A 111,159-nucleotide genomic window follows, 5' to 3' on the forward strand; every position below is an offset into this window, starting at 1 on the left:
TCGACGAAGACTACCGTTCCGAAAATACGTCGGGCCTGGGCATTCGAGCCCTGGCCTCGGCGATAGAGGCCGAAGGCGTAGAGGTTCTCGGGGTCACCAGCTATGGTGACCTTAGTTCTTTTGCGCAACAGCAAAGCCGCGCGAGCGCCTTCATTTTGTCGATTGATGATGAGGAATTCGATGTGGACTCCCCGGAGGATGTCGCCAATGCGATCAAGAACCTGCGCTCCTTTATTGGCGAGCTGCGGTTCCGCAACGAGGACATCCCCATCTATTTGTACGGCGAGACACGCACCTCGCAGCATATCCCCAACGATATTTTGCGCGAGCTGCACGGCTTCATTCACATGTTCGAGGACACGCCCGAGTTCGTGGCGCGTCACATCATCCGTGAAGCCCGCTCCTACCTGGAAAGTCTGGCACCGCCGTTTTTCCGCGAGCTGGTCAAGTACGCTTCTGACGGTTCCTATTCATGGCACTGCCCAGGGCACTCGGGAGGCGTAGCCTTTCTGAAAAGCCCGGTTGGCCAGATGTTTCACCAGTTTTTTGGTGAAAACATGCTGCGTGCCGACGTCTGTAATGCGGTCGATGAATTGGGCCAACTGTTGGACCACACCGGCCCGGTGGCCGAGGCCGAGCGCAATGCTGCCCGTATCTTCCATGCCGACCACTGTTTTTTCGTGACGAACGGAACGTCCACGTCCAACAAGATCGTCTGGCACGCCAATGTGGCCAATAACGATGTGGTGGTTGTGGACCGTAATTGCCACAAGTCGATTCTGCACGCCATTACCATGACGGGCGCTATCCCGGTGTTTCTGCGCCCCACGCGCAACCACCTGGGCATTATTGGCCCGATTCCGCAAGACGAGTTCCTGCCGGAAAACATTGCGCGCAAGATCGAGGCCAACCCCTTTGCCAGCAAGGCCAAGAACAAGAAGCCCCGTATTCTGACGCTGACGCAAAGCACCTATGACGGTGTGATCTACAACGTGGAAATGATCAAGGAAACCCTGGACTCCAAGATCCCCACGCTGCACTTTGATGAAGCCTGGTTGCCGCATGCGGCGTTCCACGATTTCTATCACGACATGCACGCCATTGGTGCGGACCGTCCGCGCACCAAAGACACCATGATCTACGCCACGCACTCCACGCATAAAATGCTGGCTGGCTTGTCGCAAGCGTCCCAGATTACGGTGCAGGATGCGGAGAACCGCCCCTTGGACCGCAACGTGTTCAATGAAGCCTACCTGATGCACACCAGCACCAGCCCGCAGTACGCGATTATTGCGTCCTGTGATGTGGCGGCGGCCATGATGGAGCCGCCCGGCGGCACCGCACTGGTCGAGGAAAGCATTTGCGAGGCCATGGACTTTCGTCGCGCCATGCGCAAGGTGTCCAAGGAATACGGCGAGAACGACTGGTGGTTCAAGGTTTGGGGCCCGGATAATCTGCCTGAAGAAGGCATAGGCGAGCGCGACGACTGGATTCTGCGCTCCGATGCGGAGTGGCACGGCTTTGGCAAGTTGTCGACCAACTTCAACATGCTGGACCCGGTCAAAGCCACGGTAGTGACTCCTGGCTTGGATATTTCCGGCACCTTTGCTGAACAGGGTATTCCTGCCGCTCTGGTCTCCAAGTATCTGGCCGAGCACGGCGTGGTAGTCGAGAAAACCGGCCTGTACTCCTTCTTTATTCTGTTCACTATTGGCATCACCAAGGGCCGTTGGAATACCTTGTTGACCGCCTTGCAGCAGTTCAAGGACGATTACGACCGCAATCAGCCCATGTGGCGCATTTTGCCGGACTTCTGCAAGACTCAGCCTACCTACGAGCGCATGGGTTTGCGTGACCTGTGTCAGCAGATTCACCAGGCCTATCGCAAGTACGATCTGGCTCGCCTGACGACCGAGGTGTACCTGAGCGACATGGTTCCCGCTTTGAAGCCTTCGGATGCCTATGCCAAGATGGCGCACGGCGATATCGAGCGCGTTGGCATTGACGAACTGGAAGGCCGTGTGACGGGTGTCTTGCTGACGCCTTACCCTCCCGGTATTCCCTTGCTGATTCCTGGCGAACGCTTTAACTCGCGCATTGTGGAGTACCTGCAATTTGCACGCGAGTTCAATGCCCGCTTCCCTGGCTTTGAGACCTATGTGCATGGACTGGCGCAGGATATCGGCCCTGATGGACTGCCACGCTACTACGTAGATTGTGTGCTTGAGTCTGAAACCAACGAGTAAACCCGCGTGATCCCTTTTTTTGATGTTGCCGTCATCGGCGCAGGTGCGGCCGGTATGATGGCTGCCAGTATCGCAGGCCAGCGCGGCCTGCGAGTGGTACTGATTGATCACGCTGAAAAGCTGGCCGAGAAAATCCGTATTTCCGGTGGAGGGCGCTGCAACTTCACCAATACGGGCACCTCGCCCGAGAATTTTCTGTCCAAGAATCCGCATTTTTGCCGTTCGGCCTTGGCGGGCTATACCCCTCAGGATTTTCTGGAGCTGGTGCGGGAGTACCGCATCGGCTTTCATGAAAAGCACAAAGGCCAGTTGTTCTGTGATGACTCCAGCGAGTCCATCATCCAGATGCTGCGTCAGGAGTGTTTGAAAGGGCAGGTGTCCTGGCGCATGCCCTGTTCGGTGCAGTCCATTGGCCGTACCGAGGACGGCTTTGTGCTGCGCACCGGTCAGGGGGATTTGAATGCCTTGCAAGTGGTGATTGCCACGGGCGGCATGGCGATTCCGCAGCTGGGTTCCACGGACTATGCCTTGCGCGTGGCACGTCACTTCGGCTTGAAAGTGATTGAGCCGCACCCCGCTCTAGTCCCTTTGACCTTTGACGGTCGGGATTGGAAGCCATTTTCTGCTTTGAGCGGCATGGCTTTGGAGGTGGAGGTCAGCACAGGGCAGGGCAAGCAACGTCAGGCCTTTCTGGAAGATCTGCTGTTTACGCACCGTGGCTTGTCCGGGCCGGGTATCTTGCAGATCTCCAGCTACTGGCAGTCGGGCGAGAGCATTAGTGTGGACTTGGCTCCCGGTCAGGACATCGCGCAACAATTATTGGATCTGAAGGCGGGTAACCGTCAGCAACTGGTCACTGTCTTGTCGACCTTGTGGCCGCGCCGTCTGGTCGAACAATGGCTGGATACCTCGGACTTGTTGCCCAAAGGCGTGGGACAGCAACGTCTGGCTGATCTGCCGGATCGCGTGTTGCGCACGGTGGGACAGGTGATTAATGGCTGGGAGTTGAAACCTAGTGGCACCGCAGGCTATAAAAAGGCGGAAGTGATGAGCGGTGGCGTGGATACACGCGAGCTCAATCAGAAGAGCATGGAAGCGCGTAAAGTACCTGGTCTGTACTTCATCGGTGAAGCGGTCGATGTCACCGGCTGGCTGGGCGGGTATAACTTCCAATGGGCCTGGGCGTCGGCAGCAGCGTGTGCACGCGCCTTGAAGACACAGGCAGAGCAGGGTTAAGTATGCGAGCAGGAAGGGCAGTGGGCATGGTCTGCTGCCGTTTCTGAAATCATCGGAATTGTTGGCTGGTCAGTCAGGGAGGCGATATGCAGCTGCCAGGAGATAGAAAGTACGTAGTAAGCCACGAGTGGGCCAAAGATGAAGACGGTGTTGTGCTGGTTGGCATTACCGACTTTGCTCAAGATCAGTTGGGCGACCTGGTGTTTGTGGGTGACTTCACCCCAGGGACGCGTCTGGCTGCGGGTGCTACAGCGGGTGTGGTGGAGTCGGTGAAGGCCGCCTCCGACATTTACGCGCCTGTGGCGGGCGAGCTGGTGGAGTTCAACCAGGCCTTGTCCGATGCACCGCATCTGATCAATGAAGCTCCATTTGATACCTGGATTTTCAAGCTCAAGGCTGACAATCCGGCTGATCTGCAAGGTTTGCTGGATGGCCCTGCCTATGCCGCGGTGGCTGAGTAAGTTCAGATATTGAGTTAGCAGGAATACGCCTTGGTCTTGCCTGATTTCGGCGTACTGATCGCAAAAAAGCCTGAATCCGTGTCATCGGATTCAGGCCTTTTATTTGGTTTCGAGCATACGCGGTTAAGCGTGCAGTGAGACGGATAGCTTGGGCCAAGTAGCCGGTTTTCTTAACTACGGCGGCGGTACGTCACGTAGTCGTAAGTGAAACCGTTTTCCTCAGGCTGAGGCAGGCGCTCCACTTCTTGCCACTCCCCGGCGGGCAGTTCCGGAAAGAAAGTATCCCCGTCCACATCTGCCTTGATCTCGGTCGCAATCAGTTCTTGCGCCACAGGCAAGGCCAGACGGAAAAGCTGTTCGCCACCAATCACACAAGCGGTTTCAAAGCCGGGGCAGGCTGCCAGGGCATCCTCCAGATTGCTGAATACCTGCGCACCTTCTGCCTGGTAAACCGCATTGCGGCTGATCACCAGATTCGGGCGGCCGGGCAAGGGGCGGCCCAGAGACTCCCAGGTTTTACGGCCCATGATGATGGGCAAACCCATGGTTACGCGTTTGAAGTGCTGCAAATCGGAAGGCAGGCGCCAGGGCAGGTCATTGTCCTTGCCAATGCAGCGATTGGCCGCATAGGCAACGACCAGGCGAATGAAAGGAGTGGAACTCATACGGCAACCGGCGCCTTGATGTGGGGATGAGGATCGTAGTCTGTGATTTCGAAGTCTTCGTACTCGTAATCAAACAGACTGGCGGGTTTGCGCTTGATCGTCAGCTTGGGGTAGGGGCGAGGCTCGCGCGAGAGCTGTAGCTCTGCTTGTTCGAAGTGGTTGGAGTACAGGTGACAGTCACCACCAGTCCAGATGAAATCACCCACTTCCAGATCACATTGCTGCGCCATCATGTGAGTCAGCAAGGCGTAGCTGGCGATATTGAAGGGCACGCCCAGGAAAATATCGGCACTGCGCTGGTAGAGCTGGCAGGACAGCTTGCCGTCGGCCACATAAAACTGGAACAGGGCGTGGCATGGGGGCAGGGCCATCTGGCCCACATCCGCTACGTTCCAGGCCGAAACAATCAGGCGACGTGAGTCGGGATTCTTGCGAATTTGCTCCACCAACTGGCTGATCTGGTCGATATGACGGCCATCGGGAGTGGGCCAGGAACGCCATTGCACACCATAGACCGGGCCCAGATTGCCGTCCTTGTCGGCCCATTCGTCCCAGATGGATACGCCGCGCTCTTGCAGCCAGCGCACATTGGACTCACCACGCAAAAACCACAGCAACTCAATAAAGATGCTGCGGGTATGCAGTTTCTTGGTGGTGATCAGCGGGAAACCCTGCGACAGATCGAAGCGCATTTGGTGACCAAATACCGAGTTCGTGCCGGTGCCGGTGCGGTCCCCTTTGGGAGTGCCTTGGGTGTAGACCAGGCGCAGCAGGTCTTCGTAGGGATACAGGGACATGGTGGCCTCAGGCTTGCTGAATGTCGACGGAATAGGTGATCTCGGCTGTTTTGCCCAGCATGGCCGAAGCGGAGCAGTACTTGTCGTGCGACAGTTGTACGGCACGCTCAACGGCGGCCTGGGGCAGATCCTTGCCAGTGACCACAAAAGTGAAGTGAATCTTGGTAAAGACTTTGGGGTCGGTGTCGGCGCGTTCGGCGGTCAGCTTGACCTGGCAGCCGGTAATGGCGTGCCGACCACGCTTGAGGATCAGCACCACGTCGTAGGCTGCGCAGCCACCGGCGCCGGTCAGCAGCATTTCCATGGGGCGTGGAGCCAGGTTATTGCCGCCACCTTCGGGTGCACCGTCCATGGCCGTCACATGACCACTGCCTGTACGGGCAACGAACAACATTCCGTCTTTGCCGCCCCAGTCGATTGTGCATTCCATATGAATTCCTTTGTTTGCAGTGCGAGCCAAGACTCGTCAGTAGATTGATAGCGGTGATTGTACTTTTTGATGAGGGCTGTGTCGCGCCTGGATGGAAACCAGGTTTAGCGTGATTTGACGCGGATTTTTGCAGCTTTATTGCTAATTGAAATGTGAAGCCCGGATGTGAGCCTTGTTACTTCTCAGGGCATCTGATGGTGGCGGATGTGGCACCCGTATAAGAAATTCCATATGGACAAATCAGAGCAGAACCATGCTCTTTGTAAGATTTAGACTGGTTTTGTTGTTTGTCCTAGGATAAACTGCTGTGCGGTACACGGCATTTTGAAACAGATATGTCACAGGGGTTTACCCTCGCCTATAATGGCTGTCGCCCGTATACCAAAAAATGTCGTGCTCGTATTTGTTCTGTCTCAATAAACCTTGCTTTCAATGGGGGCTTTATTCGGACGTCACAAGCGGGTGTTTTAACATGACGGCTCTCGCGACCTAGGCAGTCGCAGATTTTTTGCGTCCATGCTCTTTTGATCTGCGACGCGTCAAGGTGCCGCCGAGCTGCTTGGCAGCTTCACATTAACCAGGCCTGGATCATTGTGAATACCGTTTCAATACTGCTACTAGCTTTCATATTGTCCGTTACAGGACTCTTTGTTTTCATCTGGTCGTTACGCCGTAACTTCTTTGACCACAGTCCCGCTGCTTCGCGAGAGATCTTCTCCAAAGGCGAAATCGGGCAGGTAGATGACCCCTCCGCCACCCCTGAACAACGTCAGGCACTTCAAGAAGAGATGGGCCGCAAGGCAATTTCGGCTGAAGATCGTCAGGCGCTGAGCCTTGAATTGGCAGAACGCGTGGAAGCCGACCGCTCCTCCGCCAAGGTCACTTTCATTTTGCTGGCCTGTTCGGTCTTCTGGCTGCTCTTTGCCTCGACGGCAGGCTTGATCAGCTCGATCAAGCTGCACGATCCCGAATTTCTGACGCAACACGCCTGGATGACCTTTGGTCGCATGCGTACGCTGCACCTGAACGGTGTGGCTTACGGCTGGGCTCCAATGGCCGCGTTCGGCGTTGCCATGTGGATGCTGCCTCGTTTGCTCAAGACTCCCCTGATCGGTGCGCGTTATGCCATCACGGGCGGGATCTTGTGGAACATTGGTCTGGCTATCGGTCTGACATGTATCGCGATGGGTATCACCGACGGTATGGAATGGCTGGAAATGCCTTGGCAGGTTGATATCCTGATGGTTATCGGTGGTGCTCTGGCAGCCTTGCCTTTGGTCTTCACCTTGCAAAACCGTCGTGCTCACCACCTGTATGTGTCGGTGTGGTACATGGGCGCAGCCCTGTTCTGGTTCCCCATCCTGTTCCTGGTCGGCAACCTGCCTGCCGTGCACGTGGGTGTTGAACAAGCAACCATGAACTGGTGGTTTGGCCACAACGTGCTGGGTCTGTTCTACACCCCGATGGCTCTGGCTTCGGTGTACTACTTCCTGCCCAAGATCATCGGTCAGCCTATCAGCTCCTACAACCTGTCTCTGGTGGGTTTCTGGGGTCTGGCATTTTTCTACGGTCAGGTTGGTGGTCACCACCTGGTTGGCGGTCCTGTGCCGCAGTGGATGGTTACCCTGTCCATCGTCCAAAGCATGATGATGATCATCCCCGTGCTGGCTTTCTCGATCAACCAGCACTACACCATGAAGGGTCACTTCCGTACCCTGATTCACTCGCCTACCCTGCGCTTTATCGTGCTGGGCGGCATGATGTACACCGTCAGCTCCATTCAAGGTTCTTTTGAAGCGCTGCGCAGCATCAACACGATTACCCACTTCACGCACTTCACGGTTGCCCACGCCCATATCGGCTTGTACGGCTTCTTTACCATCGTGATGTTCGGTGCCATCTACTACGTGATGCCACGCGTGATGTCCTGGGAATGGCCTTACCCCAAACTGATCTCCCTGCACTTCTGGCTGGTTGTGATTGGTTTCTCCATCTACGCTATTGGTCTGAGTATTGGCGGTTGGCTGCAAGGTCTGGCCATGCTTGATCCTGCCAAAGCCTTCATGGAATCGGTGTTTGTCACGATGCCTTACCTGAAGTCGCGCTCGATTGGTGGTGGTTTGATGACTCTGGGTCACCTTGTGTTTGCCTTCCACTTTGTGGCAATGGCTTTGCGCTATGGCAGCCGTCGTATTGGTCCAGCCCTGTTTCACCAGCGCTCGGCAACTCGCAATGTAGTGGAGGCATGATTTAGTCATGGAAAGCGAATACAAACTATTGGGCGGCGCCATGGTGACGCTCGCCCTGGCCACATCGGCTCTGGTCGTTGTCCCTTACCTGCAAGTTAAAAGGGTGGAGCCTTCTCCAGGCCTGAAGCCTTACACGGAAGTGCAACTGCGCGGTCGTCAGCAATACATTGATATGGGCTGTGTCTACTGTCACTCGCAGCAGCCACGTAGCCAGAACCAGGCTCCTGACTTCCAGCGTGGCTGGGGTCGTGCCTCGGTAGCAGGCGACTACTTCTACGACACGCCTCACCTGCTCGGCACCATGCGTACCGGCCCTGACCTGCTCAATATTGGTGCTCGTCAGCCTAGCGTGGACTGGCACCTGGGTCACTTGTATCAGCCTCGTGCTTATACCCCTGGCAGCAATATGCCTTCTTACCCCTTCATGTTCGAGCTCAAGGACAAGGCAGAGGAAGGCGACAAGGTTGTCAACTTGCCAGGTGATTTCGCACCGGAAGGCAAGGTGGTTGTGGCCAAGCAAGAGGCCCTGGACCTGGTTGAATACCTGTTGGCGCTGGATCGTACGTATCCCGTATCGCCAGCCAGCGTTATCAAATAAACAGGCATTGCTGAGCTAGCGCGCCCCGCAAGGCGGGGCGCCTCGGAGAATTAGAATGAGCGACAATCGTAAATATGAAGCACAGCTGCGTGAGCATTCCGATCCGGAAGAAAACGCAGCACCGATCCCTTGGGTGGTTCTGCTGATCATTGCAGGTCTGTTCCTGTGGGGCATCTACTATATTTTCAGCAGTGACCTGAGCCATGACGCAACCGTGGGCGACAACCGTATCGTTGCCGACTTCGAATTGCCAGAAGGCGCGGTAGATGGTCAGCAGCTGTTCGTAGCCCAATGTGCCGCCTGTCACCAGGCAACGGGTGCCGGTGTTCCAGGCGTGTTCCCTCCGCTGGTGGGTTCCGAATGGGTACTGCGCAAGCCTGAAGTTTTGGTCCAGATCATGTTGCACGGTATTACGGGTGAGATCACGGTCAAGGGTAATAAGTACAATGGTGCGATGCCCGAGTTCCGCGAGAAGTTCAATGACGAGGAAATGACGGCCGTTGTTAATTACCTGCGTACAGAATTGGGTGGCAATAGCGCCGATCCTGTGGACGTGGCCTTTGTCAAAGCCGAACGTGAAAAAACCGCTGATAAAACCGATCCTTGGAATGGGGACGCTGATCTGGCTCCCATGGAAGAGTAAGACTGAAATGATGGGCCAGCGATGAGACTATTTATAAGTATTCTCCTGGTCTTCGCCCTGGGTATTGGGGCACTGGCCCATTTGACGCAAGGGTTCTCCGCCCTGACAGCCGAGACGGCCCGTCGCAATGATGTTGCCGCCTCGCCGCGTTTGATCTCCGATGTAGAAGTACTGCTCCCTGCCGGGGGCAGTACCCAGCTAAGCTCTCTGCTGCAAAACGATGGCCGTATTACCATCGTCAATTTCATCTATACCCGCTGTGTCACGCTATGTCTGGCGATGGGCTCGGAGTATCAGCAACTGCAAAAAGCGATTGTGGACGAAGGCTTGCAGGACCGTATCCGCCTGCTGAGCATCAGTTTCGATCCCACCGATTCGCCTGATCACCTGCGCCGCTATAGCAAAACCATGAAGGCCAACCCGGACGTCTGGCAATTTGTCACCATGATGCCCGGCGAACAGCGTCAACGTGTGCTGGATGATTTTGGTATCGTCGTTATTCCCGCCCCTTTTGATGAGTACGAGCACAACGCAGCCTATCACGTTGTCAGCGCCGAACCGCGCCTGGGTCGTATCGTGGATTACGGTGAGCCTATGTTGGCCCTGGCGTATGCCAAGCGCGCCCTCGAGGATCTGGACAAGAAGGGAGCGATGTAATGTCCTTAAAACGTGTCGTCGAATCCCCTAAAGTACGTCCTTATTTTGGTAGTGCCCTGGCATTGGTGGCAGCTTTGCTGTTTGCTGCCGCAGCCTTCTGGGATCGCCCTCTGACCGCCTCCATGAGTCTGCATATGCTGGTGCATATTCCCTTGTTGGTCCTGTCGGGCATTAGCTTGCAACTGGCCTTGCGCTACCAGGGGGTCGGCCGTTCGGCTGCCATGCAGTCCTTGCTGCGCCCGTATTACGCCCTGAATGAATATGGTTTGCCCGGTTTGATCATGGTCAGCTTTGCGGCGGCTTACTGGATGGTTCCCAAAGCACTGGACGATGTGCTGGTATCGCCTCCCATGGCCACTGCCAAATATATCGGTCTGGTCTTGATGGGCATGTTGTTCATGGAGTCCTGGCGCCGCGCCCATCTGGTGTTTCGTCTGTTTTTCTTTGGTAATTTCAGTTGGATGATGGCTATTGTTGGTCTGCTGTATTACGACAATCCGGTTCGGCTCTGTAATTTCTATCTACAGTCTGACCAAGAGATTGCCGGCATAGGCCTGGTTATCATGGCTTGTGTGCTGCCATTGCTTTGGCTCTTGTCTGAGAGCAAGGCAGTGATCGCCTTTTTGCGGCAATAATACCCATCCATTTTGTTTTGCAGGTGTCCTCATGAGCCATACCGTTTCCAACAGCGATACCCGTCTGTACCGACGCAACAGCTTTTTTGACCAGATTCTGAGCGAGACGAATCGGGCCCTGGAAGTATTGGGACGTTCGGCACGCGCGTCGCGCCCGAATCCCGCTGGCAAGGAAGTGTCCGAGATCACGGCTGACGAAGCCCGCCATGCTGCCGGCCTGATGCGTGTGAACCATGTAGGCGAGATTTGCGCCCAAGCCTTGTACCGTAGCCAGGCCATGTTGTGCAAAGATCCCCAGGCAAGCGAAGTGCTGCTGCAAGCTGCGCAGGAAGAGGTGGATCACCTGTCCTGGTGCGATGACCGTTTGCGCGAGCTCGATAGCCGCCCCAGCGTGTTCAACCCCTTGTGGTATGCCGGTTCTTTCGCGTTAGGCTTGCTCGCCAGCCGGGCAGGGGTGCCTTATAACCTGGGCTTTATGGCCGAGACCGAGCGCCAGGTTGAAGAGCATCTGGAAAGCCATCTGGAGTCCTTGCCTGCTACAGACAATCGCTCGCGTCGGATCGTAGAAAAAATGCGCGATGACGAGATTGAGCATCGTCGTACCGCCGAGAATCACGGGGCTGTGGGTTTGCCTCCACCCGTTAAAACCTTGATGCGCATGATGTCCAAAGTCATGACGACGACGGCTTATCGCCTGTAAAAGGGAGCTCTGGGCCAAATCACTTATTGATGAGTGCCGAGCCTTCATGGATGCAAGTAGCAAAACGGGTCAGTAATTGACCCGTTTTGCTTTGTAGGTTTGGAGCTTATTTGGTGGCTTAGGGTTAACGACTAGATACCTGGGATGAGATTTGCGCTAGGAAATTGATGCATTAAAGCGACAAGATGGGCATCTAAGGGTTTTCCACAGCATTTATCTTGCATTGCACCATTTTTGTGGGTAGACTTTAGTTATTGGATGTTGAAAAGAAAGCGGGAAATAAGCAAAAGCACAAGCGTAATAACCCTTAGCTTTCTGGCTCGATACTTTATCTGGTAGCCCAACTTGCCACGATTGTCTCCTCCACCCTCCTCCTTTGGTGGATTTGCCCGAGATCTCTAGATCTCGGGTTTTTTTTGCCCGTATCTTTTGTTTGTGAGTGTCCTGTCTTGAAGGGCCAGCATTTACGGGGCTTCTGGCCTTGTTGATGCCCGTGCGGCTCGCCGTCGCTGTTTTGGCTTCACATGAAAAAAAATACTGCACAGTCTGAATAGGAAAAGCCTTGCCCATCATTGTGGATGGACAAGGCTTTTTTTATCGCCAAGGTTGAGCGAACTTACTTCTGTGGAACCGTGGCCACATGCAGCAGGTTGGTGCGACCGCTGGTGCCAAAAGGAACACCGGCAATCATCACGATGGTGTCGCCCGCCTGGGCGAACTCATGTTGCGCTGCCATATCGGTAGCGTGGTCGATCATCTCGCCCAGATCGCTGACGTCCTCGCAAGGCACGGCATGGACGCCCCAGGCCAAGGCCAGACGGCGTGCGGTTTCCACACGGGGTGTCAGTGCCAGGATAGGGGCGATGGGCCGTTCACGGCTGGCACGCAAGGCGCTAAAGCCAGTCGTGGTGTAGGCCACGTTCGTTGCCGGTTCCAGAATGCTGGCCACGCGACGCAGGGCGCAGCAGATCGCGTCTGCGGTGCTGGCTTCAGCGGTGCTGTGGTTGGCTTCCAGAATGGTGCGCCAGCTAGGATCGTTTTCGATTTCCTTGATGATGCTGTCCATGATGGACACCGCTTCCAGTGGAAACTGGCCGGAGGCCGATTCGGCGGACAGCATGACGGCATCGGCACCCGAATAGATGGCTGTAGCCACGTCGGAAGCTTCAGCACGTGTAGGCACAGGCGAGGTAATCATGGATTCCAGCATCTGTGTAGCGACGACCACCGGACGGCCTGCCGCACGGGCAGTACGCACGATTTGACGCTGCAACACAGGCACGCGCTGGGGTGGGACTTCCACGCCCAGGTCGCCACGTGCCACCATCACGCCATCACACAGCTGGACAATTTCTTCCAGGTGTTCCAGCGCTTGTGGTTTTTCCAGCTTGGCCATGATCCAGGCCTTGTCGCCGATCAGCTCGCGGGCTTCACGGATGTCGCCAGGACGTTGCACAAAGGACAGCGCAACCCAATCCACGCCCAATTCCAGTCCAAACTTCAGATCGATCAGGTCTTTTTCGGTCAAGGGCGAGATAGGCAGTACTACGCCGGGTACGTTCACGCCCTTGCGGTCGGACAGCGGGCCGCCGACCATGACCGTGGTTTCTGCAAAATCCGGACCGAAGCTGTCCACACGCAGACGCAGCTTGCCGTCATCGAGCAGCAGGTCTGTCCCATCTTCCAGTGCAGCGAAGATTTCGGGGTGAGGCAGGTAGGCACGCTGGCTGGTCCCCTCAGTGGGGTCCAGATCCAGACGGAATTTCTGGCCGGTTTCCAATGTCACGCGGCCATCTTGCATTTTGCCAACGCGCAGCTTGGGCCCTTGCAGGTCCATCAGAATACCGATACTGCGACCGGTTTCCTTTTCAATCTGACGAATGGTGTGATAGCGCGCGGCATGGTCTTCATGTGTGCCGTGGCTGAAGTTCAGGCGGAACACATCAGCGCCGGCCTCGAACAGTTCACGAATGCGTTCTGGCGTAGAACTGGCAGGACCCAGGGTAGCCAGAATGCGGGAATGACGTTGACGTTTCATGGGTTGTTGTCCTTAGGGGGATCGATAGCTCAAAGAGCAGCGATACCGGCGCGGGCGATCTGAGCGTCTTCAGGTGCCTTTACGCCGGACACGCCGACTGCACCAATGACTTGACCGTCCACCACAATCGGCTCGCCGCCTTCCAGTGGCGTGATGGGCATGGACAGAGCGGCAAAGCGACCATTGTTGACCATGTCTTCAAAAACCTTGCTGGGCTTGCCACCGCCCAGCACGCATGTGTGTGCCTTGGCGGGAGCAACCTGCGCGCTCATCAAGGGAGCGCCGTCCATACGTTGCATCCAGAGCGCGTGACCGCCTGCATCGCAAATGGCGATGCTGACAGCCCAGTTGTTCTTCAGCGCTTCTTGCTCGGCAGCAGCGGCAATTTTTTTAACATCGGCCAGGGTCAGTACTTTCGTGTCTCTCATGTCCAGTCCTTTAAGAAAAGCGTTAATCGCTAGGGGTTAAAACCAGAATTGCACGGAAATCGTTGACGTTGGTCAGGGTAGGGCCCGTAACCAAAGCGTCATCCAAGGCTTCAAAGAAGCCATGACCATCATTATTGTCCAGACTGGCCCTTGGGCGTATACCTTGTTGCCAGGCACGCTCCAAAGTGTCCGGACCGCAGAAGGCTCCGGCAATTTCTTCCTGGCCGTCCACACCGTCGGTATCGCCGGCCAAACCGTAGATACCGGGTGCCCCGTTCAAGGCAATGGCGGTGGACAACAGAAATTCCACATTGCGACCGCCACGGCCCTGGCCGCGCAAGGTCACGGTGGTTTCTCCGCCCGAGAGCAGCACGCAGGGGGCCTGGGCAGGCTGGCCATGCTGGGCAACGCTCAAGGCGATACCGGCCATGACTTTGCCTACATCGCGGGCTTCGCCTTCAATGCTGTCGCCCAGCAAGACGGGACGCACCCCACGGGCTTCAGCGACACGAGCTGCAGCCAGCAGGGCCAGTTGGGGTGTGGCGACCAGATGGGTGGTGACATGAGCCAGGCGTGGATCGTCGGGCTTGATGGTTTCGCCATCGCCGCTCTTCAGCAGGGCGCGGGCTGCGGCAGGAATTTCGATGCCGTAGCGGGTAATGATTTCCAGCGCTTGCTCGCATGTGGTGGGATCTGCCACCGTGGGGCCAGAAGCGATGTCCATGGGCTTGTCGCCGGGAACATCGGAAATCAACAGGTTCAGGACACGAGCAGGGGCACAAGCCGCTGCCAGACGGCCGCCTTTGATGGCGGACAGGTGGCGGCGTACCGTGTTCATCTCACCAATTGAAGCGCCCGATTTGAGCAGCGCTTTGTTGATAGCTTGCTTGTCCGCCAGGGTGATGCCTTCTCCGGCAAGAGGCAGCAGAGACGAGCCGCCACCGGAAATCAGGCAAATAACCAGATCGTCTTCGTTCAGATCGCTGACCGTGCGCAAAATTTCGCGGGCCGCGTCTTCACCGGCTTGATCGGGGACCGGGTGAGAGGCCTCCAGAATCTTGATGTGATCACAAGGCACGCCGTAGCCATAGCGGGTGACGACAACACCGCTGATGGGGCCTTTGTCCCAGTGACGCTCCAGTGCCTGGGCCATCGCTGCCGATGCTTTGCCAGCACCGATCACAATGGTGCGGCCTTTGGGAGCATCGGGCAGATAAGGCGGGATGCAATGTTCAGGCTGAGCCGCGTTGACGGCAGCTTGAAACATTTTGCTGAGTAAGTCTTGTGGCTCGATCTTCATGGGTCAATCCTAATGCAGAGTGACGGCAACAAACCATCTTACTGCGCTACAACACGCCTTCACCTCCCCGCTTTGACTGGCAGCCTTCGAGAAAGATTGTGCTGTCTGGGGGGGCTTGGCGGTAAAAAAAAGCGGGCCGCAGCCCGCTTGCTGGATGTCCCGGTCGTACTGGCTTGATATCTGGAAAAAATCAGTCCGGACGGGAGCATCCTTGAACCGATCTTATTGACCAATCTCGTAGTTGGCCATGATTTCCAGAGCGCGGACCATGGCGGAGTGGTCTTGTGCGGCGCCACCGTGGGCGGCGCAGGTATTGAACAGCTCCTGGGCCGTTGCGGTGTTGGGCAGTGCTACACCCAGCTGGCGCGCCGTGGTCAGGGCCAGGTTCAAGTCTTTCTGGTGCAGTTCGATGCGGAAGCCTGGATCAAACGTGCGCTTGACCATACGCTCACCGTGAACTTCCAGAATACGGGAGTTTGCGAAACCGCCCATCAGCGCTTCACGAACCTTGCCCGCATCGGCACCGGCCTTGGAGGCCAGCAACAGGGCTTCGCCCACGGCTTCAATGGTCAAAGCCACGATGATCTGGTTGGCCACTTTGGTGATTTGACCGTCGCCGTAGCCGCCGACCAGGGTGATGTTCTTGCCCATCAGTTCAAACAGGGGCTTGACCTTGTCGAAGGCCTCTTGCTTGCCGCCGACCATGATGGTCAGCGAGCCAGCCTTGGCACCGACTTCGCCACCGGACACAGGAGCGTCCAGGTATTCGCAGCCCAGCTTGACGATGCGCTCGGCAAAGTCTTTGGTGGCCACGGGGGAGATGGAGCTCATGTCCACCACGATCTTGCCAGCGGTCAGACCGGCGGCAATGCCGTCTTCGCCAAACAGCGCATCTTCCACGTGCGGGGTGTCGGGCACCATCGTGATGATGATGTCAGCCTGACGGGTCACTTCGGTGCCGTTGGCGCAAACGGTTGCGCCGGCTTCTTTCACGCTTTTGGGGAAGTCGCCACGGGTGTAGGCAAACAGCTCATGACCACCTTTGATCAGGTTGACGGCCATGGGTGCGCCCATGATGCCCAAACCAATAAAACCGATTTTAGCCATTGTGTAATCTCCTAATAATTATCTGCAGGTATTCGACGATCAGGCAGTGACTTCAGTCAGTTCAGTCATCCAGCCCAGGCCATCCTTGGTCACGCCGGCGGGCTTGTACTCGCCGCCGATCCAGCCCTGGTAGCCAATGCTGTCGATGTACTTGAACAGCCAGGCGTAGTTGATCTCGCCTGTGCCCGGTTCGTTGCGGCCTGGGTTATCCGCGATCTGGATGTGTGCAATCTTGTCCAGGTGCTTTTTCATGGTGGCAGCCAGCTCGCCTTCCATGCGCTGGGCGTGGTAGACGTCGTACTGGATGAACAGATTGTCCGAACCCACGTCCTGCAACAGCGCCGCGGCCTGTTCGGTACGGTTCAGGTAGAAACCGGGAATGTCGAAGGTATTGATGGGTTCAACCAGCAGGCGCAGGCCGGCGTCTTTCAACTTGGCGGCAGCAAACTGCAGATTGCTGACCAAGGTCTTGTGAGCCAGTTCGCGGTCTGCACCTTCGGCCAGCTTGCCAGCCAGGCAGTTGACTTGCTTGCAGCCCAGCGCGGTGGCGTATTCAATGGCATGGCCTACGCCGTCCTGGAATTCACCCACGCGCTCGGGCAGGATTGCAATGCCGCGCTCGCCGCTGTCCCAGTCGCCCGCAGGCAGGTTGTGCAACACTTGGGTCAAACCGTGTTGTTGCAGTTTGTCAGCCAGCTGCTGTTTGTCGTAGGCGTAGGGGAACAGGTACTCCACTCCCTTGAAACCAGCTTCGGCCGCTGCCTGGAAGCGATCCAGGAAGTCGTGCTCGTTAAACAGCATGGTCAGGTTGGCGGCAAATTTTGGCATAGTGCTACTCCGTTTTTTAAATCAGCAATCAGTCCATCAGCGAGATGGCGGTGGGGGCGTCAATACCCGCTTCGGCCAGGGACTCGAATTCCGTCACATTGTGCAGTTCGGTACCCATGGCAATGTTGGTGACGCGCTCCAGGATCAGTTCGATCACAACCGGCACGCTGAACTCTTTCATCCATGCGCGAGCCTGTTCAATGGCAGGCTGGATGTCTTCGGGTTTGTGTACGCGGATGGCCTTGCAACCCAGACCTTCCACCACGGTGATGTGATCCACACCATAACCTTCGGTTTCAGGGGCGTTGATGTTGTCAAAGGCCAGCTGTACACAATAGTCCATCTCGAAGCCACGCTGTGCCTGACGGATCAGACCCAGGTAGGCGTTGTTGACCAGAATATGGATGTAAGGCAGCTTGAACTGCGCGCCCACGGCCAGTTCTTCAATCATGAACTGGAAGTCGTAGTCGCCCGAAATGGCCACCACTTCACGACCTGGGTCAGCGGCGACCACACCCAGGGCGGCGGGAATGGTCCAGCCCAATGGGCCTGCCTGACCGCAGTTGATCCAGTGACGTGGTTTGTACACGTGCAGGAACTGGGCGGCAGCAATCTGCGACAGACCAATGGTGCTGACGTAGGTGGTCGAAGGACCAAAGGCGCGGTTCATTTCTTCGTAAACGCGCTGAGGCTTCAGGGGTACGTTGTCGAAATTGGTCTTGCGCTGCAAGGTGGCCTTGCGCTTCTGGCAGTCGGCTACCCAGGCGGCGCGGTCGCGCAGCTTGCCAGCAGCCTTGTATTCCTTGGCGACTTCAATGAACAGTTTCAATGCAGCGCCAGCGTCCGAGGCAATGCCCAGATCAGGGCCAAATACGCGGCCGATCTGTGTAGGCTCGATGTCCACGTGCACGAACTTGCGGCCTTCGGTGTAGACGTCTACGGAACCGGTGTGGCGGTTGGCCCAGCGGTTACCGATACCGAATACAAAGTCCGATGCCAGCAAGGTCTGGTTGCCGTAGCGGTGCGAGGTTTGCAGGCCAACCATGCCAGCCATCAATGGGTGATCGTCGGCCACAGTACCCCAGCCCATCAGAGTCGGGATAACGGGTACGTTGACCAGCTCGGCAAATTCCTGCAGCAGCTCGGATGCGTTGGCGTTGATGACGCCGCCACCGGATACGATCAGCGGACGCTCGGAAGCGTTCAGCAGTTCGATGGCTTTTTCAGCCTGGGCACGGGTGGCAGCAGGCTTGTAGGCTTCCAGCGGGGAGTAGGTATCCAGATCAAATTCGATCTCGGCCATCTGCACGTCGATAGGCATATCGATCAGCACAGGACCAGGACGGCCAGAGCGCATGATGTGGAAAGCCTGCTGGAACACGCGCGGGATCAGATCGGGTTCGCGCACGGTGACGGCCCACTTGGTCACGGGCTTGGCAATGGATTCAATGTCCACAGCCTGGAAGTCTTCCTTGTACAGGCGGGCACGAGGGGCCTGGCCGGTAATGCACAGAATTGGGATCGAGTCAGCCGATGCGGAGTACAGGCCGGTGATCATGTCTGTGCCAGCGGGGCCGGAAGTACCGATACATACGCCGATATTGCCGGGATTGGCACGGGTAAAACCTTCGGCCATGTGGGAAGCGCCTTCCACGTGGCGGGCGAGAATGTGATCAAAGCCACCTTCCTTGCGCAGTGCGGAGTAGAAGGGGTTGATTGCGGCGCCAGGCACGCCAAATACGGTGCTCACGCCTTCTTTACGTAAAATCGCGGCGGCGGCGTCCACTGCTCTCATTCGAGCCATTGATATCTCCTAGATCATCGTTTGACGAAATTCACAACTCGATAATAAGGAGTGATAGCCCTGCCTAGAAATGGTGGTACGATTGTTTCTATCGATACTTGGAGTATTGAATGAGCCGTTATACCGAAATTCGAAGTTTTGCGCTGGTCGCTGAAAAAGGCAGTTTTGCGGCTGCTTCCGTGATCGAAGGCGTTACCCCGGTGGTGATGGGTAGGCGCCTGGATGCCTTGGAGCAGAGACTGGGGGTGCGTTTGATGCACCGGTCCACGCGCGGGCTGACTTTGACTGATCTGGGCGAGCAGTTTCTGGAGCAGTGCAAACAAATTCTGAAGGATTTTGAAGAAGCCGAAGCCAGCATCAGCGCCCAGCGTAGAGTGGTGCGCGGGCACTTGGTGGTATCGGCTCCGGCTGCCTTTGGGCGCCGTCATGTGGCACCGCATGCCTTGTCCTTCAAGAAGCGTTACCCCGAGCTGAAACTATCTTTCAACTTCACCGACAGCGTGGTGGATCTGGTGCGCGAAGGTTATGACATGGCCTTGCGTATTGGCGAGGTCACTGACCCCAACTATGTGGCGGTACGTCTGTATCCGAACCGCCGTGTGGTGTGTGGTACGCCCGAGTATTTCGAGCGTCACGGGGTGCCGCGCGTACCGGAAGATCTGGCCCGTCATAACTGTCTGGCCTTCAACTTGCAGGGTGGGCAGCAACGCGGCTGGACCTTCTTGCGGGATGGTCGTCCTTTGGCGGTACGGGTTGATGGTGATCTGGATTGCAATGACGGTGAATTGCTTTTTAACTGGGTCAAGCAGGGCTGGGGGATAGGTTGGCGCTCCACCTGGGAAATTCAGCCAGAGCTCAAGCGGGGCGAGCTGGTGACGGTGCTGAACGAGTTCGAGATTCCCAGTTATGACATTCAGGCGGTGTATCAGCAGCAGCGCTATCTGCCGGCCAAAGTGCGGCGCTTTATTGATTATTTGCGTGCCATCTACAACACGCCGGGTTACTGGGACGGTGAGGTGCAGTTCTAGGATTTTTACGCTTTGGAATGAAAAAACCGCTTCGAAAAGCGGTTTTTTTGCTGCGTACGACTTAGAAATGCCATTCCAGCTGTACGGTTGGAGCGCTGGTTTTGATACCGGGTTTCAGGCTGCCGTCTGCCTTGTAGCGGTTACCGAACTTGTTGTACCAGTACTCGTAGCCAATCCCCACCCACAAGGTGTTCTTCTTGTCGAAGGCCACTTTACCCACGTCGGCCATCAGGGATGTACGGACCAATACTTCAGACTTGGTGCTGATGCCCGCGTAGTCATCACCTTTGGGGCCGGCGTAGTTGGCAAAGCCCTGGAACTTCAAAGGCACTGAACCCACATCAAAGGGCAGATTCCAGTTCAGGCTGGCTAAAAACTGGGTGTCGAAAGAGCGGCGGCTGTCCGGGCAGGCGGGAGCACCCAGACCGCAGTGGTTCCACTCCTTACCCACCATCAGGCTCAGGTCCACAAAGCCTCGGGGTACATCGAATTTGAAGGTTGGGCCCAGTACCAGCAGGCGTTTGCGCGGTGCAAAGGCGGTGTTTTTGGTGTTCAGGTCAAAGCCCGCTGTGATGGCCACATCTTTTACGGGGCCGAAGCTCAGATCCTTGTCGAATACCTTGCCCATGGAGAGCTGGTGACGATAGGTGGCGTAGAACTCGGTGGCGCCATTGCTGCCATTCCCGTTGGAGGGATCGTAGCGGTCCGACTGCAGGATATCCAGGTTGAAGAAGTTCTGGCCCAGGCTGTAGCCGTTGACGTGTGTCAGGCTCAGGATGTGCTTCTGAATAGTTCGATCGTTCATCGGCTCGGTGTACTGCGTGCTGAAGCGGTAGCCTAAAAAGGTGTCGCTCCAGTCAGCTGCCAAGGCGGGGCTGGACAGCAGGGCGGCGGCCAGCGGGGCGCATGCCCAGCGAGCAGGGTGTAGCTTTTTCATGGTGTCTCCTCTTTGTTTGAGCACAAGCAGGTCCCTGGGATCTGATGTCCCTTATGGCCTGCGGCCTTAGTTTTCTTTGAGTGGGTGTTACTGACCTTGCTTAGATTAATTATGGGCAGTCGATACTTTTATGAAGGTACTGCGGAAATTTGAACAGCCGCCCATTTCAGGCAGGACGGCTGTTCAAAAAGGGGCTTAGCCGTTTTGCGAGGCCAGGTGATTGCCGCTGTCTTCAGTCGCTTTTTGAGCAGCGGCCTGTTTGCGGGCCTGGGTAGCAGCGGTGGATTCAACGGTGTGGCCTTGGTCGGCGTATTTTTCCATGCCGTTGAAAAACAGGTTCAATAAGATGGCAGATACGGCAGCCAGCAAGATTCCGCTATGCAGCAAGGGAGCCAGAGCAGGGGGCATCTTGTCCAGCAGGTGCTCGGCAACCAGGGGAATCATGCCAAAGCCCAGGCTGATGGCCACGATATAGGGGTTGTAAGGGTTGCGGTTCAGGTTGGCCGACATCAGGATCTTGATGCCGGTAGCGGCCACCATGCCGAACATCACAATGCCAGCACCGCCCAGAACGTAGTTGGGGATGGAGGCCACAATGAAAGCCATTTTGGGGAACAGGCCCAGCATGATCAGGAAGGCACCACCCATGACACATACCCAGCGGCTGCGCACGCCGGTCACGCTGACCAGGCCCACGTTTTGCGAGAACGAGCTGTGCGGGAAGGTGTTCATGATGCCGCCCACCAGGGTACCCAGACCGTCGGTACGCAGACCGCGCACCAGCGCTTCTCGGTCGGTAGGACGGCCGCAGATGGAGCCCAATGCCAGGAACATGCCCAGAGACTCAACCATGATCACCACCATGATCAGGGACAGGACTGCCGCTGCGCCCAGCAGGGCCCAGCTGAAAGTAGGCACGCCAAAGTGGAATGGAGTCACCACCGCAAACCAGCTGGTCTGATCCAGACCTTCAAAGGTGATGCGACCCATGGCCAAAGAGACAAAGAAACCGACCAGCAGGCCAATCAGCACTGCCACGTTTGCCAGGAAACCGCGTGCAAACTTGGTGATCAGCAGGATCACAGTCAGCACCATCAAGGCAATGCCCAGGTTTTCCAGCGAGCCGTATTCGGGGTTGGGGATGGACAGGCCGGTGGCGGCGTCAGTAATAGTAGGGGAGCCGCCGCCGATCCAGTTCAGACCCACGCGCATCAGCGTCACGCCAATCACGGTAATGATGATGCCGGTCACGACCGGGGGGAACAGGCCCATCAGACGGCTAAATACCGGAGCAATCAGAATACTGAAGATACCGGCCAGGATGGTGGCGCCAAAAATACCGGGCAGGCCCAGTTGTGGATCCAGGCCAATGGCGATCATGGGGCTGACCGCTGCAAAGGATACGCCCATCATGACGGGCAGTTTGATGCCGAACATACCCAGGCCACGAGCCTGGATGATGGTGATCAGGCCACAGCACAGCAGGTCGGCATTAATCAGGAATGCGATCTGTTCCTTGGACAGGCCCAAGGCCGCACCAATGATCAGGGGGACAGCAACTGCGCCCGCGTACATCACCATGACGTGTTGCAAACCAAGGGTTGCCAGGCGCCCCGTTGGTAGGCGTTCGTCTACACCGTCACAAGCAGCAGGTGTGGACACTTCTGGGTTGGCGGACATCCGGGTCTCCTTATTAATACGTTATGCGCAGCCGATGCCTGGGCCGCGTAAGCATAAAGTTATCGGATGGGCCCTATCACTGGAAGGCAGTACGGCTTGATAAGTAGAATACGTAAAAGCGTATGGCAGGCTGATGCTGACAGGGGGGGAAGGATATATGCCCTGTAGATGGGGCCTGTGTTCAGGCCACGCCCTAGCAGATTCCTGCTTTTTTCATGCATTTTTCAGCGCTAGGGGTATTGCCCACCTAGTCCATCCTGAAAATCTATGTTAATAGCCTCCAAACTACTGTTTGATTTACGTTTGAAGAGCCGTTAAGGTGCTGAAAGATATAAAAAAAGCGGCCACAGGGCCGCTTTTTCATGGGTCTGATTTACTTGTCCGACCACAGGACGCCGGCCGTGGCCCAGTCCTCGCGTTTGACATCGGTAAAGACCACATCGACGGCCTCCGGGGTACAGCCAAGCACGCGACAGGCTTCTTTAGTCAGGGCCTGGGCGAGCTCACGCTTGATTTCCACGGGACGGCCGTCGAATAGTTGTACGTTAATAGAAGGCATAAAAGCTCCGTAGGGGTGGAAAGGGTCTTAGCGGCAAAAATCCGGCTCGCTCTGATAGAGCTTGCGCAGCAAGGCTGGCCATTCTAACAAGCCCTCTGGCTCATCCCCGGGTAAAAGCTGGCGATGTGTCAAATCCAGCACATCCGTCGGGGGCAGGTGCAGTTGCGGGCTGGCAGCCATGGCCGAGAGCTGAATGCGACAGGCGCGCTCCAAGGCATCCATCAGGACATAAGCTTCGGCAACAGTACGGCCACAGGTCAGGGCACCGTGATTGCGCAAGAGCAGGGCGGGATAGGAGCCTAATTGCTTGAGCAGGGCCTCTTGCTCCTGGGGCGGGAAGGCCAGACCGGCATAGTCGTGATAGCCAATATCCTGCCAGAACCGCATGGCGTGTTGCGATAGAGGCAGCAGTCCACAGGACAGAGCCGAGACGGCAATCGAGGCATCTGTATGTAAGTGGATGACACAGTGTGCATCCGCTCGGGCGCGGTGAACGGCTCCGTGAATGGCAAAACCGCTGGGGTTGGCACGACGGCCTGTGCCGTCCACAACCTGGCCCTGGGTATCAATCAAGAGCAGATTGGAAGCGCAGATTTCATCAAAGCGCAAACCGAAGGGATTGATCAGGAAAGTGTCGTCGTGGCCGGGCAGGCGCAGGGAGATATGGGTGTAGATGATATCGTCCCAGCCCTGGCGGGCCGCCAGCCGGTAGGCGGCGGCCAGATTGACACGGGCGCGCCAGTGCTCAGGATCAATATCGGCCGGACGATGGGCGTAAATGGCCGCTATGTCCGGCGTGATGGGACAGGACTGGCTCACGCTGCTGTGGTTTCCAGTTCAGCAATGATGGCTTTTTCTTCCAGCTGAATCACATCGCAGTTGTCGCCGGGACCTTTGCGGTCAATCACGATGAAGTCGGCCACTTGATTCAGTGCCATCAAGGGGTGGTGCCAAACGCCAGTTGCGTAGTTCACGCCCTGGTCGCCACGGGCCAGGAACAGGCGTAGATCGCTTGCCTTGGGAGTCGGGCCAGCAGGGGCCACAATCACCAGATACTGTTGGCCGGACTGCGGAATGAAGGCCTGGCTACCTTTGGGGTGGCGTTCCATCATTTCCACGGTAAAGGGCAAGGTGCGTGGCTGACCACGGAAAATGGACACAATCGCCTGACCGTCTGCACCCGGCTCGATCTTGGCCAGGTCGTGGTAGCGCTCGGTATTGCCTTCATTGATGGTGAAGTGCTGAACCGTGTCGGAGGCCTCGATGACATCACCAAAGGGGGCGAAGGCTTCGGCTGTCAGGGTTTCCAACTTCAATGTGATTGTCATGGCAGAGGTCCTTGGTAGGGCAGACCCGCGTGGGGCTGAAAGCAGCCGCGCCACGAAGGGTCAGAGGAAACAAAGGGCAGCGTGCCCGCAGGCTGGCGCTACCCCGTGAACTGGATGGGTCAACAAGACCCGGCAGGCAGCAAAATCAGCCCAGCAGCGCATCCAGACGGAAACGGGCAATCTTGCCGATTTCAGTCAGACAAGCTTGAAACTCGGTTTCAGCACTGTTGTTCAGACGAGCTTCTACTGTATCCATGATTTGGTAACGGCTCAAACCCTTGACGGCAATCACGAAGGGAAAACCGAAGCGCTCACGGTATTGGGCATTCAGGCCACGCAGACGGGCCAGCTCTTCGGCCGAACACTGATCCAGGCCGGCGCCACGTTGTTCGCCTGTCGATGCGGTGGTCAGGGTCCCTTGCTCGGCTTCTTTACCAGCCAGCTCGGGGTGAGCACAGATCAGGTTCTTCTGTTCTTCGTGCGATGCTTCTTGGACCACTTGCACCATGCAGGCGTGCAACTGATCCACGCTTTCAAAGGGACGCTGGTTCCAGCTACGCTCAGGGACCCAGGGGGAATGTTCAAAAATACCTTCGAGCTTTTCCACGAATTGGCTCTGATCCAGGCTGGAGAGTTCGGTGAGCGCCTGTGTGGTGGTAAGGGTTTGAGTAGTCATGTGTCAGTCCGATTATCTAAGCGTAAATAGTGCGAGCCGAGGCGGCTCCAGGACCAGGCCTGGAGGCCGTTTTATCAAGGGTAGTGGGTGGGCGTTTACACGGTATGTTTGATTTATTCAAACCCTTATAAACCACCGCCTGTGGGCTATGATTTTCTTATATGGGACCAGTTTAAGTTTTCTGTTTATAAATAAAATAGAATTAGGCGTATAAATGATATATGCCATCTCGTATTGTGCATGTATGTCATTATCATGCTGGAAAAAAGCGTAAGAAGGAGAGAATAAGATGGCCGCCCGACGTGGGGATAACCCGCTTGATACCTATCTCTTGAGGGTATTTTGCTTACTCGTTACCGAGCGCAGCGTCTCGCGTACCGCGTTCAAAATGAACCAGTCGCAGCCTGCTATCAGTGCGGCCTTACGACGCTTGCGTGACATTATTGGCGATCCTTTGCTGGTGCGCGAAAAAGGGGGCATGGTGCCTACCGAGCGCGCCATTGGCCTGCTGGCCCACGCTAAAGGAGCCCTGGCCGAGATCGACTGTATGGTTAATGCGCCCGACAGTTTCGACCCTCAGGTAAGTCGCAGTGAGTTTCATATCGGAGCGCCAGATTATCTGGCGCCTGTCTTTATTGGCGGAGTGGTCGAGCGCATGCGTCGCGAGGCACCGGGGGCACGCTTGAATCTGCATTCTCTGGATGCCAGCTTTGATTTTGAGCGTTCTTTGGCGGAAGGCGACCTGGATATGGTTATTGGGAACTGGCCCGAACCGCCCGATCGCATGCACCTGTCCGTGCTGCTGGAAGATCAGATTGTCTGCCTGGTAGCGGCAACGCACCCCTTGGCTCGCAAGGGGTTGACCATGGATGATTACGTGCGGGCGCGCCATGTGGTGCCCATGCCGTATTCCATCAACCAGCGCGGTGTCATCGATACGACCTTGGCGACTCTGCGTATTCAGCGTGATGAAAGCGTGGCGGTGCAGTCCTTTTCGGCAGCACCGTATTTGCTACAGAATACAGACCTGATTTTTACGACTTCGCGTCATTTCGCCGAGTTTTATTGTCGACTATTGCCCCTGGCGATTCTGGAGGCCCCGCTGGAGTTTCCGCCCATGCGCTTTTATCAGCTCTGGCATGAACGTAACCGGCATTCGCCCAGCCATCGCTGGTTACGGCGACTCCTGACCGAGTGCGGTAATCAGCTGGCCTCGACAGAACCGTTGCCGCAACCCGATTCCTGAGCCCCAATCCCGCAAAATACTTGCTTTCGGGCTCGCGCTCGGGCAAATTAGCGAGCTACTCCTGCCTACACGAAAGTGATACGGGACTTGACGGAAATTGTTGCATTTAATGCGACTGGTCACGGACACAAGCCGGAAGGCAGGTTGATAATGTGTAGTTCCTAACCTAGCAGGTGTTTTGCGGTGTCTTTACCTCAGATGGGGGAGTCTCTTACCTGGTTGTATATCTGTGTCGTGGCTTTTATGGTCGGCGGGCTGATCGTGGCCTCCGAACGTTGGCATGGCCGTCTGACCGGGGACAGCGACCTTAGTAAACCCCAAGCGTCCCATTCTCGTCCTACCCCGCGTGTGGGTGGTCTGGCCGTGGTGGCAGGCAGTTTGGCTGGCTTGCTGGTCCTTGGGCCCAGCAATATGACACTGACCTGGCTGTGGCCGGTCTTGTTTCTGGCTGCCATGCCGGTATTTGTGGCGGGCCTGGTCGAGGACATCACCAAGGACGTAGGTTCTCTGAAACGCTTGCTGGCCGCTTTCCTGTCGGCCGCGATTGCCTGGTGGCTGTTGGGTGGTGTGTCGCGTGTTGGGGTGAGCTGGGCTGATTGGGTTCTGGGTTTCTGGCCCATTTCGCTGCTCTTTACCATGATTGCGGTAGGCGGCTGTACCCATGCCCTGAATATTATTGACGGTATGAATGGCCTGGCCGGCATGATCGCCACCTTGATGGCGCTGTCCCTGGCTCTGGTGGCCTTGCAGGTGCAGGACATTCCGATTTTCCTGATTGCCGCCTCGCTGGCGTCGGCCACCCTGGGCTTTCTGGTATGGAACTTTCCTTTTGGACGGGTCTTTCTGGGGGATGGGGGCGCATATTTCCTGGGCTTCATGCTGGCTGAACTGGCTGTGCAACTGGTGGTGCGCAACCCCAGTGTGTCGCCGTTTTACGCCTTGGCCGTGCTGTTTTACCCTGTTTTTGAAACCATGTTTTCGATCTGGCGTCGCCGTTTCAAACGCGGTGTGCCTGTGGATCAGCCGGACGCGCTGCACCTGCATCAACTGGTGTTCCGTCGTCTGGTGCGCTCCACGTTCAGTCGTGACAGTGGCGGAGCCTTGCCCGCGTTTTGTAATGCCATGACCTCGCCTTACCTGTGGGTACTGGCCCTGATCGGTTTGGTACCAGCCACGATCTGGTGGGACAATACTTGGGCTTTGTGTGCCAGCATGCTGGCCTTCTCACTGGTTTATATCTGGCTCTATTCCCGTCTGGTTTCGTGGCGTCGCCCTTCCTGGCTGCTGCTACCCTCGGTACGGCGGCGGATAGATCGGGACTGATACTGTCAGGCGTTCGAGATTATTCCTTGCGCATAGCGCTAACTGGAGAATGAAGTTGCAACTTGAGAATGTGAAACTGGCCGTCATCGGCTTGGGATATGTCGGTTTGCCTTTGGCTGTAGAGTTTGGCAAAAAGCGTTCCGTTATTGGTTTTGACATTAACGCGCGTCGTGTCGCCGAACTCAAGGAAGGGGTAGACCGCACGTTGGAGGTCGAGAGCGAAGAACTGGCCCAGGCCAGTGGCTTGAGCTACTCCTGCGAGGCCGATGAACTGGCCCAGGCCAATGTGTTCATTGTGACTGTGCCCACGCCTATCGATGAATTCAAGCAGCCTGATCTGACTCCTCTGGTCCGCGCTTCCGAGACCATCGGTAAAGTGCTCAAGCGTGGTGACATCGTGGTTTACGAGTCCACGGTTTACCCCGGTGCGACCGAAGAAGTGTGTGTGCCTGTGCTGGAGCAAGTGTCGGGCCTGCGCTTTAACGAAGATTTCTACGCGGGGTACAGTCCGGAGCGTATCAATCCAGGCGACAAGGAACACCGCGTCTCCACAATCAAGAAAGTCACTTCCGGCTCGACCCCTGAAGTCGCTGAATTGGTCGACGCCTTGTACCGCGAGATCATTGTGGTGGGTACCTTCAAGGCTAGCTCCATTCGTGTGGCAGAAGCGGCCAAGGTGATCGAGAACACCCAGCGCGACGTGAATATCGCCCTGATCAACGAATTGGCTCTGATCTTCAACCGTCTGGGCATCGATACCCTGGACGTGCTGGAAGCGGCGGGCACCAAGTGGAACTTCCTGCCTTTCCGTCCTGGTCTGGTGGGTGGTCACTGCATTGGCGTGGACCCGTACTACCTGACCCACAAGGCGCAAGCCATTGGCTACCACCCCGAGATCATTCTGGCTGGCCGCCGTCTGAACGACTCCATGGGCGGCTATGTGGCCTCCCAACTGGTTAAAGCCATGACCAAGCGCCGCATTCAGGTGCAAGGTTCGCGCGTCTTGTTGCTGGGTCTGGCCTTTAAAGAAAACTGCCCGGACCTGCGTAACACCCGTATTGTCGATATCGTGCATGAACTCAAGCAGTACGATGTTCACGTAGATGTATACGATCCATGGGTTGACCCTAAAGAAGCGCAACATGAATACGGTATTACTCCGGTCGAGACTCCTAAAGCGGGTGAGTACGACGGGGTGATCGTGGCTGTGGCCCACAAGCAGTTCAAGGAATTGGGTGTGGAAGGTGTGCGCCAATGGGGCAAGCCCGAGCATGTGCTCTACGACTTGAAGTATGTGTTTGATCGCGAACAATCCGATCTGCGTCTTTAATTTTGGAAAGCATTATGAGCGCTGCATTTGAACAGGCGAGCCAGCAACTGCGTAATCAGCCTAAAACCTGGCTGGTTACGGGTTGTGCCGGCTTTATCGGTTCCAACCTGCTGGAAGCCCTGCTGAAAATGGATCAGCAGGTGGTAGGTCTGGATAACTTTGCAACCGGCCATCAATACAACCTGGACGAAGTGCGCGATCAGGTTGGTGCCGAGCGCTGGGCCCGTTTTCGCTTTATTGAAGGCGATATCCGCAATCTGGATACCTGTCGCGAAGCTGTTAAAGGCGTGGACTATGTGCTGCACCAGGCCGCTTTGGGGTCGGTGCCTCGTTCCTTGAACGATCCGCTGACTTCCAATGAGGTCAACGTGAACGGCGCCTTGAACGTGATGGTGGCTGCGCGTGACGAACAGGTTAAAGCCTTTGTTTATGCGGCTTCCAGTTCCACCTATGGCGACCATCCCGGTTTGCCCAAGGTGGAGGATACGATTGGTCGTCCACTGTCCCCCTACGCCGTCACCAAGTTCGTGAACGAGCTGTATGCGGACGTGTTTGCCCGTGCCTATGGCTTTTCCAGCGTGGGCCTGCGTTACTTCAATGTATTTGGCAAACGTCAGGACCCCAATGGTGCTTACGCTGCGGTGATCCCCAAATGGGTATCGGCCATGATCCAGAACCAGGATGTGCAAATCAATGGGGATGGCCAAACCAGCCGCGATTTCTGCTTTATCGACAACGTTATTCAGATGAATATCCTGGCCGCCGTGCAGCAAAAACCTGCTGTGGCCGAAGTCTATAACGTGGCCGTCAATGCTCGCACCAGTTTGAACGAGCTGTTCGAGCACTTGAAGCAGACCTTGAGTGCAAATGGTGTCAACTACACCAAACAGCCCATCTATGCGGACTTCCGCGCGGGCGATGTGCTGCACTCTCAAGCCGATATCACTAAGGCTCGCACCCAATTGGGTTACGAGCCGACTCACACGATTTTGCAGGGCCTGAATACAGCCATGCCCTGGTACGTGGCGTTTCTGAGTTGATTTGGGCCAGCCTGAAAGCACGTCTGTCTAGTTTGCATGACGACCACCGTCGCATCGCCCTGGGGGCGATGCGGGTGGCGTTTTTTCTGTTGCTGGGCAAGGCAGCGGGCGCTTTCAAAGAAATGGCGGTGGCTTATCGCTACGGTGTGAGCGATGTAGTCGATGCCTATCAGTTCACGATGGTCATGGCCAATTGGCTGCCAGTGACAATCGTTGGCTCCATGTCCGTTGTGCTGATTCCCGTTCTGGTGCGCTTGCATCGTCTGGAACCGGCAGCGCGCAGCCGTTTTCTGGGTGAACTCAAGGCCTGGTGCATTGTGCTGGGCTGCGTGCTGGGTGCATTGATCTGGATTAGCTGGCCCTGGGTGCTGCAATGGACGGGACAGGGTTTAAGTCCTGCAGTCCATGAAATGAGCCAGGAACTGCTGTTTGCCTTTGCGCCAGCGGCGGTTCTGACCCTGATGATTGGCCTGAGTGCCGCCCGTTTGCGGGCGCATGAGCGTCACATCAACACCCTGCTGGAAAGTGTTCCTGCCTTTGTCATCCTGATCTGGGTGCTGGCCGCAGGGGCCAATGCCGGCATTGGCCCCTTGTTGTGGGGCACCTTGCTGGGCATGACGATCCAGGCCGTGTGGCTGATGATTCTGGCTTCTCGGGCTGATCAGATCTGGGCTCGTCCCACGATCAGCTTGCGTGCCGAACAGTGGCCGGATTTGCTCAAGGCCGCCACGATCATGCTGGTGGGGCAGGTTGCCATGAGCTTTGTCGGCCCTATCGACCAATATACGGCGGCCAATCTGGGCGCGAATGCCAACGCGACCTTGGGTTATGCCACGCGCTTGCTGGCCCTGGTTCTAGGTGTGGGGGCGGCCTCTGTAGGCCGTGCTGCCTTGCCTGTGCTGGCTGATATTCAAAGCCGGGGCGATAACGCCCGTGCTCGTTCCATGGCCTTGAAATGGTCGGTCATGATGTTGGCGGCTGGTGGAGTAGCGGCGGCCATCGGCGTCCTGCTGGCTCCTTGGGGCGTGGCACTGCTGTTTGAGCGTGGCGCGTTTACCGCGCAGGATACGGCCACCGTCGCCCAGGTTTTTAGCTGGGGACTGGTGCAACTGCCTTTTTATTTTGGGGTGCTGATTCTGGTGCAGTTACTGGCCAGTCAGAACCGGTATAAATCCATGGCAATTATTGCCGTGATCAATTTTTTGGTGAAAGCGGCCCTGAACCCGATTCTGGCGGCGCGCATGGGTCCGTCGGGCATCATGCTGGCGACCAGCCTGATGTATGCGGCTTCTTTCACTTGTTATTTCATCTTGGCTTTGAAGCCAGCCAGTGCCTTTGCGTCTGGTTCGCAGGAATAGGAAAACGTGCACAGTCATTCGGGAGTTCGCCCTCATATCATGCTGCTTATCCACTCTTTGGGTGGGGGCGGGGCAGAACGTGTCGCCGTCGATTTAAGCGCAGCCTGGGTGGCGCGCGGCTATCGAGTGTCTCTGGTGACGCAGGCCGGCCGTGACAAAGACGCGTATACCGTAGCAGAGGGCGTAGAGCGCCACGTGCTGGGAACGGCAGGCAGCAGTCGTGGCCGCCTGGATGCCTTGTGGAAGAACTGGCGGCGCGTGAGCCGGGTGCGATCCCTGATACGCAAGAACAAGCCCGATGTGGTGCTGGGGATGATGACGACTTCTTCTGTGCTGGCCATTTCTGCCGCCAAAGGCTTGCCCTGCAAGGTGATTGCTACCGAGCATACGCATCCGCCCTCCCAGTCCTTGTCCTCTTTCTGGCAAAAAGCCCGTTTGCGTACCTATCCGCAAGCTCATGCCGTGATCGCGCTGACTGCTGGTACTGCAGACTGGTTGCGCGAGCATGTGCCCGGCAGCCAGGTTCAGGTAATTCCTAATGCCGTACGCTGGCCTATGGATAGTGCCGAGCCTGTCGTGCCGGTGCCCGAACTGCCAGAAGGCCGCAAACGTTTGCTGGCTGTGGGGCGACTGCACCCGGTTAAAGGGTTTGACACCCTGATCGAATCCTTTGCCATGTTGTCCAACTATTTCCCGGACTGGGACTTGGTGATTCTGGGCGAAGGCGAGCAGCGTGCTCCTCTGGAAGCACGAATTGAAGAGTTGGAGCTGCAAGAGCGGATTCAGCTTCCCGGCCGCGTCGGCAATATGGCGGACTGGTACGAGCAGTCAGATCTGTATGTACTCAGCTCCCGCATGGAAGGCTTGTCCAACAGCCTGCTGGAAGCCATGGCCAGCGGTTTGACCGCGGTTGCCTTTGATTGCGATACCGGCCCGCGCGAGATTATCCGCGCCAATATTGACGGCGTCTTGGTACGCCCGATTGAAGACGTGGAAGCCCTGGCAGCCCATTTATCCGACCTGATGTCCAACGACGACAAGCGTCAGCGATTGGCACGCCGCGCCACGGATGTGCGCGATCGTTTTTCCTCGGCCCGAGTTCTGGCGCTATGGCAGCAAGTGTTGGAACAGTGCTTGCGTCGGCCTTAAAATGGCGCTTTGCCTAGTGCCAGCAGGCCCAAGCTACCCGGTCGATGAGCCCACGGAGGCCCAGTGAATATTCTGTTTTTCGTCAGCTCCCTGAACGCAGGCGGCGCCGAGCGCGTCGCTTCCACCCTGGCCAATGCCTGGGGTTTGCGGGGCGATCAGGTCACCCTGGTGCCTACTTATAGTGGAGGAGGCAGCGCCTTTTACCCTATTGACTCCAAGGTGGAACTGGTGTGGCTGGCCCATCGCATGCGCGGTAGCTGGTTGCCCAAACCCTTGGCCAAGCTGCGCGCCATGCGCAAGCTGGTGCATGAAAAACAGCCTGATGTCATCGTGTCTTTTCTGACCAATGTGAATATCAATGTGTTGCTGGGGCTGGGCGGCATGGGCGTCCCTATTGTGGTGGGTGAACGCACCAACCCGGCCTTTAGCAGCAGCGCAGGCAAGCTGCTGCAAAGCCTGCGCCGCCGTCTGTACCCCAAGGCGCAGGTAGTGACTGTGCAAACCCGAGCCAGTGTGGCGGCGTTCCAGGCCATGGTGCCGGGCATGAAGCAGGTCATGGTGGTTCCCAACCCCTTGCCGCAGGCCTTGAATGCCGTGCAGCGCGAGGTGCGGGTGGAGGAGAACCGTCACTGCACCTTGATGGCCATGGGGCGTCTGGTGCCCTCCAAACGTTTTGATGTCTTGATCCGCGTATTTGCAGGCCTGGCCGCCGAGCATCCGGAGTGGAAATTGAAAATCTGGGGTGATGGCCCGCAGCGAGCCCAATTGGTGCAGCAGATTGCCATGTCCGGCGCGGGCGACCGTATCGAACTGGCCGGCAAGACCGCTGAGCCCTGGCAGGAAATGGCGCGCTCCCATGCCTTTGTCATGACTTCGGAAGTAGAGGGCTTTCCGAACGTGTTGCTGGAAGCCATGGCCATGGGCCTGCCCGCCGTGACGGTTGATTGCCCCAGCGGCCCGCGCGAAATCAGTTCCGATGGCAAGGATGCCCTGCTGGTGCCGGTAGGGGATGAAGGTGCCTTGACTGCCGCCCTGGCCGAGCTGATGGGGGATGGCGTCTTTCGGGGCGTCTTGGGCCGTCGTGCCGCTGCAGCGGTGCGTCAGCGTTATGAACTAGAGCAGGTTTTGCTTAACTGGGACCAGGTCTTTCAGGCCGCCCGTGGCGGTATCGAAGAGGGAGCCAAAGCATGAGTGCAATGCAGCCAAGGTCGTTGAATCAGGAAACAGACGCCGTGGATGACAAGCTGGAAAAAGTAACGCCGCCTTTGCGAGTCGTGCATATTATTGCTGGGCTGGGGCAGGGGGGGGCAGAAACCGTCTTGTTCCGCTTGGTGACGGCGCCAGGTCAAGAAACCGAGCATATTGTGATTTCTCTGGGCGAGGAAGACGTTTTCGGGCCGCAATTGCGGGCTGCAGACATTCCTTTGTACTGCCTGCACATGCACTCGCCGCTGGGCTTTTTGAAAGGTCTGCGATCGCTGACGCGCTTGCTGCGCGATTTGCAGCCCGATGTGGTGCAGACCTGGATGTATCACTCCGATCTGATCGGTGGTGCCGCAGCGCGACTGGTCGGGATTCCGGCTGTGTCCTGGGGTATTCGTAATTCCGGCGCGAATCTGTATCAAGGCAGCCCGAAAGCTCGTATGGTGGCCTGGCTGTGCGCCCGCCTGTCACGCTTTATTCCTAATTTGATTGTGTCCTGCGCAGAAAATGCCGCCCGACGTCACAAGCAGTGGGGTTATCGTGCGGACATCATGAAAGTGATTCCCAATGGCTACGATCTAAGCCGTTGGCATCCTGACCCGCAGGCACGTGAAGAAGTGCGCGAAGAATTGGGCCTGTCACTGGATACGCCTGTCATTGGCAGTGTGGCCCGCTGGAATCCGCTTAAAGATCATCCCAATCTGCTGGCCGCCTTAGCTCGCAGCCTGCACCGTCATCCGGGCTTGCGTTGCCTTTTGATTGGCGATGGCATGGACAGCAATAACGAAACCTTGATGCGCTTGCTGGATCAGCATCAGTTGCGCGAGAGCGTCATCCTGATGGGACGACGCAGCGATGTCCCTCGCCTGATGAATGCGCTGGACGTGCATGTCTTGTCCAGCTCGGCAGAAGGTTTTCCCAACGTGGTCTGCGAAGCAATGGCTGCGGGGGTGTCCAATGTGGTCACCGATGTGGGTGATGCTGCCTTGATCGTCGGTAATGAGGGCTGGATTGTTCCCCCCAGCAATGCTGAAGCCTTGGCAGGCGCGATCAATAGTGCGGTTGATGAACTGGGTGCGCCTTCCTGGCAGGCTCGTCATGAGCATGCGCGTGAACGGGTTGCCCGCCTGTTCTCCCTGGAAGGCATGGTCAAGAATTACACGCAGGCCTGGAAGACCTTGACGGCGCAGTATCCCCCCAAGCGCAAGCGCAGCCGTCAGGCCTTGAGTGCCTTGACGGACGAAACCAGCAAGAAAACGCGCATGCTGATGTTCGTGGTCAATAACCCCGCTTTTTTCCTGTCACATCGTTTGCCTTTGGCGCAAGCCGCTCAACGTGAGGGTTATGACGTGCATGTCGCCACCATGGACGGCCCGGCGGTTGCCGAGATCGAGCGTCACGGCCTGCATCACCATGCTTTGCCCATGACACGCAGCGGGACCAACCCATTGCAAGAGCTGCACACCATTTGGGCTCTATGGCGCTTGTTTCGCCGTGAGCGTCCGGAGCTGGTGCATGCGGTCACCATCAAGCCGGTTCTGTATGGCGGGATTGCAGCGCGACTGGCCGGTGTGCCTGGTTTTCTGGCCGCTGTATCCGGGCTGGGCTATGTATTTACCAAGCGCGACAAGTCCTTTGATCCGGTGCGCTGGATTGCCCTGCAGCTTTACCGCATTGCCTTGGGACATCCGAATAGCCGCGTGATTTTCCAGAACAGCAATGACCGTGATGTCTTGCTGGAAGACCGTGTTGTCAAACGCGATCAGTGCGTCCTGATTCGTGGCTCAGGCGTGGACTTGAATCAGTTTCAGGCTTTGCCGGAGCCCGAAGGCCCGCCCGTTGCCCTGATGGTATCGCGCCTGCTGGTAGATAAAGGTGTGCGTGAGTTTGTTGAAGCTGCACGCATCAGCGCTGCTCAAGGTAGCCCGGTTAAATGGGTACTGGCTGGCAGTCCCGACCCCGGTAATCCGGCCAGTATCAGCGATCAGGAGTGGCAGAGCTGGCAAAAGCAGGGCGTGGTGGAGTGTCTGGGCGAACGTAGCGATATTGCGCAGCTTTACGCTCAATCACACATTGCCGTGCTGCCGTCCTACCGTGAGGGCCTGCCTAAGTCCTTGGTAGAAGCCGCAGCCTGCGGGCGGGCGGTGGTCACGACTGACGTACCCGGTTGCCGTGATGCCATCGAACCTGGCGTGACCGGTGTGCTGGTGCCAGTGCGTAATGCGCAGGCATTGGCGGTGGCTGTGATGGACTTGGGTGAAGATACGGCCAAGCGGCGAGCCATGGGGGCGGAAAGCCGCCGTCTGGCTGAAGAGGCTTTTGATATAGGCCGTATTAGCGAGGCTCATCTGGATCTGTATCAGTATTTGAGCCGTTAAGGCTTTGACTGCCTTGGCCCTGGGCCAAGGCATAAAGAAACGGGCTGAACTGCTTGCTGTGACTTGGGGTTGAATCCAAGGTTTCAGAGGCAGTGCAGCTCTTTTTTTATCGCTGGGCTGCCCCAAGGCTAGTCGTCCCGGTAAAAAGTGCCCCCTTGGGGGACAGCAAGCCAAAGTTGCCGCGTGGGGGCATTTTTATACTGCGCTAGAGACTAGCGAGCAGGGATCTGGGTATGAGTGCACTTCCACGGCCTTAGAAAGGCAAAGCAGCATCAGGCTTCAAAGCCAACAGTGCCGCCCGGAATTCTCCCTGGATCCGATCCAGCGCCTCTTGGGACTGGGCCTCAAAACGCAGCACAATCACTGGAGTGGTATTGGAGGCGCGAGCCAGACCGAAGCCGTCCGGGTACTCGGCACGTACACCATCAATCGTGTTGAGCTGATTGGAACTGGGGAAACGGCCTTCTTTTTGCAGGCGGGCAATCAAGGCATGAGGCTCGCCTTCGGCCAGCAGCAGTTTCAGTTCCGGTGTGGACAGGTCTTGCGGCAAGGCTTCCAACTCTGCCGTCGGGTTGTCACCGCGCGAGAGAATCGCCAGCAGACGTGCGCCTGTGTACAAGCCATCATCAAAGCCGTACCAGCCTTCCTTGAAGAACACGTGGCCGCTCATTTCGCCAGCTAAAGGGGCACCCGTTTCGGCCAGTTTGGCCTTGATCAGCGAATGGCCGGTTTGCCACATCAAGGGCTCACCCCCGGCCTTGGCAATTTCCAGGGCGACGTGGCGGCTGCATTTCACGTCAAAAATAATCGTGGAGCCAGGTTCGCGCTGCAAAATATCGCGGGCGTACAGAATCAACTGACGATCAGGCCAGATGATCTGACCCGTTCGAGTCACCACACCCAGGCGGTCAGCATCACCGTCAAAGGCCAGACCCACTTCGCAGTCCGTGTTTTGAACATGGGTGATCAGGTCTTGCAGGTTGTGCGGCTCGGCCGGGTCCGGGTGGTGATTGGGGAAGCTGCCGTCTACATCCTCAAACAGCATGTCCACTTCGCAACCCAGGGCCTTGAACAGGCGAGCAGCCACGACGCCACCCACGCCGTTGCCGCAGTCCAGGGCAATTTTCATGGGACGGGCCAGTTTGACACGTTCGGCGATGGTGCTGACGTACTGGTCCAGCAAGTCCTTTTTCTCGCCGGTGCCTGCTTGAGCCGCAGGCTCAATACCGGCTTGCATGCGTTTCATCAGGCCCTGGATATCCTGGCCGTGCAAGGTCTTGCCGGCCATCATCATCTTGAAGCCGTTGTAGTTGGACGGATTATGGCTACCTGTGATGGCTACGCCCGAGCCGGTTTCCAGTACATTGGCCGCAAAATAGACGACGGGAGTAGGAACCATACCCAGATCGACTGTGTTGATTCCGCCTGCCTGGATCCCTTGTTGCAGGGCACGAGACAGCGCAGGGCTGCTGTGGCGGCCGTCGTAACCCACTACCAGGGTTTGCACGCTTTGTTCACGGGCCAAGGCCGCCAGGGCCAGACCTAATTGGTAGGCGAAGTCGGGATTCAGTTGCTCGGGAACGGTGCCCCGAATATCGTAGGCTTTGAATACAGCGGTCGGTAGAGCGGGAATGTGGGTCACTGTCGCGTCCTGAACGAATACACAAAGAAAGAAGTTTAGCGCGAATGCCACCGGCTTTCGTGAGTTACCATTAAGAGCTGTAGCGCGACAGCAAGAGCGCCTGATTGTTTTTCTTGAGTGGCTTGGGTCATGACTTTTCTGAACGAACTTGAACAGCGTATTGGTCAGCAACATGTGCTGACAGGACAATCCATGCAGCAGTACCTGGAGGATTGGCGTGGACGCTATACCGGTACTGCCTTGGCGGTGGCCCGGCCTGCAACGACAGAAGAAGTGGCCCAGGTCGTGCGTCTATGTGCCGAGCATCGCGTGCCTATTGTCCCTCAAGGCGGCAATACCGGTTTGTGCGGGGGCGCAACGCCGGACAACAGCGCCACTGCGCTGGTGCTGTCTTTGGAGCGCCTGAACAAGATTCGCAGCGTGGATACCGACAACGACACCATGGTGGTGGAAGCAGGCTGCATTTTGCAAAATGTGCAGCAGGCCGCCCGCGATCATCAGCGTCTGTTCCCCTTGAGTCTGGCCGCAGAAGGCAGCTGCACGATTGGCGGCAATCTGGCCACCAATGCAGGCGGTACACAGGTTTTGCGTTACGGCAATGCTCGTGACCTGACCCTGGGATTGGAAGTGGTGACTGCCCAAGGTGAAATTCTGCATGGGCTGCTTGGGCTGCGCAAAGACAATACCGGTTACGACCTGCGCAACCTGTTTATTGGTAGCGAAGGCACCCTGGGTATCATCACCGCCGCGACCATCAAGCTGTATCCCCAGCCTGTAGCAGCGTGCACCGCTTTGCTGGCATTGAATACGATTGAAGATGCCGTTCAGGTGCTGGCATTGGCCCGTCAGGGTCTGGCGGCGTCCTTGACCGGCTTTGAGCTGATTGCAGGCAATTGTCTGCAAGCCGTGCTGCATTGCTATCCCGATCAACGCATGCCTTTCCAGGGCCCAGCTGAAAAAGCAGCTTGGTATGCCTTGCTGGAGCTGTCTGATAGCGAAAGCCTGGAGCATGCCCGCGAGCGTTTTGAAAGCGTGATCGGTCAGGCTCTGGAGCAAGATCTGGTGCAAGACGCCGTTATCGCCGAGACCATCGCACAAAGCAAGGCGCTCTGGCATTTGCGTGAAAGCATTCCACTGGCAGAGAAAGCCTATGGGAAAAGCATCAAGCATGATGTGTCCATCCCTGTGTCTGTGATGTCCCAGTTCGTGCACGAGACGGACAAGGCTTTGCAAGAAGCCTTCCCGGGTCTGGAAAACGTGACATTCGGGCACTTGGGTGATGGCAACCTGCACTACAACGTCGCGCGCGGCACGGCCTTCACGGAGGAAGAGCTGCTGAAGCGTCAGGATGAGATCTATGCGCTGGTCCATGACAGCGTGCACCGTTTCCATGGCTCCATCAGTGCCGAACATGGCGTAGGCCAGCTCAAGCGCCAACTGCTGCCCCGTTATAAAGACCCGGTTTCCCTGGCCTTGATGAAGCAGATCAAGACGGCGCTGGATCCTTTGGGGATCATGAACCCCGGTAAAGTATTGCCCGATTGATTGAAGCTACTTGGTGTGTAGATGTTTTTTCGTCCTTATATCGTTGCCAGTGCCGTTTTTTTTACTGTTTTGGGAATCGTTGCGGCAGTGACGATGGGTTCAGCAACGGACCTGTCACTCAGTGCCTATTTCTATGACCCACAAGTCCAGGACTTTTCCTGGCGATTGCAGCCTTTTGTCGATTTATTCGGGCGCAGGCTGGTGTGGTTCGTTCCCTTTGGCGGTGCAGTGATATGGACGATCGTGGCCTGGCGGCAGCCCAAGGGCTCCCGCCGTCAACTGGCCTGGGCGGGGGCGGCTTTCTTCATGGGTAGTGGCCCTTTAATGGTAGGCGTACTGAAACATCTGACCGCCATGCCACGCCCCTTTAATCTGGCCATGTTTGGCGGTACAGAATCCATGCCCACCTACTTCTGGGCGCATTCCTGGGCTGAGGCAGGCAATGCCTTGCCCAGTGCTCATGCCGCATCCGGCTTTGTGCTCCTGTCCCTGTTCTTTGTGGGCGTCATGACAGGCTGCCGCAAACTGGCCTCCGGGGGCTTTGTGCTGGGTATCAGCGCCGGTTTGCTGTTCGGCTTTCTACGCATCATGCAGGGCTACCATTTTCTTAGCCAGGTGCTGGCTTCAGGCGCTGTGCTGGGGCTGTATGGCTGCGTTCTGTTTTATATCCTCTGGTCTTGGGCCAGACATAAGCAACTGCCTGCCTAGGGCTCTCCGAGTTTGCAGAAAGGGGACTTCAAGTCCCTTTTTTGTTTTTGCGAGCCTGTTTCGATAAAGCTTTACGTAAAAACACCCCGAGGCCAGATACCGGCTGCGGGGTGTCGTTTACAAAGGTGTCTTGAATTTAAGGCACGGCAGGCAATACTCGACCGGCACATTCACCAAAAGACAGGGTCGGGTAGCCATCTTGACGGCACAGGCCTTTCAAAATGATCTCGTCCTGATCTTCCAGGAATTTACGCTGTTCGCCCCAAGGCAGGTCGATGGGGTTTTTGCCGCCCTGGTTCATTTCCAGCAAGGAGCCTTCCTGACCCTTGGCCGGGCCGGACAAGGTGCCGGTGCCCAGCAGGTCTCCAGTTTGCAGATTGCAGCCGTTGACGCTGTGATGGGCGACCAATTGGGCCACAGTCCAATACGCTTCCTTGAAGTTGCTGCGCGAGAGCAAAGCGGGGTCTTTCTTTTGCTGGCGAGACTGTTCGGTGCTCAGGTACACCTCCAGTTCCACGTCCAGAACGCCACTTTCCTGGTTGGTCTGATCCTGCAAATAAGGCAGAGGCTGGGGATCAGACTCGGGGCGGCTGAAGGGGCGACGGAAGGGAGCCAGGGCTTCCAGTGTCACTACCCAGTGGGAGATCGTCGAGGCAAAGTTCTTGGCCAGGAAGGGGCCCAGAGGCTGGTATTCCCAGGCTTGCAGATCGCGCGCCGACCAGTCATTGAACAGGCACAGGCCAAAAACGTGCTCGTCTGCCTGAGCGATAGGGATACGGCGACCGGCTTCGTTGCCTTTGCCAATCAGAATGCCCATTTCCAGTTCGAAGTCCAGGCGTTGGCAAGGACCAAAATTGGGCTGCTCTTGCCCTTCGGGTGGGCGGGTCTGGCCGACGGGTCGTGGGAATTGCTGGCCGGACACACCGATGCTGGAGGCACGGCCGTGGTAGCCAATGGGTACCCACTTGTAGTTGGGCAGCAAGGGCGCATCAGGGCGGAACTGTTTGCCCACCGCCGTTGCGTGGTGCACGGAAATATAGAAATCGGTGTAGTCCCCAATTTGGGCGGGCAGGGCGTATTCCAGCTTGCTGCGCTCGATCAGCATGGGGCGCAGGCGCGACTCCGCAGAGGAGCCTTGGCGCAAGTCATGTGACAAGGCGGCACGCAGCGCGCTCCAGTATTCCTGGCCCAAGGCCATCAGGCCGTTCAGTGCAGGTTTGACGCAAGCGGCCAGGGCGTCGGCGGCTTTGCCGTGCCAGGGGGTATCGCAGGCCAGCAGGCCCAGGTCCAGCGCGTAGGGGCCAATGGCCACCATGACGCGGAAGTCTTCCTGACTGTCACGGCGACGGGCCACGGCAAAGGGCAGGTTCTGGATAGGGAAACCGTTATCGGCCTCGTTGGCGCCGGGCACCCAGCTTTGCAGCTTGGGGTCGTGAGTGTCATTCAGATAAGGTCGGGTCATGCCTTTTGTTCCGTAGAGAAGTGTTTTTCCAGTCCGTCCCAGACGGCATCGTAATTGGCTTGCAGGCTGTCGCTTTGCAAGGCCTGTGGCGAGGGGCGGATGACTTTGCGGGTCTCGAACATAAAGGCCATGGTACCGCGCAGATAGTCTGCCTTGCTCAAGTCCGCACTGCTGGCTTTGTCAAAGGTGTTGGCATCGGGGCCATGCGGGCTCATGCAATTGTGCAGGCTGGAGCCGCCGGGTGCAAAGCCATCGGCCTTGGCATCGTACACACCTTGGATCAGGCCCATGAATTCGCTGGCGAAGTTACGGTGGAACCAAGGGGGGCGGAAGGTGTTTTCCATGGCCAGAATGCGTGGCGGGAAAATAGCAAAGTCCAGGTTGGCCGTGCCGGGTGTGTCGGAGGGCGAGGTCAATACGCTGAAAATGCAGGGATCGGGGTGATCGTAGCTGATCGAGCCGATCACATTGAAGTCACGTAAATCGTATTTATAGGGGGCGTGCGTGCCATGCCAGGCCACGACGTCCAAGGGCGAGTGCGTCAGTTGCGCAACCCAGAAGCCGCCTGTGAATTTGGTGACCAGCTCATGCGGCTCGCTGACATCTTCGTACCAGGCTACCGGTGTTTTGAAGTCGCGGGCATTGGCCAGGCCGTTGGAGCCGATCGGACCCAGTTCGGGCAAACGCAGAGGAGCGCCGAAGTTTTCCAGCAAGTAGCCACGGGCCACATCGTCCAGCAACTCTACCTTGAAGCGGACGCCACGCGGCATGACGGCAATCTCGCAAGGCTCGATTTCCATGATGCCCAGTTCGCTGACCAGCCGCAGGCGACCCTGCTCGGGCACGAACATCATTTCGGCGTCGGCGTTATAGAACACGCGCCGTCCCATGGACTGGTTGATGGCGTACAGATGGATGGCAACGCCGCTTTGCGAGTCGCTGCTGCCATTGCCTGCCCAGGTATGGACACCAGCCAGAAAATCGGTCGGCTTGCTGGGCAGATTCAGCGGGCTCCAGCGCAGGCGATTGGGGTTGGCCGGGCCTTGACCAAAGTCTTCATTCCAGTGGGGAGCGCCTTCAAATGCCGTAAATGCTCCTTGCTTGGCGCTGGGGCGAATGCGGTACAGCCAGGAGCGGCGGTTATCGGCGCGTGGCGCGGTAAAGGCCGTGCCGGACAACTGCTCGGCATACAGCCCGTAAGGGCAGCGCTGCGGCGAGTTGCGTCCCAGTGGCAGCGCACCGGGCAGAGCCTCGGTGGCAAAAGCGTTACCAAAACCAATCTGATAATTCAAAGAGCTCATTAGGGGTCTCCAGATTCAGGCAGCCTGCTCCAGGCAGGTCTGGCGGGCGGCGTCCAAGGCTTGCTTGATCACATCCAGCGAGCCGACATGATTGCACAGCAACAGCACCAAAGCGGCATTCATGGCATGACTTTGTGCTGTGCTCAGGCCTTGGTGGGCATCGATCAACATTTGGTAGAAATCGTCAGCCCGTTCCAGGGGGGTATCGGTATTCAGTGTAGACATGAAGCACTCTCCAGGAAATGGCCACAGGCTTTGTGCAAGGCTGCCTGGACAGCTTGCCCATCCAGATGACGCCAGCGGGCGCACAGGTGTTGATCGGGGCGAATCAGATAGCAGGAACCGGGTTGGGCGTCGTAACGCTGGCGCAGCATATCCTGGCTGTCGATGATCTCTTTCTGGGCCTGGGTAGCGCTGGTGCCAGCAGGCCAGACACGCAGGCGGGTCAAGAGACCTTGGGCGACCAGTTCGTCTACCACTTCAGACTGGCTGGCCTGGCCTTCGCCAAACTCCAGCAGGGTGAAGCCGCTGCCCAATTGACCCAGCCACCAGCCTTGCTGACCGTTTTGTTCTATAGGTGCATCGGGGACGCAGGCTCCTAGCGGTGTGGCCGTGGCGGAGAACTCGTGTGTGTCAGCCGTATTCAAGGGGCTGTCTGGGTAGGCGCTGGGCAAGGACAGGCGGCCGCTATTGACCAGTACACGGGCAAAGGCGTGGCGACGCGCCAGAATCAGGGCCGCATCACGGAACAGGCGGCTGACTTCGCTTTTAGGCGTGATGAAATCTGTTGAACGGCTGGAATGGCGAATGTTCTCGTCTGCAGCCAATTCACGTTCATGGCTGTAGCTGTCCAGCAGGCTGTCGGGAGCCTGGGCATTCAGAACCAGATTCAGCTTCCAGGCCAGGTTGTCGGCGTCCTGGATACCGCTGTTGGCGCCGCGTGCGCCAAAAGGCGAGACACGGTGGGCCGAGTCTCCAGCAAACAGAATACGGCCATGGCGAAAGCGCTCCATGCGCTCGCAAGCAAAGGTGTAAATGCTGACCCATTCCAGCTCAAAGGGGGCGTCGGCACCCAGGAGGGCACGAATGCGGGGCAGCACGTTTTCTGGTTTGACGGCTTCAACCGGGTCGGCATCCCAGCCCAATTGGAAGTCGATACGCCAGACGTTGTCCGGCTGGCTGTGCAGCAAGACAGATTGATTGGGGTGGAAGGGCGGGTCAAACCAGAACCAGCGCTCGGCGGGGAAGTCGGCTTGCATGCGCACGTCTGCAATCAGGAAACGGTCCTTGAATACGCGTCCGCTGCTGCTTTCACCCAAAGCACGGCGAATGGCCGAGCGCGAGCCGTCGCAGGCCAGCAGCCATTCTGCTTCCAGGGTGTAATTGCCTTGCTGCGTTTCTACGTCCAGATGCACGCCTTCTGCCTGATTTACCACGTTCAGCACTTTATGGCCGGAACGCAGTTCAATCAGGGGCTGAGCGCAGACTGCTTCGTAGAGATAACCTTCGCAGTAATACTGCTGCAAATTGATAAAGGCGGGGCGCTGGTGGCCTTCTTCGGGCCGCAAATTGAAGCTCCAGACTTCCTGATTGCGGAAAAAAACCTTGCCCACATTCCAGGACACGCCTTTGTCCATCATGCGCGAGCCCACGCCCAATCGATCCCAGATATCCAGGGTGCGTTTGGCAAAGCAAATGGCCCGTGACCCTTTGGACAGCGTGGTGTCGTCGTCCAGAATCACGACCCGGTGGCCTTTGGCCGCCAGATCCAGGGCCATGGTCAGCCCCACCGGGCCGGCACCCACCACCACAACGGGGTGGCGGGCATGGGTAGCCGGTGGGGGCGCTTGCGTCAGCTCCAGGGTCTGGTAATTAATGTCTCCCATTTTCTTTCTCCCTGGCCTTGCGTCTTACTGACCTTCGAGCTGTTTCCACATCTCCAGATCGCGTTCGGCGGTCCAGATGCGTGGGTCTTCGTGGCCGTTGACTTCGTCGTAGGCACGGGACACGTCAAAGGGCATGCAGTGATCAAAAATGACCCAGTCTGCGTAGCGAGGCTTCATGAAATCGTAGGTTTCGCGGTAAATGGTCTTCAGATCTTTACCGGCTGCCGCGCCTTGCTGCACGCTGGAGTACAGGTCTGTCAGAAACGCGCGCGTGCCGGCCAGGGCCTGACGCACTTCGGTGGCGTTTTTCAGTGCCGGGCCACGGCCAGGAACCATTTGTTCAGCTTTGAAGTCTCCCAGACGGTCCAGTGTGCGGGGCCATTCGCGAAAGTAGCAGTCGCCTGCGTACGGGGTGGATTGGTATTCCACCAGGTCACCGGCGAACAGTATTTTCTGCTTGGGTAGCCAGGCGATGGTGTCGCCCTTGGTGTGGCCACGACCCACTTGCATCAGGTGTACTTCCAGATTGCCCAGGTCCACCGTCATATGACCTTCAAAGGTCATGGTGGGCCAGGTCAGGCCGGGAGGAATGGATTCGGCGTTGCGGAACAGGCGGGGGAAACGGCCGATTTCGCTGGCCTTGTCCTGCTCGCCACGTTCCACGATCAGGTCGTAGGTGTCGCGGCTGGCCAGGATTTCCTGGGCGTTGTAGGCCGAGGCACCCAGCACCCGTACGGCGTGGTAGTGCGACAGCAAGACATACTTGATGGGTTTGTCGCTGACTTCGCGGATGCGGCGAATCACGTCTTCAGCCATGACAGGCGTGGCCTGGGTGTCGATCACCATAATGGCCTCGTCACCAATGATGATGCCCGTGTTGGGATCACCTTCAGCCGTATAGGCGTAGGCGTTGTCGGACAGTTTTTCAAAGGCAACGACTTTGTCTTCCAGGTCGTTATGCGAGGCGAAGGACTTGCTCATGAAAATGACTCCACAGTCGATAGGGATGGTGTCAGATTAGTTTATGGTGAATCAGTTAGATATAGGTGAATACCTGAATAGGGTAGGCTTAGTTGGAAAAAAAGCAGACGAGCGCCTGCCTGCCGGAACCGGCATCAGACGCTGTCAGAAAAAAGGGGGAGGGTTTAGCGGCGCTGGCAGCGCGAGCAGTAATAGGTCGCGCGTTGGCCTTGGACTATCCGTTTGATAGGCTGTTGGCAGCGTGGGCAGGGTTTGCCGGCACGCTCATACACATTGGCGTGAATGTCGAAGTAAGCGCCCGGTTCACCACTTGCATTGACGTAATCGCGCAAGGTGCTGCCCCCGGAGTCCAGGGCGGATTGCAAGGTGCTCAAGATGGCCGAGTGCAGTTTTTCGCAACGATGCAAGGAAACTTCACCGGCGGGCAGTTCGGGGTGAATACCGGCCAGGAACAAGGATTCGGAAGCGTAGATATTGCCGACTCCCACCACAATCTTGCCGCCCAGCAGGGCCTGTTTGATGGCGACGCGCCGCCCTTGCAGATGTCGGTGCAGATACTCGGGGGTGAACAGGGGGTCGAAAGGCTCTACGCCTAAAGTACGTAGCAAAAGGTGGTTTTCCAGAGGGCCGTCCCTATGGGCATGCCATAATATCGCACCAAATCGTCGTGGGTCGTGCAGCAGGAAGCGGGCCTCATCAAAGATCCATTCCGCATGATCATGCTTGCGGCGTTCTTCATCCAGATCCACACGACGCAAGGAGCCGGACATTCCTAAATGGACGATCTGGACACCTTGTTCAAAATGCAACAACAAGTATTTGCCTCGACGCGTGCAATTCCGGACGACCTGGCCTTCAATCCATTGCGGCAAAGAGGCAGGCACGGGCCAGCGCAGACGGGGCTCGTGAACCAGGAATTGTCGGACATTTTTTCCCTGGATGACCGTCGCAATTCCGCGACGAGTTGTTTCAACTTCTGGCAGTTCAGGCATGGGGGGGTGATACCATCAACAAATCTGATTCCTTTATTGTGCCATCGGGCGTTTTGTCGCGCGTATCAGGGCACGGGTTTTTCTGGATGAATGCTCTGACCTTAGCACTAAAGCTGGGCCTGATGTCGTTGCTTGCAGCGGTTTCGGTGCAAGCCCAACCCTCACTTCCCATACTCAAGGCGGAGCCGCCTGCTGACAAGATTCGTTTGCGCAGCGGGCAATTGCCTTTGGTCAGCCTGACTTCGGACATTCTGTATCGCATTCTGGTTGCCGAAGTGGCTGCTTCGCGTGGTGAATACGACGTTGCCAGCCAGACTTTCCTGTCTTTGGCGCGTGACACCAGCGATCCTCGCCTGGCTCAAAACGCCTTTCAATACGCCATGGCCGACCGTGATTTGGGTCGTGCGCTGCGTGCCGCTAAAGAATGGGCCTTGCTGGCCCCGAATGATCCCGAAGCTAAAGCAACGGCTCTGGCCCTGGAAGCCTCCAGCGGTCAGACCGAAGGCTTGGCCGATGCCTTGTGGCTGCGTATCTCTCGCGCCCAGGATAAAGAGCAGGCCGTGGTCCAAGCCATGAGCATGGTCAGCAAGATGGTGGATCGCCGTTTGGCGCTGGAAGTGCTGGACAAGGCCTTGCAGCAACCCGTGCGCTCCTTGCCCATAGCCCGTCTGGCCTTGGCGGATACCGCCTGGAGTGCCGGGGACATGAGCCGGGCCGAGCGCGAAGCACGGGAAGCCCTGAAGCTGGACCCGCATTCCGAAGCCGCCGCGCAGCGCGTGCTGGAATACGGTATCAAGATTGATCCTTCGGCTGCCTTGCAAAGTGCACGTATCTTTGTGCGAGCCAATCCGGATAGCCGCAAGTTGCAACTGCTGCTGGCCAACCGTCTGGTAGAGCGCCAGCAGTTCGATGAAGCCCAATCCATCGTCAGCGCCTTGCAACGCGCCAATCCTGAAGATTTTGATCTGCTCTACACCCAGGCCGAAATTCATATTCGTGCCCAGGAGTTTGACCAGGCCCGTAAATTGCTGGAGCAATACATTGCGGTCCAGCAGCAGCGCCGCCAGTCCTTGAACGACGCCGTCAACACGGCTTTGGCCAGTATTTCTGAAGCCCGCTTGTCCTTGGTGCAAATTGCTGAAGCTCAGGGCGATATGAACGAAGCCATTCGCCAGCTGGACTTGATTGAAGAGCCCGCGCTGCGTTTCCAGGCCCAGATTCATAAAGCCGTCCTGCAAGCCCGCCAAGGCAATCTGCCGCAAGCACGTCGTACCCTGGAGAACTCTCGCCCACGCGACATGAGCGAGCAGGTCGTTGTGGCTTTGACGTATTCCTCTATCTACCAAGACAGCGGTCGTACCGACCAGGCTCTGGAAGTGCTGGAGCGGGCGGACCGTGAGTTGCCTGATAGCGCCGAGATCAAATACAACCTGGCCATGTTGTACGAGCAGCGCGCCAAGCACGACAAGTTTGAAACCTTGATGCGTCGTGTTATTGAGCTGCGCCCGGACCATGCCAATGCGTATAACGCCTTGGGCTACACCTATGCGGATCAGAGTCGCCGTCTGGACGAGGCCCAGGATTTGCTGGAACGAGCCATGGAGCTGGAGCCGGACAATCCTTATATTCTGGACAGCGTGGGCTGGTATCTGTTCCGTGTTGGCGATCTGCAAGCCGCGCTGGAATACTTGCAGCGTTCCTACGAGCGCCTGCCTGAAGCGGACGTTGCCGCCCACTTGGGTGAAGTGCTGTGGGTCAAAGGCCGTCGTGATGATGCCATGCTGGTCTTTCGGGCTGGCTTGAGCAAAGACCCCGAAAACCGAACACTGACAGAAACCATCAAGCGTCTGGGAGTACCGCTGCCGTGAGTATCTTGAAACAGCGGGCTTGGACCCGAGCAGGGGCTTTGGCCCTGGTTGCTTTGCTCAGTGCTTGTGCGACACCGCCCGAATCTGACCTTGGCAGCGTTACGGATGCGTCGCAAGAGGCAAGCGCCTTGTCTCGTTCAGGCCGTTTTGCGCTGAGCGTGACTCATTCCAGCTCGCAGGTCGAAGCCGTGCAGGGGGGCTTTTCCTGGCGCGACGACGGCCAAAAGCTGATGCTGGATTTGAGCAATCCTTTGGGTAATACCTTGGCGCGAGTCTGGGTGTTACCGGGGCGCGCCATTCTGGAACGCACAGACGGTAGTCAGGAAATGGCCTCCCATCCCGATGCCCTGGTTGAACAGGTCTTGGGCAGTCCCGTTCCTGTTGCAGGCTTGCGTGACTGGCTGCATGGCCGCACCGGTAGTGCCCCGGCTCAGAGCGAACGTCGGGATGATCAGCAAAAGCTAAGCAGTTTCGAGCAGTCCGGCTGGCGTGTGACGCTCTCGCGTTACGACGAACAAGGTCCGCGCTTGCTGCAATTGAATCGTCATGAGGCCAATCGCTCCATCAGCGTGCGCTTGGTCGTGGATCAGTAAAGCCCCGAGCAGGTTTGTGTAATGGCGCTCTACAACGTCCCGGCTCCGGCCAAGATCAATCTGTTTTTGCACGTCACGGGTCGTCGTGAGGACGGCTACCATTTCTTGCAAACTGCTTTTCGTTTTGTGGACCTGAATGATTACCTGAGCTTCGTACCACGTAGCGATGGGCAGATCCATCGGGCACACAGTACCTTGAGCGATGTGGAGCCTGAGCAGGATCTGGTGATCAAAGCGGCTCGTGCCCTGCAACAAGCGACGGGCACTCGGCAAGGCGTAGACATCTCTTGTATCAAGAACATCCCTTCGGGAGCGGGGATGGGCGGTGGCTCCAGCGATGCGGCCACGACCTTGATTGCCTTGAACCGTTTGTGGAACCTGGGGCTGAGCCGTCAGGCCTTGATGGATATTGGCCTGCCCCTGGGTGCTGATGTGCCGGTTTTTATATTCGGACAGGCCGCATTTGCGCAAGGGATAGGCGAGCAGTTGCAGGCCATTCAAATGCCGCCACGACACTACATCATCATCCGTCCGCCACAATTTATATCCACGGGGGAAATATTTACCTCCGAATGCTTGACACGTGATGAAAAACCCATCACAATGACGTTCTTTACTGATTGGCAAGAAAAATTCTGGCAAGCCAAGGACGACAATCCTTATTTTGGCAGAAACAATCTGGAGTCAGTAGCATTCAGTCTTTATCCTGGTTTAAGAAATTTAAAACAGGGCTTGCAAAGACTAAAATTGAATGCTAGAATGACGGGCTCAGGTTCTTGTTTGTTTGTTGAGTGCAGAGACGAACAAAGCGCCAAGACAGGTCAGTTTGAAATTGACCAAAATAGCAGTAAAATAGATTTTTCTGGTAGCGAAGAATCAAATAGTGGTAAATTGCTGGTCGAACAAACTTGGGTTTGTTCAGGTTTGCAAGATCATCCGCTACGCGACTGGATTAAGTAAGTATTTGGGGAATCGCCAAGCTGGTTAAGGCACTGGATTTTGATTCCAGCATGCGAAGGTTCGAATCCTTCTTCCCCAGCCACCTTTCAGGCCTAGCCTGCGATAATGTAAAGCTGTTGAGTCGTTTCCTTGTAGGGGTTTCGATCAACAGCTTTGCTTTTCCTGCATCAAAATCTATCTCCCATCATGGCACAAGACCGATTCATGATCTTCACCGGCACGGCTAATCCTCGCCTTGCTGTCGATGTCGTCAACCACCTTGATATGTCGCTGGGGAAAATGACGGTGGGTCGCTTCTCTGATGGGGAAGCCATGGTTGAAATCAACGAGAACGTGCGCGGTCGCGATGTTTTCGTTCTGCAGCCCACCTGTGCTCCCACCAACGACAATCTGATGGAAATCATGGTGATGGTCGATGCCTTGCGCCGTGCTTCGGCCGGTCGCATCACCGCCGCCATCCCTTACTTTGGTTACGCCCGCCAGGATCGACGCCCCCGTTCGGCGCGTGTGTCGATCTCTGCCAAAGTCGTGGCCAATATGTTGCAAGTGGTCGGTGTCGATCGCGTCATGATGATGGATCTGCACGCTGACCAAATCCAGGGTTTCTTCGATATCCCTGTCGACAATATCTACGCTTCCCCCATTTTGCTGGGCGATATCTGGCGCTGTAACTACCAGGATATGGTGGTTGTCTCGCCTGACATCGGTGGTGTGGTGCGCGCACGTGCACTGGCCAAGCAACTGGAAGTGGACCTGGCCATTATCGACAAGCGTCGCCCACGTGCCAACGTCTCCGAAGTCATGAACATCATTGGTGATGTCAATGGACGCACCTGCATCCTGATGGACGATATGGTGGATACGGCCGGTACGCTGTGCAAAGCGGCTGAAGCTCTGAAAGAGCGCGGTGCCAAGGCGGTTTACGCCTACTGTACGCACCCTGTGCTCTCGGGCGAAGCTATCGAACGTATTACGCAGTCCCAATTGAACGAGCTGGTTGTAACGGACACCATTCCTTTGTCCGCCAAGGCACGTGAATGCAGCAAGATTCGCCAGCTGTCCTGTGCAGCACTGTTGGGCGAGACCATCTTGCGTATCTCCAACGCCGAGTCCGTCAGCTCCTTGTTCACTGATTAAGTTTTTTAGCGTGCGCTGGTCGCGGCGCACGTCAACTTGGTAGTTCGCTACCACTTTCCGCAGTACGTATTAAGCGTTCTGCAATTGGAGTTCTACATGAAATTCACCGCTACTTCGCGTGATGTACAGGGTACGGGTGCGAGCCGCCGCCTGCGTCGCGCTGGCCAGGTTCCCGCTATCGTTTACGGTGGCGACGAACAACCCGTCGTGATCGCTCTGGATCACAACGAGACCTACCACAACCTGCGCAAAGAAGCCTTCCACGCTTCCATCCTGACGATGGAACTGGACGGTAAAGCTGAAAAAGTGCTGTTGCGCTCGGTTCAGTGGCACCCCTACAAGCAGCAAGTTCTGCACGTTGATTTCCAGCGCGTTCTGGCTTCGCAAGCCATCACCACCAAAGTTCCTCTGAACTTTGAAGGTGGCGATGTGTCCCCAGCCGTCAAGCTGAGCAGCCAAGTTATCAGCCACATCCTGACTGAGCTGGAAATCACCTGCTTGCCAGCTAACCTGCCAGCGTCCATCACTGTGGACCTGAGCGGCATGACTGCCAACGCCAACGTGCACCTGGACAGCATCAAGCTGCCACGTGGTGTTACTTACGCTGGTAACGAAGCCAACCCTCTGCTGGCTGCTGCCTTGCCAGTTGGCGGTGGTGCTGCTGCTTCGGAAGCAACAGAAGAAAGCGCCGAGTAATCAAGATTGCCAGCCGGCTTCGGTCGGCTTGCAGCTTGGCGAATCAACCCCTGTCAGCGTATGCTGGCGGGGGTTTGTTATTTGTGCCTGCGCCTTTGCCGGAGCAGGCGCTTTCTGCGAAAACATTCATGTCTGAGCCTATCCGTTTGATTGTTGGCCTGGGTAATCCTGGCCCTGAGTACGAAACCACCCGTCACAATGCGGGCTTTTGGTTGGCAGACCAGTTGGCTGATGATCTGCATGCAACGTTCAACCTGGAAAAATCCTTTTTCTCCTGGGTGGCCAAAGCGCGTTTTGAAGGTGAAAACGTCATCATCGCCAAACCCATTACCTTCATGAACAAGTCCGGGCAAGCCGCCGGTGCCTTGATGCGTTTCTACAAGCTCAAGCCCGAACAGGTGCTGGTCCTGCATGACGAACTGGATTTGCTGCCCGGTCAGGTGAAGATGAAAAAAGGCGGTGGGCACGCCGGGCATAACGGCCTGCGCGACATCCAGTCCGCCTTTGGGACACCGGATTTCTGGCGCTTGCGCCTGGGCATTGGTCACCCTCGCACCTTGGGCCTGGCCCAGCAAGTGGTGAACTTTGTACTGCATACCCCTCGCAATGAAGAGCTGCGCGAGATCGAGGACGGTATGAACCGTTGCCGCGTCATGATGCCTGCTTTGCTGCGTGGCGACTTTGAGCAGGCGACCCGCCAGCTTTACGCGCCCCAGAAGGCTTGATACATGAAGCCAGCGCCAAGCAGCCAGATGCGTTTCCGGGACGAGCTTAAAGATTTCTTTTATTTTCTGCGTCACCCTCGTAGCGCCCGGCGTTTGCCTGGCAGAGTCCAGGGTGACGGCTGGTATCTGGACTGGTTTGCTCCCTTGCCCTGGAAGCGTCTGCTGCAATGGGCGGGCATGCTTTGGCTGATCAATGCGCTGGTGCTGGGGCCGATCGCAGTATCGGTAGCAGGTGTGGGCGGTGCGCAGCATCGCCTGGACCCGACGCGTATTCCTTGGGTGCAAGCCATTATCTGGGCACCTATTGTGGAAGAGCTGGTCTTTCGTTTCGTGCTGAGACGGCCGTCACAATGGCTGACGGTTGTTCCGCTGGCGGTGTTCCTGATGTTTCAGGGACCAGGCTGGTGGTTGATACAAGGCTTGCTGGTCTTGTGCCTGGCAATCTGGATCAGCCGTTATACCGGCATGCCACGCCAAGCCTTGCCCGCAGGCAGTAGCTGGTGGCGCAAGCTGGTGGGTGCCTTGCAGGGAAGGGCATGGCGCTTTTCATCCATGCGACGCTATTGGCGTTTCTTTCCCTGGGTGTTTTATGGTGCAACGCTGGCTTTTGGAGCGCTGCATTTGTATAACTTCCAGCTCAACAGTATGAGCTGGTATTTGCTGCCCATGCTGGTGCTGCCCCAATGTTTGACAGGGTTGGTACTGGCCTGGCTGCGAGTGCGCCGAGGCATTGGTGCATCGATCGTGCTGCATGCCATCTTCAATGGTGGCCCGGTCTTGCTGATTATTGGCTTGCTCAAGCTGTTTGACGGCATTCCAGTCTAGACAAGCCCGCGTCTCAAGGCGCTATCCTGTGTCCCCGGCACGACTGTTCTGATCTGTCTGCAGGCTCTGTAGCGTCCAAGGGCGCTACAATAGCGCATCGTTTATATAACTCTTTGATTTTCAGGATACTCATGGCACTGCAATGCGGCATCGTTGGCTTGCCCAACGTTGGTAAATCCACTCTGTTCAACGCTCTGACCAAAGCCGGCATTGCGGCTGAAAACTACCCCTTCTGCACCATCGAACCGAACGTCGGTGTGGTCGAAGTTCCTGACCAGCGTTTGCAAGATCTGGCCAAGATCGTGAACCCCGAGCGCATTTTGCCTGCCGTGGTGGAATTTGTAGACATCGCTGGTCTGGTCGCCGGTGCTTCCAAGGGCGAAGGCCTGGGTAACCAGTTCCTGGCCAACATCCGCGAAACCGACGCCACCGTGCACGTGGTGCGCTGCTTTGCCGATGACAACGTCATTCACGTTGCCGGTAAGGTTGACCCCTTGGCTGACATCGAAATCATCAACACCGAGCTGGCGCTGGCCGACTTGGGCGTGGTTGAGAAAGCCGTGCACCGTAACCAGAAACTGGCTCGCTCGGGTGATAAAGACGCTGCCAAGCTGGTAGCCCTGCTGGAGCGTATCGAGAAAGCACTGGGAGAAGGCAAGTCCGTGCGTTCGCTGAAGCTGGACGAAGACGAACTGCACCAGATCAAATCCTACGGCTTCATCACCGCCAAGCCCACCATGTACGTGGCCAACGTGAAAGAAGACGGTTTCACCAACAACCCACACCTGGAAGCCGTGCAGAACTATGCTGCCGCTGATGGCGCTCCTGTTGTGGCTGTATGTGCTGCCGTAGAAGCTGAAATCGCTGAACTGGACGACGCTGACAAGATTGAGTTCTTGTCCGATCTGGGCATGGAAGAGCCAGGCCTGAACCGCGTTATCCGCGCCGCCTACAGCCTGCTGGGCCTGCAAACTTACTTCACTGCAGGTGTTAAAGAAGTCCGCGCCTGGACCATCCGCGTGGGCGATACCGCCCCCCAAGCTGCAGGCGTGATCCACACCGACTTTGAGCGCGGCTTCATCCGTGCACAGACCATCGCTTTTGACGACTTCGTAGCCTGCAAGGGCGAACAAGGTGCCAAGGAAGCCGGCAAGATGCGCGCTGAAGGCAAGGAATACGTTGTGAAAGATGGTGACGTGCTGAACTTCTTGTTTAACGTCTAAGCTTCTTGCAAGTGTTGTAGATGTGGCAGGTGCCTGGGATCAGGTACCTGCTTTTTTTTGCTAATATCTATAACACTTAGTGTTATTAATCACGCTTGAGGCCGCGGTGAGAGTTTTCAAAAATGCATGGTTCGAGCGGTTCGCCGGCAAACAGGGCATTGCGGATCTGGCGCTTTTGGATGCAATAACACGAGCAGAGCGTGGACTTGTCGATGCAGATCTAGGCGGGGCCTGGTCAAGCAGCGTGTGACCCGTAGTGGTCAAGGCAAGGCGGGCGGATTTCGGACTTTCTACCGTACAAACGAGCTGGCTTTCTTTGTATATGGCTTTGCTAAAAGTGATCGCGCCAATATTGATGCGGATGAAGAAGCGGCGTTCAAGAAGGCTGCCGCTTATGTATTGGGTTTGTCAGAAGCCTATTTGGCCCAGTTGATCAGCAAGGGGCAATTTACGGAGGTACATGATAATGACAAAAAAATATCGAAGTGAAGCTTACGCAGCAATCCATGAAACGATGCAGGCCTTGCAGGAAGTTGGCGCTATTGACAAACAAACCATGCGTGAGTTTGATGAGTCTTGTTTAACACCAGTCTTGCCTATGACACCTGAGCGCATTCGTGCTTTGCGTGAACGTGAGCATCTTTCGCAGCCTGTGTTTGCACTCTATTTGAATGTCAGTAAAAACCTGGTTTCCGACTGGGAGCGTGGTGTAAAAAAACCGGGCGGCCCAGCATTGCGTTTGTTGACGGTGGTTGAGAAGAAGGGCATTCAAGCAATTGCTTGATTCTCTCTCCGTTGTTTGACCAATCGGTATTCGATCTTCTGTCCAGCGACGCGTTAAGCGTTTGGGTCCTCGGAGCTGGCAGGGCTGCATTGGGGGAGCAGCCTGCTAGTCCCAATGCTTGTTCTATGTCGCTAATACTGCTTATGAAGAGATCTTGTCGAATGTTGGCCTCAGAAAATCCAAACAACCAGTTGCAATCTGCCTTGGCGCTTGTGCAACAAATCCTGAGCCTTGATCTGCAAGCTTTGTATTTGCACGGTTCCGCTGTGGCCGGAGGGCTCCGGCCACAAAGCGATCTGGATATATTGGCGGTCGTTGATGCTCCCCTGTCAGATGAACAGCGTCAGGATCTGATTGCGGCTTTATTGTCTGTTTCAGCCCCTCATCCGGCCACGCCTGGTGGTCCGCGTTGTATCGAGCTGGTGGTGTGTCGTCTGGCAGATCTTCAACGCAATGTTCATCCGGCCAAGGTGGAGTTCATTTACGGTGAATGGCTGCGGGAGGCCTTCAAGGAGGGCTACTTGTCCGAAGCCGCCGCTGATCCTGAATACACCTTGCTTCTGGCCCAGGCCCGCCAGCAGGCGCAGTTGCTATGGGGGAGCGATGTGCTGGCAGATGTTCCGGCTACACCGATCGAGCATATACGCCAGGCAATGCGGGATGGTGTAGATCCCTTGTATGAAGGGCTGCGTGGAGACGAGCGCAATGTTCTGCTGACTTTGGCGCGCATGTGGCGAACAGGTGTTCATGGGGATTTTGTGACTAAAGAGCAGGCAGCAGAGTGGGCTATTCCCAGGCTGTCCGAGGAGCTGGCCAAGACCTTGGAATATGCGCGTCTGGCGTATGTCGGTGAGGTGCTTGATCGCTGGGACACAAGGAGCAAGGAAGCAGAGCGTTTGGCGCAGGCACTACTTGGGAACATTAAGCAGGTTTTGTAAGAGTGCGCCCTGAATTTGGCCCTCGGTCCCACCGCTATAAGTGGTTGTCGTTCAGATAGCGGGGGAGCGCCACTTATGTTTTGCGCCGCTACCAAGGTAGCAATCTCCAGCGTTCTTCACTGAATTCCAGCCGTTCCGTCAGCCCAAGATTGTTCATGAAGGCATCGTCGTGCGAGACCACCATCAGCGTGCCCTGGTAGCTGCTCAACATGGTTTCCAGGGCCAAGGTTGAAGGCAGATCCAAATGGTTGCTGGGTTCATCCAGAAGCAGCAGTTGTGGCGGAGGATCCGCGTACAGCACGCAGGCCAGGGCGGCTTTCAGGCGTTCGCCACCGCTCAGGGCAGCGCTGGGGCCGGTGACTTTTTGGGCGTCCAGTCCCAGCTGTGCGAGACGCATGCGTAAATCGCCCTCGCTGCTTTTGCGGTTGACTGCCTGTATTTGTTCCAGCACGGTTTGCTGCGGGTCCAGATCAGCCAAGCCCTGATCCAGGTAAACATGTTGTGGCACTACTTTGCAGTGGCCAGCAAGGGGCTCCAATTGGCCTGCAATGACCTTGAGCAGCGTGGATTTGCCGCAGCCGTTCGGACCTATGACTCCTACTCGTTGCTGGCCGCTTAACAGCAGTGTGACCAGGGCTTGGTTGGCCGGGACATAGGGGAGCTTCACCTCATCCAGTTCCACAACGCGCTGGCGGGTCAGCGGCATCAAGGGCAGGGCGTGCAGATTGATAGCGGTGTCCTGCTCGATCAACTCGGCAGCCTCCTGTACGCGTTGTGCCAACTGCTTTTGAGCCGTCACGTGTTGTTGACGCAGTTTGCCGGTGGTGGCTTCACTGCGGCCCTTTTGCCTGTCCAGCAGGATTTTGGCCTGATTGGCCTGCTTGCCCTGTTGATTGCCGCGTGCCTGTCTACGCTCCTGACGTTGACGCTGCTCTTGCATGGTGCTTTCTGCGCGCTGACGCTCCAGCTTGCGGTGCTCCAGCTGGTCCATGGCGCTTTGCTGCTCCAAGGCTTTCTGCTCGGCGTAGTGGCTGTAATTGCCGCCATAGCTACGCAGCCCCAGGGAAGACAGCTCCACAGTGCGCTCCATCGTGTCCAGTAGTTGGCGATCATGGCTGATGACCAGCAGGCCGTGGGGCCAGTGTCGTAGCTGCTCAATCAGCGCAAGCCGGTTGTCGCGATCCAGGTGGTTGCTGGGTTCATCCAGAATCAGGAAATCGGCCTGAGACAGCAAGGCATTGATCAGCGACACCCGCATGGCCTGGCCGCCGCTTAATGTTTCGGCAGGCGTCTTGGCAGTCAGATGACCCAGGCCATTGCGCTCCAGCGCTTCCTGCAATTGCTGTCGAATATCCCAACGGTCTTCGATCAGATTGAAGTCTTCTACGGCGCTACTGCCGGATTCAATCCGGGCAAGGGCGTCCAGTGCCGGTCCTACGCCCGCCAGATCGGCGACGCGCAAGCCGCTGACAGAAGCCACTTGCTGCGCCAGATAATGCACTTTTCCCGAGCGTAGGCAACGGCCGCTGCTAGGCTGAATTTCTCCGGCCAGGATTCGAGCCAGAATGGTTTTGCCTGCACCGTTGCGTCCGACAAGGCCAGTGCGCCGCGAGTCGAAGGTTTCGTTCAGTTGGGAAAACAGGGTCTTGCCTTGCGGCAAGGTATAGGACACGCCTTCCAGCGTCAGATAAGGATTCGTCACGCGTCATGCTTCCATTAATGCCAGGAACTCCCCCTGAGTCGTAGTGGGGGCGGGTGGAGACTGGCCGTCTAGGGGACGGCGGCATTAGTGGCGCATTGGACGAATACCTCACGGGAAATGAATCGAAGCCACACTATAAAAGCATTTTGCCGGGAAGGTAAAGCCGGTCGGGCTTTCAAGGGAGCCATGAAGGTCGTGTGATTCCAACACAGGAGCGGGTTTGGGCTCAGAAGCCTGGGCTTGTCTCACAGTTTTGGGATCTTGTTTTACAAGCTTCAGCGCGGTGAGGCCTGTGCTGCTGCAGGCCGCTTGAAATATCGAGCCGCGAGAGGCTGCCACCCGTCAGGAAATGAAGTTTATTGCCTGACGTTTATTCAATAAAGTGGAGTCCTCGTCTTTTTATCCTCTGCGTCATTTCATGTCTGGGGGCTAGGATCAGGAGTGCCGTTTCTCTCCCATTCCGGGAAGCTACACCATTTTTAGGGAATGTCATGAACACATTCAATTTACCCGCTCGTTCGATTGTGTATGTGCAGGATGTGTATTGCGGTTGGTGCTGGGGTTTTGCCGAACGCATGGTCGAGTTCGAGGCGGCCAACAAGCATCGCATTCCTTTTACCGCTGTCTCGGGTGGCTTGTTCGTGGGTGACCGGGCTGCTCCCATGTCCCGCTACCCTTATATTTCCGAATCCAACGAGCGCATCGCGCAAATGACGGGGGCGACGTTTGGGGCTGCTTATAAGGCCTTGGCAGAGGAGGGCTCGACTGTCATGGATTCACTGGAAGCGGCCACGGCCTTGGCGGTGCTGCGAGCGCAAGATCCGGAGCAGGCCATTCATTGGGTGCACGAGTTGCAGCAGGCTTTCTACTTGAACGGACGCAGCTTGTCTGATCCGGAGGTCTGCCAGGGGATTGCTGCTGCCAATGGCCTGGACGTAGATGCTGTGCGACGCCATTTGACTGACGGTTCAGGCCGGGAACAAGCCTTGGCTGATTTTGCCCTGGCTCGGGCTTTAGGCGCGCAATCCTATCCGACCTTGCTGTTTGTGGATGGTCGAAAAGTGACAAAGCTACCGGCGGTTGGTACCACTTTGGAAACGCTGAATCAGACCCTGGATTCCTTATTGGGCTGACTAGCAGTTCGGTACATAAAGCAGATTGAAATTGCGGCATCCGGGCCAAGCCAGGATACCGCAATAGTTGTGAAGACTTGCCAACTTAGAAGCGGTAAGCCGTATTCAGGTACAAGGCTGTTTGAGCGCTGGTGCCTTTACCCACTTGGGTGCTGACACCGGCTCCCAGCGTCCAGTTATTGCTGAGCTGACCCGTCGCACCCAATTCCAACAGGCCTGTGTCACGCACGCGCTCCTGATCCGTAGGCAGATAAAAGTGGCGGTGGTTGTAGACGCCGTCCTGCAAGCGTGCGCCCAGCAGCTCTGCCGGTTTCTTGAATTCATGCAGCCACTGTGCGGAGGCATGAACGGACCACTGATGGCTGACAGCAACATTGATCTGGTAACCGAGGCTGCTTTGTACCGAGGTCTGGTCCTGAGCATCAAAACCCATGGAGGTAGACAAACCTCGGCCATCTTCCGACAGAGCCTTGATCTTGGATTTCTGCATGCTCAGGCTTAACAGCGGGCCATGGGTGACGGCACCGGCCTGCCAGTCGTAACCCGTGCTGATCTTGCCGCCGTATTGGCTGCCGCCTGCTTTGGCCTGGTGTTCGCGCGTAGCGGCACCCAGACGGATATGACGGCGGGTTTTATTGTCCAGATCGCTGTAGAAAAGCTGGGCGTTCACCCATAGATTCTCGGTCTGCCAGCGGCCGTACAGACCAGCGGACTGACGCTTCTGGCTATAAGTGCCTTTTTCGTCCGTATCGCCATCCAGATTGTCGTAAGACAGGTAGGCACCTATCGTCCAATCAGCCAGACGCTTATCCAAACCCAGCTTCCAGGCTGCCTGCGTGCCATCCAGACGTGAGTTCGCACTGCTGCCATTACGCGTGATGGCCTCGCCCTGGAACCAGACTGCCAGATCCCTGTCTTGTGACGAACTGACGGTTTGAAGACGACGGTCAATGTGCTGCATTTGCATCTGCCCGGCGGTATTGGCTGCGGAGGCCAGCATGGCGACCTGACTGGGGGCGCTGACGACAGCGTGGGCATAGTCGGCAATAACAGCATGGCCGCCTGACGTGGGGTGGACACCATCAGCAAATAGATAGTTCTGGTCTGCACCAGGAGCCACCAGATCGGCAGGCGTACACAGGCGAGAGGACACACTGCCGCAAGCTGCTGTATTGACGTTGCTGAAGCCGTAGGCCTGCGGGTCGGCAGCCACTTCATGCAAGAGTGCCGAGACGTTCAAGGGAATGATATTGGCAGAGCTGGAACTGAGCTGCTGGGTAAACGCCTGGTTGTAGCTGTCACTGAGCAAGGTGGCGATACCCGCGCTGATAGGGGAGCCGGCGAACTCTGGAGTCATGCCCAGATCAGGAATGTTGGGGACCAGAATGTAGCGAGCGCCCGCTTGCGATAGCGTGTTGATCAAGGCGGTTTGACTGCCGACGGAATCAGCCACGATTTGGGACATATTGAACGGATCTTTTACGGCGGCAAACAAGTCATTTGCGCCACCCCAGACGGCGTAAAGAGCCTGTCCGTCCAGGCGTCCATTGTGCATGGCCAGCAGTTGAGCGGTCTGCGTGGTCATGGCGGGCAAAGGGGGATTAGTGGGGCTGGGAGGCTTGCTGGGATCCAGCAGCTCATCGATAGCCACGCGGGCTCCGCCGACGGCATAGTTGTTACCACCTTGGCTGCTAGGGGCCGCGTCGGTTCCCAGTTTCTGAGCCAGTACCTGGGACCAGACCTGGCCTGGATTGGTGGTAAAGCGCGAACCGAACTGCCCACTGTCAGTCAGGCTGTCGCCGATAAAGTAGGTGTTGGAGAAGCCTTGTGCCTGTGTCCCGGCATGCAAGGCCATCAAGGCCAGGGCAAGACATGTTTTTTTCATTGTTCAGCCATTAAAAAAGAGTCTCCGAGCGGCATGTTCTGAACAGCGCTTTGCTTGTTATATCGTGATGTTCAAGATGAACGCGCGACCCGGATGGAACAGAGGGATGAAAAGATCATCGGATCAGGACCATCATAGTGGTGAGGCGTTTATTCCTGACACAGACAGGCACAGGTTTTTGAGGGGGGGATAAACGTAGGCAGGTAGCAAAAAAAACGCCATGCATTTGCATGGCGTTTTTTATTTTGTCCGCTAGGAACTTATCGGCGTACCAAGGGAGCAGCACATACATCCGGGTTGTCAGCCAGGGACACAAATTTCATGCTGCCACCGTCATAGGCGTCGATCGTGCCCGATTCAATGTCGTAGACCCAGCCGTGCAGGGTCAAACGGCCTTCGGACATGGCCAGCCGCACGGAAGGGTGAGTCTGAATATTGGCCAGTTGGGCTACCACGTTTTCACGCACCATGGAGGAAATTCGTTCTTGCTCGTTGGCGTGGGTGCGGGCTTCATTCACCAGACGGGCCGAGTCGGCGTAGCGTAGCCAGTGTTCTACAGCGGGCATATGGTCCAGGCACTGACAGGAGGCAATGGCGGTCATGGCACCACAATCCGAGTGTCCACAAATCACGACGTCGGATACACGCAGGGCGGACACGGCGTATTCCACGGAGGCGGTCACACCACCGGGTTCCGGACCATAGGAGGGAACGATGTTGCCAGCGTTACGAATCACGAACAGATCGCCGGGTTCACGTTGTGTTACCAGCTCGGGGACCAGACGGCTATCGGAGCAAGAGATAAACAAAGCGCGGGGGTTTTGTTGTGTGGCCAGATTTTTGAAGAGCTTGGCGCGCTTGGGATAGGCTTCCCGTTGGAATTTCAGGAAACCGTCGATAATGTCTTTCATCCTTGTCCTTGTAGTTCGGCTTGGATAGAAGATTAACCCTTCAGGGTCATAAGGTAAAATACCGATTTCTGATGCTTTGCATTGGGTTTGCTTATAGAAAGGTCCCTTATGCTTTTGCGCCATCTTAATTATTTTCTGGCGGTTGCCCAGTATCAAAGCTTTACCCGCGCCGCACGCGCCTTGCACGTGTCTCAACCGGCCTTGTCTCAGCAGGTACGCCAGCTGGAAGAACATCTGGGCGCACAACTGTTTGATCGCACCGGACGTCTTGTGCGTTTGACGGATGCGGGCGAGGTCTACTTGCGCTATGCCCGGCAAGCCTTGCAGGATCTGGAAGAAGGGCGGCGGGCCTTGCATGACGTCAGCGATTTGAGTCGAGGCTCCTTGCGAGTGGCGGTGGCGCCTACCTTTACGTCTTACTTGATTGGCCCTCTGGTAGAGGCCTTTTACCGCCGTTATCCCAATGTGCGCCTGGTGGTGCAGGAAATGCTGCAGGAGCGTGTGGAAACGCAATTGGTCGAAGACGAGCTGGATATTGGTATCGCTTTTGAAAAGCCGACTTCGGCTGCCGTGGAGTTTCAGCCTTTACTGGTGGAGACGCTGGCGTTGGTGATGAGCCGCACGCACCCCTTGGCCGAGCGCCGCAGCATCTATAGGGACACGCTGATGCGTGAGTCTTTGGTTTTGTTGACGCCCGAGTTCGCCACGCGTGGGCAGATCGAACGCCATTGCCGTCAGCATGATCTGGATTTGAAGGTTTCGATGGAGTCGAACTCGCTCAATGCCGTGATCGAGGTGGTTCGGCGCACGGGTCTGGCGACCTTGTTGCCTGCCGCGATTGCCGGCAATAGCGAGTATTTGGTGGCTGTGAGTCTGGACCCGGCCCCGCCGCAACGGCGGGCCATTTTGATGCAGCGCAAGGGTGCCTATCAATCTGCTGCAATGCGCGCCTTTATTGAGCTGGCGCTGAAATACGGCGCGGCATCGACGTTTTGATGCGGGTGTCGGGCAGAGCGATGGTCGCGCTCTGCTGCGGGCACCTTATAGCGCCACCACCACGCTTTGTTCCAGAGGGCGCAACTCGCTTTCCGTGGCGGGTTCGCCCTCGTTCAAATGGGCGACCAGATCTACCGTGGTAGAGATACGCGTCAGCATCAGACAGGCGACTTCACCTCCGGCTACACGGCTGCTGTGCCAGCAACCGGGGCGCATGCAGACGCCTTGCCCTTGAGGAATGCGAAAGGCTTTCAGGGTCGACAAATCCGGACCCCCTTCGGGCTTGCTGTCAGCCACGATATGGATCACTTCGCCAGTCAGCGGGATCAGTGCCTGTTGCGTCAGCAGGTGGTTTTCCAGGGTCGTGATGTTGGGGTCTTGAATGCGGTAATTCACCCATAGCACTTCGGTCTGACCGCTTGGACCTGTGTCAAACGCATGTTCGTGCCAGAAGTCAGTGGCGGCATTGCTGAAGGCGGCCGTCGCTGGCGCCGTGGCCAGACCTTTACCCAACATCCAGCCATAAGGAGCAAAAGCCTCGGGGCTGAGGGGCTGGGGAGTCAGGGTGATTGGGGTGCTCATGGTTTATTGCTCAAAGAAAGTACTAAGGCAGCATCTTATCAAGAATGCAGCCTTGAACCCGGATTGGCCTAGATCAATAAGCTTGAGTTTCTCGTGGGTATTGTGGAACTAAGTAAAACATCCCCTGTCTTGAAGAGGGCTCGTCTTTACTTAGCGAGCTAAGCAAGCCGCCTTTTTTCAGGGGCGGCTTCGCTCTGTTTGCTTTCTTGACAAGGGGTTGCTGTGCTTCAAGCTGTTTCGCTGACCTGTAGACGGGGCCAGCGTCGTGTGTTCTCCGAGCTGAGCCTAAGGCTTGAAGCTGGCCAATGTTGTTTGGTCAGTGGGCCCAATGGCAGCGGCAAAACCAGCTTGTTGCGTATCCTGGCCAATATCGCCCAGGCCGACGAAGGCCAACTGATCTGGCACGACCGTCCCGTGCAAAGCAACGATAGCGATTACCGACGGCAGCTGGTGTATGGCGGGCATGCGCCGGGGCTGAATGGCAGCTTGTCGGTGCAAGAAAATCTGGACAGCCTGCTTATGCAGGATCGCGTTCCCCTAGAGCGGGACGCTTGCGACCAAGCGTTGTTGGCTGGCGGTTTGCTGGCTTACCGTCGTGTGCCTGTACGGCAACTGTCAGCCGGACAACGTCGCCGCGTGTTTCTGGTGCGCCTGTCTCTGAGCAATCGCCCCTTGTGGATTCTGGACGAGCAGCTGACTGCGCTGGACAGCGCCGGTCAGAAGTTTCTGGGCGAGTTGATTGCGCAGCATCTGCATAAGCAGGGCGCTGTCATTCTAACTAGCCACCAGACCTTGCCCTGGGATTTGAAGGTGCAGCATCTGGATCTGGGGCAGGCATGTTGAGTCTCTTTTTAGCCTTGATGAAGCGCGAGTGGCGCCTGGCGATGCGTCGCCCCGGCGATGTCCTGATTCCACTGGTTTTCTTTTTGGTGGTGTGCAGCCTGTTTCCCTTGGGTGTGGGGGCGGATGCGGCCTTGCTGTCCAAGATGGCGCCTGGCGTGCTGTGGGTGTCGGCCTTGCTGGCGACCATGCTGTCGCTAAGCCGCCTGTTTGAACAGGACGAGCAGGATGGTGCACTGGAGCAGGTTCTGTTTTCTCACCTGCCGCTTAGCCTTTGGGTTTTGGGCAAGGTGCTGGCGCATACCTTTTTGACAGGCCTGCCCTTGCTTTTGCTGGCTCCGATTCTGGGGCTGCAATTCAGCCTGCCTACGTCCAGCCTGGGCGTGCTGATGCTGTCCCTGGCGCTGGGCCTGCCCGTTCTGACCTTGTTGGGGGCGATTGGCGCGGCTCTGGTGTTGGGCCTGCGCTCGGCAGGGGTTTTGCTGGCTTTATTGATTTTGCCCTTTTACGTGCCCGTGCTGGTTTTCGGGGCGGGGGCGGTGCAAGCGGTTCAGGCAGGATTGGGTGCGCAAGCGCATCTGTCCGTTCTGGCCGCTTTTTTACTGTTGGCTTTGTTCTTTGCGCCACCTGCCACGGCAGCGGCGTTGCGCCTTGCTCTTGAGTAAATTCCATGAACTTTCTGTATCGCTACGCCGCTCCTCAAAACTTCTATGTTCTGGCCGGACGCATTATCCCTTGGGCTGCCATCCTGGCCTTTCTGCTGTTTCTGGTCGGCGCTTATGTAGGCTTCTTTTTGGCCCCTACCGACTTCCAGCAAGGCGAAGGCTATCGCATCATTTTTCTGCATGTGCCCGTGTCCTGGATGTCCATGCTGATCTATCTGGCCATGGGCTTCTGGTCCTTGATCTGCCTGGTTTTCAACAGTCGCACCGCCGCCATGATGGCAGCCGCGCTGGCCCCGACCGGGGCGATCTGTACGGTCTTGTCCCTGGTAACCGGAGCCCTGTGGGGCAAGCCTATGTGGGGCGCCTGGTGGGTCTGGGATGCCCGTCTGACTTCCGAATTGCTGCTGCTGTTTTTGTACATGGGTTTCATGGGCTTGCGTGGTGCCATTGACGACCCACGTCGCGCTGACAAAGCCGCTTCCATCCTGGCCCTGGTCGGGGTGGTGAATGTGCCCGTTATCTATTTCTCGGTGCAGTGGTGGAACACCTTGCATCAGGGGGCTTCGGTATCGCTGACCAGCTCGCCATCCATGGCCACCGTCATGCTGACGGGCATGTTGCTGATGAGTCTGGCCATGTGGTGCTACAGCATTGCCATCGCACTGTACCGGGTGCGCAATTTGATTCTTGAACGTGAGGCGCATACCGCCTGGGTTCGCAACTTGACGGAGGGCTGATGATGCATTGGTCGAGTGTGGGCGATTTTTTCGCTATGGGCGGCTATGCCGTGTATGTGTGGGGCTCGGTGCTGGCCTGTACCGTGTTGATGCTGGGTGAAGTGCTCAGCGTCCGGGCAGGGCGGGCACGGGCCTGGCAGCGGGTACGTGACGAGCGCGCCCTGGGGGGCCAGCGCCATGACTAAGCGACAAAATCGTCTGGTCCTGATTCTGGGCGCATTGATCGTGCTGGGGGCGGCAACCGCCCTGATCCTCAATGCCTTCCAAAGCAGCCTGGTGTTCTTTTTTACCCCTACTGAAGTCAGCCAGGGGCAAAGCCCTGAAAACCGGACCTTCCGGGTGGGTGGCATTGTGCAGATGGACAGCATCCGCCGTGGTGGCGCCCAAGGCATGGCCGTGAACTTTGTGGTGACAGACGGCGCGGCCCAGGTGCCTGTCAGCTATACGGGAATTTTGCCGGACCTGTTTCAAGAGGGGAAAGGCGTGGTGGCCCAAGGTCGCTTGAACGAGCAGGGCCATTTTGTGGCGGAAGAAGTGCTGGCCAAGCACGATGAAAACTACATGCCGCCCGAGGCCATGCATGCCATGGAGCAGGCCGAGCGCGCGAAACAAGGAGCCCAGCCATGATCCCGGAGCTTGGACACTTTGCCCTGATTCTGACTTTTGTACTGGCGCTGGCCCAAGGCATTGTGTCCTTGTATGGTGCCTGGCGTGGCAATTTGGCCTGGATGGCTTTTGCACGTCCCGCAGCCCGCTGGCAATTCGGTTTGGTGGCCTTCAGTTTGCTGTGTCTGGCCTGGTCCTTTGTGAGCTTTGATTTCTCTGTCGCCTATGTGGCGCAGAACTCCAGCACCAAACTGCCTTTGTTCTACCGCATTGCTGCTGTGTGGGGCGGGCATGAGGGCTCGCTGCTGCTGTGGATGTTCATGCAAACGGGTTGGGCCTTTGCTGTCAGCATTTATTCGCGTTCCTTGCCGGAAGCCATGCTGGCCCGTGTGCTGGGCGTCTTGGGTCTGATTACCGCCGGTTTTCTGCTGTTTGTGTTGATTAGCTCCAACCCCTTTGAGCGCATGTTCCCGGTTCCGGCTGAAGGTCTGGATCTGAATACGCTCTTGCAGGATATTGGCCTGATTGTTCACCCTCCCTTGCTGTATATGGGCTATGTGGGCTTTTCGGTGGCCTTTGCTTTTGCGATTGCCGCTTTGCTGGCAGGCCGTCTGGACGCCAGTTGGGCGCGTTGGTCGCGTCCCTGGACAACCTCGGCCTGGCTGTTTCTGACCTTGGGTATTGCCGTAGGTAGCTGGTGGGCCTACTACGAGCTGGGTTGGGGCGGCTGGTGGTTCTGGGACCCGGTAGAGAACTCCTCCTTTGTGCCGTGGTTGGCGGGGACCGCCCTGATTCACTCGCTGGCGGTCACGGAGAAACGTGGCAGCTTCAAGAACTGGACCGTGTTGCTGGCAATCAGCACCTTCTCGCTGTCCATTTTGGGCGCTTTCCTGGTGCGCTCCGGCGTGCTGACCTCAGTACACGCGTTTGCTACAGATCCGGCCCGAGGTGTGTTCATTCTGAGTCTGTTCGCCGTCATTGTGGGCAGCTCCCTGATCCTGTTTGCCTGGCGCGCACCGCGTGTCGGAGCAGGTGGGCAGTTTGCCGTGGTGTCGCGTGAGTCCTTGCTGCTGGTCAACAACGTTTTGCTGGTAGTGGTGACGGGCACGGTGCTGTTGGGCACCTTGTATCCCCTGATTATGGATACGCTGGGCCTGGGCAAAATCTCCGTGGGGCCACCTTATTTCAACAAGGTGTTTGTGCCTTTGATGATCCCGGCTCTGGTTCTGATCGTGTTTGGCGTCATGGCGAATTGGAAGCGTGCCAGCATGATGGATATGGTGCGCCAACTGGCCCTGGTGATCGTGTTCAGTATCGTGCTGGGTGCAGCCATTCCTTTGTTGTACGGCCAGTGGCAGGGCACCGCCGCCTTGGGCGCGGGTCTGGCCATGTGGATTGTTTTGGGCAGCTTGTTTGATGTGGTCAAGCGTGTGCGCGCCACGCGTTCCGGCGTGTTCTCGCAACCACGCAGTTGGCTGGGTCAGCACCTGGCCCACATCGGGGTCGCTGTCTTTGTCCTGGGGGTGACCATGGTCAGCCACTACGAGACAGAAACCGATGTCTTGTTGCAACCCGGTCAGACGGCGCAGGTGGGCGCGTATGACGCGCGCTTCCAGGGCGTGCGTATTGTGCCGGGCCCGAACTATTCGGCCGAACGCGGCACGGTAGAACTGCTGCAGGATGGCAAGGTGGTGTCCACCTTGTATCCGGAAAAGCGCACCTATCTGTCCTCGGCCTTGCCCATGACGGAATCGGCCATTAACGCCAATGGTTTGCGTCATATTTACGTGGCGCTGGGCGACAACTTTGATCAGGGCGGTTGGAGTGTTCGTCTGTACTACAAGCCTCTGGTGGACTTTATCTGGCTGGGTTGTTTGCTGATGGCCTTGGGCGGTGCGCTGGCAATCAGTGATCGACGTTATCGCGCCAAGCAAACCCGTGCCGCTGTGCAAAACAAAGCCATGAATACGCAGGTGCAGGCATGAACCGTTTTACTGTTCCCTTGATCGGTTTTGTACTGTTGCTGGTATTTCTGGGCATTGGTTTGACCTTGAAGCCCAGCGAAGTGCCTTCGCCCTTGGTCGATAAACCGGCTCCGGCGTTCAGCCTGCCTCAATTGCACAATCCCGAAGCCAGTTTTTCGGGTGAGCAAATGAAGGGACGCGTCTGGTTGCTGAACGTGTGGGCCTCGTGGTGCTACCCGTGCCTGACCGAACATGCTTTCATCAAAGAGCTGTCCACCAAGCACAAGGTGCCGATTGTGGGCTTGAACTACAAGGACGTACCTGAAGAAAGCCGCGAGTGGCTGCTACGCAATGGCAATTCTTATGAAGTCTCTGTCATGGACAGGGACGGTCGTGTGGGCATTGATTTCGGTGTGTACGGTGTGCCGGAAACCTTTGTGATCGACAAGCAGGGCATTGTGCGCTTCAAGCACATAGGCCCCGTGTCGCGTGAATCCATGGAGGAAACCTTGTTGCCTTTGATCCGTCGTTTGGAGCAGCAGCCATGATGATGCGTCAATGGATGGTGGCCTTGATGGCCAGTGTGTGGTTTCTGGTGCCGGCGGCGCAGGCCCAGTCGGGGGAACAGGGCGTCCAGGAATCGGTGATGCTGGAAATTGCGGCCGAGCTGCGTTGTCTGGTGTGCCAGAACGAATCCATTGCGGCATCGCGTGCCGAGCTGGCGGTGGACTTGCGTCAGCAGATCATGGAGCAGTTGGGGCAGGGGCGCAGCCCCGATCAGATTCGCACGTATATGGTGGATCGCTATGGCGACTTCATTTTGTATCGCCCGCCCTTTAAATCCACCACCTTGCTGCTCTGGTTCGGGCCAGCTCTGTTATTGCTGACTGGCTTTCTGGTCTATGCCTTTACGCTGCGCCGTCGACGCCGCGCGGGTGATGACACGGCCTTGACCGAGGAACAACGTCGTCAAGCCGATGCTCTCTTGCAGGGCTCTTCTCGGGATGAACAATCGTGACTATTGTTTTTTATATTGTGGCCGCGCTACTGGTGCTGCTGTGCGCGGTGTATTTGATGTTGAGCGTCAAGCGCAAGCCCGCCGTGCAGCGTGTGGTTGAACACAAGCAGGCCAATCTGGCGATTTTGCGTGAGCAGCTCAAGGAAATCGAACGGGACAAGCAGGCCGGTGTCTTGTCTGCCCAGGACTTTGAACAGGCGCAGATGGATTTGCGCCAGCGTGTGCTGGAAGAAAACGAAGGGCTGAAAACGGAATCTGTGCAGCAAGCAGGCGCACCGAAGCTGGCCTGGACCTTGATGGTCAGCATTCCGGTCGCGGCTATCGCCTTGTACTTTTATCTGGGCAATCCGGCCATGCTCGATCCTGCCGCCGTGCAGCAGCAAGCCAACGCACAGCCCGTGGATATTGAGGCCATGGTGGCCCGTCTGGAGCAGCGTCTGAAAGAAAACCCGGACGATCCGGGCGCCTGGTTGATGATGGCCCGTTCGCATCGCTATTACGGCCGCCATCAGGAAGCGACACAGGCGTATGCCAAGGCCATGGCCGTGGTGGATGGAGACCCGACGGCATTGGCTGAATATGCTGAATCCATGCTGCTGGCCGGTGTCGATACCTTGGACGGTTTGCCGGGTCGTTTGGTCAAGCGATCGCTGGAGCTGTATCCCGAAGAGCCATTGGGCTTGATGCTGGCCGGCGCTGCCGCTTTGCATAAAGAGGAGTATCCGGCTGCGATCGACTACTGGCAGCGTTTGCTGGCGCAGTTTCCACCCGATTCGGAAACCGCCAAGGTCGTGAACCAGGGCTTGCAACTGGCGCGCGAACGTATGCGTATGCCGGCCGCCCCTGCAGCGGAACCTGCCACGGCCCCTTGATATGGAAATAGTGTCTTTGGATTTGGGCCTGATCGCCCTGATAACGGCGTTTCTGGCGGGGATGGCTTCGTTTCTCTCCCCCTGCGTCTTGCCCTTGGTTCCCGGCTATCTGTCTTATCTGGCCGGGGACGGGCAGGTGTATACGCAGGTCAAGCGCAGCCAGCTACTGGGCCGCAGCGTTTGTTTTGTGGCTGGCTTTTCGCTGGTTTTTATCGCCTTGGGAGCCAGCCTCTCTTACCTTGGTCAGCTGTTGATGGCCTATCGCTATGAGTTGAATGTGGCGGCAGGTGTCATGGTGGCTTTGGCGGGCTTGAGTGTGATGGGGGTGCTGCGCATGCCCATGAGCCTGCAACGCTACTATCGCTTTGAATCCGGCAAAGCGGCAGGCCCTGGCGGGGCAACGGTAATGGGGCTGGCGTTCGGCTTTGGCTGGACTCCCTGCATCGGCCCGATTCTGGCGGGCATTTTGATGATGGGAGCCAGCACGGCCAGTGCGGGCAAGGCCAGTATCCTGTTGTCCGTCTACGCTTTGGGTCTGGGTGTACCTTTCATCCTGGCCGCCTGCTTCCTGACCCCCTTCTTGCAGCGCATGACCCAGATCAGGAAGATCGGGCGCTATGTGCGTTGGGGGGCGGGTCTGGTGCTGATTGTGATGGGTTGGGCCATGGCAACCGGCGAGCTGGCGCGGTTTGCTATCTGGGTGCTCAAGACCTTCCCGGTGTTAGGGCAACTGGGCTAACAAGCCTCAGTATTTGCCTGTTATCAGTGTGGTGCTTCATCAGCTATCAGGAAGCACCGCATTGTCACTTCACGGCCGCATTGCCTCCATCCGCGAACAAGGCGGAGCCGGTCACAAAACTGGACATGGGGCTGGCCAGAAAGAGTGCTGCGGACGCAATTTCTTCAGGTTGGGCGATTCGCTTCATGGCGTGCAGCCCCGCCGCCCAATCCTTGGTGCTCTGATCCCCGGCAATGTCTGTGTCAGTTCCGCCAGGCAATAGAGCGTTAGCTCGTATTCCTTGCGCCGCATAGTCTGCAGTGATGCCTTTGACCAGTCCCATGAGTGCCGCTTTGGCGGCACCATAAGCGCTCATCCCGGGTAGGCCGACACTGGTGCCCACAAAGCTCGAGGTGAAAACAATCGAACCGCCACCGCGATGGAGCATGGCTGGAATCTGGCTACGGGCACCCAGAAAGGCTGCCTCAAGATTGGTATCCAGTGTTGTTTGCCATTCTTCCAGTGACATCTCGGCCAGCGGCTTGAGGGCACCGACAATACCGGCGTTATTGATCGCAATATCCAGCCCACCGAATCTGCTGTTCGCGGCTTCGATCAGTTGCTCATGGGTTTCAGCCTGCGTAATGTCCCCCGTCACAAACTCGGCACGGCCGCCAGACTGCCGGATCTCCTTGGCGACGGCATCAAGCAATGCGCTACGCCTTGCCGTAAGAACAAGTGCCGCTCCCTGCTCAGCAAACATCAATGCGATGGCGCGTCCAATACCAGAGGATGCGCCGGTAACAAGGGCAACCTTTCCATCAAGCAAAGCCATGAGTGAAATCTCCTGTATTTCTATTGGGAGCTCACATCGTATGTGTCCTGGCCTGACGGGGAACTCCGTTTCTTGCCTTCAAAACCGGTTCTTGATGATGGGGCAGGTAGCCGACTATCAGTCTTGTACTTCGCGGCGTAGCAGTTCACGTTTTCGGTCTACCCCCCAGCGGTAACCGGCCAGATCGCCATCCCGGCGTACGACGCGGTGGCATGGGATGGCTACGGCGATGTGGTTGTTGGCGCAAGCCTGGGCCACGGCACGCACAGCTTTGGGCGAGCCTATGCGTTCGGCGATGTCGGTGTAGCTGACGGTGACGCCTGGCGGGAGCTCACAGAGCGCGCGCCAGACTCGTTCCTGGAAGGCCGTTCCTTGTACATCCAGTGGCAGGTGCAAGCCAATAGAGGGCGTTTCGATGAAGCCCACGACTTGAGCGATCAATTGCTCGAACTCGCCGTCGCAGCCGATGATTTCGGCTTTGGGAAACTGATCTTGCAGGTCACGAACCAGTTGATCGGGATCGTCGCCCAGCAAGATGGCGCAGATGCCGCGTTGGCTTTGGGCTACCAGAATCGCTCCTAGAGAGCACTGACCTACAGCGAAACGGATGACAGCACCGGCCCCTCCAGCCCGGTAGTCCCGTGCACGCATGCCTAACAGCTGTTCAGAGGCTTCGTAGAATCGGCTGTTGGAGTTGAATCCGCTGTCGTAGATCGCATTGGTGATGGTCGTATCCGGACTGCTCAGTTCCTCGCGCAGTCTGCGAGCACGATAGGCCGAGCTGTATGCCTTGGGCGTCAGACCTGTTTCGGCTTTGAACAGCCGATGAAAATGGAAGGGGCTTTTGCCCACCGCGGCTGCCAGCGTGTCCAGCGATGGCGGCGTCTCCGAGGTTTCGATCAGGCGGCAGGCACGAGCCACGATGGCGGCCCGTTCGGCTGCGGCGCTGGTTTGAGAGCCATGGGCCCTACGGCTATAACGATAGCCTGCTGCTTCAGCGTTCTGGGGCGAATCGAAAAATTCGACATTCTCGCGCTTGGGCAAGCGTGTTGTTGAGCTGGGTTGGCAGTACACGCCTGTGGTACGCACCGCATAGACGAACTGGCCATCGGCAGCGGGGTCTCGTGCCTGCACAGCCGCCCAGCGCTGATCGTCGGTTTTGTAAGCAGGGTTCGTAGTCATAGGGCAGGGATCCTGACATCATCAATTACGAAGCCAGAATACGCGGGTCTTTCATCGCAAGCACTCCGATTCTTGCGGTCAATATTGACAGACCCGGCTGACACCACACAAGAGCCTGTCAGTTGTTGACGGTATGTGCGTGCTAAACGAAGCAGTATGAAAAAAGGCCGGTATCAACCGGCCTTTTTATTGGCTCTGAAGCGCTGGCACCGTGAAAGGCGCGTCGTGCTTACAGGGCGCTGGGGGTGTAACCCGCTTCTTCAATCACTTTCAGGGCTTGTGCGCCATCCAGACCTTGAACGGTAACCTGGTGTTTTTCCAGATCCGTGCTGACGGTGGCTTGAGGGGCGACAGCCTGAATGGCTTCAGTGATGCTGCGTACACAGTGGCCGCAGGTCATGTCGGGTACGGAGAAGGTGGACATAGCTGACTCCTTTGATAAAAACAATGGAGTCAGCTTAAGGCTTGCCACGGGGGCAAGGTCAAGTGCTGTTTTTTTTAAAACAGGGCCGGTGACATCAGGCGGATCTGATCAAACTCGGGATTGCCCAGCCATTGAATCTGGCTGCTGGCCAAACCTGGGCCTGATTCCTTGTTTTCCACAAAAGCACCGTAGGAGATGGTCTGCTTTTGAGTGTCCAGTAGCACTACGTAGCTGGAGCTGGTGCAGTCATGGGGTTTGCAGCCCTGGAAAACCTGGTAGTCGCGGCCATCCAGAGAAACGGTTTCGCCCGGCGAAGCCGTACCGAAATCTTTAACCCAGCTGGCGTTTTTGGCGACGTCCTGCATCAGGCTCTGATACTGCTGGGCCACTTGCTTGTTGGACTTGGCCAGGTCAGCCAGATAAACGGATTCCGAGGACTGTGCATTGCTCAGGAAAGGGGCGAGCAGGGCGCTGCCAAGGACAAGGCGGCACAGAGAATGGGAAATACGCATGGGATCTCCAATAATGAGGCGAGCCTTCAGTTTAGCAGCGCGCTTAGTGCGGGATTGTTAACAAAATCAAGGAAAACCTGCATAAACGGCTATCCCTACAGTCGTTATAGTGCTTATCCGTCCATGGGATTGGCACGGGGCTTTGTTTCCTGTCGAATTACCAGGGCATTTGAGGGGTGTAGGTAAAAACCACAGCTTGCCAGCAAAATTGTTTCATAACTAAACTATTTATAAATGAATGGTTGGCATAGTTGAATTTGTAGTTCGATCTGCTGTGCATCTTATTTAAAGACAGCCTATAAGCGCGGTGGCGCAAGGAGATAACATGAAACGTATTGCATTGACCGTAGCTCTGGCGGCGGCTTTTGGCGGTTCTTTGGCTCATGCCGATACCATCAAAGTGGGGATGGCAATGGACACATCCGGTCCGTTCGCTGCCGTTGGTGGTGAAGTTCGTGATGGCTTTAATCTGGCCATCAAACAACTGGACGGCAAGCTGGGCGGTTTCCCGGCCGAGTTCATTCAACAGGATATGGCCGGTAACCCCGACCAGGCCCGCCAATTGGTCAATCGCTTCGTGCAGCGCGACAAGATCGACTTCTTTACCGGCCCCGTGGGTTCCAACGTGGCACTGGCAGTGGCTCCCGCCCTGTTCTCGGCCAAAGTGCCTTACCTGACCAGCAACCCGGGCCCCAGCCAACTGGCCGGTGCCGGTTGTAATCCGTACTTCTTTGGTGTGTCCTACCAGAACGACGCCTTTGACGAGGCCGCCGGTAAAGTGGCTGCGGATCGCAACTACGAAAAAATGTTCATCATTGCCCCTGACTATCCGGCCGGCAAGGATCACCTGAACGGCTTCAAGCGTGGTTACGGCAAACCCGTCAACGACGAGCTCTACACCAAGCTGGGCCAGATTGACTACTCGGCTGAACTGGCACAGATCCGTGCGGCCAAGCCCCAGGCCGTGTTCTTCTTCCTGCCCGGTGCCATGGGCATCAACTTCATCAAACAGTTCGTGGCCGCTGGCCTGAATAAAGATGTGGTGTTGCTGGGCCCAGCCTTCTCGGGTGACGAGGACATCATCCCCGCCGTGGGCGAGCCTATCCTGGGCATGTTGAACACGGCTCAGTGGTCGCCTGACCTGGATGTTCCTGCCAACAAGACCTTTGTGGAAGAGTTCCGCAAAGCCTACGACGGCCGCTATCCATCGGTTTACGCTGCTCAGGCCTATGACGTGATTCTGGCTATTGACGCCGCCGTCAAACAGGTTGATGGCAAGGTATCCGACCGCGAAGCGGTGCTCAAGGCACTGAAAGCCGCCGACTACAACTCGGTTCGCGGCCCATTTACCTACGGCAACAACAACTTCCCCGTGCAGGCTTATTACTTGCGTGAAGTGGTCAAGGATCAGGACGGACGTCTTGTGAACCGTATGGTCAGCAAGGTGTTTGACTCCTACCAGGACGTCTACGCCAAAGAATGCAAACTTAATTAAGATTCACAGGTGGTAAAAGCATGTCGCTCATTCTGATTAGCGAGCAATTGCTGAATGGTTTGCAGTTTGGTTTGATGTTGTTTCTGATTGCCGCGGGCCTGACGTTGGTCTTCGGCATTATGGATATCATGAACCTGGCCCACGGCTCCCTCTATATGGCGGGAGCCTATGTGGCCGCGGAAACCATGCAGCGTACAGGGTCTTTTACCGCCGCCATTGTGGTGGCGGTGGCGGTGACAGCCCTGGTCGGTATTGCCTTGGAAATTCTCATTCTGCGCAAGCTGGTCACTCGTGATCACCTGGCTCAGGTACTGGGAACCTATGCCGTTATTTTGATCGCCAATGATGTGGTCAAAATGATTTGGGGCCCAACCCCCGTTATGTTGAATATGCCTGCCTTGTTGTCCGGGCCGGTAGAACTCTTGCCTGACTTTCTCTATCCCGCCTTCCGTCTGATGATTATTGCGGTCGGTCTGGTGATGGCGCTGGCCCTGTATGCCTTCGTGACCAAAACACGGGCTGGGGTGCTGGTGCGTGCAGGAGCCTCCAATCGACAAATGGCCACCCTGATGGGGGTGCGTGTGCCTATTCTGTTCCTGGGTGTGTTCACTCTGGGAGCCGCTCTGGCTGCGCTGGCCGGTGCCTTGTTGGGTCCGATTACCGCGGTTCAGATCGGTATGGGCGAGGACATTCTGATCCTGGTTCTGGTCTGCATCGTGATTGGCGGGATTGGCTCGATTCGTGGCGCGTTTGTAGGGGCCTTGCTGGTGGGTATGGTTGATACCGCTGGCCGTGCATTCCTGCCCATGTTGCTGCGTAACGTTTTCCCGGCAGATGTGGCTTCCAGCGTCGGTCCTACGATTGCTGCCATTTCGATCTATGTCCTGATGGCGGTTGTTCTTGTTTTCCGTCCTTCGGGCCTGTTCCCGGCGCGAGGTTAATGTATGTCTACTTCGCGTATTTTTTCCGCCCTGGTGCTGGTGGCCTTATTGGCTTTCCCCTTGATTGCACCGATGTACGGACTTGAGTTCTACATTTCGTTTGTACGCCGTATCTTCATCTATGCCCTGGCTGCTAGCGCCTTGAATCTGGTGCTGGGTTATGGCGGGATGGTGGCCCTGGGCCATGCCGCGTTTTTCGGGGCAGGGGCCTACACCGTGGGTATCCTGGCTACCGAAGGCGTGCAAAGCGGCCTGATTGCCTGGCCTGCCGCCATGGTGATCTCCGGCTTGCTGGCTTTCCTGACCGGTGCCGTGTCGCTGCGTACTCGTGGTGTGTACTTCATCATGATCACGCTGGCGTTTGCCCAGATGATCTTTTATCTGTTCATTTCCTTGCGCCAGTACGGTGGCGAGGACGGCCTGAACATGTACAGCCATTCCTCCTTGCCCGGGATTGATCTGAGCAATGAGCTGAGCTTTTACTACCTGGTTCTGGCTATTCTGGTGGCGGTGCTGTTCCTGTTCAATCGTCTGGTTAAAGCCCGTTTCGGGCAGGCCTTGATGGGCACGCGTGAAAACGAAAGCCGCATGACAACCTTGGGTTACCCCGTCTACCGCATTCGCCTGACGGCTTACACCTTGAGCGGAGCCATCATGGGTCTGGCCGGTGCCTTGCTGGCTAACCACAACCTGTTTGTCTCGCCTAGCCTGATGAACTGGACCCAGTCGGCTGACCTGATCATCATGGTGCTGGTGGGGGGGATTGGCTTGCTGTATGGCGGTGCTCTGGGCGCGTTCGTGATGTTGGTGCTGGAAGAGTTGCTGCGCAACTGGACCGAGTACTGGCACATGCCTTTGGGTATCTTGTTGCTGCTGGTGGTGTTTTTTGCACCCAAGGGGCTGGCCGGACTGGTGCGTATCCGCTCGGCCGCTGATCCCGCTACTACCGCCAAGGAGCAAGCATGACGAACACGATAGCAACCGCCTCCAAGGCGGGCAGCGGCTCGGCCGCTTTGCAAGCGCGTGGTCTGATGAAGCGCTTTGGTGCTTTGCAGGCTACCAATGATGTGTCCCTGGACCTGGTGCCCGGTGAAATTCATGGTTTGATCGGCCCGAACGGCGCAGGTAAATCGACCCTGATTCACTTGCTGTCGGGCACCTTGACCCCGGATTCGGGCCAGCTCTTGCTGGGTGGCCGGGATGTGACTTCCTTGTCGGGTCACCAGCGTGTGGCTGCCGGTCTGGCTCGTTCGTTCCAGATCACCAACATCTTCAAGAACTACACGGTGCTGGATAACCTGGTGCTGGCTTTGCAGGCATGCAGTGGCAGCAGCTTCCGCTTCTGGCGTGCGCGCCAGGCGGAAACCGAGCTGTACGAGCAAGCCCGTGCTTTGGCTGCCGAATGTGCCATTGATGCGTCCTTGCTGCATACCCAGGCCGGTGTGTTGCCGCATGGCGAGCAGCGCAAGGTGGAATTCGCCCTGGCTTTGGCCAGCCGTCCGCAAGTTCTGCTGCTGGATGAGCCTATGGCCGGGATGGGGCCGGACGAAACGCTGCGCCTGACTGAATTGATCGAAACCATGCGTGGCAAAGCCACCATGTTGCTGGTCGAGCATGATATGGAAGCCGTTTTCCGTCTGGCTGACCGGATTTCTGTGCTGGTGGCGGGGCACATTATTGCTACCGGCACGGCTGCCGAAATCCGCGATAACGAGGCTGTGCGTCAAGCTTATCTGGGCGACGACGACACGCCAGTTCCAACCAAGGTGGAAAGCCATGCTTGAAACGACTCAATTACAAAGCGGCTATGGCGCCAGCCAGGTGCTGTTCGGGGTAGATCTGTCCATTCGTAGCGGGCAGGTTGTGACTGTGCTGGGCCGTAATGGCATGGGCAAGACCACCTTGCTGAAAACCATTCTGGGCCAGTTGCCGGTGCGCGGCGGCGATGTGAAGTTCGACGGCCAGTCCATTGCGGGCTGGAATCCGGACCGTATTGCCCGTGCCGGGATTGCCATTGTGCCCGAAGGGCGTCAGTGCTTTCCCAACCTGACCGTGGCCGAGCACTTGACGGCCTTTGCTTGCAACCGCAACCCCAAAGCCAACAAGACCTGGACGCCCGAGCGTGTCTATGACTTTTTTCCGCGCTTGCGTGAGCGTGCGTCCAATATGGGCAACCAGCTCTCGGGCGGTGAACAGCAAATGCTAGCCATTGGCCGTGCGCTGGTCACCAACCCCAAGCTGCTGATTCTGGATGAAGCCTCCGAGGGACTGGCGCCCAAGGTGCGTGAAGAAATCTGGAACTGTCTGGCCGTCTTGCGTGAAGAAGGGCAAACCATCTTGCTGATCGACAAATATGTCGAGCGGCTGATGGCCTTGTCGGATCACCACATTATTCTGGAACGTGGCAAATTGGTCTGGCAGGGGAACTCCGAAGCATTGGGGGCTGATCGCACCTTGTGGACGCGCTATCTGGGCGTGTAAAAAAAACAAACTGCAACAATCCCAAGATGCCGCCTGCTTGATTGCAGGCGGCATTTTTTATGCTTATCGTCAAGGCGCTATAGGGGATTGTGGCGGAGGAGTTGCACTTTCTTCTGAAAGTTCCCTAAGCATCTCTGGAAAGATTATTTCCTTGCGATGTATCAATGTGTAATGAAATGGCATTCCTTACGATGTCCATAAGGCCAGCAGGGTTATGGGTCCTATCCGGACCACTCACTGGCAGGAAGCTCTGTCATCCCATAAGGAAGTTGTTATGAAATTACGCCTGTTCACTCTCTCTGCTCTGGCCGCCGGTCTACTGCTCGGCAGTGCCGCGCAAGCTCAGGAAAATGAGCCTGTACAGCCGATTCCCGCCGCAGTTGTCACTGATCCGGCACGCGTTGAACTGGGCAAGAAACTGTGGTTTGAACCTCGCCTGTCCCGTTCTGGTTTCATCTCCTGTAACTCCTGTCATAACCTGAGCATGGGTGGCACGGACAATATCCGTACCTCCATCGGGGATCGCTGGCAGGAAGGCCCCATCAACTCGCCTACCGTCCTGAACTCCAGCCTGAACGTGGCCCAGTTCTGGGACGGCCGTGCCAGCGACCTGAAAGAGCAGGCCGGTGGCCCGATTGCCAACCCCAAGGAAATGGCGTTCACACACGAGCTGGCCATGGAGTTCCTGAGCTCCATCCCCGAGTACAAGGCCGAGTTCAAGCAAGTCTTTGGCAAGGCCGACTTCGGCATTGATGAAGTCACCTCCGCAATTGCCGCCTTTGAAGAAACCTTGGTGACGCCTGATTCGCGCTTTGACCTTTGGCTGAAGGGCGACAAGAAAGCCATTACCGATCAGGAGCTGGCTGGCTATCAACTGTTCAAGAATAGTGGTTGTGTGGCCTGCCACAACGGTCCTAATCTGGGCGGTACCTCCTTCCAGAAAATGGGTCTGATCGAGCCGTACCAAACCACCAACCCGGCTGAAGGCCGTGCGGCTGTGACGGGTAAGGATGCTGACCGTTTCAACTTCAAGGTTCCTACCTTGCGTAACGTCGAGCTGACCTACCCTTACTTCCACGATGGTGCCGTCAATACCTTGACTGAAGCCGTGGATACAATGGGTCGTCTGCAGTTGGGTCGCAGTTTCTCTGCAGAGGAAAATGCCCAGATCGTCGCGTTCCTGAAAACGCTGACGGGCAAACAGCCTGAAATCGTGCTGCCAATCCTGCCACCTTCGCGTGACAACACACCACGTCCGGTGCCATTTGGTTCTTGATAGCAGGCTATTCAGGCGGCTTTTCATGAGCTAGGCCGCCTTGAAGTGACCCAGGTCCTGGATTTTTTATTTTCCTGGCCTGGGTTTTTGTATTTGGCTGTGGATTCATGGCCTTGCTTGGCGTTCAAGACAAGAATCCCCTGCTGTTATTGTTGATGCTCGATCAGGCGGGCTAAAAAAATAGTACCATTTAGATACTATTTCAATGACTGGAACCATCATGAGTCGCATTGTCCTGTTTGAGAACATTCATCCTAGCGCCCGTGAAGTTTTTGAGGCTGCGGGTTTGACCGATATTCAGACCTACAAGGGAGCCTTGTCGGGTCAGGAGCTGCTGGACGCTGTCAAAGGCGCCGAAGTTGTCGGAATTCGTTCCCGTACCCAGTTTGACAGGCGGGTGCTGGAGCACGCAGACCAGCTCAAAGTGCTGGGATGCTTTTGTATTGGTACCAACCAGGTGGATCTGGATCAAGCCCAGAACTATGGTGTACCGGTCTTTAATGCGCCGTTCTCCAATACCCGCTCCGTTGCCGAGCTGGTGCTGGGTGAGGCCATCTTGTTGCTACGTCGTATCCCCGAGAAGAACCTGCGCGTACACCAGGGTTTCTGGGACAAAAGTGCCGATGGCGCTTTCGAGATCCGTGGCAAGACTTTGGGCGTGATTGGTTACGGCAATATTGGTTCCCAAGTCGGTACTCTGGCCGAAGCGCTGGGTATGCGTGTGCTCTACCATGATGTGGAATCCAAACTGCCGCTGAGCAATGCCCGTGTCTATGGCAGCCTGAAGCAGATGCTGGCCGAGTCCGATGTGGTCACCTTGCACGTACCAGGCGGGCAGGGCACGCATAACATCATGAATGCCGAGACGATTGCGGCCATGAAACCCGGCTCCATCCTGATCAATGCTTCGCGCGGTACGGTGGTGGATATTGATGCCTTGCACCAAGCCTTGGTCAGCGGTCATCTGGCGGGTGCTGCGCTGGACGTGTTCCCAACCGAACCGAAAAGCGTGGACGAACCGTTGAAGAGCCCCTTGATCGGTATGCCTAATGTGATCCTGACGCCGCATATTGGCGGTAGTACTCAGGAATCCCAGGAAAACATTGGCCGTGAAGTGGCCGAGAAACTGGTTAGCTACTTGCGTAGCGGCGCTACCAAGGGCGCGGTGAACTTCCCCGAAGTGTCTTACTACGACATCCAGGGTGCTGTGCGTCTGCTGCATGTTCATCGCAACGTTCCCGGCGCGATGGGTAGCTTGAACAATATTCTGGCCCAGCACGGTATCAACATCACCCGCCAGCAGCTGCAAACGCAAGGCGAGTTGGGTTATGCCATGACGGATCTGGATCGTGTGCCCGAGCAGGGTTTGCTGGAAGCTGTGCGTGCCCATCCTGGTACTGTACGGAGCGATCTGATTTTCCCGGCTTGAAGCGGTAGTCGGACCCTAAACAAACGGCCCCGGATTCTTTTGAGTCCGGGGCCGTCTGCTCGTCTGCTATCCGTCCGTCTGCTATCAGGCCGAGTGCATGGACTTGGTGGGCCAGGCAATCGTCTGTTCCGGGCTGCTGCCGGGCACAATAATGTCGCGCAAGGTGTAGTTATCCAGATAACTCAGGAACTGGACCAGCGCCTGTTTAAGGATGTTGCTCAGGTTGCAGCGACCGCTCAGGATGCAGTGGGTGCCGCTGCCCAGGCACTCCACCACCGCCAGATCGGTTTCGGTATAGCGCACCAGCTCGCCCAGATTGATGTCTTCCGGCGCACGGGCCAGCCGCATTCCGCCGTTTTTCCCGCGCTGTGTCTGAATCCATCCGCCCTTGGCGAGCAGGTGGGTGACTTTCATCAGATGGGCTTGGGAAATCTGGTGGTACTGGGCAATTTCCGCGATGGTACAGAGCCTGTCTTCGTTCTGACCCAGATACATCAATTGACGCAGGGCGTAGTCGGTAAGGTTGGTCAGACGCATGATCAGGGCAGTTGCAGCTCGCTGGCCACTTGAGTGGGGTTGTGCTGGAACTGGTAGCCAAACCAGAAGCTGCGGGCGATGCGCTGGGCATATTCCAATGCCAGCGCGGCCATGGCCTGGTTTTCACGCTCCTGGCAGGTTTCCTTGAACAGGCGTAGCCATTGTTCAAAGTGGCTGGCCTGAATATGCTTGAGCGACAAATGCTTGGCCATGGGATTGCCATTGAAGCCATCGGTCTTGAGTAATAGAGATGACCAGAACTCTTCCATTACGCCCAGATGCGTATCCCAATCCTTGATGCGCTCGGAGAAAATGGGGCCAAGGACATCGTCCATGCGGATACGATCGTAAAAGTCCCAGACCAGGTCATGAATTTCCTGGCGGGTACACAAAGGGTTGAGAGCCATAATATTTTGAATTTAAAGATATATATTTTATCTATCTTATTGGTATGACTCATCGGGGTCAAGCCGGAAAGAAAACGCTTGGGAACGGAACATTTTCACGCTGGATTTCACGCTGATTCAACGCTTGCTTTCCTACACTGCTTGCACGTTTCAGCGTATGGATGTTGCGTTTGCGGTGTTTGGCCAGTCTGGCCGGCTTGCAAGGGCTGTACAAGTCTTGAACGGTGCTCTTTAAGAAAGACAAGTATCACCGAAGGTAAATTGCACTAGGCGGTCTGGCGGGCTACGATTACTTTTTGTTGGCTAGACCATGGTTTTGTTACAGTACGGTGCTCAAGGAATAATGATTACAAAACGACAGGCCCAAACGCTTTCTTGCGTTATCCCTGGTTTGAATGAAGCAGAAAACCTGCCCGCATTGCTGCCGGTTTTGGTGGCAAAGTTGCGCGAACTGGTTCCGGACTTTGAAATCATTTTCGTTGACGATGGCAGTACAGACGCAACGCCTTTGGTTATTGAGCAATTGCGTCAAACTTACCCTCAACTGGTCTATTTGCAGTTATCGCGCAACTTTGGCAAAGAGGCAGCGTTGACGGCAGGGCTGGAGGCCAGCCGCGGGCAGGTAGTCGTGTGCATGGATGCGGATTTGCAGCATCCCCCTGCCTTGATCGAAGCTATGCTGGAGCGCTGGTCTACAGGCCTGGAAATGGTCTATGCCGTGCGGGAAACCCGTGACGACGAGACCTGGATGAAGCGGGCGGGCACCAGTTTGTTTTACAAGCTGATGCGCACCTCTAACGGTTTGCGTGTGCCGCGTGATGCAGGCGATTTTCGCCTGATGGATCGCTGCGTCGTTGATGCCTTGATGGCCTTGCCCGAACGCAGCCGCTTTATGAAAGGCTTGTTTGCCTGGGTGGGTTTTCCGTCCGAGCCCATTTACTACTCGCCTGCCGAACGCTTGCATGGTGTCAGCCGATTCCGTCCCACTAAACTATTGCGCTTTGCGGTGGATGGTTTGACGGCATTCACCACCTGGCCACTGCGTTTGTTAAGCTTGTTAGGTGCAGTGTTGGCCATGCTGTCTTTCAGCTACGGCTTGTTCATTATCTTCAAGCACTTGTTGTATGGGGATGCCGTTCGGGGCTGGACAACCTTGATTACGGTGGTACTGTTTTTCGCGGGGGTGAATATGCTCTCGCTGGGTGTGGTGGGCGAGTATGTCGCCAGCATCTTTGCCGAGGTCAAGCACCGGCCCTTGTATCTGGTGCATCGTCGCCGTGGGCAGGGACTGGCTCAGGCCTCTGAACCGGCACCTGACCAGAAGCAGTTAGCGACCCCCGATCAGGACCCGCAGCAAGGCTGAAGGCAAGCCTGGTTTTGAAGGCAGGCCGGATCGTTTAATTGGCGAACTGCTCTCATTTGTAATTGAACGCTACATCGATACTCTGGATCGCTTCGACAGCTACGCAAGTAGCTGCCTACCCCTATTGGTTTGGCTTTGAGCGATGAGTATCGATAATTCCTTTTCCTCTTCCGGTGCAACACTACCGCTTGGACAAGCGCGTGGACCGGCCTATTGCTTACGTTGCGGCGTCCAGCGCCTGGGTACGCTCTCTAGTGTGTCCGTGGGGCTGCTGGCACTGCTGTGGTTTGCGCTGACCCTGGGGGCGTACCCCTTATTGATTCCGGATGAGGGGCGTTATGTCGGCGTGGCCCTGTCCATGCTGGAATCCGGTGATTATCTGGTGCCGCGTCTGGACGGCCTGCCGTTTTTCCATAAACCCCCCTTGCATTATTGGCTGACTGCCCTGAGCCTGAAAGTGTTGGGGGTGAATTTTGTGGCTGCTCGTCTGGTACCTGCCTTGATGGCGGCCTTGTTGATTGCCGGTATGCACGCGTTCTTGAAGCGTCATGCCAGCCAGCAACATGCGGGCTGGACGGCTTTGATTCTGGTCAGCAGCCCCCTGCTTTTCGGTGCTTCCCATTACGCCAATCTGGACATGACGGTTGCTGCCTTGATCAGTAGCTGTGTGCTCTTGGGTGGTCATGCTGCCTTGCAGATGGAGCAAGGGCGCTCCTATCGTTGGGCCTTGATGGGGCTGTATGCCACCGCAGGCCTGGCTTTTCTGGCAAAAGGCTTGATCGGGATTTTGATCCCCGGCGGTATCTTGGTGTTCTGGCTGCTGGGTCGAGGCCAGTGGCGTACTTTGTTGCGTCTGTTTTCTGTGACAGGCCTGGGGGTTTTGCTGCTGGTTGCCACGCCCTGGATGTGGGCCATGCAAGCGCGCTACCCCGGTTTTTTTGACTATTACATCGTCTATCAGCACTTCCAGCGTTTTCTGGAAGCCGGCTTTAACAACCCTCAGCCTTTCTGGTTCTACTTTGCCCTGATGCCTGTTGCCACCTTGGGTTGGACGCCATTCTTGTTCAAGCGCTTTCGTGGTTCTGTTAATGCTTCCGACGGTTTGGGAGCGATACGGGGCTTGATGCTGTCGGCATTGCTGACTGTGCTGGTTTTCTTTTCCATTCCTTCGTCCAAGCTGGTGGGCTATGTCCTGCCTGCGATTGGCCCTTGGGCTTTTTTTCTGGCGGATGTGGTGATTCGCCGCAGTCAGCGGGATGGAGAAGCAAAGGTAGAGCGCTTTGCGGTCTGGAGCCTGGGTGTTTGTGTTGCGATTTGTGCGTTTGCCGTGGCGACGATGATGCTGCGCCCACAGGTCAACAGTCAGGCCTTGGGCCGTGTACTGGCCAGTGAATACCAAAAGGGTGACCGTGTCGTCTTTCTGAATAATTACCGTTATGACCTGGGCTTCTATGTTCCGGGCCTGAAGAACATCAGCGTGATGGGGCGCTGGGATGATCCGGAAATCATGCGCACCGATAGTTGGCGCAAGGAGCTGCTGGAGGCAGCTCGCTTTGAGCCGCAACGTGGGGCGCTGACCTTGATAGATCGGGCAACCCTTCGTCAGCAGTTATGTCGGGACAGCAAGGCGGTCGTCTGGTTGATCGGCTCGCCAGATGCCGTGCGCCAAAGCCAGGTGCTTAACCATGCTCAGCGCCTGTATGAAGATCAGCGTATTGCTCTATGGCGCTTTGATCACGACGAGTACGAGCTTATGTGCGGCGGAACGCCCAAAGCCGCCCAGCCAGAAACGTCAGCACAGCCAAACCGATAAGAATCAGGCCCAGCAGCAAGTCGTAGCGCAGACCGGAATGATTCAGTAAAAACGCATAGCTGGCTTCGTTGACGGCGAAGCCAGCGGCAGACACCAGAAAAAAACGTGTCAGAGCCGGCAGAAAGCGGGCATTCTGGGAGCGGAATGTCAGCCAGTAGTGGCCACCAAAGGACACCAGGAACGCAATCAGCCAGCCAAAAAGATTGGCCAGCAGCGGAGACAGGCTCAGCGTTTGCACCAGGGCGATTACAATGCCCCAGTGCGTGAAGGCGGCCAAAGTGCCGACCAGTATGAACAGAATGATTTGACGAGACATAAAGCGGAGCGAGCAGTGGCCAAGGACAGGCAGATCAGTATATGCGCGGATGATTTTGGCATGGCCCCCGCCGTGGACGAGGCCATACTGAAATTGGCCCAGGCCCGGCGCCTGACAGGAACATCCTGCCTGGTCGATGGGGACAGCTTTGTGCAAAATGCACCAGCACTGCACCAGAGCACGCTGCAAAAAGGTTTGCACCTGAATTTTACCGAGTTTGCTTCCCAAGCGGGCGTGTATGCCATGCCGCTCAAGCAGGTGATTATCCGCAGCCTGCTGCATCGTCTGGATGCCCAGAAGGTCAAGGATAGCGTGGCTCGCCAGCTGGATCGTTTTGAGGAGGTGATGGGGCAGGGCCCGGACTATATCGACGGGCATCAGCACGTGCATCAGCTACCCATGATACGCGAGGCCTTGCTGGCAGAAATGGAGCGCCGTTATGCCGCTTCCATGCCTTGGCTGCGTTATACCGGCGCCCAGCGTCTGGCTACGAGTTTCGCGTTTAAAGACAGATTCAAGGCGCAGATTATTGCCGGGCTGGGTTCCAAGGATTTGCTGCGCCTGGCCAGAGCCAAAGGCGTCACCTTGAATACCGGCTTCACCGGCGTGTACGACTTTCAGGGTGGCAAGGAGCGTTACAGCGCCTTGGTCAAAGCCTGGCTGGCGGTGATGCAGCACGGGGACAGCATGATGTGCCATCCCTCCTTGAGCAGCGTGCAGGACGATCCTGTGGGCTTGCAACGTCAGGCAGAGTACGAGGTGCTGGCTGGCGATGAGATGCAGCAATGGCTGGATCAATACAGCCTGCGCATTGCCTGAGAAGGAAGATCAGGGCGTCTGGGCTGGCTGGCTTTGGCTGCCGTCACCCAGACTGCGCTGCATGATGACCACATCAATCCACTGCTGGAACTTATAGCCCACGGCTGGCTGAGTACCTACATGGGCAAAGCCCAGCGAACGGTGCAGGGCAATCGAGCCCCGGCTGTCATGGCCGGAGATGATGGCCACCATTTGCCGCCACGGGCCTTTCTCACACTCCAGCAGCAATTGTTCCAGCAAGGCTTTGCCCAGACCTTTGCCAATCTGACCTTGAGCCAGATAGATGGAGTCTTCTATCGTGAAGCGATAGGCCGGGCGGGAGCGATATGTTCCTGCGTAGGCATAGCCCACGATCTGCCCGTCCAGCTCTGCGACCAGCCAGGGCAAATTCTGCTCGCGCACTTGCGTGAAGCGGGCACGCATTTCCTGTTCGTCCGGTGGGCGTTGTTCAAAGGTCGCCGTGCTGTGCAGTACGTGATAAGCATAGATGTTTTGCACCGCTGCCATATCGTCCAACGTGGCCTGACGTATCAGCAAGGCACTGGCGTGATTGCCTTGCGGCAGGGAGGCAGAGAAAGGGACTTGCGTACTATCGGGGGGGAACATACTATTTTTCCTTTGAACTGATTTAGTTTATCCCGATTTCAGGAGTTTCTATGTCCTTCCCGCACCAGTTTTTGACCGAGCAATTGGCCGTCGCCCCTCAATTATCGGGAGAGGACATGCAAGCCGTGGCCGATGCCGGTTTTAAAAGTGTCATCATCAACCGTCCCGATATGGAAGGCGGTCCCGACCAGCCCTTGTCGGCAGACGTGATGAAGGCCGCCCAGGCGGCAGGCTTGCAGGTGGAATATCAGCCAGTAGTGGGTAGCGCTATTACTTCTGCTGATGTTGCTCGTTTTGGTCAATTGCTTGAAGCCTTGCCAGGCCCGACTTTGGCCTACTGCCGCACGGGTACTCGCTGTGCCGTATTGTTCCGCGCATTGAACGAATCCTGACCTGGCTCAAGGTTCAGGTCTGTACTAGCTTGTCCTGTGTCGGTATGCAGCGGTAAGCTATCTGTCTCCATTCAAAGGGGTTATGCCATGTTCAAGAAAATTCTGATTCCAACTGACGGTTCCGAGCTCTCCTCCCAAGCAGCCAACAAAGGCGTGACCTTTGCCCGCCAAATTGGTGCCGAGGTTCTGGCTTTGCACGTGACGCAGCCATTTGCTGCCACCGTTGGTTTTGATGGTATGGCTGCTGCCTACGCCATCACCGACGAGGACTACGACAAGACTGCCAAGGAACAGTCGCAGAAGTACTTGCAGCAGATTCTGGACCGTGCCGAGACCGCTGGCGTCAAGGCCACTGGTAGATCCGTATCGAATTTCAATGTGGCCGATGGGATTGTGCAGGTCGCTGAGCAGGAAGGCTGCGACCTGATATTTATCGGTAGCCACGGCCGCAGTGGTCTTTCCCGCCTGTTGCTGGGTAGCGTGACCATCAAGGTGCTGAATATGGCCAAGAATACCGTGCTGGTGTACCGCGTCAAAGAAAGCGATTAATCGTTTTCAGCCCAAAGAAAAAGCCCGCCTAGGCGGGCTTTTCTGTGTCTGCGGCACGTCTTATTGGCTGCGTGGCTCCAGCTGCTGTTTATGGGTCACGACTGCCTGCAAAACAATAGGCAGCAGCTCGCCATCTTCGCTTTTACCGCTGGGATTTTGTTCCACAAAATCCAGCAGGGAGCGGCGCATGCGCGGGTCCCAGAATTTCTGGATATGTTCCGCAATCTCGCGCAGTCCTTGCTCCCGATTGCTCAGGATTTCAAAGAACTGACCGATCTGGTTGGCCATGGGAATCAAAGGAACAATGTTCATGGTGATGTGGCCGAGCGTGACTCGGCAGAATTCAGATAGTGGGGATGGCTGTACAGCGTGAAGCTGCGGTCACGGGCAAAGGCGGCCAGCATGACACCCAGTTCATCGGCAATCTGCACGGCATAGGCGGTGGGGGCGGATACGGCCACCACAAAGTTGATGCCCATGGCAGCGGCCTTCTGGACCATCTCGAAGCTGGCACGGCTGGAGATCAGCACCATGCCAGAGCGGGGATCAATATCGTTGCGCAGCATGTGGCCCAGCAGCTTGTCCAGCGCATTATGGCGACCTACATCCTCGCGCACGGCCAGGATATCACCTTGCAGATTGCACCAGGCCGCCGCATGGGTAGCGCCCGTCAGACGATGCAAGGGTTGGCTGGAGCGCAAGGCATCCAGGGCCTGGAAGATGGCGGCAGCATCGGGGCGGTGCTCGGGAGCGTCCAGACGGGGTAGCTGTCGGCGTACCTCGTCCAGACTTTCCAGACCACACAGGCCACAGCCTGTACGGCCAGCCAGCTGACGGCGACGCGCCTTGAGTTGATGCTGGCAGGCACTGGCAATCTCGATTTGCAGCAGGCTGCCGCGCTCGCCTTCCAGCACATCCACGCCGCGTATATCGTCAGCGGTACGAATAATGCCCTCGGTCATGGAGAATCCGTAGGCCAGATCTTCCAGATCACTGGGGCTGCACAACAAGGCACTATGGCTGATGCCATTGAACTCCAGAGCCACGGCTTGTTCGCGCGCCAGCGCATCCTGATCCTCTTGGGGCAGGGTGTCAGCTTGTGTTTCAGCTGGGGTACGCGCCTGCCGCCATACGGTGGCAGGGGCGCTAGCATCACGAAAATCTGCCTGGCTCACGTGGGCAACTCCTTAGGGCCTGTTGGGACGCATCATACTTTCGCGACGGCCTCGGCATGCTCATGCGAATGGCTGTGATCCGCCTGGGCCAAATCCTCGGCCGGGACGGTCTCGCCTTGCAGGAGACGCTGCTGAATATCGTGGAAACGGTTCCAGCGATTTTGCCAGGCCGACTCGGAGGTCACGCGCTGAATTTGCACGGCCGTCACCTTGTACTCGGGGCAGTTGGTTGCCCAGTCCGAGTTGTTGGTGGTGACCACGTTGGCGCCCGACTCGGGAAAGTGGAAAGTAGTATAGACCACCCCTGGCTGCACTCGTTCGGTCACCGTCGCGCGCAGGGCGGTCTCTCCCGCACGGCTCTTGACCGAGACTTTGTCGCCACTGCGAATGCCGCGATCTTCGGCATCCACCGGGTGAATTTCCAGCAAGTCCTCTGCATGCCAGGCCACGTTGTCGGTACGGCGGGTTTGTGCGCCCACGTTGTATTGCGACAGGATACGGCCGGTGGTCAGCAGCAAGGGGAACTTGCGGCTGCTGCGCTCTTCGGTGGGTACGTACTGAGTCAGCATGAAGCGGCCCTTGCCACGCACGAACTCGTCGATGTGCATGGTGGGGGTGCCTTCAGGTGCCTGTTCGTTGCAAGGCCATTGCACGCTGCCACCCAGTTCCTGGATGCGATCGTAAGACACGCCAGCAAAGGTCGGTGTCAGACGGGCGATCTCGTCCATGATCTGGCCGGGATGCTCGTAGTTCATGGGGTAGCCCAAAGCACGGGCCAGGGCGCAGGTGACTTCCCAGTCGGCCATGCCCGCCTTGGGCTCCATCACTTTGCGTACGCGCGAAATGCGGCGCTCGGCGTTGGTGAAGGTGCCGTCTTTTTCCAGGAAGGACGAACCGGGCAGGAACACATGGGCGTACTTGGCGGTTTCGTTCAGGAACAGATCCTGCACCACCACACACTCCATGGCGGCCATGGCAGCAGCTACGTGTTGGGTGTTCGGGTCGGACTGAACAATGTCTTCACCCTGGCAGTACAGTCCCTTGAAGCTGCCACTCAAGGCGGCATCAAACATATTGGGAATGCGCAGACCGGGTTCAGATTGCAGGGACACGCCCCAGGCCTCTTCAAACTGCTGACGTACGCTGGTGTCGGAGACGTGACGGTAGCCGGGGAACTCGTGCGGGAAAGAGCCCATATCGCAGGAGCCTTGCACGTTGTTCTGACCACGCAGCGGGTTCACACCCACACCTTCGCGGCCTACGTTGCCGGTGGCCATGGCCAGGTTGGCAATGGCCATTACGGTGGTGGAGCCCTGGCTGTGTTCTGTCACACCCAGACCGTAGTAAATCGAACCGTTGCCGCCGGTAGCGTACAGACGGGCTGCGCCACGGATGTCGTCGGCGGATACACCGCAGATCTCGGCCATGGCTTCTGGCGAGTTCTGGGGCTGGCTGACAAAGCTGCGCCATTCATTGAAGGCAGCGGTATCGCAGCGCTCGGCCACATAGGCCTCGTTCACCAGATTTTCAGTGACGATAACGTGGGCCATGGCGGTCAGTATGGCGGTGTTGGTGCCTGGACGCAGGGGCAGGTGGTAGTCGGCCTGGATGTGCGGCGAGCTGACCAGTTCGGTCTGGCGCGGGTCGATCACGATCAGGCGGGCACCTTGGCGCAGGCGACGTTTCAGGCGCGATGCAAACACGGGGTGAGCGGCGCTGGGGTTGGCACCCATCACGATCACCACGTCGGTGTGCATCACCGAGTCAAAGGTTTGCGTACCGGCGGACTCACCCAGGGTCATCTTCAGGCCGTAGCCGGTAGGGGAGTGACACACGCGGGCGCAGGTGTCCACGTTATTGGTACCAAAGGCGGCGCGAACCAGTTTTTGCACCAGATAGGTTTCTTCGTTGGTGCAACGCGAGGAGGTGATACCGCCCACCGCGTCACGACCGTGCTGATCCTGAATGCGACGGAACTCGGAGGCGGCGTAATTGATGGCCTCGTCCCACGACACTTCCTGCCAGGGGTCCGTAATGCTCTTGCGTATCATGGGACTCAGGATACGGTCCTGGTGCGTGGCGTAACCCCAGGCGAAACGACCTTTCACGCAGGCGTGGCCACGGTTGGCCTTGCCGTCTTTCCAGGGTGTCATGCGAATGACCTTGTCGCCCTTCATTTCGGCCTTGAAGCCGCAACCTACACCGCAATAGGCGCAAGTAGTGATGACGGCGTGCTCGGGTTGCCCCAGATCGATGACGGATTTCTCCATCAGGGAAGAGGTCGGGCAGGCTTGAACGCAAGCGCCACAGGACACGCAATCGCTGCCCAGGAAGCCATCGTTCTGACCGGCGGTGACGCGCGATTCAAAACCACGCTTGTCGATGGTTAGTGCAAAGGTGCCCTGAACTTCCTCACAGGCGCGCACGCAGCGATTGCAGACAATGCATTTGCTGGAGTCGTAGGCAAAGTAAGGGTTGGAATTATCGGTAGTATCGTCCAGGTGGTTGGCACCATCAAAGCCATAGCGCACGCTGCGCAGGCCCACCACACCGGCCATGTCTTGCAGTTCGCAATTGCCGTTGGCAGGACAGGTCAGGCAGTCCAGCGGGTGATCGGAGATGTACAGCTCCATCACGTTGCGGCGCAGCTTGTGCAGGGTGTCGTTTTCGGTTTGGACGACCATGCCTTCTTCCACCAGGGTGGTGCAGGAAGCAGGGTGGCCGCGACGGCCTTCAATGTCCACCAGGCACAGACGGCAGGAGCCAAAGGCCTCCAGCGAATCGGTGGCGCACAGCTTGGGAATATTGATGCCGGCCAAGGCGGCTGCGTGCATCACGGAAGTGCCGACGGGCACTTCAATCAATTTGCCATCGATGGTCAGGTTGACCATCTCGGTCTGGGTCGCGGCTGGGGTGCCCAGGTCACGTTCGCGTACGGCGACTGTTTCTTTCATGGTGATCTCCGTCTTAGACCTTGGCCAGGTCCTGCTCGGTTTGCGGGGCCAGTCCAAAATCCTGGGGGAAGTGTTCCAGCGCGGACAGGACGGGATAAGGGGTCATGCCGCCCAAGGCGCACAAGGACCCGGAGAACATGGTGTCGCACAGGTCGCGCAACAGCTCGACATGGTTGTCCATGTCTTCGCGGCGACGGATCTTCTGGATGGTCTCTACGCCACGCGTAGAGCCGATGCGACAGGGTGTGCATTTGCCACAGGATTCGATGGCACAGAATTCCATGGCGTACTGCGCCATGTGGGCCATGTCTACTGTGTCGTCAAAGGCCACCAGACCGCCGTGACCGACCATGGCATTGATCTTCATGTAGGCCTCATAGTCCAGCGGGACATCCCAATGGTGCTCGGGCAGATAGGCGCCCAAGGGGCCACCGACTTGCACTGCACGCAAGGGACGACCGCTGGCGCTGCCGCCACCGTAGTCGTACAGCAATTCGCGCAGGGTGACGCCAAAGGCTTTTTCTACCAGGCCGCCGTTTTGCAGATTGCCGGTCAACTGGAATGCCAGTGTGCCACGCGAGCGACCCATGCCGTAGTTCTGGTAGTAAGCACCGCCCTTGGCCAGAATCACCGGCACGGAAGCCAGGGACACCACGTTATTGATGACTGTAGGCTGACCAAACAGGCCTTTGATGGCGGGCAGAGGCGGTTTCACACGCACCATGCCGCGCTTGCCTTCCAGACTGTCGAGCAGGGCGGTTTCTTCACCACAGATGTAGGCGCCGGCTGCCTTGCGTACTTCCAGATCGAACTCGTAGCCGCTGCCTTGAATGTTCTTGCCCAGCCAGCCTGCTGCGCGCGCTGCCACAATGGCTTCGTTCAACGCTTGCACGGCCAGTGGGTATTCGGAACGCACGTAGATGTAGCCATAGGTCGCACCTACAGCCAGCCCGGCAATCGCCATGCCTTCAACCAGGCACAGCGGATCGCCTTCCATCAACATGCGATCAGAAAACGTGCCCGAGTCGCCTTCGTCGGCATTACAGACAATGTACTTCTGCTGTGCCGGGGTGTTCAGTACCGTGTTCCATTTGATGCCGGTCGGGAAAGCCGCACCGCCACGACCTCGCAGGCCGGAGTCGGTCACTTCTTTCACAATGGCGGCCGGTTCCATGCTCAGCGCCTTGCGCAAACCTTCGAAGCCACCACAGGATTGGTAATCGGCCACGCTGACCGGATCAATAATCCCCACACGGGCAAAAGTCAGGCGTTCCTGATTCTTCAGGTAAGGGATGGCGTCCGTCAGACCGTGGCATAACTTATGTGCACCGCCTTGCAGAAAACCAGCGTCGAACAGACCGGGCAGATCTTCAGTCTGGACAGGGCCGTAAGCGACGCGGCCTTCAGCTGTTTGCACTTCCACCATGGGCTCCAGCCACAGCAAACCGCGCGAGCCATTACGCACGATCTGCACATCCAGACCGCGCTCCTGAGCCTGGGCCGCCAGTTGCTGGGCAATCTCATGGGCGCCCATGGCGACCGCTGCGGTGTCGCGCGGAACGTAAACGGTAATGGTGCTCATGACTGGGCCTCCTGGCTGCTTAGCAGGGCATCCAGTTTTTCGGGGGTGACGCGTGCATGGGGTACGCCATCGAGCATGACGGCGGGGGACTGAGCACAGAGGCCCAGACAGTAGACAGGCTCCAGCGTGTACTGGCCGTCGTCGCTGTTTTCATGGAAGTCGCAGTTCAGGCGGCGACGGGCATGAGCCGTCAGCTCCAGTCCGCCCCGCGCCTGACAGGCTTCAGCCCGGCAGATTTCCAGGGTATGAGTCGCGTGGGGCTGGGTGCGGAAATGGGCGTAAAAAGAGATAACGCCATGGATTTCCGCACGGGACAGAGCCAGCTGTTCGGCCAGCACCGGCACCACGGACTCGGGAATACAGGCAATCCGGTCCTGAATCGCGTGCAAAATAGGCAACAGGTTACCTTTCTGGCCGGCGTGCTCCTGCACGGCCTGCAAGGCGACCTCTTCAGGAGCCAGACCTGACAGGTCCTGCTCCTGGTGATGAGGGGTTGTTTGCATGTCCTGTGTGCGCGGTGCCCGAATAGGGTGCCTGCGCCTCCATATTTTTTATGCACAGCGGTGCATATTATTTGACAGTGTTTTCCCTTGTAATCTAACCACTTAAGTCCATAACTTCAATAAGCAATATTTCGCATATATAATGTTTGGTACATGCAGCACAAAACATAAATACGAAAACACACTGGTCTTAAAAACACATGACCAAACAGAAATTCAAAGCCCGGCTGCGCTCTGAATGGATTCTGGAAAATGCAGACGGCGTGGACCTTCCCATGGGGGATGTGTTGCGTTTGTTGGGTGCCATCGAGCGACTGGGGCACTTGGCGGGAGCCAGCAAGGAATGCCAGTTTTCCTACAGACATGCCTGGGGCTTGTTGCGTAATGCCGAAAAACAGTTTGATGCGGCCTTGCTGGAAACCTCCCGGCGCAAAGGTACCAAGCTGACCGAGTTCGCCCAGCGTTTGCTGTGGGCGAATCGGCGACTGGATGCGCGTCTGACGCCAACCCTGGAGAGCATGGCTTCCGAGCTGGAAGAGGAGCTGGGCCGCTTGTATGCGCAGCCTCTGGACCGTTTGCGCTTTCAGGCCAGTCACGGATTTGCGATTGAAGGCCTGATGCGCTTTGCCAATGAGCACGATGGTCTGCCGCTGGAGCTGCGCTACCGCACAGCCATTGAAGCGCTGGCTTCGCTGGAGCGCGGGGATTGCGATCTGGCCGGTTTCCAGGTTCCGGTGGGTGAGTTCGAGGTGGCTGCCATGCGCCGTTATGGGCAGTGGCTGTCCCCGGCGCGTCACAGGCTGATTTTCCTTTCCACTCGCCGGACCGGCTTGTTTGTGGAGAAGGGCAATCCTAAGAACATCACCGGCATGGCCGATTTGTTGCGGCCCGATGTGCGCTTTGTGAACCGTCAGATGGGGTCCAGTACCCGCTTTCTGGCGACCTTGCTGCTGGGGCAGTTAGGGGTAAACACGAATGCGGTGCTGGGCTTTGAAACAACAGAATTGACGCATATGGCGGTGGCGGCTCACGTTGCCAGTGGCATGGCCGATACCGGCCTGGGTGTGGAAACAGCGGCCAGCCGATGCGGGCTGGAGTTCATTCCCTTGGCCCAGGAGCGTTATTTCATTGCGGTCGAGCAAGAAGCGCTGGATAAGGCTCCTATGCAGGAACTGATGAACGTGATTGGCGGTTCCGCGTATAGTCAATTCATGGAAGATCTGGTGGGTTACGACCCACGGGGTTTGGGACAGATCATGACGCTGGAACAGGCATTCGGGCAGGCTGCCGACATGCTCTGGCGTTAGACCCCATTGCATGACGAAAACACACACCATGAGACGGGGACGAACCCTGTCCTTGAAAAAGAGAACACCATGAGCGATGAGCATGGGCCAAAACGTGAACCGGTGTCCGTAGACCAGGTTCAGTACAGGCCATATCAAGAAGCAGCTCCCCCAGGTTCCGAGGCCCGGCCCTTGGAGCCGAGTGACCCGCAGCCTGCTGGAGCGGGGGTTATGCCGTCCGGCATCGAGCAGGGGGCGCAAGCGGGTGCTGCAGAGCCTGCACGCCGCCCGACCGTGCGGATTGCCGCTGTGTCAGGGCAACCTTTGGACAAGCGTCACCGCCCATTTCGTGACCTGCGCATTTCCCTGACTGACAAGTGCAATTTCCGCTGTACCTACTGTATGCCGCGGGAAGTCTTTGGCACGGACTACGAGTTCCTGCCTCATTCTTCCCTGCTCAGCTTTGAAGAGATTGAGCGCGTAGCACGGCAGGCCGTTGCTCTGGGCGTGCGCAAGCTGCGCCTGACGGGTGGCGAACCGCTATTGCGTCGAAATATTGAAGTGCTGATTGCCATGTTGGCCAAGCTGCGTACACCGGAAGGTGATGCGGTGGAGCTGACTTTGACCACCAATGGCACCTTGCTGGGTCGCAAGGCCCAGGCCTTGAAAGACGCGGGTCTGAATCGTGTCACCGTCAGCTTGGACGCCTTGGACGATGCCCGCTTTACTCAATTGAGTGATAGCGGCGTGTCCGTCTCCACCGTACTGGATGGCATTGCCAAGGCACAGGCCGTGGGTTTGAGCCCGGTAAAGGTCAATATGGTGGTGCGCAAAGGGCTGAACGATGATCAGATCTTGCCCATGGTGGAGCACTTCAAAGGCTCGGGCCAGATTCTGCGTTTTATTGAATATATGGACGTGGGCACCAGCAATGGCTGGAATCTGCAAGAAGTGCTCAGCGGTGCGGAGATTGTGGAACGTATCCAGTCCCGTTTCGAGTTGGAGCCAGTGGCCGCCCAATACCGTGGCGAAGTCGCCAGCCGCTGGCGCTTCAAGGATGGGACGGGCGAAGTTGGCGTGATCACCAGCGTCACTCAACCCTTCTGTGGAGACTGTTCGCGCATGCGTCTTTCGCCCGAAGGACGCCTGTTTCTGTGCCTGTTTGCTTCCCAGGGTTATGATGTGCGGGCGCAATTGCGCTCGGGTGCGTCCGACGAACAGTTAGCCGCCTATATGCACGGCGTCTGGACGGGACGGCAGGACCGATATTCCCAGATTCGGGGTGAGCAAACCACGAGTCGTGACCGTATCGAAATGAGTTATATCGGCGGATGATAAGCACACAGGACATCAGCGGTATTGTGCTGGCGGGCGGACGAGCCCGCCGTTTTGATTTGTCGGGCCAGATCGATAAAGGCTTGCTGCTCTTGCAGGGCCAGCCTTTGGTGCAGCATCTGGTACGTCGCCTGCGTCCGCAGGTGGGGCCAGTCTTGATCAGTGCCAATCGCAATCCCGAGCAGTATGTTCATTGGGGGCGTGTGGTCCCTGATGTCTTGGAGCTGGAGGGCTATCTGGGTCCGCTGGCCGGTTTGGCCAGTGTGCTGGATCAGATCAGTACGCCGTGGGCCTTGTCCTGCCCGGTGGATTTGCCTTTTGTGCCAGTGGATCTGGGCAAGCGTTTGATCAAGGCCGTTGAGGAGCAGGGCGCTGTGGCTGCCTACGCGCAGGCAGAGCGTAGCCACCCTTTATGCCTGTTACTGCGCACCGATCAGGCTGCGGGCCTGAAAGACTATCTGCTTAGCGGCGAGCGCCGTGTCATGAGCTGGCTGGAGAGCATAGGTGCGGTGGAAGTGGATTTCCGCGATGCGCCTGAACATGCTTTTTTCAATATCAACACGCCGCAGGATCTGGATCAGGCGCAAAGCTGGTAAGCCTGTTGCAGTGGCTTTGCTGCGCAAGTATTGATGAGCAGAGGAAAGCAGAGGCGGGGATGGCTGTTCGTGCATGAGTGTTCCGTTATGCGGGCCTCCTGAGCAGTCGGCTGTCTTTACGTGAAGTATCTTTAAATAGCTCCAGACCAAAACAAACAACACAACAAAAACCGCCCTGATCAGGGCGGTTTTTGTATGGCAAGGCCAAAGCGTGAATAAGCGTTCGAGCTTATGCCTGCCACTGGCTGTATTCGTACAGACGCACCACATCGCCGGGGGCGATATGAGAGTCAGCAGGGATACGTGCCAGCGCTTGTGCCCAAGGCAAGGAGCTGATGACGCCCGAACCCTGATTGTCGAAGGGGCGCACCAACAGGCGGCCTTGCTCGTCGTTGTCTACTTGTACGCGGATGAATTCTTCGCGGTCACCTTCAAAGTGGCGTTCACCTTGCAGCACGCCGTAACGTGTGGTCGGCAGCACGTGCTGCCGACCTTGCAGACGACGAATCAGCGGCGAAACCATCAAGGAAAACACGGCGTAAGAAGATACCGGATTGCCGGGCAGGCAGACCAGCGGCTTGTCGGCAATGTAGGCCAGCGCCAGTGGTTTTCCCGGCTTCATACGCACTTTCCACAGATCCAGCTGGCCGCCTATGCCTTCGATGGCAGGCTTCACAAAGTCTTTTTCCCCGACCGAGACACCGCCTACGGTCAGTACCAGGTCGCAGCGTTGCAGCAGCTCTTTCAGAGCGTCCTGAATGGCTTCCAGCGTGTCTTTGGCATGCACTGCATGCACAGTTTCAACACCCAGCGCTTGCAACTGCGCACGCAGCATGGGGGCGTTGGAGTTGTAGATCTGGCCGGCTTTCAAAGGCTGGCCAGCAGGAGTCAGCTCGTCGCCTGTGGTCAGAATGCCGACGGTCAGCAGCGGGTACACCTGTAGCTGAGCATGGCCTTGCGCAGCCAGCTGAGCAATATGGGCTGCTGTCAGTTTGGTGCCTGTTGTGATCAGCACTTCACCAATGCGCATGTCCTCGCCCCGGCGGCGGATGTTCACGCCAGTCACGGGCATTTCCAGAATGCGCACACCTTGTTCGTCCTCCTGGCAGTTTTCCTGAATTACCACCGTGTCCGCACCGGGTGGCAGCATGCTGCCGGTAAAGATGCGAATCGCCATGTTCTCTTTCAGCGTTTCAGGAATATCGCCGGCATAGCAGCGCTGCTGAATGGGCAGGACCTTGCCGTCGGAAATATCCGCCAGGCGCAGGGCATAGCCATCCATGGCGCTATTGTCGGCGGGCGGCATGTCCAGCTGGGCTTGAATATCCTGGGCCAGAATGCGTCCCAGGGCTTGCGACAGATCGCAGGTCTCGGTCTGGGTGGGAACTTGCCCTGCCTGGGCCAGCCTTTGCTGTGCTACGTCAAATTCGATCATAGGATGGATAAATTCGATAAAACAATTCGTGGCTCGGTGCGTCAGAGCACGGTGGAAAGGAGGTCGTTCGGAGCTGTCGCTGTCATACCGTTGCAGGTATCAGGGCTTGGCTGGCTCCAGATATTCCGAGGCAAAATTGCAGGGCCGATGTCGGCTGTCCAGCTGCTCTTTCAGGATCTTTTCCCAGGCCAGCTTGCAGGCGCCGCCCGAACCGGGAATGCAGAACAGCAAGGTACGGTTGGCCGTTCCTGCCAGCGCATCGGACTGCAGCGCCGAGGAGCCAATGTCCTGATAGGACAAGTAGCGGAATTGTTCTCCAAAGCCGGTAATGACCTGATCCAGCAAGGGGGTGACGGCCGCAATCGTGGATTTCTTGTGGCTGAAGCCGGTGCCGCCATTGCAGATGATGACGTGAATGTCAGGATCCACAATCCATTGGCTCAAGAGCGCACGGATAGCGTAAATATTGTCCTTGCTGATGGCGCGCTGTACGCAATGGTGACCGCTTTCCGTCAAGCTGGCGGCCAGGTAATCACCCGAGCTGTCCTCGTCGGGGCCCCGGCGGTCTGAAATCGTCAGAACAGCCGCGTTCAAACGTGCGGCGGGGCGGTCGGTCTTGGCTTTAGACATGCTTGTCGGTGTCCGCAGAGGTATTCCAGGAGTCCGTTTTCTGGGCGTCGCTGTCGCGCTGCTGTACCCAGAAACGCTTGCCGTCAGCCAGGGTCTCGCGCTTCCAGAAAGGGGCGCGGGTTTTCAGCACGTCCATGATGAATTCGCAGGCGCGAAAAGCGTCGCCACGGTGGGCGCTGGTGACGCCAACATAAACAATTTGTTCGGTCAGGTTCAGTTCGCCCACGCGGTGCACGACCAGCGTATCCAGTATGGGCCAGCGTTGACGGGCCTGGTCGCAAACCGCTTCAATCTCGCGCTCGCACATGCCGGGGTAGTGTTCCAGGAACAGGGATTCGGTGGCGGTGCCATCGGCCTGATCGCGCACATAGCCGGTAAACGTCACCATGGCACCAGCCTTGCCGCCAGCCGTGGCGCGCAGCTCGGCATTCAGGGCGGCAACATCAAAATCTTCAGTCTGGATGCGAATCATCTCAACCTCCGGTGACGGGCTCGAACACAGCCACTTCATCGCCGGGGCGGACAGGGTCGGTAGGCTTGGCGTGAAACTGGTTGACGGCCACATGCAGGCGGCCGGCCATATCGCTTAAATTCGGGTGGCGTTGCAGCAGGGCCTCGGTCCATTGCTGAACGGTGCCTTCCTGGGGCCATTCCCAGTTTTCCTGGCGCTGGCCTGTGCGTTCGGCCACTTGGGCGAAGTACAGGACGCGCAATGTCAAAGGGCTTGTCATGCTATCTCCGTGAAAGGGCTTAGAGCTGGGCAGTCCAGGTTCCGCTTTTGCCGCCGGTTTTCTCCAGCAAACGGGTCTGTTCGATCACAATGCCTTTGTCGGCCGCTTTGCACATATCGTAAATGGTCAGGGCGGCAATGGAGCAGGCCGTCATGGCTTCCATCTCGACGCCGGTGGTGTAGCGGGTGCGGCAGGTGGCCAGCACGGCAATGGTGCCTGCTGCGGCGTCGCTTTCAAAATCAATGCCGACAAAATCCAGGGGCAGGCTGTGGCACATGGGAATCAGTTCGGCACAGCGCTTGGCGGCCAGCACACCGGCCACGCGTGCGGTGTTCAGCACTTCGCCCTTGGCATTGTGCTGAGCCGACAGCAACTGGTAAGCAGCGGGGCTCAAACGCACCACGGCGCGGGCCGTGGCCGAACGGGAGGTGGCGGATTTGTGACTGACATCGACCATCTGAACTTTCCCATCTTCATCCAGATGGGAAAGGTGCAAATCTGTGTTTTCGGTAGTGGTGCTCATGATCGCTCCGGGACCGGGCCTAGTGCGCGGTTCTAATTGTTTATGGTTGCATTATATACACCCGGCGCGGTGGCTCTGGCTAAGGCCCCGGCGGGTTGCGGTCTTCCCGCAAGCGGGCCGGGTCCAGCAGTCGGGCCAGTTCGATCAGGGTGCGAGCCTGCATTTTTTCAAGTGCCCGAGCGCGGTGCACTTCCACGGTGCGCATGGTGATGCTCAGGTCCTGGGCAATCTGCTTGTTCAGCCGTCCCTCCAGGGCCAGGGCCAGCACTTCGCGCTCGCGCTGCGACAGGGTGTCCAGCCGCTCTTCCAGTGCCTGCTCGTTGTCCCGTTCTTCCTGACTGGCCTCGTAGCTGCGCAGCACATCCAGTACCCGGTCCACCAGATCGTTATCGTTAAAGGGCTTTTCGATGAAATCCGCCGCGCCTTGTTTCAGCGCGGTCACGGCCAGGGGCAGGTCGCCGTGGCCGGTCAGGAAAATAACGGGCAGACGGGATTGGCGCTCGCGCAATTGCTCGAACACTTCCAGGCCGGACAGTCCATCCATACGTATGTCGAGCAGGATGCAGCCCTGCGTCTCGGGGCTCAGGGCATTTAGAAAAGCCTCGCCGCTGTCCCAGAGTTCGGTGTTGACCTGACGGGTGGAGAACAGCCAGGACAAGGCATCGCGGATGGCCGGGTCGTCGTCCACGATGTGGACCAAAGGAGCGCGCTTAGTCATGTTCGATCAAGGGTAGGGAAAACAGGAAAGTGGCACCGTGGGGAACCCCGTTTTCAAACCAGAGTTTGCCATGGTGCAACTCCACGATGGAGCGGCAAATATTCAAGCCAATACCCAGGCCTTGGGCTTTGGTGGTGGTAAAGGCCTGGAACACTTCTGCCATGATCGTTGCTGCCACGCCGGGGCCCTGGTCGGCCACCATCACCAGCACGACACCATTGCTGGCCTGCATGGTCACTTCCAGTACCCGGCGTTCTGGCTCCAGGCCCGACATGGCTTCGGCGGCATTGCGCAGCAGGTTGAAAATCAGTTGTTCCAGCAGTACCTTGTCGCCCATTACGGGCAGGTTTTCGGGGTGGGAGGGCACAATCAATTGAATCTGGTGATGGCGCAGACCTGCCTTGGCCATGGCCAAGGCGCCTTGCAAGGCATCGGGCAAATTCAGAGGGCTAAGCTGTGGATCGCGCTTGCGCACAAAGTCGTGAATGCGGTGGATGATTTGCCCTGCGCGGCGGGTTTGTTCCGCCAGGCTTTCCAGACCGCGACGCAGTTGTTTCGGGTCCAGCGGTTCATTTCCCAGCAGGTTCAGGGAACCAGCCGCATAGCTGGCAATGGCCGAGAGCGGCTGGTTCAGCTCGTGGGCCAGTGTGGAGGCCATTTCACCCATGGTAATGAGCTTGGCCGTGTGGTGGAGCTGTTCGGATTGGGAACTGGCCAGGGCTTCGGCCTGCTTGCGCGAGCTGATATCGATGATGGAACTGATCCAGCCCACGTGCCGTTTTTGCGCGTCAATCAGCGGGGATTCAAAGACCTGCACATCAACACGTGAGCCGTCCGGGCGCTGGAACAGGGTGTCAAAAACTTGCACCGAGCGGGAGGATTTCAGTCGATCTCGACGCTCCAGTGTTTCATCCATCATCTCCGGCACCCACCAGGGCATGGGTGGGGCCAGACCAATAATTTCTTCGCTGCTGCGGCCCACCAGTTCGCAAAACGCCGGGTTCACATACAGCACCTTGCCGTCCAGATCGCGGGCGCGCATGCCAGTCACCATGGAGTTTTCGATTGCGCTGCGAAAGGCTTGCTCCTGCATCAGGGCCAGCTCGGCTTCACGGCGCTTGCGGGCGTAGTGATGTTGCATCGCCAGGTTCACCACAGCCAGCAGGGCCAGGCCCGCAATCACGGTCAGTAGCAAGGTGAAGGTGGGGATGTTCTTTTGCGGGTAAGGCGTCATCAGCAAACGCACACCGTGCAAGGGCGGATCTACCGACATGGCGTAACGCAACTGGCTTTCGCCCGGCTCGCCTTTGGAGCGTGTGGCCAGCGTCTGGTCGCTTTGGTCGATCAGGGAGACGTGATATTGCTCGGCAATCCACCAGGGCACGTTTTCCATCAGGATGGTGGCCAGGGAAAAGGTGGCGCGCAAGGTGCCGACAATATCGTTGTCTTCGTAAATGGGAACCACCAGGTCCAGCACGCTTTCCTGGTGTTCATTGGAGTAGTAGGCCGGTAGCCAGGTGGACGTGCGCGGCGTGCTGACGTGGGCTGCAATCCGGGTATCAGCACCGGGCGGGCGCACCAGCAAGGTGGTGCCAAAGCGATCCTGCACGGCCACTTTCAGCAGATCCGGGTGGATGGTCTTGAAGTGCTGTAATTGCGTCAGCGCGGTCTGGGTCGTGACGGGCTGGGACTGGACTTCAATTTCGCTGGCAATGCGGCTTAAATTGTTCTCGTGCGAGCGCAGCTGAAAGGACAGGGATTGCTCCACCCACAAGGCATTGCGTATCAGCTCGTTGGACTGCTCCTCATCCCGTTCCTTATTGACCGCCCAGGCAAACACGCCCATCAGCAGCACAATAATCAGGATGGCCAAAATAGGCACATAGGTGCTGATCGGGTAGGCCGCCAGAGTGCGCGAGGCCGCTTGGCGTATGAATCCGGACGGACGGGCAAGACGCATCATGACAAAAGGTTTCGGATTTCCACAATAGATAATTCGGGGCCGCTTTTTTAAGCTACACGCTTTCAAGCACATCAATCAATAAAACGTGTCGGCTCTTAACCGACCGGAGGCAAACATGAAAAAGACCCTTGTGGCCAGCTTGCTGGCGTCCGTATTCTTGTCCGCGCCTGTTCTGGCTAACCCCATGATCATCAAGTTCAGCCACGTTGTATCGCCAGATACACCCAAGGGCAAGGGCGCCGTGCGCTTTAAGGAACTGGCCGAAAAGTACACCGAGGGCAAGGTGGTTGTCGAGGTCTACCCGAACTCGCAACTGTACAAGGACAAGGAAGAACTGGAAGCCCTGCAACTGGGCGCCGTGCACATGCTGGCTCCGTCGCTGGCCAAGTTTGGCCCTCTGGGCGTACGCGAATTTGAAGTGTTCGACCTGCCTTTCATTTTTCAGAACCGTGAGGACCTGCGTAAGGTGACCGAAGGTCCTGTAGGCCGCATGTTGCTGGACAAGCTGGAGCCCAAGGGCATCAAGGGTCTGTCCTACTGGGATAACGGCTTCAAGGTCATGAGCGCCAACACGCCCCTGAAAAGCGTGGATGATTTCCTGGGTCTGAAGATGCGCATCCAGTCCTCCAAGGTTCTGGAAGCCCAGTTCAAGGCACTGGACGCTGTGCCTCAGGTGATGGCTTTCTCCGAGGTGTACCAGGCTCTGCAAACGGGTGTGGTCGACGGCACCGAGAACCCGCCATCGAACATGTACACCCAGAAAATGCACGAAGTGCAAAAGCACGCCACCGTGTCCAACCACGGTTACCTGGGTTATGCCGTGATCGTGAACAAGAAGTTCTGGGAAGGTCTGCCTGACGATATTCGCCAAGGCATGGAAAAAGCCATGGAAGAAGCCACGGTTTACGCCAACGACATTGCAGAGCAAGAGAACAACGATTCCATGAAGGCCATGGAAGAGTCCGGCAAGACCCAGTTCTACCAACTGAGCGATGCCGAGCGTCAGGAATGGGTCAAGCAGCTGCGTCCCGTGCACAAGGAAATGGCTTCGCGTATCGGCCAGGACGTGATCGACGCCTTCTACAAGGCTACCGAATAAAGCCTGCTTCATCTGATTGTCTTGTACAGGTCTGATTCAGACCTGTTCTTCTTTTCTTCCCGCTACATGCTTGTGTCTGCCCGGCCCCCGGGCGGGCAGACTGTAGTCTGGAGTTACCCATGTTTTTACGATTTCTGGACCGCTTTGAGGAAATGTTCATCTCATTTCTGATGGTGGCGGCCGTAGTGATTATTTTTGTAGCGGTCTGCCAGCGCTACTCGGTCAGCCTGCTGGCGGAGCTGGTGTCCTGGTCGCGGGCTCAGGGTTATGAGTCCATTACCGCCATGGCCCGTTCTACCTATCGAAGCGTGGCCGGCGTCAACTTGCTCTGGGCACAGGAACTGTGCATTTACCTGTTTGTCTGGATGGCCAAATTCGGCGCCGCTTACGGCGTTCGTGTTGGTATCCACGTGGGTGTGGACGTGCTGGTGAACGCTGTGGGCCCACGCTGGCGTCATCTGCTGGTGGTGATTTCCCTGTTCGCCGGTGCCTTGTTCACAGCCATTGTTGCCTGGATTGGTGGCCGCTTTGTCTACGGCATTGCCCAGACAGCCCAGGTGTCGGCTGACCTGGAAGTGCCGGTGTGGATTGTGTATCTGGCGGTGCCTGCGGGCTCCTTGCTGATGTGCTTCCGCTTCCTGCAAGCCTTGATGAACTTTATCCAGACGGGCCATTTGCCTCATCACGAGCCTGCGGCGGATCTGATCGCTGAAACAGAGCGCGGTGTGTCTGAATCCGAAGGAGCGCGCGCATGACCGCCCTGATTATTTTTGCCTTGCTGGCTATCCTGTTGCTGACAGGCATGCCGGTATCGATTGCCCTGGGTCTGACGGTGATGGGGTTCCTGTTCACCATGACCGAAGTTCCTATGGACAGTATTGCGCTCAAGCTGTTCACCGGGATCGAGAAGTTCGAGATCATGGCGATTCCGTTCTTCATCCTGGCCGGTAGCTTCCTCACGCATGGCGGGGTCGCACAACGCATGATTCGCTTTGCCGCTTCCATGGTCGGCCACTTGCCCGGCGGTATGGGTCTGGCTGCGGTGCTGGCTTGCGCCCTGTTTGCGTCTATCAGTGGTTCCTCGCCTGCCACGGTGGCGGCCATTGGTTCAATCATGATTCCGGCCATGGTCAAACAAGGCTACCCCGTGCAATTCGGGACCGGCATTGTGGCGACCTCCGGCGGTCTGGGCATCTTGCTGCCACCCTCGATTGTGATGGTGATGTATGCCGTGGCAACCAGCGGCATGATGGTTGAGGGTCCGGATGGGGTCAAAGTTGGTACGGCTTCTATTGGTCAGCTGTTTATTGCCGGTGTGGTTCCGGGTTTGATCCTGGCGTTTCTCCTGGGTGCCACGACCATGTTCCGCGCCTGGAAACTGGGCTACCCCCGTATGCCGCGTGCTTCCTACAAAGAACGCTGGCGCGCCTTCATGGACTCCATCTGGGGTCTGATGTTGATCGTTATCGTGATGGGCGGGATTTACTCCGGTGTGTTCACGCCTACCGAAGCAGCAGCTATCAGTGCGGTTTACGCCTTTGTGATTGCGGTCTGGGTCTACAAGGATGTGAAGCTGCGCGAGGTCAAACGTATCGTGCTGGAATCGGCAGCCATGAGTGCCATGCTGCTGTACATCATCACCAACGCGGTCATGTTCGCCTTCATTCTGACTTCCGAGCAGATTCCACAGGCCATTGCGGAATGGATTGTGTCGCAAGGCATGGGCCTGATCGCCTTCCTGCTGTTCGTGAACGTCCTGTTGCTGGTGATCGGTATGGTGATGGAGCCCTCGGGACTGATTCTGATCATGGCTCCCATCCTGTTTCCTGTCGCCATGAAGCTGGGCATGGACCCGGTTCACTTTGGCATCATGCTGGTGGTGAACATGGAGATTGGGCTGGCGACACCACCAGTGGGCTTGAACCTGTATGTGGCGTCCAGCATATCGAAGTTGGGCCTGACCGAAGTTACCAAGTCCACATTGCCTTGGTTGCTGACTGGTTTGGCCTTCCTGTTGATGATTACCTTCGTACCTGAAATTACGCTTTGGCTGCCCCGCATGATGGGATGGCTGTAGTAGTCCTGATCGCTATCCGCGAGCAGGGCAAGGTGAGCCCCTGATGTGGCAGTACGGCTTGATGCAAGCTGCGCAAGACGTGAATCACCTTGAAGGCCGGGCAAAAAGCCCGGCCTTTTTTTTGTCGCTGGGCCGTCCCAAGGCAAACACTCCCCCTCGGGGGGCGGCAAGCAAAAGGCGTAGCGTGGGGGCTTTTTTTGTGTCCAGACCCCGCGCGGTTTTGTAGCCCTGTGAAACGTACTGATAAGTGTTATTTGCTAAGACAGGCCAGTCTATTAGTATCATAGGTAGTTCGGGCCGCCATACTGGCGGTATTTATTCATACGGAGACCTTATGTCCATTTCAGTCGGTGCGCGCGTTCCAGACGCGACCCTTAGCGAGTACATTGAAACCGCCACAGAAAGCTGCCCTATGGGCCCCAACAACTTTCAGGTGGCTGATCTGGTTAAAGGCAAGAAAATTGCCGTGTTCGCCGTTCCTGGCGCTTTCACCCCCACCTGCTCCGAGCAGCACTTGCCTGGCTTTATTGCCAAGGCAGACGAGTTCAAGGCTGCCGGCGTAGACGAGATCTGGTGCGTGGCAGTGAACGATCCTTTCGTAATGGGCGCTTGGGGCAAGTCCCTGAACGTCAATGGCAAAGTACGTCTGCTGGCCGATGGCAGTGCTGTCTGGACCAAAGCATTGGGTCTGGAATTTGACCTGACGTCCAAAGGCCTGGGTGTGCGCTCCAAGCGTTTCTCTGCCTTGCTGGAAGACGGTGTTGTCAAACAATTGAACATTGATAACGACGGCGGCCTGCACACATCGGATGCAGACACCCTGTTGAAACAGGTAAAGTCGTAAGTATCTGATCCCCCGCCAGTCCGGCGTGGCGAGGGATAGAAGGATTACAAGGCGCTGGCGGCAAGCTGGCGCTTTTTTTTACCGTGCTCCTGTCGCAAAACCCAGGCCGGAATCTGGATGGTAGCGAGAGTTGGGGGCCGGTGCCGCGGTTTTTTTAGGATGTCTGGATGCTGTCATCGGTGGGTGCGTTTTCGTCCCTGTACTTTGCGACCCTGATGCTCTTGCTCAGCTCGGGCCTGTTCAATACCTTCATGGGGGTGCGCCTGACGGCCATCTCGGTGTCAGAGGTATGGATTGGCGGGCTGATTGCGGTGTATTACCTGGGCCTGGTATTTGGTGCTCGTATGGGTCACCGCCTGATCATGGGCGTGGGTCATATTCGGGCGTACGCCGCCAGTGCTGCTATTGTCACCATCTGTGTGCTGGTTCAGATTCTGGTTGATTCCATGTACGTCTGGCTGCTGCTGCGCTTTTTGGCGGGTGCGGCTATGGTGGTGCAGTTCATGGGGATTGAAAGCTGGCTGAACGAGCAAAGCGACAATAGTCAACGCGGCACCATTTTTGCCTTTTACATGGTGTTCTCCAGCCTGGGCACCGTGCTGGGGCAGTTGTCGCTGACTCTGTTTCCGCATCTGAATTACGAGCCGCTGGTATTTGTGGCGATCTGTTCGGCCTTCAGTCTGGTGCCGGTGGCGATTACCCGTCGCAGTCACCCACCCTTGCAAGTACCCGCGCCCATTAACGCACGCTATTACCTGGACCGCGTGCCCTTGTCCATGATGGTGCTGCTGGTCGCCGGTATGTTGACCGGGGCCTTTTATGGTCTGGCGCCCGTGTATGCGGTGCGCGTTCATCTAAGCAATGAGCAGGCTGCCTTGTTTGTCGCCGTGTCTGTGGCCGCCGGTGTGCTGGCCCAATGGCCGGTGGGTTGGCTGGCGGACCGCATGAATCGCGTCAAACTGATCCGCATTAACGCGATCTGTTTGCTGGCCTTGGCCATTCCTTTGTGGGGCTGGTTTGAGGCCCCGTTCTGGTTTCTGCTGATTTTTTCGGCGTTGTTCGGGATTCTGCAATTTACGCTGTACCCCTTGGGCGCGGCTTTCGCCAATGACAACGTGGATCCGGAGCGGCGAGTTGGCTTGAGCGCCATTTTGTATATGGTCTATGGCTTGGGGGCCTGTCTGGGGCCGCTGCTTGCCGGCGGCCTGATGTCTTATATTGGCAGCAATCTGTACTACATCTTCGTGGCAGCCTGTGGCTTGGCTTTGGTTCTGCTGGTCCGCCCGCAAAAGGTACTGGGCGATCACTTGAGCCAGGATGCGCCTACTACCTTTGTGCCTATGCCAGACAGCTTGCAAAGCTCGGCTGCGGCGGTGGCACTGGACCCACGGGTAGATATCAGCTCTGACGTGTCGCACGACCCTGTGTTCGAGGATCTGCCGCCTGTTGAAGAGCGGGTGCCCGCAACGACGGAAAGCACGGCTGCGGAGCGCAAGGCGGAAGATGAGGCTGCAGAGGCGACACTTGCCGAGGACGACAAACGGGCTGATCCTGTTGTTGGAAGCTCGGGAAGCTCGGGAAGCTCGGGAAGCTCTGTGAATTCTGAAGGCTTGGATGCTTTTGGGAGCGCGGCAGATGTGGAAAGCTCGAGCGCTGAGAAAGACGCAGAGAAAGCACGTAAACCCTCAGATCCAGCCCCTTAGGTCGCCGCCAGAATCGAGCATGTTCTCATAGCGGTTTACGAGCATGATTCACTCATAAAAAAACCCAGGCCAAGCCTGGGTTTTTTATTTCTGCCCGGATCTTAAGTCTGGAACTCAGGCCCGTTGAATTCGGCCTCAACCTCAATCTTGCCAGCCAGAATATCCTGCTGCAGCGCTGCAATACGCTGGCGCACGGCATCCGGTGTGTCCGGGGCCATGATCAGGCGCACCGCATCCGGTTGCTGCAGGCCAACCTTGAAGATCTTGCCGGACTCGAACTTGTTTTCGCTCAGATCCTTGCAAGTTTCAAATACGCCAATGCCTACATCGGCCCAGGCGGAACCGACGAATACGTCGGGCTCACGGGCGACCCAGTCGATCACATTACCAATTTCTTTGATGCCCAGTTCACGGCAGGCCTGCGTTGTGCCGCTACGGCCTTTGTTCAGCATGGTGTAGATGATGTCTGCACCAGCTTTGGCCTGTGCCTGGGTGACCCGCGCGGCCAGCTCAATATCATCCTGGTTGCCGGAGAAGTTTGTCAGCAGCTTCACATCCGGATTGGCATGCTTGACGCCAGCGGCATAGGAAGCGCGGGCGCGCAAACCAGGGGGCACGCGTATGCCGGACTGGTGGGCCACCACGCCGGTCTTGGTCATCAGGGCGGCATAGGCACCGGCCAGCCAGGCTGACTCTTCCTGACGCACGTCATAGCTGCTCAGATTGCTGGCAGTGACGGCACCTTGCGTGATCACAAAGCGGGTATCCGGAAACTCCTTGGCAACGGCCAGGGCAGCATCGGTGTTCTGACCGCCGTGGGCGATCAGCAAGGCCGGTTTGTATTGTGTTGCCAGTTCGCGCAGAGCGGCAATTTGCGCCTGGGTTTCGTTAGCCACCTGATCTTTGTAGTGGCCGGTAATAGGCAACTGGTCCATGGCCTTCTTGAAGCCCTGATAACCAGCTTGCATGAAGCCGTTGTCATCAATGTGGCCGCAGAACAGGGCGGCAACGACGGGTTCGTTGGCCGCCAGCACACTGCGGCCAAGCCAAGGGGCAGCCAGTGCGCCGGCTCCAGCGGAAGCGGCGGCCAGCAGTAACTGTCGACGGGTAAATCCGGTCATGTTCATGTCTCCTGTGTAGTCTCCGACGTGGGCGTCGGTAAAAATCGTTTTTTTCTAATCTACAGGAGATGAAAAGCCGCGGTTCCTGAAGTTTTAAATGTCAAATATAAGAATTCTCGTATAGTGCGTTTACGCGGGCATGTATGAGACATGCCCGATATTGTTCACCGCGGAATCAGGGCCACGATAGCGCCAATGGCCAGGGCAACCCCCACCATATTGAGCGCGCTGAGCTTTTCCTTGAAGAAGCCCGCGCCGATGACGGCACCCATGGCAATCACGCCAATATTCATGGCCGAGAACACCAGAGTGGGGTTCTCCGGGAAGATCTGGTGGGCGCGGATATAAAAGAAAATATTCCCGAAGTTCAGCAGGCCCAGCACCAGACCGGCTAAAAGGCTGCCTTTATGCCAGCTGGTGCGCTTGGCCAGCAGCCAGCACAGCATCAGCACACCGGCCAGCGAGAAGGACACCACCAGACTGCTGGAGAAAGCTGCACCGGCTCTGGAGAGCTGCTTGAACATGATGTCGATCACGCCATAGCCTAGCCACACA

General features: G+C 57.1%; 110 protein-coding genes, 1 tRNA gene and 2 pseudogenes (2 of these 113 only partly in view). 65 read left to right on the forward strand and 48 right to left on the reverse strand.

The annotated features are described in order from the left end of the window. The 3 genes from NBV64_RS03395 to gcvH form a co-directional block, all read left to right on the forward strand. Nucleotides 1-2,246 carry the 3' portion of an arginine/lysine/ornithine decarboxylase gene (locus NBV64_RS03395; protein WP_009461127.1) on the forward strand. It extends 28 nt beyond the left edge of the window, so the window shows 2,246 of its 2,274 coding nt (coding positions 29-2,274); its start codon lies off the left edge, out of view; it ends in the stop codon at nt 2,244-2,246. Between the two features lie 6 nt (nt 2,247-2,252). Then, nucleotides 2,253-3,482 carry a BaiN/RdsA family NAD(P)/FAD-dependent oxidoreductase gene (locus NBV64_RS03400; RefSeq protein ID WP_009461126.1) on the forward strand — a complete coding sequence of 410 codons (1,230 nt, stop codon included), beginning with the start codon at nt 2,253-2,255 and terminating at the stop codon, nt 3,480-3,482. An 86-nt stretch (nt 3,483-3,568) separates the two neighbouring features. Beyond that, complete coding sequence (gcvH, locus tag NBV64_RS03405) at nt 3,569-3,943, forward strand: glycine cleavage system protein GcvH (protein WP_021446974.1); 375 nt, start codon at nt 3,569-3,571, stop codon at nt 3,941-3,943. 170 nt (nt 3,944-4,113) lie between these two features. Here gcvH and NBV64_RS03410 read toward each other — a convergent pair whose 3' ends face one another. From NBV64_RS03410 to NBV64_RS03420, 3 genes are read right to left on the reverse strand one after another with little or no spacing between them, the layout of a single operon-like run. Then, the gene (locus tag NBV64_RS03410; protein WP_009461124.1) at nt 4,114-4,608 is read right to left on the reverse strand and encodes a dihydrofolate reductase; all 495 of its coding nucleotides are present in this window, start codon (nt 4,606-4,608) and stop codon (nt 4,114-4,116) included. Beyond that, the gene (locus NBV64_RS03415; protein WP_009461123.1) at nt 4,605-5,405 is read right to left on the reverse strand and encodes a thymidylate synthase; all 801 of its coding nucleotides are present in this window, start codon (nt 5,403-5,405) and stop codon (nt 4,605-4,607) included. The genes NBV64_RS03410 and NBV64_RS03415 overlap by 4 nt, the downstream gene beginning before the upstream one ends. Nucleotides 5,406-5,412: 7 nt before the next feature. Continuing rightward, complete coding sequence (locus NBV64_RS03420) at nt 5,413-5,835, reverse strand: OsmC family protein (protein ID WP_009461122.1); 423 nt, start codon at nt 5,833-5,835, stop codon at nt 5,413-5,415. A gap of 593 nt (nt 5,836-6,428) precedes the next feature. On the opposite strand from NBV64_RS03420, the gene NBV64_RS03425 reads away from it, so the two are divergent. The 6 genes from NBV64_RS03425 to coq7 are packed head-to-tail and all read left to right on the forward strand — an operon-like array spanning nt 6,429 to nt 11,317. After that, entirely contained in the window at nt 6,429-8,084 is a 1,656-nt protein-coding gene (locus NBV64_RS03425) for a cbb3-type cytochrome c oxidase subunit I (protein WP_031232725.1), read from the forward strand. Nucleotides 8,085-8,091: 7 nt separating this feature from the next. Next, a complete protein-coding gene (locus tag NBV64_RS03430) occupies nt 8,092-8,682 on the forward strand; it encodes a cbb3-type cytochrome c oxidase subunit II (RefSeq protein WP_009461121.1) in 591 nt (196 codons plus the stop codon). Nucleotides 8,683-8,737: 55 nt separating this feature from the next. Beyond that, a complete protein-coding gene (locus NBV64_RS03435) occupies nt 8,738-9,325 on the forward strand; it encodes a c-type cytochrome (RefSeq protein ID WP_009461120.1) in 588 nt (195 codons plus the stop codon). Between the two features lie 21 nt (nt 9,326-9,346). Next, nucleotides 9,347-9,982, forward strand: coding sequence for an SCO family protein (locus NBV64_RS03440; RefSeq protein ID WP_009461119.1), 636 nt, complete (start codon nt 9,347-9,349; stop codon nt 9,980-9,982). Further along, nucleotides 9,982-10,617 (forward strand): hypothetical protein, encoded by a 636-nt coding sequence (locus NBV64_RS03445; protein WP_009461118.1) that lies wholly within the window; start codon nt 9,982-9,984, stop codon nt 10,615-10,617. Before NBV64_RS03440 ends, NBV64_RS03445 begins: the two co-directional genes overlap by 1 nt. Nucleotides 10,618-10,648: 31 nt before the next feature. Continuing rightward, nucleotides 10,649-11,317 (forward strand): 2-polyprenyl-3-methyl-6-methoxy-1,4-benzoquinone monooxygenase, encoded by a 669-nt coding sequence (gene coq7 / locus NBV64_RS03450; RefSeq protein WP_250756696.1) that lies wholly within the window; start codon nt 10,649-10,651, stop codon nt 11,315-11,317. A gap of 616 nt (nt 11,318-11,933) precedes the next feature. Here coq7 and pyk read toward each other — a convergent pair. The 6 genes from pyk to gcl form a co-directional block, all read right to left on the reverse strand. Continuing rightward, entirely contained in the window at nt 11,934-13,355 is a 1,422-nt protein-coding gene (gene pyk, locus NBV64_RS03455) for a pyruvate kinase (protein ID WP_250756697.1), read from the reverse strand. A 29-nt stretch (nt 13,356-13,384) separates the two neighbouring features. Further along, entirely contained in the window at nt 13,385-13,783 is a 399-nt protein-coding gene (locus tag NBV64_RS03460; protein ID WP_009461115.1) for a GlcG/HbpS family heme-binding protein, read from the reverse strand. Between the two features lie 22 nt (nt 13,784-13,805). After that, a complete protein-coding gene (locus NBV64_RS03465; RefSeq protein WP_250756698.1) occupies nt 13,806-15,083 on the reverse strand; it encodes a glycerate kinase type-2 family protein in 1,278 nt (425 codons plus the stop codon). 222 nt (nt 15,084-15,305) lie between these two features. Beyond that, a complete protein-coding gene (locus tag NBV64_RS03470; RefSeq protein ID WP_009461114.1) occupies nt 15,306-16,190 on the reverse strand; it encodes a 2-hydroxy-3-oxopropionate reductase in 885 nt (294 codons plus the stop codon). 39 nt (nt 16,191-16,229) lie between these two features. Then, nucleotides 16,230-17,018: a hydroxypyruvate isomerase gene (gene hyi, locus NBV64_RS03475; RefSeq protein ID WP_021446971.1), complete on the reverse strand. Its 789-nt coding sequence runs from the start codon at nt 17,016-17,018 to the stop codon at nt 16,230-16,232. A 28-nt stretch (nt 17,019-17,046) separates the two neighbouring features. Continuing rightward, a complete protein-coding gene (gene gcl / locus NBV64_RS03480; RefSeq protein WP_009461112.1) occupies nt 17,047-18,822 on the reverse strand; it encodes a glyoxylate carboligase in 1,776 nt (591 codons plus the stop codon). 110 nt (nt 18,823-18,932) lie between these two features. Here gcl and NBV64_RS03485 point away from each other — a divergent pair, with 110 nt between their 5' ends. After that, entirely contained in the window at nt 18,933-19,850 is a 918-nt protein-coding gene (locus NBV64_RS03485; protein WP_021446969.1) for a LysR family transcriptional regulator, read from the forward strand. A 61-nt stretch (nt 19,851-19,911) separates the two neighbouring features. Here NBV64_RS03485 and NBV64_RS03490 read toward each other — a convergent pair whose 3' ends face one another. The 6 genes from NBV64_RS03490 to uraD all read right to left on the reverse strand — a co-directional run bounded on the left by NBV64_RS03490 (nt 19,912) and on the right by uraD (nt 25,030). Beyond that, nucleotides 19,912-20,787 carry an outer membrane protein OmpK gene (locus NBV64_RS03490; protein ID WP_009461111.1) on the reverse strand — a complete coding sequence of 292 codons (876 nt, stop codon included), beginning with the start codon at nt 20,785-20,787 and terminating at the stop codon, nt 19,912-19,914. Nucleotides 20,788-20,982: 195 nt separating this feature from the next. Then, entirely contained in the window at nt 20,983-22,467 is a 1,485-nt protein-coding gene (locus tag NBV64_RS03495) for a nucleobase:cation symporter-2 family protein (protein ID WP_083054174.1), read from the reverse strand. 373 nt (nt 22,468-22,840) lie between these two features. Continuing rightward, nucleotides 22,841-23,026 (reverse strand): 4-oxalocrotonate tautomerase, encoded by a 186-nt coding sequence (locus NBV64_RS03500; protein WP_009461108.1) that lies wholly within the window; start codon nt 23,024-23,026, stop codon nt 22,841-22,843. 27 nt (nt 23,027-23,053) lie between these two features. Then, nucleotides 23,054-23,845: a class II aldolase/adducin family protein gene (locus tag NBV64_RS03505; protein ID WP_022983252.1), complete on the reverse strand. Its 792-nt coding sequence runs from the start codon at nt 23,843-23,845 to the stop codon at nt 23,054-23,056. Further along, entirely contained in the window at nt 23,842-24,354 is a 513-nt protein-coding gene (locus NBV64_RS03510; protein WP_250756699.1) for an ureidoglycolate lyase, read from the reverse strand. Before NBV64_RS03510 ends, NBV64_RS03505 begins: the two co-directional genes overlap by 4 nt. Nucleotides 24,355-24,499: 145 nt before the next feature. Beyond that, on the reverse strand, nt 24,500-25,030 hold the full coding sequence (gene uraD, locus NBV64_RS03515) for a 2-oxo-4-hydroxy-4-carboxy-5-ureidoimidazoline decarboxylase (RefSeq protein WP_009461104.1): 531 nt from the start codon (nt 25,028-25,030) through the stop codon (nt 24,500-24,502). Nucleotides 25,031-25,319: 289 nt separating this feature from the next. On the opposite strand from uraD, the gene NBV64_RS03520 reads away from it, so the two are divergent. From NBV64_RS03520 to NBV64_RS19115, 9 genes and pseudogenes are all read left to right on the forward strand, one after another. Further along, on the forward strand, nt 25,320-26,276 hold the full coding sequence (locus tag NBV64_RS03520; RefSeq protein WP_009461103.1) for a LysR family transcriptional regulator: 957 nt from the start codon (nt 25,320-25,322) through the stop codon (nt 26,274-26,276). Nucleotides 26,277-26,474: 198 nt separating this feature from the next. Then, nucleotides 26,475-27,599 carry an MraY family glycosyltransferase gene (locus NBV64_RS03525; protein ID WP_009461102.1) on the forward strand — a complete coding sequence of 375 codons (1,125 nt, stop codon included), beginning with the start codon at nt 26,475-26,477 and terminating at the stop codon, nt 27,597-27,599. A 49-nt stretch (nt 27,600-27,648) separates the two neighbouring features. After that, nucleotides 27,649-28,929 carry a Vi polysaccharide biosynthesis UDP-N-acetylglucosamine C-6 dehydrogenase TviB gene (gene tviB / locus NBV64_RS03530; RefSeq protein ID WP_022983251.1) on the forward strand — a complete coding sequence of 427 codons (1,281 nt, stop codon included), beginning with the start codon at nt 27,649-27,651 and terminating at the stop codon, nt 28,927-28,929. Between the two features lie 14 nt (nt 28,930-28,943). Continuing rightward, on the forward strand, nt 28,944-29,969 hold the full coding sequence (locus tag NBV64_RS03535) for an SDR family oxidoreductase (RefSeq protein WP_022983250.1): 1,026 nt from the start codon (nt 28,944-28,946) through the stop codon (nt 29,967-29,969). Continuing rightward, nucleotides 29,966-31,327, forward strand: a complete 1,362-nt coding sequence (gene murJ / locus NBV64_RS03540) for a murein biosynthesis integral membrane protein MurJ (protein WP_009461100.1) — start codon at nt 29,966-29,968, stop codon at nt 31,325-31,327. Before NBV64_RS03535 ends, murJ begins: the two co-directional genes overlap by 4 nt. Nucleotides 31,328-31,366: 39 nt before the next feature. Beyond that, a complete protein-coding gene (locus tag NBV64_RS03545) occupies nt 31,367-32,476 on the forward strand; it encodes a glycosyltransferase family 4 protein (RefSeq protein WP_060186276.1) in 1,110 nt (369 codons plus the stop codon). Nucleotides 32,477-32,539: 63 nt separating this feature from the next. Then, nucleotides 32,540-33,667, forward strand: a complete 1,128-nt coding sequence (locus NBV64_RS03550) for a glycosyltransferase family 4 protein (protein ID WP_009461098.1) — start codon at nt 32,540-32,542, stop codon at nt 33,665-33,667. Between the two features lie 5 nt (nt 33,668-33,672). After that, nucleotides 33,673-34,734 (forward strand): annotated as a pseudogene (locus NBV64_RS19110) (glycosyltransferase family 4 protein); the annotation flags it as partial. Nucleotides 34,735-34,941: 207 nt separating this feature from the next. Beyond that, nucleotides 34,942-36,057: a glycosyltransferase family 4 protein gene (locus NBV64_RS19115; RefSeq protein ID WP_342467225.1), complete on the forward strand. Its 1,116-nt coding sequence runs from the start codon at nt 34,942-34,944 to the stop codon at nt 36,055-36,057. Nucleotides 36,058-36,310: 253 nt separating this feature from the next. On the opposite strand, the gene NBV64_RS03560 is transcribed toward NBV64_RS19115, so the two are convergent. Next, entirely contained in the window at nt 36,311-37,699 is a 1,389-nt protein-coding gene (locus NBV64_RS03560; protein WP_250756701.1) for a phosphomannomutase/phosphoglucomutase, read from the reverse strand. 129 nt (nt 37,700-37,828) lie between these two features. Here NBV64_RS03560 and NBV64_RS03565 point away from each other — a divergent pair, with 129 nt between their 5' ends. Then, nucleotides 37,829-39,244 carry an FAD-binding oxidoreductase gene (locus NBV64_RS03565; RefSeq protein WP_026485046.1) on the forward strand — a complete coding sequence of 472 codons (1,416 nt, stop codon included), beginning with the start codon at nt 37,829-37,831 and terminating at the stop codon, nt 39,242-39,244. A gap of 21 nt (nt 39,245-39,265) precedes the next feature. Next, nucleotides 39,266-39,952: a phosphatase PAP2 family protein gene (locus NBV64_RS03570; protein WP_250756702.1), complete on the forward strand. Its 687-nt coding sequence runs from the start codon at nt 39,266-39,268 to the stop codon at nt 39,950-39,952. Nucleotides 39,953-40,088: 136 nt separating this feature from the next. Here the strand turns inward: NBV64_RS03570 and fahA are convergent, their stop codons facing one another. The 6 genes from fahA to mutM form a co-directional block, all read right to left on the reverse strand. Next, nucleotides 40,089-41,414: a fumarylacetoacetase gene (fahA, locus tag NBV64_RS03575; protein WP_250756703.1), complete on the reverse strand. Its 1,326-nt coding sequence runs from the start codon at nt 41,412-41,414 to the stop codon at nt 40,089-40,091. After that, nucleotides 41,411-42,715 carry a homogentisate 1,2-dioxygenase gene (gene hmgA, locus NBV64_RS03580; RefSeq protein WP_239055118.1) on the reverse strand — a complete coding sequence of 435 codons (1,305 nt, stop codon included), beginning with the start codon at nt 42,713-42,715 and terminating at the stop codon, nt 41,411-41,413. Before hmgA ends, fahA begins: the two co-directional genes overlap by 4 nt. A 15-nt stretch (nt 42,716-42,730) precedes the next feature. Continuing rightward, nucleotides 42,731-42,940: a DUF2783 domain-containing protein gene (locus NBV64_RS03585; RefSeq protein ID WP_009461092.1), complete on the reverse strand. Its 210-nt coding sequence runs from the start codon at nt 42,938-42,940 to the stop codon at nt 42,731-42,733. Further along, nucleotides 42,928-44,601, reverse strand: coding sequence for an FAD-dependent oxidoreductase (locus NBV64_RS03590; protein ID WP_250756704.1), 1,674 nt, complete (start codon nt 44,599-44,601; stop codon nt 42,928-42,930). Before NBV64_RS03590 ends, NBV64_RS03585 begins: the two co-directional genes overlap by 13 nt. 24 nt (nt 44,602-44,625) lie before the next feature. After that, nucleotides 44,626-45,582, reverse strand: coding sequence for an MBL fold metallo-hydrolase (locus tag NBV64_RS03595; protein ID WP_009461090.1), 957 nt, complete (start codon nt 45,580-45,582; stop codon nt 44,626-44,628). Nucleotides 45,583-45,746: 164 nt separating this feature from the next. Next, complete coding sequence (gene mutM, locus NBV64_RS03600) at nt 45,747-46,574, reverse strand: bifunctional DNA-formamidopyrimidine glycosylase/DNA-(apurinic or apyrimidinic site) lyase (protein ID WP_009461089.1); 828 nt, start codon at nt 46,572-46,574, stop codon at nt 45,747-45,749. A 122-nt stretch (nt 46,575-46,696) separates the two neighbouring features. Between mutM and NBV64_RS03605 the strand changes: the two genes are divergently transcribed. The 12 genes and pseudogenes from NBV64_RS03605 (at nt 46,697) to NBV64_RS03660 (ending at nt 56,323) form a co-directional block, all read left to right on the forward strand. Next, nucleotides 46,697-48,442 (forward strand): tetratricopeptide repeat protein, encoded by a 1,746-nt coding sequence (locus tag NBV64_RS03605; protein ID WP_250756705.1) that lies wholly within the window; start codon nt 46,697-46,699, stop codon nt 48,440-48,442. Nucleotides 48,443-48,444: 2 nt separating this feature from the next. Beyond that, the gene (locus NBV64_RS03610; protein ID WP_425541752.1) at nt 48,445-49,035 is read left to right on the forward strand and encodes an outer membrane lipoprotein LolB; all 591 of its coding nucleotides are present in this window, start codon (nt 48,445-48,447) and stop codon (nt 49,033-49,035) included. 21 nt (nt 49,036-49,056) lie between these two features. After that, nucleotides 49,057-49,995 carry a 4-(cytidine 5'-diphospho)-2-C-methyl-D-erythritol kinase gene (gene ispE / locus NBV64_RS03615; protein WP_250756707.1) on the forward strand — a complete coding sequence of 313 codons (939 nt, stop codon included), beginning with the start codon at nt 49,057-49,059 and terminating at the stop codon, nt 49,993-49,995. A gap of 5 nt (nt 49,996-50,000) precedes the next feature. Next, nucleotides 50,001-50,077, forward strand: a tRNA-Gln gene (locus tag NBV64_RS03620). Between the two features lie 104 nt (nt 50,078-50,181). Further along, a complete protein-coding gene (locus tag NBV64_RS03625; RefSeq protein WP_009461085.1) occupies nt 50,182-51,132 on the forward strand; it encodes a ribose-phosphate pyrophosphokinase in 951 nt (316 codons plus the stop codon). Between the two features lie 96 nt (nt 51,133-51,228). Continuing rightward, on the forward strand, nt 51,229-51,828 hold the full coding sequence (locus tag NBV64_RS03630; protein ID WP_009461084.1) for a 50S ribosomal protein L25/general stress protein Ctc: 600 nt from the start codon (nt 51,229-51,231) through the stop codon (nt 51,826-51,828). A gap of 128 nt (nt 51,829-51,956) precedes the next feature. After that, nucleotides 51,957-52,553: an aminoacyl-tRNA hydrolase gene (gene pth / locus NBV64_RS03635; protein ID WP_009461083.1), complete on the forward strand. Its 597-nt coding sequence runs from the start codon at nt 51,957-51,959 to the stop codon at nt 52,551-52,553. Between the two features lie 3 nt (nt 52,554-52,556). Next, on the forward strand, nt 52,557-53,378 hold the full coding sequence (locus NBV64_RS03640; protein WP_203145105.1) for a CPBP family glutamic-type intramembrane protease: 822 nt from the start codon (nt 52,557-52,559) through the stop codon (nt 53,376-53,378). A gap of 131 nt (nt 53,379-53,509) precedes the next feature. Continuing rightward, on the forward strand, nt 53,510-54,601 hold the full coding sequence (gene ychF, locus NBV64_RS03645) for a redox-regulated ATPase YchF (protein WP_009461081.1): 1,092 nt from the start codon (nt 53,510-53,512) through the stop codon (nt 54,599-54,601). A gap of 106 nt (nt 54,602-54,707) precedes the next feature. Beyond that, a pseudogene (locus NBV64_RS03650) lies at nt 54,708-55,090 on the forward strand (type II toxin-antitoxin system RelE/ParE family toxin). Next, nucleotides 55,068-55,385: a helix-turn-helix domain-containing protein gene (locus NBV64_RS03655; protein WP_009462341.1), complete on the forward strand. Its 318-nt coding sequence runs from the start codon at nt 55,068-55,070 to the stop codon at nt 55,383-55,385. Before NBV64_RS03650 ends, NBV64_RS03655 begins: the two are co-directional and overlap by 23 nt. Before the next feature lie 161 nt (nt 55,386-55,546). Next, nucleotides 55,547-56,323 (forward strand): aminoglycoside adenylyltransferase domain-containing protein, encoded by a 777-nt coding sequence (locus NBV64_RS03660; protein ID WP_250756708.1) that lies wholly within the window; start codon nt 55,547-55,549, stop codon nt 56,321-56,323. Between the two features lie 88 nt (nt 56,324-56,411). Here NBV64_RS03660 and NBV64_RS03665 read toward each other — a convergent pair whose 3' ends face one another. Next, nucleotides 56,412-58,025, reverse strand: a complete 1,614-nt coding sequence (locus NBV64_RS03665; protein ID WP_250756709.1) for an ABC-F family ATP-binding cassette domain-containing protein — start codon at nt 58,023-58,025, stop codon at nt 56,412-56,414. A 491-nt stretch (nt 58,026-58,516) separates the two neighbouring features. Here NBV64_RS03665 and NBV64_RS03670 point away from each other — a divergent pair, with 491 nt between their 5' ends. Further along, nucleotides 58,517-59,158, forward strand: coding sequence for a DsbA family protein (locus tag NBV64_RS03670; protein WP_250756710.1), 642 nt, complete (start codon nt 58,517-58,519; stop codon nt 59,156-59,158). A gap of 85 nt (nt 59,159-59,243) precedes the next feature. On the opposite strand, the gene NBV64_RS03675 is transcribed toward NBV64_RS03670, so the two are convergent. Together NBV64_RS03675 and NBV64_RS03680 are read right to left on the reverse strand one after the other, a co-directional pair. After that, nucleotides 59,244-61,043, reverse strand: coding sequence for an autotransporter outer membrane beta-barrel domain-containing protein (locus NBV64_RS03675; RefSeq protein WP_250756711.1), 1,800 nt, complete (start codon nt 61,041-61,043; stop codon nt 59,244-59,246). A gap of 260 nt (nt 61,044-61,303) precedes the next feature. After that, nucleotides 61,304-61,954: a carbonic anhydrase gene (locus tag NBV64_RS03680; protein WP_022983244.1), complete on the reverse strand. Its 651-nt coding sequence runs from the start codon at nt 61,952-61,954 to the stop codon at nt 61,304-61,306. 108 nt (nt 61,955-62,062) lie between these two features. On the opposite strand from NBV64_RS03680, the gene cynR reads away from it, so the two are divergent. After that, entirely contained in the window at nt 62,063-62,950 is an 888-nt protein-coding gene (gene cynR / locus NBV64_RS03685; RefSeq protein ID WP_250756712.1) for a transcriptional regulator CynR, read from the forward strand. 45 nt (nt 62,951-62,995) lie between these two features. Here the strand turns inward: cynR and NBV64_RS03690 are convergent, their stop codons facing one another. Next, complete coding sequence (locus NBV64_RS03690) at nt 62,996-63,532, reverse strand: ureidoglycolate lyase (protein WP_250756713.1); 537 nt, start codon at nt 63,530-63,532, stop codon at nt 62,996-62,998. A 222-nt stretch (nt 63,533-63,754) separates the two neighbouring features. On the opposite strand from NBV64_RS03690, the gene ccmA reads away from it, so the two are divergent. The 10 genes from ccmA to NBV64_RS03740 are packed head-to-tail and all read left to right on the forward strand — an operon-like array spanning nt 63,755 to nt 70,973. Then, nucleotides 63,755-64,375 carry a cytochrome c biogenesis heme-transporting ATPase CcmA gene (gene ccmA, locus NBV64_RS03695; protein WP_088451148.1) on the forward strand — a complete coding sequence of 207 codons (621 nt, stop codon included), beginning with the start codon at nt 63,755-63,757 and terminating at the stop codon, nt 64,373-64,375. Further along, on the forward strand, nt 64,369-65,037 hold the full coding sequence (gene ccmB, locus NBV64_RS03700; RefSeq protein ID WP_022983243.1) for a heme exporter protein CcmB: 669 nt from the start codon (nt 64,369-64,371) through the stop codon (nt 65,035-65,037). The genes ccmA and ccmB overlap by 7 nt, the downstream gene beginning before the upstream one ends. A gap of 5 nt (nt 65,038-65,042) precedes the next feature. Further along, nucleotides 65,043-65,774: a heme ABC transporter permease CcmC gene (gene ccmC / locus NBV64_RS03705; protein WP_009462363.1), complete on the forward strand. Its 732-nt coding sequence runs from the start codon at nt 65,043-65,045 to the stop codon at nt 65,772-65,774. Beyond that, nucleotides 65,774-65,959 (forward strand): heme exporter protein CcmD, encoded by a 186-nt coding sequence (gene ccmD, locus NBV64_RS03710; RefSeq protein ID WP_009462365.1) that lies wholly within the window; start codon nt 65,774-65,776, stop codon nt 65,957-65,959. Before ccmC ends, ccmD begins: the two co-directional genes overlap by 1 nt. Continuing rightward, nucleotides 65,952-66,401: a cytochrome c maturation protein CcmE gene (gene ccmE, locus NBV64_RS03715; protein ID WP_022983242.1), complete on the forward strand. Its 450-nt coding sequence runs from the start codon at nt 65,952-65,954 to the stop codon at nt 66,399-66,401. The genes ccmD and ccmE overlap by 8 nt, the downstream gene beginning before the upstream one ends. Beyond that, complete coding sequence (locus NBV64_RS03720) at nt 66,398-68,365, forward strand: heme lyase CcmF/NrfE family subunit (RefSeq protein ID WP_088451144.1); 1,968 nt, start codon at nt 66,398-66,400, stop codon at nt 68,363-68,365. The genes ccmE and NBV64_RS03720 overlap by 4 nt, the downstream gene beginning before the upstream one ends. Next, entirely contained in the window at nt 68,362-68,892 is a 531-nt protein-coding gene (locus NBV64_RS03725; RefSeq protein ID WP_009462261.1) for a DsbE family thiol:disulfide interchange protein, read from the forward strand. The genes NBV64_RS03720 and NBV64_RS03725 overlap by 4 nt, the downstream gene beginning before the upstream one ends. After that, entirely contained in the window at nt 68,889-69,362 is a 474-nt protein-coding gene (locus NBV64_RS03730) for a cytochrome c-type biogenesis protein (RefSeq protein ID WP_239055126.1), read from the forward strand. The genes NBV64_RS03725 and NBV64_RS03730 overlap by 4 nt, the downstream gene beginning before the upstream one ends. Beyond that, nucleotides 69,359-70,234, forward strand: a complete 876-nt coding sequence (ccmI, locus tag NBV64_RS03735; RefSeq protein ID WP_022983240.1) for a c-type cytochrome biogenesis protein CcmI — start codon at nt 69,359-69,361, stop codon at nt 70,232-70,234. The genes NBV64_RS03730 and ccmI overlap by 4 nt, the downstream gene beginning before the upstream one ends. Nucleotide 70,235: 1 nt before the next feature. Next, a complete protein-coding gene (locus NBV64_RS03740) occupies nt 70,236-70,973 on the forward strand; it encodes a cytochrome c biogenesis CcdA family protein (protein WP_022983239.1) in 738 nt (245 codons plus the stop codon). Nucleotides 70,974-71,037: 64 nt separating this feature from the next. On the opposite strand, the gene NBV64_RS03745 is transcribed toward NBV64_RS03740, so the two are convergent. From NBV64_RS03745 to NBV64_RS03760, 4 genes are all read right to left on the reverse strand, one after another. Beyond that, nucleotides 71,038-71,787, reverse strand: a complete 750-nt coding sequence (locus NBV64_RS03745; RefSeq protein WP_250756714.1) for an SDR family oxidoreductase — start codon at nt 71,785-71,787, stop codon at nt 71,038-71,040. Nucleotides 71,788-71,904: 117 nt separating this feature from the next. Further along, nucleotides 71,905-72,969, reverse strand: a complete 1,065-nt coding sequence (gene ada, locus NBV64_RS03750; protein ID WP_250756715.1) for a bifunctional DNA-binding transcriptional regulator/O6-methylguanine-DNA methyltransferase Ada — start codon at nt 72,967-72,969, stop codon at nt 71,905-71,907. Between the two features lie 229 nt (nt 72,970-73,198). Further along, nucleotides 73,199-73,393 carry a heavy-metal-associated domain-containing protein gene (locus NBV64_RS03755; RefSeq protein ID WP_022983238.1) on the reverse strand — a complete coding sequence of 65 codons (195 nt, stop codon included), beginning with the start codon at nt 73,391-73,393 and terminating at the stop codon, nt 73,199-73,201. 74 nt (nt 73,394-73,467) lie between these two features. Then, nucleotides 73,468-73,905, reverse strand: coding sequence for an Ivy family c-type lysozyme inhibitor (locus tag NBV64_RS03760; protein ID WP_009462247.1), 438 nt, complete (start codon nt 73,903-73,905; stop codon nt 73,468-73,470). A gap of 325 nt (nt 73,906-74,230) precedes the next feature. Between NBV64_RS03760 and NBV64_RS03765 the strand changes: the two genes are divergently transcribed. From NBV64_RS03765 to serA, 7 genes are all read left to right on the forward strand, one after another. Beyond that, the gene (locus NBV64_RS03765; RefSeq protein WP_009462245.1) at nt 74,231-75,400 is read left to right on the forward strand and encodes an ABC transporter substrate-binding protein; all 1,170 of its coding nucleotides are present in this window, start codon (nt 74,231-74,233) and stop codon (nt 75,398-75,400) included. Nucleotides 75,401-75,420: 20 nt separating this feature from the next. Further along, a complete protein-coding gene (locus NBV64_RS03770) occupies nt 75,421-76,341 on the forward strand; it encodes a branched-chain amino acid ABC transporter permease (protein WP_022983237.1) in 921 nt (306 codons plus the stop codon). A gap of 3 nt (nt 76,342-76,344) precedes the next feature. Next, entirely contained in the window at nt 76,345-77,307 is a 963-nt protein-coding gene (locus NBV64_RS03775) for a branched-chain amino acid ABC transporter permease (RefSeq protein ID WP_250756716.1), read from the forward strand. Beyond that, complete coding sequence (locus NBV64_RS03780; protein ID WP_009462241.1) at nt 77,304-78,125, forward strand: ABC transporter ATP-binding protein; 822 nt, start codon at nt 77,304-77,306, stop codon at nt 78,123-78,125. Before NBV64_RS03775 ends, NBV64_RS03780 begins: the two co-directional genes overlap by 4 nt. Further along, nucleotides 78,118-78,822: an ABC transporter ATP-binding protein gene (locus tag NBV64_RS03785; protein ID WP_009462239.1), complete on the forward strand. Its 705-nt coding sequence runs from the start codon at nt 78,118-78,120 to the stop codon at nt 78,820-78,822. Before NBV64_RS03780 ends, NBV64_RS03785 begins: the two co-directional genes overlap by 8 nt. 274 nt (nt 78,823-79,096) lie before the next feature. Beyond that, on the forward strand, nt 79,097-80,098 hold the full coding sequence (locus NBV64_RS03790) for a cytochrome-c peroxidase (RefSeq protein ID WP_009462237.1): 1,002 nt from the start codon (nt 79,097-79,099) through the stop codon (nt 80,096-80,098). 220 nt (nt 80,099-80,318) lie between these two features. Next, a complete protein-coding gene (gene serA, locus NBV64_RS03795) occupies nt 80,319-81,527 on the forward strand; it encodes a phosphoglycerate dehydrogenase (RefSeq protein ID WP_250756717.1) in 1,209 nt (402 codons plus the stop codon). Between the two features lie 84 nt (nt 81,528-81,611). Here serA and NBV64_RS03800 read toward each other — a convergent pair whose 3' ends face one another. Both NBV64_RS03800 and NBV64_RS03805 read right to left on the reverse strand, forming a co-directional pair. Continuing rightward, a complete protein-coding gene (locus tag NBV64_RS03800) occupies nt 81,612-82,064 on the reverse strand; it encodes an RrF2 family transcriptional regulator (protein WP_009463896.1) in 453 nt (150 codons plus the stop codon). Between the two features lie 2 nt (nt 82,065-82,066). Then, a complete protein-coding gene (locus tag NBV64_RS03805) occupies nt 82,067-82,471 on the reverse strand; it encodes a group III truncated hemoglobin (RefSeq protein WP_009463895.1) in 405 nt (134 codons plus the stop codon). A 343-nt stretch (nt 82,472-82,814) separates the two neighbouring features. Between NBV64_RS03805 and NBV64_RS03810 the strand changes: the two genes are divergently transcribed. Together NBV64_RS03810 and NBV64_RS03815 are read left to right on the forward strand one after the other, a co-directional pair. Further along, nucleotides 82,815-83,834 (forward strand): glycosyltransferase family 2 protein, encoded by a 1,020-nt coding sequence (locus NBV64_RS03810; protein ID WP_009463894.1) that lies wholly within the window; start codon nt 82,815-82,817, stop codon nt 83,832-83,834. A gap of 142 nt (nt 83,835-83,976) precedes the next feature. Then, nucleotides 83,977-85,647, forward strand: a complete 1,671-nt coding sequence (locus tag NBV64_RS03815; protein WP_250756718.1) for an ArnT family glycosyltransferase — start codon at nt 83,977-83,979, stop codon at nt 85,645-85,647. Here the strand turns inward: NBV64_RS03815 and NBV64_RS03820 are convergent. After that, entirely contained in the window at nt 85,586-85,963 is a 378-nt protein-coding gene (locus tag NBV64_RS03820; RefSeq protein WP_022983235.1) for a GtrA family protein, read from the reverse strand. The genes NBV64_RS03815 and NBV64_RS03820 overlap by 62 nt on opposite strands. A 60-nt stretch (nt 85,964-86,023) precedes the next feature. Between NBV64_RS03820 and NBV64_RS03825 the strand changes: the two genes are divergently transcribed. Continuing rightward, a complete protein-coding gene (locus NBV64_RS03825) occupies nt 86,024-86,782 on the forward strand; it encodes a ChbG/HpnK family deacetylase (RefSeq protein ID WP_250756719.1) in 759 nt (252 codons plus the stop codon). 9 nt (nt 86,783-86,791) lie between these two features. On the opposite strand, the gene NBV64_RS03830 is transcribed toward NBV64_RS03825, so the two are convergent. Then, complete coding sequence (locus NBV64_RS03830) at nt 86,792-87,388, reverse strand: GNAT family N-acetyltransferase (protein ID WP_022983233.1); 597 nt, start codon at nt 87,386-87,388, stop codon at nt 86,792-86,794. A 50-nt stretch (nt 87,389-87,438) separates the two neighbouring features. Here NBV64_RS03830 and NBV64_RS03835 point away from each other — a divergent pair, with 50 nt between their 5' ends. Then, on the forward strand, nt 87,439-87,780 hold the full coding sequence (locus tag NBV64_RS03835; protein ID WP_009463890.1) for a protein tyrosine phosphatase family protein: 342 nt from the start codon (nt 87,439-87,441) through the stop codon (nt 87,778-87,780). Nucleotides 87,781-87,867: 87 nt separating this feature from the next. Continuing rightward, nucleotides 87,868-88,329 carry a universal stress protein gene (locus NBV64_RS03840; protein ID WP_009463889.1) on the forward strand — a complete coding sequence of 154 codons (462 nt, stop codon included), beginning with the start codon at nt 87,868-87,870 and terminating at the stop codon, nt 88,327-88,329. A 60-nt stretch (nt 88,330-88,389) separates the two neighbouring features. Here NBV64_RS03840 and NBV64_RS03845 read toward each other — a convergent pair whose 3' ends face one another. From NBV64_RS03845 to NBV64_RS03865, 5 genes are read right to left on the reverse strand one after another with little or no spacing between them, the layout of a single operon-like run. Then, nucleotides 88,390-88,641, reverse strand: coding sequence for a formate dehydrogenase subunit delta (locus tag NBV64_RS03845; protein ID WP_009463888.1), 252 nt, complete (start codon nt 88,639-88,641; stop codon nt 88,390-88,392). Continuing rightward, nucleotides 88,638-89,504 carry a formate dehydrogenase accessory sulfurtransferase FdhD gene (gene fdhD / locus NBV64_RS03850; protein WP_022983232.1) on the reverse strand — a complete coding sequence of 289 codons (867 nt, stop codon included), beginning with the start codon at nt 89,502-89,504 and terminating at the stop codon, nt 88,638-88,640. Before fdhD ends, NBV64_RS03845 begins: the two co-directional genes overlap by 4 nt. Before the next feature lie 32 nt (nt 89,505-89,536). Next, complete coding sequence (gene fdhF, locus NBV64_RS03855) at nt 89,537-92,458, reverse strand: formate dehydrogenase subunit alpha (protein ID WP_250756720.1); 2,922 nt, start codon at nt 92,456-92,458, stop codon at nt 89,537-89,539. 13 nt (nt 92,459-92,471) lie between these two features. After that, a complete protein-coding gene (locus tag NBV64_RS03860; RefSeq protein ID WP_250756721.1) occupies nt 92,472-94,040 on the reverse strand; it encodes a formate dehydrogenase beta subunit in 1,569 nt (522 codons plus the stop codon). Continuing rightward, entirely contained in the window at nt 94,037-94,543 is a 507-nt protein-coding gene (locus NBV64_RS03865) for a formate dehydrogenase subunit gamma (protein WP_009463883.1), read from the reverse strand. Before NBV64_RS03865 ends, NBV64_RS03860 begins: the two co-directional genes overlap by 4 nt. Nucleotides 94,544-94,743: 200 nt before the next feature. On the opposite strand from NBV64_RS03865, the gene NBV64_RS03870 reads away from it, so the two are divergent. The 3 genes from NBV64_RS03870 to mobA all read left to right on the forward strand — a co-directional run bounded on the left by NBV64_RS03870 (nt 94,744) and on the right by mobA (nt 97,760). After that, nucleotides 94,744-95,850, forward strand: a complete 1,107-nt coding sequence (locus tag NBV64_RS03870) for a substrate-binding domain-containing protein (RefSeq protein ID WP_026485086.1) — start codon at nt 94,744-94,746, stop codon at nt 95,848-95,850. A gap of 210 nt (nt 95,851-96,060) precedes the next feature. Beyond that, entirely contained in the window at nt 96,061-97,164 is a 1,104-nt protein-coding gene (gene moaA, locus NBV64_RS03875) for a GTP 3',8-cyclase MoaA (protein WP_425541747.1), read from the forward strand. Next, nucleotides 97,161-97,760 (forward strand): molybdenum cofactor guanylyltransferase MobA, encoded by a 600-nt coding sequence (mobA, locus tag NBV64_RS03880; protein ID WP_250756723.1) that lies wholly within the window; start codon nt 97,161-97,163, stop codon nt 97,758-97,760. The genes moaA and mobA overlap by 4 nt, the downstream gene beginning before the upstream one ends. Before the next feature lie 229 nt (nt 97,761-97,989). On the opposite strand, the gene NBV64_RS03885 is transcribed toward mobA, so the two are convergent. The 7 genes from NBV64_RS03885 to NBV64_RS03915 all read right to left on the reverse strand — a co-directional run bounded on the left by NBV64_RS03885 (nt 97,990) and on the right by NBV64_RS03915 (nt 103,760). Beyond that, a complete protein-coding gene (locus NBV64_RS03885; protein WP_250756724.1) occupies nt 97,990-99,195 on the reverse strand; it encodes a molybdopterin molybdotransferase MoeA in 1,206 nt (401 codons plus the stop codon). 99 nt (nt 99,196-99,294) lie between these two features. Further along, complete coding sequence (gene moaB, locus NBV64_RS03890; RefSeq protein WP_250756725.1) at nt 99,295-99,825, reverse strand: molybdenum cofactor biosynthesis protein B; 531 nt, start codon at nt 99,823-99,825, stop codon at nt 99,295-99,297. Then, nucleotides 99,818-100,297 carry a molybdenum cofactor biosynthesis protein MoaE gene (locus NBV64_RS03895; RefSeq protein WP_250756726.1) on the reverse strand — a complete coding sequence of 160 codons (480 nt, stop codon included), beginning with the start codon at nt 100,295-100,297 and terminating at the stop codon, nt 99,818-99,820. Before NBV64_RS03895 ends, moaB begins: the two co-directional genes overlap by 8 nt. Before the next feature lies 1 nt (nt 100,298). After that, nucleotides 100,299-100,556, reverse strand: coding sequence for a molybdopterin converting factor subunit 1 (moaD, locus tag NBV64_RS03900; protein WP_009463873.1), 258 nt, complete (start codon nt 100,554-100,556; stop codon nt 100,299-100,301). Between the two features lie 19 nt (nt 100,557-100,575). After that, complete coding sequence (gene moaC / locus NBV64_RS03905; RefSeq protein ID WP_009463872.1) at nt 100,576-101,079, reverse strand: cyclic pyranopterin monophosphate synthase MoaC; 504 nt, start codon at nt 101,077-101,079, stop codon at nt 100,576-100,578. A 79-nt stretch (nt 101,080-101,158) separates the two neighbouring features. Further along, nucleotides 101,159-101,797 (reverse strand): response regulator transcription factor, encoded by a 639-nt coding sequence (locus tag NBV64_RS03910; protein WP_250756727.1) that lies wholly within the window; start codon nt 101,795-101,797, stop codon nt 101,159-101,161. Continuing rightward, complete coding sequence (locus NBV64_RS03915; RefSeq protein ID WP_052159349.1) at nt 101,790-103,760, reverse strand: PAS domain S-box protein; 1,971 nt, start codon at nt 103,758-103,760, stop codon at nt 101,790-101,792. The genes NBV64_RS03910 and NBV64_RS03915 overlap by 8 nt, the downstream gene beginning before the upstream one ends. Nucleotides 103,761-103,875: 115 nt before the next feature. On the opposite strand from NBV64_RS03915, the gene NBV64_RS03920 reads away from it, so the two are divergent. The 5 genes from NBV64_RS03920 to NBV64_RS03940 all read left to right on the forward strand — a co-directional run bounded on the left by NBV64_RS03920 (nt 103,876) and on the right by NBV64_RS03940 (nt 109,483). Then, nucleotides 103,876-104,859 carry a TRAP transporter substrate-binding protein gene (locus tag NBV64_RS03920; RefSeq protein ID WP_026485094.1) on the forward strand — a complete coding sequence of 328 codons (984 nt, stop codon included), beginning with the start codon at nt 103,876-103,878 and terminating at the stop codon, nt 104,857-104,859. Between the two features lie 119 nt (nt 104,860-104,978). Further along, complete coding sequence (locus NBV64_RS03925; RefSeq protein WP_250756728.1) at nt 104,979-105,614, forward strand: TRAP transporter small permease; 636 nt, start codon at nt 104,979-104,981, stop codon at nt 105,612-105,614. Next, a complete protein-coding gene (locus NBV64_RS03930; RefSeq protein ID WP_022983420.1) occupies nt 105,611-106,936 on the forward strand; it encodes a TRAP transporter large permease in 1,326 nt (441 codons plus the stop codon). Before NBV64_RS03925 ends, NBV64_RS03930 begins: the two co-directional genes overlap by 4 nt. Before the next feature lie 334 nt (nt 106,937-107,270). Further along, on the forward strand, nt 107,271-107,780 hold the full coding sequence (locus NBV64_RS03935; RefSeq protein ID WP_009463866.1) for a peroxiredoxin: 510 nt from the start codon (nt 107,271-107,273) through the stop codon (nt 107,778-107,780). A gap of 167 nt (nt 107,781-107,947) precedes the next feature. After that, on the forward strand, nt 107,948-109,483 hold the full coding sequence (locus NBV64_RS03940) for an MFS transporter (RefSeq protein ID WP_250756729.1): 1,536 nt from the start codon (nt 107,948-107,950) through the stop codon (nt 109,481-109,483). A gap of 101 nt (nt 109,484-109,584) precedes the next feature. Here NBV64_RS03940 and NBV64_RS03945 read toward each other — a convergent pair whose 3' ends face one another. Both NBV64_RS03945 and NBV64_RS03950 read right to left on the reverse strand, forming a co-directional pair. After that, nucleotides 109,585-110,604, reverse strand: a complete 1,020-nt coding sequence (locus NBV64_RS03945; protein WP_250756730.1) for a BMP family protein — start codon at nt 110,602-110,604, stop codon at nt 109,585-109,587. A 164-nt stretch (nt 110,605-110,768) separates the two neighbouring features. Then, nucleotides 110,769-111,159, reverse strand: the final stretch of a protein-coding gene (locus tag NBV64_RS03950; protein ID WP_022983422.1) for an EamA family transporter. Its footprint extends 461 nt past the window's final position; only the last 391 of its 852 coding nucleotides appear in the window; its start codon lies off the right edge, out of view; the stop codon is at nt 110,769-110,771.

Source organism: Alcaligenes sp. DN25 (genome assembly GCF_023674485.1).
GTDB classification, from domain to species: domain Bacteria; phylum Pseudomonadota; class Gammaproteobacteria; order Burkholderiales; family Burkholderiaceae_B; genus Alcaligenes; species Alcaligenes phenolicus.

Excerpts from the sequence above, each read along its gene's own strand:
- gcvH (WP_021446974.1), top strand. The coding sequence starts at position 3,569 with ATGCAGCTGCCAGGAGATAGAAAGTACGTAGTAAGCCACGAGTGGGCC.
- NBV64_RS03410 (WP_009461124.1), bottom strand. The coding sequence starts at position 4,608 with ATGAGTTCCACTCCTTTCATTCGCCTGGTCGTTGCCTATGCGGCCAAT.
- NBV64_RS03415 (WP_009461123.1), bottom strand. The coding sequence starts at position 5,405 with ATGTCCCTGTATCCCTACGAAGACCTGCTGCGCCTGGTCTACACCCAA.
- NBV64_RS03420 (WP_009461122.1), bottom strand. The coding sequence starts at position 5,835 with ATGGAATGCACAATCGACTGGGGCGGCAAAGACGGAATGTTGTTCGTT.
- NBV64_RS03430 (WP_009461121.1), top strand. The coding sequence starts at position 8,092 with ATGGAAAGCGAATACAAACTATTGGGCGGCGCCATGGTGACGCTCGCC.
- NBV64_RS03435 (WP_009461120.1), top strand. The coding sequence starts at position 8,738 with ATGAGCGACAATCGTAAATATGAAGCACAGCTGCGTGAGCATTCCGAT.
- NBV64_RS03440 (WP_009461119.1), top strand. The coding sequence starts at position 9,347 with ATGAGACTATTTATAAGTATTCTCCTGGTCTTCGCCCTGGGTATTGGG.
- NBV64_RS03445 (WP_009461118.1), top strand. The coding sequence starts at position 9,982 with ATGTCCTTAAAACGTGTCGTCGAATCCCCTAAAGTACGTCCTTATTTT.
- coq7 (WP_250756696.1), top strand. The coding sequence starts at position 10,649 with ATGAGCCATACCGTTTCCAACAGCGATACCCGTCTGTACCGACGCAAC.
- pyk (WP_250756697.1), bottom strand. The coding sequence starts at position 13,355 with ATGAAACGTCAACGTCATTCCCGCATTCTGGCTACCCTGGGTCCTGCC.
- NBV64_RS03460 (WP_009461115.1), bottom strand. The coding sequence starts at position 13,783 with ATGAGAGACACGAAAGTACTGACCCTGGCCGATGTTAAAAAAATTGCC.
- NBV64_RS03465 (WP_250756698.1), bottom strand. The coding sequence starts at position 15,083 with ATGAAGATCGAGCCACAAGACTTACTCAGCAAAATGTTTCAAGCTGCC.
- NBV64_RS03470 (WP_009461114.1), bottom strand. The coding sequence starts at position 16,190 with ATGGCTAAAATCGGTTTTATTGGTTTGGGCATCATGGGCGCACCCATG.
- hyi (WP_021446971.1), bottom strand. The coding sequence starts at position 17,018 with ATGCCAAAATTTGCCGCCAACCTGACCATGCTGTTTAACGAGCACGAC.
- gcl (WP_009461112.1), bottom strand. The coding sequence starts at position 18,822 with ATGGCTCGAATGAGAGCAGTGGACGCCGCCGCCGCGATTTTACGTAAA.
- NBV64_RS03485 (WP_021446969.1), top strand. The coding sequence starts at position 18,933 with ATGAGCCGTTATACCGAAATTCGAAGTTTTGCGCTGGTCGCTGAAAAA.
- NBV64_RS03490 (WP_009461111.1), bottom strand. The coding sequence starts at position 20,787 with ATGAAAAAGCTACACCCTGCTCGCTGGGCATGCGCCCCGCTGGCCGCC.
- NBV64_RS03495 (WP_083054174.1), bottom strand. The coding sequence starts at position 22,467 with ATGTCCGCCAACCCAGAAGTGTCCACACCTGCTGCTTGTGACGGTGTA.
- NBV64_RS03500 (WP_009461108.1), bottom strand. The coding sequence starts at position 23,026 with ATGCCTTCTATTAACGTACAACTATTCGACGGCCGTCCCGTGGAAATC.
- NBV64_RS03510 (WP_250756699.1), bottom strand. The coding sequence starts at position 24,354 with ATGACAATCACATTGAAGTTGGAAACCCTGACAGCCGAAGCCTTCGCC.
- uraD (WP_009461104.1), bottom strand. The coding sequence starts at position 25,030 with ATGACTACTCAAACCCTTACCACCACACAGGCGCTCACCGAACTCTCC.
- NBV64_RS03520 (WP_009461103.1), top strand. The coding sequence starts at position 25,320 with ATGGCCGCCCGACGTGGGGATAACCCGCTTGATACCTATCTCTTGAGG.
- NBV64_RS03525 (WP_009461102.1), top strand. The coding sequence starts at position 26,475 with ATGGGGGAGTCTCTTACCTGGTTGTATATCTGTGTCGTGGCTTTTATG.
- tviB (WP_022983251.1), top strand. The coding sequence starts at position 27,649 with ATGAAGTTGCAACTTGAGAATGTGAAACTGGCCGTCATCGGCTTGGGA.
- NBV64_RS03535 (WP_022983250.1), top strand. The coding sequence starts at position 28,944 with ATGAGCGCTGCATTTGAACAGGCGAGCCAGCAACTGCGTAATCAGCCT.
- NBV64_RS03545 (WP_060186276.1), top strand. The coding sequence starts at position 31,367 with ATGCTGCTTATCCACTCTTTGGGTGGGGGCGGGGCAGAACGTGTCGCC.
- NBV64_RS19115 (WP_342467225.1), top strand. The coding sequence starts at position 34,942 with ATGCTGATGTTCGTGGTCAATAACCCCGCTTTTTTCCTGTCACATCGT.
- NBV64_RS03565 (WP_026485046.1), top strand. The coding sequence starts at position 37,829 with ATGACTTTTCTGAACGAACTTGAACAGCGTATTGGTCAGCAACATGTG.
- NBV64_RS03570 (WP_250756702.1), top strand. The coding sequence starts at position 39,266 with ATGTTTTTTCGTCCTTATATCGTTGCCAGTGCCGTTTTTTTTACTGTT.
- fahA (WP_250756703.1), bottom strand. The coding sequence starts at position 41,414 with ATGACCCGACCTTATCTGAATGACACTCACGACCCCAAGCTGCAAAGC.
- hmgA (WP_239055118.1), bottom strand. The coding sequence starts at position 42,715 with ATGAGCTCTTTGAATTATCAGATTGGTTTTGGTAACGCTTTTGCCACC.
- NBV64_RS03585 (WP_009461092.1), bottom strand. The coding sequence starts at position 42,940 with ATGTCTACACTGAATACCGATACCCCCCTGGAACGGGCTGACGATTTC.
- NBV64_RS03590 (WP_250756704.1), bottom strand. The coding sequence starts at position 44,601 with ATGGGAGACATTAATTACCAGACCCTGGAGCTGACGCAAGCGCCCCCA.
- NBV64_RS03595 (WP_009461090.1), bottom strand. The coding sequence starts at position 45,582 with ATGAGCAAGTCCTTCGCCTCGCATAACGACCTGGAAGACAAAGTCGTT.
- mutM (WP_009461089.1), bottom strand. The coding sequence starts at position 46,574 with ATGCCTGAACTGCCAGAAGTTGAAACAACTCGTCGCGGAATTGCGACG.
- NBV64_RS03605 (WP_250756705.1), top strand. The coding sequence starts at position 46,697 with ATGTCGTTGCTTGCAGCGGTTTCGGTGCAAGCCCAACCCTCACTTCCC.
- ispE (WP_250756707.1), top strand. The coding sequence starts at position 49,057 with ATGGCGCTCTACAACGTCCCGGCTCCGGCCAAGATCAATCTGTTTTTG.
- NBV64_RS03625 (WP_009461085.1), top strand. The coding sequence starts at position 50,182 with ATGGCACAAGACCGATTCATGATCTTCACCGGCACGGCTAATCCTCGC.
- NBV64_RS03630 (WP_009461084.1), top strand. The coding sequence starts at position 51,229 with ATGAAATTCACCGCTACTTCGCGTGATGTACAGGGTACGGGTGCGAGC.
- pth (WP_009461083.1), top strand. The coding sequence starts at position 51,957 with ATGTCTGAGCCTATCCGTTTGATTGTTGGCCTGGGTAATCCTGGCCCT.
- NBV64_RS03640 (WP_203145105.1), top strand. The coding sequence starts at position 52,557 with ATGAAGCCAGCGCCAAGCAGCCAGATGCGTTTCCGGGACGAGCTTAAA.
- ychF (WP_009461081.1), top strand. The coding sequence starts at position 53,510 with ATGGCACTGCAATGCGGCATCGTTGGCTTGCCCAACGTTGGTAAATCC.
- NBV64_RS03655 (WP_009462341.1), top strand. The coding sequence starts at position 55,068 with ATGACAAAAAAATATCGAAGTGAAGCTTACGCAGCAATCCATGAAACG.
- NBV64_RS03660 (WP_250756708.1), top strand. The coding sequence starts at position 55,547 with ATGTTGGCCTCAGAAAATCCAAACAACCAGTTGCAATCTGCCTTGGCG.
- NBV64_RS03670 (WP_250756710.1), top strand. The coding sequence starts at position 58,517 with ATGAACACATTCAATTTACCCGCTCGTTCGATTGTGTATGTGCAGGAT.
- NBV64_RS03675 (WP_250756711.1), bottom strand. The coding sequence starts at position 61,043 with ATGAAAAAAACATGTCTTGCCCTGGCCTTGATGGCCTTGCATGCCGGG.
- NBV64_RS03680 (WP_022983244.1), bottom strand. The coding sequence starts at position 61,954 with ATGAAAGACATTATCGACGGTTTCCTGAAATTCCAACGGGAAGCCTAT.
- cynR (WP_250756712.1), top strand. The coding sequence starts at position 62,063 with ATGCTTTTGCGCCATCTTAATTATTTTCTGGCGGTTGCCCAGTATCAA.
- NBV64_RS03690 (WP_250756713.1), bottom strand. The coding sequence starts at position 63,532 with ATGAGCACCCCAATCACCCTGACTCCCCAGCCCCTCAGCCCCGAGGCT.
- ccmB (WP_022983243.1), top strand. The coding sequence starts at position 64,369 with ATGTTGAGTCTCTTTTTAGCCTTGATGAAGCGCGAGTGGCGCCTGGCG.
- ccmC (WP_009462363.1), top strand. The coding sequence starts at position 65,043 with ATGAACTTTCTGTATCGCTACGCCGCTCCTCAAAACTTCTATGTTCTG.
- ccmD (WP_009462365.1), top strand. The coding sequence starts at position 65,774 with ATGATGCATTGGTCGAGTGTGGGCGATTTTTTCGCTATGGGCGGCTAT.
- ccmE (WP_022983242.1), top strand. The coding sequence starts at position 65,952 with ATGACTAAGCGACAAAATCGTCTGGTCCTGATTCTGGGCGCATTGATC.
- NBV64_RS03720 (WP_088451144.1), top strand. The coding sequence starts at position 66,398 with ATGATCCCGGAGCTTGGACACTTTGCCCTGATTCTGACTTTTGTACTG.
- NBV64_RS03725 (WP_009462261.1), top strand. The coding sequence starts at position 68,362 with ATGAACCGTTTTACTGTTCCCTTGATCGGTTTTGTACTGTTGCTGGTA.
- NBV64_RS03730 (WP_239055126.1), top strand. The coding sequence starts at position 68,889 with ATGATGATGCGTCAATGGATGGTGGCCTTGATGGCCAGTGTGTGGTTT.
- NBV64_RS03740 (WP_022983239.1), top strand. The coding sequence starts at position 70,236 with ATGGAAATAGTGTCTTTGGATTTGGGCCTGATCGCCCTGATAACGGCG.
- NBV64_RS03745 (WP_250756714.1), bottom strand. The coding sequence starts at position 71,787 with ATGGCTTTGCTTGATGGAAAGGTTGCCCTTGTTACCGGCGCATCCTCT.
- ada (WP_250756715.1), bottom strand. The coding sequence starts at position 72,969 with ATGACTACGAACCCTGCTTACAAAACCGACGATCAGCGCTGGGCGGCT.
- NBV64_RS03755 (WP_022983238.1), bottom strand. The coding sequence starts at position 73,393 with ATGTCCACCTTCTCCGTACCCGACATGACCTGCGGCCACTGTGTACGC.
- NBV64_RS03760 (WP_009462247.1), bottom strand. The coding sequence starts at position 73,905 with ATGCGTATTTCCCATTCTCTGTGCCGCCTTGTCCTTGGCAGCGCCCTG.
- NBV64_RS03765 (WP_009462245.1), top strand. The coding sequence starts at position 74,231 with ATGAAACGTATTGCATTGACCGTAGCTCTGGCGGCGGCTTTTGGCGGT.
- NBV64_RS03770 (WP_022983237.1), top strand. The coding sequence starts at position 75,421 with ATGTCGCTCATTCTGATTAGCGAGCAATTGCTGAATGGTTTGCAGTTT.
- NBV64_RS03775 (WP_250756716.1), top strand. The coding sequence starts at position 76,345 with ATGTCTACTTCGCGTATTTTTTCCGCCCTGGTGCTGGTGGCCTTATTG.
- NBV64_RS03780 (WP_009462241.1), top strand. The coding sequence starts at position 77,304 with ATGACGAACACGATAGCAACCGCCTCCAAGGCGGGCAGCGGCTCGGCC.
- NBV64_RS03785 (WP_009462239.1), top strand. The coding sequence starts at position 78,118 with ATGCTTGAAACGACTCAATTACAAAGCGGCTATGGCGCCAGCCAGGTG.
- NBV64_RS03790 (WP_009462237.1), top strand. The coding sequence starts at position 79,097 with ATGAAATTACGCCTGTTCACTCTCTCTGCTCTGGCCGCCGGTCTACTG.
- serA (WP_250756717.1), top strand. The coding sequence starts at position 80,319 with ATGAGTCGCATTGTCCTGTTTGAGAACATTCATCCTAGCGCCCGTGAA.
- NBV64_RS03800 (WP_009463896.1), bottom strand. The coding sequence starts at position 82,064 with ATGCGTCTGACCAACCTTACCGACTACGCCCTGCGTCAATTGATGTAT.
- NBV64_RS03805 (WP_009463895.1), bottom strand. The coding sequence starts at position 82,471 with ATGGCTCTCAACCCTTTGTGTACCCGCCAGGAAATTCATGACCTGGTC.
- NBV64_RS03810 (WP_009463894.1), top strand. The coding sequence starts at position 82,815 with ATGATTACAAAACGACAGGCCCAAACGCTTTCTTGCGTTATCCCTGGT.
- NBV64_RS03815 (WP_250756718.1), top strand. The coding sequence starts at position 83,977 with ATGAGTATCGATAATTCCTTTTCCTCTTCCGGTGCAACACTACCGCTT.
- NBV64_RS03820 (WP_022983235.1), bottom strand. The coding sequence starts at position 85,963 with ATGTCTCGTCAAATCATTCTGTTCATACTGGTCGGCACTTTGGCCGCC.
- NBV64_RS03825 (WP_250756719.1), top strand. The coding sequence starts at position 86,024 with ATGGCCCCCGCCGTGGACGAGGCCATACTGAAATTGGCCCAGGCCCGG.
- NBV64_RS03830 (WP_022983233.1), bottom strand. The coding sequence starts at position 87,388 with ATGTTCCCCCCCGATAGTACGCAAGTCCCTTTCTCTGCCTCCCTGCCG.
- NBV64_RS03835 (WP_009463890.1), top strand. The coding sequence starts at position 87,439 with ATGTCCTTCCCGCACCAGTTTTTGACCGAGCAATTGGCCGTCGCCCCT.
- NBV64_RS03840 (WP_009463889.1), top strand. The coding sequence starts at position 87,868 with ATGTTCAAGAAAATTCTGATTCCAACTGACGGTTCCGAGCTCTCCTCC.
- NBV64_RS03845 (WP_009463888.1), bottom strand. The coding sequence starts at position 88,641 with ATGAACATTGTTCCTTTGATTCCCATGGCCAACCAGATCGGTCAGTTC.
- fdhF (WP_250756720.1), bottom strand. The coding sequence starts at position 92,458 with ATGAAAGAAACAGTCGCCGTACGCGAACGTGACCTGGGCACCCCAGCC.
- NBV64_RS03860 (WP_250756721.1), bottom strand. The coding sequence starts at position 94,040 with ATGAGCACCATTACCGTTTACGTTCCGCGCGACACCGCAGCGGTCGCC.
- NBV64_RS03865 (WP_009463883.1), bottom strand. The coding sequence starts at position 94,543 with ATGCAAACAACCCCTCATCACCAGGAGCAGGACCTGTCAGGTCTGGCT.
- NBV64_RS03870 (WP_026485086.1), top strand. The coding sequence starts at position 94,744 with ATGACCAAACAGAAATTCAAAGCCCGGCTGCGCTCTGAATGGATTCTG.
- moaA (WP_425541747.1), top strand. The coding sequence starts at position 96,061 with ATGCCGTCCGGCATCGAGCAGGGGGCGCAAGCGGGTGCTGCAGAGCCT.
- mobA (WP_250756723.1), top strand. The coding sequence starts at position 97,161 with ATGATAAGCACACAGGACATCAGCGGTATTGTGCTGGCGGGCGGACGA.
- NBV64_RS03885 (WP_250756724.1), bottom strand. The coding sequence starts at position 99,195 with ATGATCGAATTTGACGTAGCACAGCAAAGGCTGGCCCAGGCAGGGCAA.
- moaB (WP_250756725.1), bottom strand. The coding sequence starts at position 99,825 with ATGTCTAAAGCCAAGACCGACCGCCCCGCCGCACGTTTGAACGCGGCT.
- NBV64_RS03895 (WP_250756726.1), bottom strand. The coding sequence starts at position 100,297 with ATGATTCGCATCCAGACTGAAGATTTTGATGTTGCCGCCCTGAATGCC.
- moaD (WP_009463873.1), bottom strand. The coding sequence starts at position 100,556 with ATGACAAGCCCTTTGACATTGCGCGTCCTGTACTTCGCCCAAGTGGCC.
- moaC (WP_009463872.1), bottom strand. The coding sequence starts at position 101,079 with ATGAGCACCACTACCGAAAACACAGATTTGCACCTTTCCCATCTGGAT.
- NBV64_RS03910 (WP_250756727.1), bottom strand. The coding sequence starts at position 101,797 with ATGACTAAGCGCGCTCCTTTGGTCCACATCGTGGACGACGACCCGGCC.
- NBV64_RS03915 (WP_052159349.1), bottom strand. The coding sequence starts at position 103,760 with ATGATGCGTCTTGCCCGTCCGTCCGGATTCATACGCCAAGCGGCCTCG.
- NBV64_RS03920 (WP_026485094.1), top strand. The coding sequence starts at position 103,876 with ATGAAAAAGACCCTTGTGGCCAGCTTGCTGGCGTCCGTATTCTTGTCC.
- NBV64_RS03925 (WP_250756728.1), top strand. The coding sequence starts at position 104,979 with ATGTTTTTACGATTTCTGGACCGCTTTGAGGAAATGTTCATCTCATTT.
- NBV64_RS03930 (WP_022983420.1), top strand. The coding sequence starts at position 105,611 with ATGACCGCCCTGATTATTTTTGCCTTGCTGGCTATCCTGTTGCTGACA.
- NBV64_RS03935 (WP_009463866.1), top strand. The coding sequence starts at position 107,271 with ATGTCCATTTCAGTCGGTGCGCGCGTTCCAGACGCGACCCTTAGCGAG.
- NBV64_RS03940 (WP_250756729.1), top strand. The coding sequence starts at position 107,948 with ATGCTGTCATCGGTGGGTGCGTTTTCGTCCCTGTACTTTGCGACCCTG.
- NBV64_RS03945 (WP_250756730.1), bottom strand. The coding sequence starts at position 110,604 with ATGACCGGATTTACCCGTCGACAGTTACTGCTGGCCGCCGCTTCCGCT.